The organism is Arthrobacter sp. ASL1, assembly GCF_056680475.1.
Genome location: NZ_CM155284.1, coordinates 1,190,791 through 1,304,937 on the forward strand (window position 1 = coordinate 1,190,791; position 114,147 = coordinate 1,304,937).

General features: G+C 68.2%; 101 protein-coding genes and 1 riboswitch (2 of these 102 cut by a window edge). Of the genes, 56 read left to right on the forward strand and 45 right to left on the reverse strand.

All coding sequences use genetic code 11. From position 1 onward, the window contains the following. Positions 1-1,446 carry the 5' portion of an excinuclease ABC subunit UvrA gene (locus tag AC1MEQ_RS05665; RefSeq protein WP_479794746.1) on the reverse strand. Its footprint begins 1,095 nt before the window's first position, so only the first 1,446 of its 2,541 coding nucleotides appear in the window; the start codon lies at positions 1,444-1,446; the stop codon falls past the left edge of the window. A gap of 263 nt (positions 1,447-1,709) precedes the next feature. Next, the gene (locus tag AC1MEQ_RS05670; RefSeq protein ID WP_479794748.1) at positions 1,710-1,889 is read right to left on the reverse strand and encodes a hypothetical protein; all 180 of its coding nucleotides are present in this window, start codon (positions 1,887-1,889) and stop codon (positions 1,710-1,712) included. Positions 1,890-2,182: 293 nt separating this feature from the next. Here AC1MEQ_RS05670 and AC1MEQ_RS05675 point away from each other — a divergent pair, with 293 nt between their 5' ends. Further along, on the forward strand, positions 2,183-4,504 hold the full coding sequence (locus AC1MEQ_RS05675) for an FdhF/YdeP family oxidoreductase (protein ID WP_479794750.1): 2,322 nt from the start codon (positions 2,183-2,185) through the stop codon (positions 4,502-4,504). Between the two features lie 35 nt (positions 4,505-4,539). On the opposite strand, the gene AC1MEQ_RS05680 is transcribed toward AC1MEQ_RS05675, so the two are convergent. Next, positions 4,540-5,535 (reverse strand): HNH endonuclease family protein, encoded by a 996-nt coding sequence (locus tag AC1MEQ_RS05680; RefSeq protein WP_479794751.1) that lies wholly within the window; start codon positions 5,533-5,535, stop codon positions 4,540-4,542. Positions 5,536-5,544: 9 nt separating this feature from the next. Beyond that, complete coding sequence (locus AC1MEQ_RS05685) at positions 5,545-6,156, reverse strand: sunset domain-containing protein (RefSeq protein WP_479794752.1); 612 nt, start codon at positions 6,154-6,156, stop codon at positions 5,545-5,547. A 192-nt stretch (positions 6,157-6,348) separates the two neighbouring features. On the opposite strand from AC1MEQ_RS05685, the gene AC1MEQ_RS05690 reads away from it, so the two are divergent. Genes AC1MEQ_RS05690 through AC1MEQ_RS05700 form a run of 3 tightly spaced genes read left to right on the forward strand, consistent with a single transcriptional unit; the run spans position 6,349 to position 7,498 of the window. Further along, on the forward strand, positions 6,349-6,711 hold the full coding sequence (locus AC1MEQ_RS05690) for a DUF4190 domain-containing protein (RefSeq protein WP_479794754.1): 363 nt from the start codon (positions 6,349-6,351) through the stop codon (positions 6,709-6,711). Next, the gene (locus tag AC1MEQ_RS05695) at positions 6,708-7,037 is read left to right on the forward strand and encodes a hypothetical protein (RefSeq protein WP_479794755.1); all 330 of its coding nucleotides are present in this window, start codon (positions 6,708-6,710) and stop codon (positions 7,035-7,037) included. The genes AC1MEQ_RS05690 and AC1MEQ_RS05695 overlap by 4 nt, the downstream gene beginning before the upstream one ends. Then, entirely contained in the window at positions 7,034-7,498 is a 465-nt protein-coding gene (locus AC1MEQ_RS05700; protein WP_479794757.1) for a GatB/YqeY domain-containing protein, read from the forward strand. The genes AC1MEQ_RS05695 and AC1MEQ_RS05700 overlap by 4 nt, the downstream gene beginning before the upstream one ends. On the opposite strand, the gene AC1MEQ_RS05705 is transcribed toward AC1MEQ_RS05700, so the two are convergent. Then, positions 7,495-8,010: a PGPGW domain-containing protein gene (locus tag AC1MEQ_RS05705; protein WP_479794759.1), complete on the reverse strand. Its 516-nt coding sequence runs from the start codon at positions 8,008-8,010 to the stop codon at positions 7,495-7,497. The two genes, AC1MEQ_RS05700 and AC1MEQ_RS05705, sit on opposite strands and share 4 nt — an antisense overlap. A gap of 124 nt (positions 8,011-8,134) precedes the next feature. Here AC1MEQ_RS05705 and AC1MEQ_RS05710 point away from each other — a divergent pair, with 124 nt between their 5' ends. The 4 genes from AC1MEQ_RS05710 (at position 8,135) to AC1MEQ_RS05725 (ending at position 10,010) form a co-directional block, all read left to right on the forward strand. After that, entirely contained in the window at positions 8,135-8,755 is a 621-nt protein-coding gene (locus AC1MEQ_RS05710) for a DNA-3-methyladenine glycosylase I (protein ID WP_479794761.1), read from the forward strand. Continuing rightward, positions 8,752-9,315 carry a fluoride efflux transporter FluC gene (locus AC1MEQ_RS05715; protein ID WP_479794763.1) on the forward strand — a complete coding sequence of 188 codons (564 nt, stop codon included), beginning with the start codon at positions 8,752-8,754 and terminating at the stop codon, positions 9,313-9,315. The genes AC1MEQ_RS05710 and AC1MEQ_RS05715 overlap by 4 nt, the downstream gene beginning before the upstream one ends. Further along, a complete protein-coding gene (gene crcB, locus AC1MEQ_RS05720) occupies positions 9,312-9,692 on the forward strand; it encodes a fluoride efflux transporter CrcB (protein ID WP_479794765.1) in 381 nt (126 codons plus the stop codon). Before AC1MEQ_RS05715 ends, crcB begins: the two co-directional genes overlap by 4 nt. 102 nt (positions 9,693-9,794) lie before the next feature. Then, the gene (locus AC1MEQ_RS05725; protein ID WP_479794767.1) at positions 9,795-10,010 is read left to right on the forward strand and encodes a hypervirulence associated TUDOR domain-containing protein; all 216 of its coding nucleotides are present in this window, start codon (positions 9,795-9,797) and stop codon (positions 10,008-10,010) included. A gap of 49 nt (positions 10,011-10,059) precedes the next feature. Here the strand turns inward: AC1MEQ_RS05725 and AC1MEQ_RS05730 are convergent, their stop codons facing one another. After that, a complete protein-coding gene (locus AC1MEQ_RS05730; RefSeq protein ID WP_479794769.1) occupies positions 10,060-11,160 on the reverse strand; it encodes a pyridoxal-phosphate-dependent aminotransferase family protein in 1,101 nt (366 codons plus the stop codon). Between the two features lie 158 nt (positions 11,161-11,318). Here AC1MEQ_RS05730 and AC1MEQ_RS05735 point away from each other — a divergent pair, with 158 nt between their 5' ends. The 4 genes from AC1MEQ_RS05735 to AC1MEQ_RS05750 all read left to right on the forward strand — a co-directional run bounded on the left by AC1MEQ_RS05735 (position 11,319) and on the right by AC1MEQ_RS05750 (position 14,685). Beyond that, positions 11,319-11,528 carry a DUF4287 domain-containing protein gene (locus AC1MEQ_RS05735; protein WP_479794771.1) on the forward strand — a complete coding sequence of 70 codons (210 nt, stop codon included), beginning with the start codon at positions 11,319-11,321 and terminating at the stop codon, positions 11,526-11,528. Positions 11,529-11,590: 62 nt separating this feature from the next. After that, a complete protein-coding gene (locus AC1MEQ_RS05740; protein ID WP_479794773.1) occupies positions 11,591-12,808 on the forward strand; it encodes a type III polyketide synthase in 1,218 nt (405 codons plus the stop codon). A gap of 9 nt (positions 12,809-12,817) precedes the next feature. Continuing rightward, entirely contained in the window at positions 12,818-13,513 is a 696-nt protein-coding gene (locus AC1MEQ_RS05745; RefSeq protein WP_479794775.1) for a methyltransferase domain-containing protein, read from the forward strand. Then, complete coding sequence (locus tag AC1MEQ_RS05750) at positions 13,510-14,685, forward strand: FAD-dependent oxidoreductase (RefSeq protein WP_479794777.1); 1,176 nt, start codon at positions 13,510-13,512, stop codon at positions 14,683-14,685. The genes AC1MEQ_RS05745 and AC1MEQ_RS05750 overlap by 4 nt, the downstream gene beginning before the upstream one ends. A 12-nt stretch (positions 14,686-14,697) precedes the next feature. On the opposite strand, the gene AC1MEQ_RS05755 is transcribed toward AC1MEQ_RS05750, so the two are convergent. Continuing rightward, on the reverse strand, positions 14,698-15,261 hold the full coding sequence (locus AC1MEQ_RS05755; RefSeq protein WP_479794779.1) for a DUF488 domain-containing protein: 564 nt from the start codon (positions 15,259-15,261) through the stop codon (positions 14,698-14,700). 257 nt (positions 15,262-15,518) lie between these two features. On the opposite strand from AC1MEQ_RS05755, the gene AC1MEQ_RS05760 reads away from it, so the two are divergent. Genes AC1MEQ_RS05760 through AC1MEQ_RS05770 form a run of 3 tightly spaced genes read left to right on the forward strand, consistent with a single transcriptional unit; the run spans position 15,519 to position 18,420 of the window. Further along, positions 15,519-16,310 (forward strand): tryptophan 2,3-dioxygenase, encoded by a 792-nt coding sequence (locus AC1MEQ_RS05760; protein ID WP_479796070.1) that lies wholly within the window; start codon positions 15,519-15,521, stop codon positions 16,308-16,310. A gap of 17 nt (positions 16,311-16,327) precedes the next feature. Beyond that, entirely contained in the window at positions 16,328-17,581 is a 1,254-nt protein-coding gene (locus AC1MEQ_RS05765; RefSeq protein WP_479794781.1) for a kynureninase, read from the forward strand. Beyond that, positions 17,578-18,420 carry a PaaX family transcriptional regulator gene (locus tag AC1MEQ_RS05770; RefSeq protein WP_479794783.1) on the forward strand — a complete coding sequence of 281 codons (843 nt, stop codon included), beginning with the start codon at positions 17,578-17,580 and terminating at the stop codon, positions 18,418-18,420. Before AC1MEQ_RS05765 ends, AC1MEQ_RS05770 begins: the two co-directional genes overlap by 4 nt. Positions 18,421-18,591: 171 nt before the next feature. Here the strand turns inward: AC1MEQ_RS05770 and AC1MEQ_RS05775 are convergent, their stop codons facing one another. The 3 genes from AC1MEQ_RS05775 to AC1MEQ_RS05785 form a co-directional block, all read right to left on the reverse strand. Beyond that, entirely contained in the window at positions 18,592-19,320 is a 729-nt protein-coding gene (locus tag AC1MEQ_RS05775; RefSeq protein WP_479794785.1) for a transglycosylase family protein, read from the reverse strand. A gap of 422 nt (positions 19,321-19,742) precedes the next feature. Further along, positions 19,743-21,230, reverse strand: coding sequence for a TIGR01777 family oxidoreductase (locus AC1MEQ_RS05780; protein ID WP_479794787.1), 1,488 nt, complete (start codon positions 21,228-21,230; stop codon positions 19,743-19,745). A gap of 77 nt (positions 21,231-21,307) precedes the next feature. After that, positions 21,308-22,045, reverse strand: coding sequence for a M50 family metallopeptidase (locus AC1MEQ_RS05785; RefSeq protein ID WP_479794789.1), 738 nt, complete (start codon positions 22,043-22,045; stop codon positions 21,308-21,310). A gap of 134 nt (positions 22,046-22,179) precedes the next feature. On the opposite strand from AC1MEQ_RS05785, the gene AC1MEQ_RS05790 reads away from it, so the two are divergent. Further along, positions 22,180-22,968, forward strand: coding sequence for an SGNH/GDSL hydrolase family protein (locus AC1MEQ_RS05790; RefSeq protein ID WP_479794791.1), 789 nt, complete (start codon positions 22,180-22,182; stop codon positions 22,966-22,968). Between the two features lie 3 nt (positions 22,969-22,971). Here the strand turns inward: AC1MEQ_RS05790 and AC1MEQ_RS05795 are convergent, their stop codons facing one another. Next, positions 22,972-24,378 (reverse strand): sugar porter family MFS transporter, encoded by a 1,407-nt coding sequence (locus tag AC1MEQ_RS05795; protein WP_479794793.1) that lies wholly within the window; start codon positions 24,376-24,378, stop codon positions 22,972-22,974. Between the two features lie 77 nt (positions 24,379-24,455). Here AC1MEQ_RS05795 and AC1MEQ_RS05800 point away from each other — a divergent pair, with 77 nt between their 5' ends. The 10 genes from AC1MEQ_RS05800 to AC1MEQ_RS05845 all read left to right on the forward strand — a co-directional run bounded on the left by AC1MEQ_RS05800 (position 24,456) and on the right by AC1MEQ_RS05845 (position 34,534). Next, positions 24,456-24,758: a hypothetical protein gene (locus tag AC1MEQ_RS05800; protein ID WP_479794795.1), complete on the forward strand. Its 303-nt coding sequence runs from the start codon at positions 24,456-24,458 to the stop codon at positions 24,756-24,758. Positions 24,759-24,942: 184 nt separating this feature from the next. Continuing rightward, a complete protein-coding gene (locus AC1MEQ_RS05805; protein WP_479794796.1) occupies positions 24,943-25,827 on the forward strand; it encodes a TetR family transcriptional regulator C-terminal domain-containing protein in 885 nt (294 codons plus the stop codon). Next, a complete protein-coding gene (locus AC1MEQ_RS05810) occupies positions 25,817-26,704 on the forward strand; it encodes a beta-keto acid cleavage family enzyme (protein WP_479794798.1) in 888 nt (295 codons plus the stop codon). The genes AC1MEQ_RS05805 and AC1MEQ_RS05810 overlap by 11 nt, the downstream gene beginning before the upstream one ends. Positions 26,705-26,707: 3 nt before the next feature. After that, positions 26,708-27,676 carry a 3-hydroxyacyl-CoA dehydrogenase NAD-binding domain-containing protein gene (locus tag AC1MEQ_RS05815; protein WP_479794800.1) on the forward strand — a complete coding sequence of 323 codons (969 nt, stop codon included), beginning with the start codon at positions 26,708-26,710 and terminating at the stop codon, positions 27,674-27,676. Further along, positions 27,677-28,117, forward strand: coding sequence for a thioesterase family protein (locus tag AC1MEQ_RS05820; RefSeq protein ID WP_479794802.1), 441 nt, complete (start codon positions 27,677-27,679; stop codon positions 28,115-28,117). It begins immediately after the preceding gene. Positions 28,118-28,142: 25 nt separating this feature from the next. Continuing rightward, on the forward strand, positions 28,143-29,774 hold the full coding sequence (locus tag AC1MEQ_RS05825) for an ABC transporter substrate-binding protein (protein WP_479794804.1): 1,632 nt from the start codon (positions 28,143-28,145) through the stop codon (positions 29,772-29,774). Then, entirely contained in the window at positions 29,771-30,730 is a 960-nt protein-coding gene (locus AC1MEQ_RS05830) for an ABC transporter permease (RefSeq protein ID WP_479794806.1), read from the forward strand. Before AC1MEQ_RS05825 ends, AC1MEQ_RS05830 begins: the two co-directional genes overlap by 4 nt. After that, positions 30,727-31,623 (forward strand): ABC transporter permease, encoded by an 897-nt coding sequence (locus tag AC1MEQ_RS05835; RefSeq protein WP_479794808.1) that lies wholly within the window; start codon positions 30,727-30,729, stop codon positions 31,621-31,623. Before AC1MEQ_RS05830 ends, AC1MEQ_RS05835 begins: the two co-directional genes overlap by 4 nt. Positions 31,624-31,625: 2 nt before the next feature. Beyond that, positions 31,626-33,344, forward strand: a complete 1,719-nt coding sequence (locus AC1MEQ_RS05840; protein ID WP_479794810.1) for an ABC transporter ATP-binding protein — start codon at positions 31,626-31,628, stop codon at positions 33,342-33,344. 11 nt (positions 33,345-33,355) lie between these two features. After that, positions 33,356-34,534 carry a serine hydrolase domain-containing protein gene (locus tag AC1MEQ_RS05845; protein ID WP_479794812.1) on the forward strand — a complete coding sequence of 393 codons (1,179 nt, stop codon included), beginning with the start codon at positions 33,356-33,358 and terminating at the stop codon, positions 34,532-34,534. A 16-nt stretch (positions 34,535-34,550) separates the two neighbouring features. On the opposite strand, the gene AC1MEQ_RS05850 is transcribed toward AC1MEQ_RS05845, so the two are convergent. From AC1MEQ_RS05850 to AC1MEQ_RS05860, 3 genes are read right to left on the reverse strand one after another with little or no spacing between them, the layout of a single operon-like run. After that, entirely contained in the window at positions 34,551-35,396 is an 846-nt protein-coding gene (locus AC1MEQ_RS05850; protein ID WP_479794814.1) for an ABC transporter ATP-binding protein, read from the reverse strand. Continuing rightward, positions 35,393-36,490: a FecCD family ABC transporter permease gene (locus AC1MEQ_RS05855; protein WP_479794817.1), complete on the reverse strand. Its 1,098-nt coding sequence runs from the start codon at positions 36,488-36,490 to the stop codon at positions 35,393-35,395. Before AC1MEQ_RS05855 ends, AC1MEQ_RS05850 begins: the two co-directional genes overlap by 4 nt. After that, complete coding sequence (locus AC1MEQ_RS05860; protein WP_479794819.1) at positions 36,487-37,581, reverse strand: iron chelate uptake ABC transporter family permease subunit; 1,095 nt, start codon at positions 37,579-37,581, stop codon at positions 36,487-36,489. Before AC1MEQ_RS05860 ends, AC1MEQ_RS05855 begins: the two co-directional genes overlap by 4 nt. Before the next feature lie 111 nt (positions 37,582-37,692). On the opposite strand from AC1MEQ_RS05860, the gene AC1MEQ_RS05865 reads away from it, so the two are divergent. The 7 genes from AC1MEQ_RS05865 (at position 37,693) to AC1MEQ_RS05895 (ending at position 46,062) form a co-directional block, all read left to right on the forward strand. Further along, positions 37,693-38,694, forward strand: coding sequence for an iron-siderophore ABC transporter substrate-binding protein (locus AC1MEQ_RS05865; RefSeq protein WP_479794821.1), 1,002 nt, complete (start codon positions 37,693-37,695; stop codon positions 38,692-38,694). 312 nt (positions 38,695-39,006) lie between these two features. Beyond that, positions 39,007-40,833: a glutaminase A gene (glsA, locus tag AC1MEQ_RS05870; RefSeq protein ID WP_479794823.1), complete on the forward strand. Its 1,827-nt coding sequence runs from the start codon at positions 39,007-39,009 to the stop codon at positions 40,831-40,833. Positions 40,834-40,993: 160 nt separating this feature from the next. Then, positions 40,994-41,467 carry a DoxX family protein gene (locus AC1MEQ_RS05875; protein ID WP_479794824.1) on the forward strand — a complete coding sequence of 158 codons (474 nt, stop codon included), beginning with the start codon at positions 40,994-40,996 and terminating at the stop codon, positions 41,465-41,467. Positions 41,468-41,635: 168 nt separating this feature from the next. Further along, entirely contained in the window at positions 41,636-42,103 is a 468-nt protein-coding gene (locus tag AC1MEQ_RS05880) for a MarR family winged helix-turn-helix transcriptional regulator (RefSeq protein WP_479794826.1), read from the forward strand. A 23-nt stretch (positions 42,104-42,126) separates the two neighbouring features. Beyond that, complete coding sequence (locus AC1MEQ_RS05885; RefSeq protein ID WP_479794828.1) at positions 42,127-43,926, forward strand: MFS transporter; 1,800 nt, start codon at positions 42,127-42,129, stop codon at positions 43,924-43,926. 65 nt (positions 43,927-43,991) lie between these two features. Next, the gene (gene glsA, locus AC1MEQ_RS05890; RefSeq protein WP_479794830.1) at positions 43,992-45,797 is read left to right on the forward strand and encodes a glutaminase A; all 1,806 of its coding nucleotides are present in this window, start codon (positions 43,992-43,994) and stop codon (positions 45,795-45,797) included. Positions 45,798-45,924: 127 nt separating this feature from the next. Beyond that, complete coding sequence (locus AC1MEQ_RS05895; RefSeq protein WP_479794832.1) at positions 45,925-46,062, forward strand: hypothetical protein; 138 nt, start codon at positions 45,925-45,927, stop codon at positions 46,060-46,062. 107 nt (positions 46,063-46,169) lie between these two features. Here AC1MEQ_RS05895 and AC1MEQ_RS05900 read toward each other — a convergent pair whose 3' ends face one another. Beyond that, positions 46,170-47,687 (reverse strand): asparagine synthase-related protein, encoded by a 1,518-nt coding sequence (locus AC1MEQ_RS05900; protein WP_479794834.1) that lies wholly within the window; start codon positions 47,685-47,687, stop codon positions 46,170-46,172. A 140-nt stretch (positions 47,688-47,827) separates the two neighbouring features. Here AC1MEQ_RS05900 and AC1MEQ_RS05905 point away from each other — a divergent pair, with 140 nt between their 5' ends. From AC1MEQ_RS05905 to AC1MEQ_RS05915, 3 genes are all read left to right on the forward strand, one after another. Continuing rightward, a complete protein-coding gene (locus AC1MEQ_RS05905) occupies positions 47,828-51,484 on the forward strand; it encodes a TM0106 family RecB-like putative nuclease (RefSeq protein ID WP_479794836.1) in 3,657 nt (1,218 codons plus the stop codon). A gap of 61 nt (positions 51,485-51,545) precedes the next feature. Next, positions 51,546-52,448, forward strand: a complete 903-nt coding sequence (locus AC1MEQ_RS05910; RefSeq protein ID WP_479794838.1) for a dihydrodipicolinate synthase family protein — start codon at positions 51,546-51,548, stop codon at positions 52,446-52,448. A 110-nt stretch (positions 52,449-52,558) separates the two neighbouring features. Further along, on the forward strand, positions 52,559-53,563 hold the full coding sequence (locus AC1MEQ_RS05915; protein WP_479794840.1) for an aldo/keto reductase: 1,005 nt from the start codon (positions 52,559-52,561) through the stop codon (positions 53,561-53,563). A 69-nt stretch (positions 53,564-53,632) separates the two neighbouring features. Here the strand turns inward: AC1MEQ_RS05915 and AC1MEQ_RS05920 are convergent, their stop codons facing one another. From AC1MEQ_RS05920 to AC1MEQ_RS05935, 4 genes are all read right to left on the reverse strand, one after another. Then, positions 53,633-54,973, reverse strand: coding sequence for a polysaccharide deacetylase family protein (locus tag AC1MEQ_RS05920; protein WP_479794842.1), 1,341 nt, complete (start codon positions 54,971-54,973; stop codon positions 53,633-53,635). Between the two features lie 118 nt (positions 54,974-55,091). Beyond that, entirely contained in the window at positions 55,092-55,841 is a 750-nt protein-coding gene (locus tag AC1MEQ_RS05925; protein WP_479794844.1) for an AfsR/SARP family transcriptional regulator, read from the reverse strand. A gap of 131 nt (positions 55,842-55,972) precedes the next feature. After that, on the reverse strand, positions 55,973-57,616 hold the full coding sequence (locus tag AC1MEQ_RS05930; RefSeq protein ID WP_479794846.1) for a gluzincin family metallopeptidase: 1,644 nt from the start codon (positions 57,614-57,616) through the stop codon (positions 55,973-55,975). Between the two features lie 38 nt (positions 57,617-57,654). Next, positions 57,655-59,718, reverse strand: a complete 2,064-nt coding sequence (locus tag AC1MEQ_RS05935) for a caspase family protein (protein ID WP_479794848.1) — start codon at positions 59,716-59,718, stop codon at positions 57,655-57,657. Between the two features lie 179 nt (positions 59,719-59,897). Between AC1MEQ_RS05935 and AC1MEQ_RS05940 the strand changes: the two genes are divergently transcribed. The 3 genes from AC1MEQ_RS05940 to AC1MEQ_RS05950 are packed head-to-tail and all read left to right on the forward strand — an operon-like array spanning position 59,898 to position 65,553. Continuing rightward, positions 59,898-61,397: a DUF3375 domain-containing protein gene (locus AC1MEQ_RS05940; protein ID WP_479794850.1), complete on the forward strand. Its 1,500-nt coding sequence runs from the start codon at positions 59,898-59,900 to the stop codon at positions 61,395-61,397. After that, the gene (locus AC1MEQ_RS05945; RefSeq protein WP_479794852.1) at positions 61,394-62,209 is read left to right on the forward strand and encodes a DUF4194 domain-containing protein; all 816 of its coding nucleotides are present in this window, start codon (positions 61,394-61,396) and stop codon (positions 62,207-62,209) included. Before AC1MEQ_RS05940 ends, AC1MEQ_RS05945 begins: the two co-directional genes overlap by 4 nt. After that, entirely contained in the window at positions 62,206-65,553 is a 3,348-nt protein-coding gene (locus tag AC1MEQ_RS05950) for an ATP-binding protein (RefSeq protein ID WP_479794854.1), read from the forward strand. The genes AC1MEQ_RS05945 and AC1MEQ_RS05950 overlap by 4 nt, the downstream gene beginning before the upstream one ends. 20 nt (positions 65,554-65,573) lie before the next feature. On the opposite strand, the gene AC1MEQ_RS05955 is transcribed toward AC1MEQ_RS05950, so the two are convergent. The 4 genes from AC1MEQ_RS05955 to AC1MEQ_RS05970 all read right to left on the reverse strand — a co-directional run bounded on the left by AC1MEQ_RS05955 (position 65,574) and on the right by AC1MEQ_RS05970 (position 68,602). Next, positions 65,574-66,497 (reverse strand): cation diffusion facilitator family transporter, encoded by a 924-nt coding sequence (locus AC1MEQ_RS05955; protein WP_479794855.1) that lies wholly within the window; start codon positions 66,495-66,497, stop codon positions 65,574-65,576. After that, positions 66,494-66,874: an ArsR/SmtB family transcription factor gene (locus tag AC1MEQ_RS05960; RefSeq protein WP_479794857.1), complete on the reverse strand. Its 381-nt coding sequence runs from the start codon at positions 66,872-66,874 to the stop codon at positions 66,494-66,496. The genes AC1MEQ_RS05955 and AC1MEQ_RS05960 overlap by 4 nt, the downstream gene beginning before the upstream one ends. Before the next feature lie 80 nt (positions 66,875-66,954). Continuing rightward, positions 66,955-67,308, reverse strand: a complete 354-nt coding sequence (locus AC1MEQ_RS05965; RefSeq protein ID WP_479794859.1) for an iron chaperone — start codon at positions 67,306-67,308, stop codon at positions 66,955-66,957. Positions 67,309-67,405: 97 nt separating this feature from the next. Then, on the reverse strand, positions 67,406-68,602 hold the full coding sequence (locus AC1MEQ_RS05970; RefSeq protein ID WP_479794861.1) for an FAD-dependent monooxygenase: 1,197 nt from the start codon (positions 68,600-68,602) through the stop codon (positions 67,406-67,408). Between the two features lie 128 nt (positions 68,603-68,730). Here AC1MEQ_RS05970 and AC1MEQ_RS05975 point away from each other — a divergent pair, with 128 nt between their 5' ends. Beyond that, on the forward strand, positions 68,731-69,912 hold the full coding sequence (locus AC1MEQ_RS05975; RefSeq protein WP_479794863.1) for a PucR family transcriptional regulator: 1,182 nt from the start codon (positions 68,731-68,733) through the stop codon (positions 69,910-69,912). A gap of 11 nt (positions 69,913-69,923) precedes the next feature. Continuing rightward, on the forward strand, positions 69,924-70,808 hold the full coding sequence (locus AC1MEQ_RS05980) for a DNA-3-methyladenine glycosylase family protein (RefSeq protein ID WP_479794865.1): 885 nt from the start codon (positions 69,924-69,926) through the stop codon (positions 70,806-70,808). Positions 70,809-70,821: 13 nt separating this feature from the next. Here AC1MEQ_RS05980 and AC1MEQ_RS05985 read toward each other — a convergent pair whose 3' ends face one another. Together AC1MEQ_RS05985 and AC1MEQ_RS05990 are read right to left on the reverse strand one after the other, a co-directional pair. Further along, positions 70,822-71,175: an SdpI family protein gene (locus AC1MEQ_RS05985; protein WP_479794867.1), complete on the reverse strand. Its 354-nt coding sequence runs from the start codon at positions 71,173-71,175 to the stop codon at positions 70,822-70,824. 65 nt (positions 71,176-71,240) lie between these two features. Next, the gene (locus AC1MEQ_RS05990) at positions 71,241-72,107 is read right to left on the reverse strand and encodes a siderophore-interacting protein (protein ID WP_479794869.1); all 867 of its coding nucleotides are present in this window, start codon (positions 72,105-72,107) and stop codon (positions 71,241-71,243) included. 143 nt (positions 72,108-72,250) lie between these two features. Beyond that, positions 72,251-72,367: riboswitch (SAM riboswitch) on the forward strand. An 11-nt stretch (positions 72,368-72,378) separates the two neighbouring features. Here AC1MEQ_RS05990 and AC1MEQ_RS05995 point away from each other — a divergent pair. Further along, entirely contained in the window at positions 72,379-72,846 is a 468-nt protein-coding gene (locus tag AC1MEQ_RS05995) for a hypothetical protein (RefSeq protein WP_479794871.1), read from the forward strand. 169 nt (positions 72,847-73,015) lie between these two features. Beyond that, the gene (locus AC1MEQ_RS06000; RefSeq protein WP_479794873.1) at positions 73,016-74,479 is read left to right on the forward strand and encodes an MGDG synthase family glycosyltransferase; all 1,464 of its coding nucleotides are present in this window, start codon (positions 73,016-73,018) and stop codon (positions 74,477-74,479) included. Between the two features lie 65 nt (positions 74,480-74,544). Here the strand turns inward: AC1MEQ_RS06000 and AC1MEQ_RS06005 are convergent, their stop codons facing one another. The 3 genes from AC1MEQ_RS06005 to AC1MEQ_RS06015 all read right to left on the reverse strand — a co-directional run bounded on the left by AC1MEQ_RS06005 (position 74,545) and on the right by AC1MEQ_RS06015 (position 78,503). After that, positions 74,545-76,701, reverse strand: coding sequence for a beta-glucosidase family protein (locus tag AC1MEQ_RS06005; protein ID WP_479794875.1), 2,157 nt, complete (start codon positions 76,699-76,701; stop codon positions 74,545-74,547). Between the two features lie 171 nt (positions 76,702-76,872). Then, positions 76,873-77,337 (reverse strand): acyl-CoA thioesterase, encoded by a 465-nt coding sequence (locus tag AC1MEQ_RS06010; RefSeq protein WP_479794877.1) that lies wholly within the window; start codon positions 77,335-77,337, stop codon positions 76,873-76,875. Next, entirely contained in the window at positions 77,334-78,503 is a 1,170-nt protein-coding gene (locus AC1MEQ_RS06015; RefSeq protein WP_479794879.1) for an App1 family protein, read from the reverse strand. Before AC1MEQ_RS06015 ends, AC1MEQ_RS06010 begins: the two co-directional genes overlap by 4 nt. 82 nt (positions 78,504-78,585) lie before the next feature. Here AC1MEQ_RS06015 and AC1MEQ_RS06020 point away from each other — a divergent pair, with 82 nt between their 5' ends. Both AC1MEQ_RS06020 and AC1MEQ_RS06025 read left to right on the forward strand, forming a co-directional pair. Then, a complete protein-coding gene (locus AC1MEQ_RS06020) occupies positions 78,586-79,026 on the forward strand; it encodes a pyridoxamine 5'-phosphate oxidase family protein (RefSeq protein WP_479794881.1) in 441 nt (146 codons plus the stop codon). Positions 79,027-79,045: 19 nt separating this feature from the next. Further along, positions 79,046-79,897, forward strand: a complete 852-nt coding sequence (locus AC1MEQ_RS06025) for an inositol monophosphatase family protein (protein WP_479794883.1) — start codon at positions 79,046-79,048, stop codon at positions 79,895-79,897. 21 nt (positions 79,898-79,918) lie between these two features. Here the strand turns inward: AC1MEQ_RS06025 and AC1MEQ_RS06030 are convergent, their stop codons facing one another. After that, the gene (locus tag AC1MEQ_RS06030) at positions 79,919-80,548 is read right to left on the reverse strand and encodes a DUF4190 domain-containing protein (protein ID WP_479794885.1); all 630 of its coding nucleotides are present in this window, start codon (positions 80,546-80,548) and stop codon (positions 79,919-79,921) included. Positions 80,549-80,664: 116 nt separating this feature from the next. On the opposite strand from AC1MEQ_RS06030, the gene AC1MEQ_RS06035 reads away from it, so the two are divergent. After that, positions 80,665-80,883: a hypothetical protein gene (locus AC1MEQ_RS06035; protein ID WP_479794887.1), complete on the forward strand. Its 219-nt coding sequence runs from the start codon at positions 80,665-80,667 to the stop codon at positions 80,881-80,883. A gap of 127 nt (positions 80,884-81,010) precedes the next feature. On the opposite strand, the gene AC1MEQ_RS06040 is transcribed toward AC1MEQ_RS06035, so the two are convergent. From AC1MEQ_RS06040 to AC1MEQ_RS06050, 3 genes are all read right to left on the reverse strand, one after another. Continuing rightward, on the reverse strand, positions 81,011-83,530 hold the full coding sequence (locus AC1MEQ_RS06040) for a GcvT family protein (protein WP_479794889.1): 2,520 nt from the start codon (positions 83,528-83,530) through the stop codon (positions 81,011-81,013). A gap of 70 nt (positions 83,531-83,600) precedes the next feature. Further along, positions 83,601-84,992, reverse strand: a complete 1,392-nt coding sequence (locus AC1MEQ_RS06045) for a flavin reductase family protein (RefSeq protein WP_479794891.1) — start codon at positions 84,990-84,992, stop codon at positions 83,601-83,603. After that, positions 84,989-86,293, reverse strand: coding sequence for an aromatic ring-hydroxylating oxygenase subunit alpha (locus tag AC1MEQ_RS06050; RefSeq protein ID WP_479794893.1), 1,305 nt, complete (start codon positions 86,291-86,293; stop codon positions 84,989-84,991). Before AC1MEQ_RS06050 ends, AC1MEQ_RS06045 begins: the two co-directional genes overlap by 4 nt. A gap of 150 nt (positions 86,294-86,443) precedes the next feature. On the opposite strand from AC1MEQ_RS06050, the gene AC1MEQ_RS06055 reads away from it, so the two are divergent. The 3 genes from AC1MEQ_RS06055 to AC1MEQ_RS06065 all read left to right on the forward strand — a co-directional run bounded on the left by AC1MEQ_RS06055 (position 86,444) and on the right by AC1MEQ_RS06065 (position 89,820). Continuing rightward, positions 86,444-87,382 (forward strand): LysR family transcriptional regulator, encoded by a 939-nt coding sequence (locus AC1MEQ_RS06055; protein ID WP_479794894.1) that lies wholly within the window; start codon positions 86,444-86,446, stop codon positions 87,380-87,382. A gap of 129 nt (positions 87,383-87,511) precedes the next feature. Then, entirely contained in the window at positions 87,512-87,634 is a 123-nt protein-coding gene (locus tag AC1MEQ_RS06060) for a hypothetical protein (RefSeq protein ID WP_479794896.1), read from the forward strand. 299 nt (positions 87,635-87,933) lie between these two features. Next, on the forward strand, positions 87,934-89,820 hold the full coding sequence (locus AC1MEQ_RS06065; RefSeq protein WP_479794898.1) for a BCCT family transporter: 1,887 nt from the start codon (positions 87,934-87,936) through the stop codon (positions 89,818-89,820). A gap of 76 nt (positions 89,821-89,896) precedes the next feature. On the opposite strand, the gene AC1MEQ_RS06070 is transcribed toward AC1MEQ_RS06065, so the two are convergent. The 10 genes from AC1MEQ_RS06070 to AC1MEQ_RS06115 form a co-directional block, all read right to left on the reverse strand. After that, positions 89,897-91,561 (reverse strand): FAD-binding dehydrogenase, encoded by a 1,665-nt coding sequence (locus AC1MEQ_RS06070; protein ID WP_479794900.1) that lies wholly within the window; start codon positions 91,559-91,561, stop codon positions 89,897-89,899. Positions 91,562-91,609: 48 nt separating this feature from the next. Beyond that, positions 91,610-92,614, reverse strand: coding sequence for a LacI family DNA-binding transcriptional regulator (locus AC1MEQ_RS06075; RefSeq protein ID WP_479794902.1), 1,005 nt, complete (start codon positions 92,612-92,614; stop codon positions 91,610-91,612). A gap of 87 nt (positions 92,615-92,701) precedes the next feature. After that, the gene (locus AC1MEQ_RS06080; protein WP_479794904.1) at positions 92,702-94,270 is read right to left on the reverse strand and encodes an SLC13 family permease; all 1,569 of its coding nucleotides are present in this window, start codon (positions 94,268-94,270) and stop codon (positions 92,702-92,704) included. Beyond that, entirely contained in the window at positions 94,267-95,676 is a 1,410-nt protein-coding gene (locus tag AC1MEQ_RS06085; RefSeq protein ID WP_479794905.1) for a lyase family protein, read from the reverse strand. Before AC1MEQ_RS06085 ends, AC1MEQ_RS06080 begins: the two co-directional genes overlap by 4 nt. A 156-nt stretch (positions 95,677-95,832) precedes the next feature. Further along, positions 95,833-96,246 (reverse strand): cupin domain-containing protein, encoded by a 414-nt coding sequence (locus tag AC1MEQ_RS06090; RefSeq protein WP_479794907.1) that lies wholly within the window; start codon positions 96,244-96,246, stop codon positions 95,833-95,835. A 42-nt stretch (positions 96,247-96,288) separates the two neighbouring features. Continuing rightward, complete coding sequence (locus AC1MEQ_RS06095; protein WP_479794909.1) at positions 96,289-97,686, reverse strand: MFS transporter; 1,398 nt, start codon at positions 97,684-97,686, stop codon at positions 96,289-96,291. Positions 97,687-97,766: 80 nt separating this feature from the next. Beyond that, positions 97,767-98,240, reverse strand: a complete 474-nt coding sequence (locus AC1MEQ_RS06100; RefSeq protein ID WP_479794912.1) for a nucleoside deaminase — start codon at positions 98,238-98,240, stop codon at positions 97,767-97,769. Further along, positions 98,237-99,016, reverse strand: coding sequence for a creatininase (locus tag AC1MEQ_RS06105; protein ID WP_479794914.1), 780 nt, complete (start codon positions 99,014-99,016; stop codon positions 98,237-98,239). The genes AC1MEQ_RS06100 and AC1MEQ_RS06105 overlap by 4 nt, the downstream gene beginning before the upstream one ends. Positions 99,017-99,150: 134 nt before the next feature. Next, positions 99,151-100,404, reverse strand: a complete 1,254-nt coding sequence (locus AC1MEQ_RS06110; RefSeq protein WP_479794916.1) for a M24 family metallopeptidase — start codon at positions 100,402-100,404, stop codon at positions 99,151-99,153. A 70-nt stretch (positions 100,405-100,474) separates the two neighbouring features. Further along, positions 100,475-102,163, reverse strand: coding sequence for a purine-cytosine permease family protein (locus tag AC1MEQ_RS06115; RefSeq protein ID WP_479794918.1), 1,689 nt, complete (start codon positions 102,161-102,163; stop codon positions 100,475-100,477). 180 nt (positions 102,164-102,343) lie between these two features. Here AC1MEQ_RS06115 and AC1MEQ_RS06120 point away from each other — a divergent pair, with 180 nt between their 5' ends. Then, positions 102,344-103,858, forward strand: coding sequence for a PucR family transcriptional regulator (locus tag AC1MEQ_RS06120; RefSeq protein WP_479794920.1), 1,515 nt, complete (start codon positions 102,344-102,346; stop codon positions 103,856-103,858). A gap of 9 nt (positions 103,859-103,867) precedes the next feature. Here the strand turns inward: AC1MEQ_RS06120 and AC1MEQ_RS06125 are convergent, their stop codons facing one another. The 3 genes from AC1MEQ_RS06125 to AC1MEQ_RS06135 all read right to left on the reverse strand — a co-directional run bounded on the left by AC1MEQ_RS06125 (position 103,868) and on the right by AC1MEQ_RS06135 (position 106,631). Beyond that, a complete protein-coding gene (locus tag AC1MEQ_RS06125) occupies positions 103,868-104,674 on the reverse strand; it encodes an aminoglycoside adenylyltransferase domain-containing protein (RefSeq protein WP_479794922.1) in 807 nt (268 codons plus the stop codon). Between the two features lie 150 nt (positions 104,675-104,824). Beyond that, on the reverse strand, positions 104,825-105,922 hold the full coding sequence (locus AC1MEQ_RS06130) for a DNA glycosylase AlkZ-like family protein (RefSeq protein ID WP_479794924.1): 1,098 nt from the start codon (positions 105,920-105,922) through the stop codon (positions 104,825-104,827). Between the two features lie 58 nt (positions 105,923-105,980). After that, positions 105,981-106,631, reverse strand: a complete 651-nt coding sequence (locus AC1MEQ_RS06135) for a GntR family transcriptional regulator (RefSeq protein ID WP_479796071.1) — start codon at positions 106,629-106,631, stop codon at positions 105,981-105,983. A 146-nt stretch (positions 106,632-106,777) separates the two neighbouring features. Here AC1MEQ_RS06135 and glyA point away from each other — a divergent pair, with 146 nt between their 5' ends. The 6 genes from glyA to purU form a co-directional block, all read left to right on the forward strand. Further along, positions 106,778-108,127: a serine hydroxymethyltransferase gene (gene glyA, locus AC1MEQ_RS06140; RefSeq protein WP_479794925.1), complete on the forward strand. Its 1,350-nt coding sequence runs from the start codon at positions 106,778-106,780 to the stop codon at positions 108,125-108,127. A 2-nt stretch (positions 108,128-108,129) separates the two neighbouring features. Beyond that, complete coding sequence (locus tag AC1MEQ_RS06145) at positions 108,130-109,347, forward strand: sarcosine oxidase subunit beta family protein (protein WP_479794927.1); 1,218 nt, start codon at positions 108,130-108,132, stop codon at positions 109,345-109,347. Between the two features lie 19 nt (positions 109,348-109,366). Continuing rightward, positions 109,367-109,696 carry a sarcosine oxidase subunit delta gene (locus tag AC1MEQ_RS06150; RefSeq protein WP_479794929.1) on the forward strand — a complete coding sequence of 110 codons (330 nt, stop codon included), beginning with the start codon at positions 109,367-109,369 and terminating at the stop codon, positions 109,694-109,696. Further along, positions 109,693-112,617 carry a sarcosine oxidase subunit alpha family protein gene (locus AC1MEQ_RS06155; RefSeq protein ID WP_479794930.1) on the forward strand — a complete coding sequence of 975 codons (2,925 nt, stop codon included), beginning with the start codon at positions 109,693-109,695 and terminating at the stop codon, positions 112,615-112,617. Before AC1MEQ_RS06150 ends, AC1MEQ_RS06155 begins: the two co-directional genes overlap by 4 nt. Beyond that, positions 112,610-113,254: a sarcosine oxidase subunit gamma gene (locus AC1MEQ_RS06160; protein ID WP_479794932.1), complete on the forward strand. Its 645-nt coding sequence runs from the start codon at positions 112,610-112,612 to the stop codon at positions 113,252-113,254. Before AC1MEQ_RS06155 ends, AC1MEQ_RS06160 begins: the two co-directional genes overlap by 8 nt. Before the next feature lie 135 nt (positions 113,255-113,389). Continuing rightward, positions 113,390-114,147: the 5' portion of a formyltetrahydrofolate deformylase gene (purU, locus tag AC1MEQ_RS06165; RefSeq protein ID WP_479794933.1), read on the forward strand. It continues 148 nt past the right edge of the window; 758 of the gene's 906 nt are visible here — the first part of the coding sequence; it begins with the start codon at positions 113,390-113,392; its stop codon lies off the right edge, out of view.

A 114,147-nucleotide genomic window follows, 5' to 3' on the forward strand; every position in this document is an offset into this window, starting at 1 on the left:
GGTCAGCGAGCCGGTGACCGCCGCGAGGCCATCGACGGCCCCGGAGTAGAGCACTTCTCCCCCGCCCTCGCCGGCGCGCGGGCCGACGTCGACGATCCAGTCGGCCCGCCGCACCACGTCCATGTTGTGCTCGACGACGAACACGGAGTTGCCGCCGGATTTCAGCTCCTCGAGCACGGCCAGCAGCGGTTCGGCATCGGCGGGGTGCAGACCGGCCGACGGCTCGTCCAGGACGTAGACAACCCCGAACAGGCCCGACCGCAGCTGGGTGGCGATGCGCAGCCGCTGCATCTCCCCGGGCGAGAGCGTGGTGGTCCCACGGTCCAGGCTCAGGTACCCCAGACCCAGCCCGATGAGCACCCCGATCCGCCCGACCAGGTCGGCGGAGATGGTCGCCGCAACCTCGCTGCGTTCGCCCCAGGACCCGGACGACGGCGCCGCGGCGGCCTCGTACTCGGCTTCCGTGAGGGCCGCGGTGGGTTCGAGCAGTGCGGCCAGCTCGCCCAGGGGCAGTCGGTTCACCCCGGAGATGGTGCGGCCGGCGAAGGTGACGGCGAGCGCTCCGGCGGTCAGGCCGGTACCGCCGCACTCCCGGCACGGGCCGGAGACCATGAAGCCCAGGACCCGTTCGCGCATGGTGGCAGACTTCGAGTCGGCCAGCGTGTGCATGACATGTCGCTTCGCGCTCCAGAAGCGCCCCTTGTAGGGTTTTTCCACGCGGTCGCGCAGCGGCCTGACCTGCACCACCGGCTGCTCGTCGGTGAACAGGAGCCAGTCGCGGTCCTGCTGCGGCAGTGTCCGCCAGGGCGCGTCGATGTCGTACCCCAGTTCCGCCGAGACATCGCGGAGGTTCTTGCCCTGCCACGCACCGGGCCAGGCGGCCACGGCGCCCTCGCGGATGCTCAGGTCGGGGTTGGGAACCAACGTCTGCTCGGTGACCGTGTGGGAGACGCCCAGCCCGTGGCAGACCGGGCAGGCGCCGACGGCGGTGTTCGGGGAGAACGAGTCCGAGTCCAGCCGCGTCGCGCCCTCCGGATAGCTGCCGGCCCGCGAGAAGAGCATACGCAGCGAGTTCGACAACGTCGTGAGCGTGCCGACGCTCGAGCGCGAGCTGGGCGAACCGCGGCGTTGTTGCAGGGCCACGGCCGGGGGCAAACCGGTGATGGACTCGACCTTCGGGGTGTTGCCCTGCTGGATCAGCCGGCGGGCGTAGGGGGCGACGGATTCGAGGAAGCGCCGCTGTGCCTCGGCGAAGATCGTACCGAAGGCCAGCGAGGACTTGCCCGATCCGGACACCCCGGTGAACGCGACGATGGCATCGCGGGGCACGTCCACGTCCACGTCGACCAGGTTGTTCTCCCGGGCGCCGCGCACCCGGACGAATCCATCCACCGTTTTCTGGCCGGGGGCAGTCTGCGGTCCGGCAACCGCCGTCGAATCACTCACTGGTCGACCGTAGCAACTCCGGCGACGTCCGTCCCCGTTCGGCGTCGCCCGCCTATTCCCCCGTCCACGCACCGTCAAGGTGTCGAGGCGTATCCATGGCATCGTGGAGTACCCGGCCGATGACCAGCAGGCCACCGTCCCGACGACACACCAGGACATGGCGTGGACGGTGGACCGGCCCTGCGGACGAACGGGTGCGTCTTCGGGACAGGTGCCACGAAAAGACATCGGGCCCCCAATCCGGGCGGGCCGCGGGGCCGTCGTTATCCGCACTCGACGCCGCATCCCGCAATGCTGCGGCAAGAAGTCTCTCGTAGCGTATGCGCACCTCCTCGCCATACTGTTCGTGAGACCAAGCCAGAATCTCGACGATGTCGGATGGCAACCTTTGCAGCGTCCTCGTTCACCCGTCTCTCCAACAGGCGGAGTCCTTCGCGCAACACGTCACTGGCGTTCTGATAGCGCCCGATTTCACCACTTCCTCAACGAGTTCATGCTGGTGCTGACTTAATACAACGTTTCTTGTGGCCACTTCAATCACCTCTATTGGCAATTTATGCCAACGGGGGTGCATCGGCGAGCGGAGGCGGCGAGGGACCACCTGCCCCCTGCGACCGTCAACCACCCAGCCGGTGGACGCCGCCTCTTGCGGAGCGGCGATCCCGCTGGTAGGCCTGAAGGTGATTGCCCACATGGCGGATGCCTGAGGGGTGCGTTGCGGAAAGGGTGGGTCACCATGGCCAAGCATGTCGAGAAAGTCAGCGAACCAGCCGAGTCCGACCTCGAGGTCTCGGATCGCCCCAAGGACTGGGCCGCCGGAATACCGGGCGTCCTTCACTCCATGGAGCCGGCGGTGTCGGCGATGGGAGTCGCCCGTACCGCCAAGACCGTGATGAAGATGAACCAGAAGGACGGCTTCGACTGTCCCAGCTGCGCGTGGCCCGACCCCCACCACCGCAAGGCGTTCGAGTTCTGCGAGAACGGCGCCAAGGCGGTCACGTGGGAGGCCACCCCGATCACCATCGATTCCTCGTTTTGGGTCGAGCACTCCGTCTCGGACCTGCGCGGGAAGAGCGAATATTGGCTGGGCCAGCAAGGCCGGCTGACCGAGCCGGTGTACAAGCCCGCCGGCGAGGACCACTACCGCCCGGTCTCCTGGAACGAGGCCTTCGACCTGCTCGCCCGGAAGCTGAACTCACTGGACTCCCCCGACCAGGCGGCGTTCTACACCAGCGGACGCACCTCCAACGAGGCGGCCTTCGCCTACCAGCTCTTCGCCCGCGGCTTCGGCACCAACAACCTGCCCGACTGCTCGAACATGTGCCACGAATCCTCAGGTTGGGCGATGGGCGAGACCATTGGCGTGGGCAAGGCCACCGTGAGCTTCGAGGACTACGAGCAGGCCGACCTGATCATCATCATGGGCCAGAACCCGGGCACCAACCACCCGCGAATGCTCACCGAACTGGAGAACTGCAAGAACAACGGCGGCCACATCGTGGCCATCAACCCGTTGCCCGAGGCGGGCCTGCGCCGGTACAAGAACCCGCAGAAGGTCCGCGGAATCATCGGCCGCGGCACCGACATCGCCGACCAGTACCTGCAGATCCGGCTCAGCGGCGACATGGCCCTGATGCAGGCCGTCTCCAAACGTGTCCTGGAGGCGGAGGACCGCAACCCCGGCGCCGTCCTGGACCAGGCCTTCCTGGACCGCCACTGCCAGGGACTGCCGGAACTGCGCGAACACCTCAGCCACCTGCGCGAGGAAACCGTCCTGGAGGCCACCGGGCTGACCAGTGCCGAAATCGACGAGTTGGCGGCCCGCTACATCGCCGCCGACCGGGTCATCATCACCTGGGCCATGGGGATCACGCAGCAGAAGAAGGGCGTCGACGCCATCAAGGAGATCATCAACCTCCTGCTGCTGCGCGGCAACATGGGCAAACGCGGCGCCGGTGCCTCCCCCATCCGCGGCCACTCCAACGTCCAGGGCGACCGCACCATGGGGATCTGGGAGCAGATGCCCGACTCGTTCCTGGACTCCCTGGAGCGGGAGTTCGGCTTCAACCCGCCGCGCGAGCACGGCGTCGACTCGGTGCAGATGTTCGAGGCCATGGGCCAGGGCAAAATCAAGGTCTTCGTGGCCATGGGGGGAAACCTCGTTTCGGCGGTCTCCGACACCGGGGTCGCGCATGCCGCAATGGAGGGCACCGACCTGACAGTGCAGATTTCCACCAAGCTCAACCGCTCCCACACCGTCACCGGCGCCGAGGCGCTGATCCTGCCGACCATGGGCCGGACCGAGATCGACATCCAGGAATCCGGCGAGCAGTTCGTCACCGTGGAGGACACCGTCTGCGCCGTGCACCCCTCGTGGGGCAACGTCGAGCCGGTCTCCCACCATCTGCTCTCCGAGACGGCCATCGTCTGCCGCCTGGCCCATGCCGTGTTGGGCGACAAGGTCAACGTGGACTGGCTCGGCTTCGAGAAGGACTATGACCTGATCCGCGAACACATCTCCCGGGTCGTGCCCGGCTGCGCGAACTACAACGAGCGGGTCCGCCGGGAGGGCGGTTTCATCCTCGCCCACGGCCCCCGTGACACCCGGACCTTCCCGACCGCGACGGGCAAGGCCATGATCACGGTCAACGACCTCGAGTACGTCGAGCGGCCGGCCGGGACGCTGATCCTGCAGTCGCTGCGTTCGCACGACCAGTTCAACACGACCATCTACTCCTTCAACGACCGCTACCGGGGCATCCACAAGGGCCGCGACGTCGTCTTCGTCAACGCCGCCGACCTGGCCGAACTGGGCTTGCGGGACGGCGACTATGCCGACGTCCACGGAGTGCACGACGACGGCGTGCCCCGGGTCATGCGCCGGTGCCGGCTGGTGGAGTACCCAACGCCCCCGGGCTGCGTGGCCGCCTACTACCCGGAGGCCAACGTCCTGGTCCCCCTGAGCCTGGTGGCCGACGGCAGCAACACCCCGGTGTCCAAGGCGGTGCTGGTGCGTTTGGAGAAGGTGGACGCACCGGTTCCCGCGGCAGCCCGGTAGTCCGTCCGGCGGTCGCGACGCTTCACGGCACCGGCTCAGCGGCGCCAGCGTGCCCGGGTATCCGTCCTGCTGGTCTTGCAGGTGTAGACCTTGCCATTGGACTTGCCGATGCCCCGCGCCCCACGCGGTGAACAGAAGGCCCCGGGCGAGACCTTCCTCGCTGCCTTCTTGACCGTTGTCTTCGACGACGGCTTGCTGGTGGTGGTCTTTTTCGCGACAGTTCCGGCCGGTTTGATCGGGGTCACCTTCGCGGCCCGCTGCTTCGGGCAGGACTTCAGGACCCGGGCCATGGCGGACTTCTCCGACGACGTCACCGCCAGGGCGTACTTGCGCTTGACGCTGATCTGGGTGGCGACGTACTGGCAGCGGAAGCCCTTGCTCCTGGGGAGCCACTCGGCGGCGTTGCGGTCGCCCTTGGACCGGTTGGCCGAAGCGGAGGCGGCGATCAGGTTCAGCGGGTCATTCGCCAACGCCTGACGCTGGGATTGCGAGAGCCGTTGCGCCCCGGAGATCCAGGCGTTCTTCAGCGCGACGACGTGGTCGATGTCGACCGACCCTGCGTTCACCTTCCAGTTGATGGCCCGGCCGATGTAGACATCGTCCAGGCGCCCGGAGGCCACCTGGCAGCGTTTGCGGTCCTTGTACCTCACCCGTGACATGTCGCGTTTGAGGGCGTCCTGGCGTTCATCGCACTTGTTCCGGTTGAAGTCCTTGAAGCCGTTGCCGAATTTGGCGTTCCGGTTGTACCCGGTGGCGGCCGCCTTGCCCTTCACCGGCAGGGCATTGAGCACGGCGCGGGCCCGCGATCCGGTCAGCTTCGCACCGGGCCGCACCTTCGAGCGGCCGGTCGAGGCCGGGAGCACGACGGCGGTGCGCTGTGATTCAAAGGCCACGGGAGTGGGCACCGCGGAGGCGACCGCCTCCACGGGAGCCGGCTCCGTCGTCCCATCAAACGCCGCCGGTGCCACCAGGGCCACGGTCAGGGTTCCCGCGAACAGGGCGGAAAGCAGCCCCAGAGTCCTCCGCTTCATCCGGATCGCCTAGATCTTCGAGGCGCGGTAGCCGGCCTTGCGGGCCGCCGATGTGGCCCTGAAGCATTCCTCGGGCACGGTGATGTTGTAGAACCGCTGGCCCCTGACGTGGTACTTCCATTCCTTCTTGCTGCCAGTGCGGTTGCCCTTCACCGGATAGGCCGCGGGGCAGCTCTTGCCCTTGATGCGCGTGCTCCTGGTGGATGCCTTGGTGGCCGCCTTCTTCACGACCAGGGTCTGCGCCTTGCTGGTCGAACGCTGCTTGGCCCGCCCGACCTGGTATTTCACCAAGGTGGTGATCCGGTAGGTCCCGGTCCCGAGCGAGGCCGATGTCGCGCTGCGCACCAGGACCTTCTTGCCGCGGGTGACCTTCAGCCGCTGGGAGAGTACCTTCGTGCCCCGCTTCGCGGAGACCAGGGGCTTGATCCTCGCCTTCGCCGACCCCTTGACGGTCTTGGTGGGGATCTTGCGGATCGTCACGGCCGGTGTGGCCTTCTTCGTGGCCACCATGGCGGCTGCGGTGGCCGGCGTCGCCTGGGCGACGACGATGGCCTGTGCGCCGGAAAGTGCGAGCGATGCGGCGGCTGCGAGCGCGGCGAATCCGCGCAGGAACTTCTTCAATTTTTCCCCCAGGACAAGCGATGGCCGAACGGCCAGGTGGCGTGTAGACCAGCCACTGGAGGAATTCTATACGAGGTTCAAGTAACCAGGGAAGCGCCGGGCTCGTCCGCTCGGTCGCCCTCTTGGTCGTGTGGGTGGCGCTCGCCTACGGTGGAGGCAGGACTGCCGACACGCCAGCTTGATGGAGGACCCATGACCGACCCGGGGCACTACCCGCAGCACCAGGAGCCGCACCAGAACCCCCAGGGATATCCGGGGAACTATGCCACCGGATACGGGCAGCCCTACGCCCCTCCGCCGCGGGGCATGAGCATCACCTCCCTGGTGCTCGGCCTGGTGTCGATCTTTTCCGGCTTCACCTTCATCGTGCCCATCGTGGGCCTGGTGTTCGGCTTCCTCGGGCTCAAGCGCGAACCGGCAGGCAGGGGCCTGTCCATCGCCGGGTTGATCCTCAATGGCGTGATGCTCGTTGGCTGGATCCTGGTCATCATCTTCGTGATCGTCATTGCCGGCAGCATGTTCACGTTCATGCAACAAGAAGGCATCAGCACGTGAGCCGCCGACCCCGCGCGTCTGCACCGCTGCTGGTCGGTGGCCTGCTGGCCGCCGTGGTCATCGGCCCCCTGGCGCTTCTGGCGGCGTTCGTCCTCGCAGCATCGACCATGGCCGCCAGCTACTACGGGTTGCTCGAGGGCCCGGGACTTGGCGTGATGGTGCTCCTGACGCTCGGCAGCGTGCTGGTCCTGGCCGGATGGATCGCCGTCATCATCGGCGTCCACCGACTGGCCGGCACCATCGATGCGCTCGGGAAGCACACGGGATACGGGATACTTGGGGGAGCATCCGTTTCGGCACCACCGCCACGAAAGGCCGCAGAATGAGCACGCTGAAGGAACAACTCCGCACCGACATGACCGCCCACATGAAGTCGGGCAACAAGCTCGCGCTGATGACGCTGCGCAACGTCCTCGGCGAGATCAATACCCGTGAAAAGAGCGGCAAGACACCGGTGGAACTGGACGACCAGCAGGTGACCGCGCTACTGCAGAAAGAAGCAGCCCGCCGCCGGGAGACCGCCCAGACCTACGCCGACGCCGGCCAGGCCGAGCGTGCCGAGCAGGAGACCGCCGAGGCAGAATTCATCGAGTCGTACCTGCCCGCACCGTTAACCGGGGACGACGTCATCGCCATTGTCGACCAGGCCATTGCCGAACACACCGTGGACGGGGTGAAACCGGGCATGCGCCAGATGGGGCAGGTCATGAAGTCCGTCACCGCCGAGGTCGCCGGACGGTATGACGGCAAGGCGACCAGCGCCCTGGTGAAGGAACGCCTGGCCTAGGAGTCCTCGCGTTCGCTCCCCCGGAGGCGAGCCCGTTGGTGCCTCAGCCGACGCTCGGCGATGCGGCGGGCCTTCATCGGCAGCCCGAACCGGCGGTGGCTGTAGATGATCAGACCGATGGCGAACCCCGCGGACCCCATGATCGAGATCGCGGTCCCCCAGCCACCGAGCAGCCACCAATCCTCCGGCCAGTGCCACCAGCCCGGCACCGGTGGACGTAGTCCCCACACCAAGCCGCAGGCCAACAGCACGGCGGCGCCGAGCGAGCTCATGACGATCCGTGATCGCGTCTTCACGCCCTCGGCCGCCAGGCGGTAGGCCCGCGCCTTGACCGGGTGCATGAGCTTTTCGGCCCACCGGTAGCGCGTCGAGAGGACGGCCAGGCCACCGACGATGCACAGCAAGCCCGGCCCAGGCAGGACCAGGGCCAACAGCCCGATGGCAAGCAGAAGCCAGCCCGCGGTGTTGACCGCCAGGGGCTTGAGCCAGACGTGCACGAAGGTGGAAAGCATTGGCCGCAGCATATCGGAATCTGGCGGCCCAGCGCGCCATGGTGCGTCGTCTGGCAGATTCGGGGCCGGTGCCAGCAGGACGGTAATCTGGGGAGAGGCAATGAGGACGAGGAAGGGCCACCACATGGCAGAAACGGACGCCGCCCCCGGCACGCCTCCCGCTGGCGTCGTCCGCGGCGACGACGGCCTGCTACGTCCCGTCTGGGCGGCCGACGGGCTGATGCGCGCGTACTACGACACCGAATGGGGCATGCCCGTGCGGGACGAGCAGGGCCTGTTCGAACGGCTCAGCCTCGAGGCCTTCCAATCCGGCCTGTCCTGGGCGACCATCCTGCGCAAACGCGAGAACTTCCGGGCTGCGTTCGCCGGGTTCCACCCCGAGACCGTCGCTGAATTCGGCGAGGACGACGTCGAACGCCTGCTGGCCGACGCCGGGATCATCCGCAACCGGGCCAAGATCCGCGCCACGATCAACAACGCCCAGGCCACCATCGACCTCCGCCCCGAAGGGGGCCTTCCCCAGTTCATCTGGTCCTTCCAACCGGAGACCACGCCGACGCCAGCGACCATGGCCGAGGTCCCCACCACCTCGCCGGAATCCACCGCACTGTCCAAGGCCCTGCGCAAGAAGGGGTTCTCCTTCGTCGGCCCCACCACCATGTTCGCGCTCATGGAGGCCGTCGGCATCGTTGACACCCACCTGGTGGACAGCCACCGACGAGGCACCTCGGGCATCTGGGCATGACCGGGCGCGATCCACACCCCGAGCTGCCCATCGACACCGACACCGATGCCCTGGAGATCCCGCCGCGCACCACCCGCCGGCGCCCACCGCGCCAAACGCTGCACCCCCGGCGATCGGACCGCCCGCTCCACCTGAGCCTGCCGCACGTGGGACTGGTCCTGCTCGGCGGGATCTTCGGCACCGCGGCCCGCGAGGGCCTCACCCTGGCCCTTCCCGGCATCGGCGGGTTCCCCACCACCATCCTGGCCATCAACATCGCCGGGGCGTTCCTGCTCGGCCTGCTCCTGGAGTCCCTGCTGCGGGCCGGGCACGACGGCGGTGCCCGGCGGACGCTGCGCCTGATGCTGGGCACGGGGTTCCTGGGCGGCTTCACCACCTACAGCACGTTCGCCGTCGACGCCGTCGAGCTCTGGGGCTCCCCCGGCATCGGCATGGCCAACCCCGGCACCGCGGTGATCCTGATGCTGGCGACCGTCCTGGTCGGCGCGGCCGCCTCCTGGGCGGGCATTGCCGTGGCGAGCAGCCTGCGCCCGCGCCCGCGCGTGGAGGCCGGGTCGTGACCCCGCTGCTGTTCGCGTGCCTCTCCCTCGCCGGTGGTTGCGGCGCAGCGCTGCGCTTTGTCGTCGACGGCTGGGTCAAGGCCCACACGCGCGTCGCCTTCCCCGTCGGGACCTGGCTGATCAACGTCTCGGGTTCCCTGGTGTTGGGCCTGCTGGCGGGACTCACGCTGGCCTTCGTGGCACCGGAATCGGTCTACCTCGTGGCGGGAAGCGGGTTCCTGGGCGGCTACACGACCTTCAGCACGGCCAGTTTCGAGTCGGTTCGCCTGCTGCAGGAACGCCGGTACCTGGCGTCGTTGGCCAACGGGCCGGGCATGGCCGTGCTCTCCGTGGCCGCGGCGGAGCTGGGGTACTGGCTCGGCCTCCTGGCCGGATGACCCGCGGTGCGGCGACGCCCCGATTGGCTGCGCCGTCGCCGCACCGCGGGTAGCATCGGGCCACACGGCACGAACCGCAACCATGACCCCGAGGAGGGCATCATGTCCACGACCTTCAGCACCGGCGACCACGTCTCGTGGGATTCCGAGGCCGGACGCGTCTCCGGGACCATCGAGAAGAAGCACACGCAGGACGTCGAATACAAAGGCCACATGCGCCGGTGCAGCCCGGATGAGCCGCAGTACGAGATCCGCAGCGACAAGACCGACCACATCGCCATGCACAAGGGATCGGCGCTGACCAAGATCAAGAAGTAACCCGGCACCGGGGGCAGATGCCCCGGCCTGGATGGCACCGCCGTCGTGCTCAGCTGTTGGCGGCGATGGCGTCCTTCAGCGCGGCAAGGATCAGCGCCACGGAATCCTGGTTCGCGTTCGGGCCCATGAGGCCGATCCGCCAGACCGTGGACGCATACTGGCCGACTCCGCCGCCGATCTCGATGGTGTAGCGCTCCAGCAGGTACTTGCGCACCGCCGCGGAGTCGACGCCCTCGGGGACCTTGACGGTGGTCAGCTGGGGCAGCCGGTGGCCGTCGGCCGCGAAGAGCTCCAGGCCCATTTCCTGCAGCCCCTCCTGCAGTGCGGTACCGGCCGCGCGATGGCGTTCGGTCACGGCGTCGAGCCCCTCGGCGAGGATCCGGCCGATGCCCGCCTCGAGGGAGGCGATCATGCCGACCGGCGCGGTGTGGTGGTAGGTGCGCTGTCCGCCGGCGGCACCGGTGGTGTATCCACCCAGCAACCCGAGGTCCAGATACCAGGACTGAGGCTTCTGCACCCGCTGCTCGAAGGCGCGGTCGGAGATGGTGAAGGGCGCCAGGCCGGGGGCGACGCCGATGCACTTCTGCGTTCCCGCGTAGCCGATGTCGATCCCCCACTCGTCGGCCAGGACGGGCATGCCGCCGATGGAGGTGACGGCATCGGCGATCAGCAGTGCGTCGCCCTTGATGGCTCCCAGTGCCGCCATGTCGGAGAGGACGCCGGTGCTGGTCTCCGCGTGGACGGCGGCGATGACCTTCGGATTCGGGTGTGCGGCGGCGACGCGTTCGGCGTCCACCGGGGTCCCGTATTCGTGGTCCACGCGCACGACCTCGGCGCCGACGCGGGAGGCGACCTCGCACATGCGTTCGCCAAAGAGGCCGTTGACGGCCACCACCGCGACGTCGCCGGGCGTGATCGTGTTCACGAACGCTGCTTCCATGCCGGCCGAACCGGTGGCGCTCAGCGGAAGCGTCCGGGCATTCTCCGTGCCCCACAGGGTCCGCAGGCCCTCGCAGGTGCGGTCCATCCGGGCAATGAACTCGGGGTCCAGGTGGCCCAGCAGCGGCAGGCCCAGGGCGGCGGTCGCCTCCGGATACGGGTTGCAGGGGCCGGGGCCGAAGAGATGGCGGGTGGGGACGATCTGCTGCATGGTTACTCCCTGGGGTTCGTTGGAGCGGCCGCGGCCGCAGGAGGATGGGGTTTCCGTCCCCACCATATGCACGAAATGTCGCAGGGCGGAATCCGTGTTTCACGATTGCGCCGCGGCCAGGCATTGCCAAGCCCGTGCGGCAGTGCTGGGATGGGGCGATGAGCGACGCCGTGAAGGGCCCCAGATCGTATTTCCCCGCCATCGAGGCGAAGTACGGCCATCCCATCGCCCACTGGATGTCGGCGCTGGATGCCGTGCAGGACAAGAAGCACCTCGAACAGGTGGATTGGCTCAAGACCGAACACGGCTTCGGCCACGGCCATGCCAACGCCCTGGTCCACGTGTACCGGAACGAAAAGCAGCCGTAACCATACGTCGTGGCCCACGAAGTTCCTTTACGGTCGTTGCGGCCCGGGGATACGCTCGCCACATGCCGGTAATGATCAGGACCATCCAGACAGCCGTTCCCCCCACCATCCTGCATCAGGACCAGGCACGTGATGTCTTCGCCGCCCAACCGGGACTTACCCGCCTGGGCCAGCGGCTGATCGCCACCTCCTTCAACTCGGCTGCCATCTCGACCCGGCGTACCGCCGTTCCCGAGATGACCCTGGACGAACGCGTGGAGAACCCCGTGTTCTTCGACGCCGACACCCGCCTACTGCTGAGCCCGAGCACCAAGGTGCGCAACGAGGTGTTCGCCCGCGAGGCGGCGCCGCTGTTCATCGAGTCCGCCCGCAAGGCCCTGGACGCCACCCCCGACCTGTCCGCAGCGGATGTCACCCACGTCATCACGGTCTCCTGCACCGGGTTCTACAACCCGGGGCCCGACTACCAGATCGTCCGCGCCCTGGGCCTGAACCCCTCCACCAAGCGCTCGCACTTCGGCTTCATGGGCTGCTACGCCGCCTTCCCGGCCCTTCGCGCGGCCAAGAGCTTCTGTGAGGCGGAACCCGACGCCGTCGTCCTGGTCGTGTGCGCCGAGCTGTGCTCCCTCCACGTACGCAGCTCCAACGACCCCGACACGATCATGGGTTCTGCCCTGTTCGCCGACGGAGCCGCCGCCGCCCTGGTCACGGCACGCCCGGCCGGGCCGGACGCCGGGCCCGGACTGCAGCTGGACTTCTTCGAGACCGTGCTGACCCCCGTGGGCGAGGACGCCATGGCCTGGAACATCGGCGACGAGGGGTTTGAGATGGTGCTGGGCAGCTATGTCCCGCATATCATCGACGACCACGTCATCGGTGCCCTCGAGCCCCTGCTGGCCAATGACCCGACGGTCCCGGGGACGTATGCCGACATCGAGCACTGGGGCATCCATCCCGGTGGCCGCGCCATCCTGGACCGGGTCGAGAAACGGCTGGGCCTGAGCGAGGAACAACTGGCGCCGGCACGCAGGGTGCTGCACGACTACGGCAACATGTCCAGCGCCACCGTGCTGTTCGTGCTCCAGGACATCCTCGGGGGGGCTGGCACGGCGGCAGCCGGCGAGCGCGTGTGCTCGATGGCCTTCGGCCCGGGCTTGACGGTGGAGACCGCACTCATGACGCTGGTCCCCGGGGCTTCCGGGGGCGGTCTGGAGTCGGCGGATGGGCGCACCGGTGAACGTCCAGCGTTGGATGCCGCGGCTGCCGGGTCCACCCGTTAGGCCGCGCCGGTGCTCCGTGCCGAAACCGTCCTCGAGGAGATGGATCGCCCCGACTGCGATCCGGTGCTGCTCCGCCGGACCTATGCCCAGTTCCCGCTGGTCAATGCCTTCGTCTCCGGATGGGGTGGGCTCTACCGTGAACTGATCCGTCCCGCGCTTCCCACCGACCGGCGGGCCAGCATCCTGGACATCGGCTGTGGCGGTGGGGACATCACCGCCGCCCTGGCCCGGCGGGCACGGCGCGACGGCTTCGACGTCCACGTGACCGGCATCGACCCGGACGAGCGGGCGCATCGATATGCGGCGACCGCCCACCGCCACAGTGGCCCCCACCTCGAGTTCCGCCGGGCCACCAGTGCGGACCTCGTCGCCGCCGGCGAGACCTTCGACGTCGTGGTCTCCAACCACGTACTGCACCACCTCGGGGAGGCAGAGCTGGACGGCCTACTGGCCGATTCCACGGCGCTGGCCCGGGGCGTCGCCCTGCACGGGGACATCCTGCGTTCCCGCACGGCACTGTTGCTGTTCGGTGCGGCGACGCTGCCCCTGGCGCGCACGTCATTCATCCGACGCGATGGGCTGACCTCCATTCGCCGCAGCTACCTTCCGGTCGAGCTCCAGGCAGTGGTGCGGCCTCCCTGGCGGGTTGTCCGACGTCGTCCCTACCGGAACCTGCTGGTCTACCGTCCCGAGCCCTGGCCGTGATCGACGTCGTCATCGCCGGCGGCGGCCCCAGCGGCCTGGCGCTGGCCGCATTGCTGATCCAATCCGGGCTCAGCGTCCGCGTGCTGGAGACCCGGCACTCCCCCGGCACCCATTCACGGGCCATTGGACTGCATCCACCGGCCCTGGACGTGCTCGACACCGCGGGCGTCGGCGAGGACGCCGTCGCGGCAGGGGTCTGCATCCGCCGCGGCCTGGGCCTGGCCGACGGGAACATGATCGCGTCCATGGACTTCGGGACGCTGCCCGGCCGGCACCGCTACGTCCTCTCCCTGCCCCAGGCCCACACGGTGCGGCTGCTGGAGGAACGGGTCCAGGCCCTGGCCGCCGGCGCCGTGCTGCGTGGCGCACGCTTGGAAACGTTCCGCCAGGATGACGACGGCGTCCGGGTCACCTTCACCAGCGGCCCGCCCTCCACCGGCGGTGCCACTGCCGCGACGCGGGACCGGCAGACTCTCAAGGCGCGGTACCTCGTCGGCGCCGACGGGGTGAATTCCACCGTGCGCACGCTGCTCGGGAAGGCCTTTGCCGGTCGAAAATACCGCGACGAGTACCTCATGGGCGACTACCCCGACACCACGGATTTCGGTTCCACTGCCGCCTTGATGCTGCATCGGGAAGGCATTGTCGAATCCTTCCCCTTGCCCGCAGGCCTGCGCCGTTGGGTCGCCTGGCGGCGGCCGGACGAACCGGTCGACCTGCCTGGACTCGTCCTGCGGCGCACCGGCCACGTCGCCGATCGCGGGGAGGCGAGCATGCTCAACTCCTTCAGCTGCTCCCGGCGAAGCGTACGGCGCATGGCCGTGGGCCGGGTGGTCCTCATCGGCGATGCCGCACACGAGGTCAGCCCCATCGGCGGTCAGGGCATGGCGTTGGGGCTGATGGACGCGGCGGCCCTGGCACCGCTGCTCCAGCACGCGCTCGGTGCAGGCGGCCGCGGCGCCCTCGTCGGCGGCTTCGCCGATTTCTCCGCCGAGCGCCTGGGCGCCGCGGCCCGGGCGGGGCGGCAGGCGCATCTGAACATGATGCTCGGGCGTCCGTTGCCGCGCGCGACGGATGTGGTGCGGCGGCGGACGATTGCCGGGCTGGCCGCGCATCCGGCCCTCCTGGATGCCGTGGCCCATCGATTCACGATGAGCCGCGGCTTTCGCTGACCCGGTAACCGGTCAACCCTCCTGCGTTGCGTCTTCTGCAGGATAGGTGATCGCGGTGCCCTCCACCTTCGCGAAGGACGTCAGCGTGTGCGGTTTGGCCTGTTTGGCGCTGAAGATGTCCAGCACGTCGAAGCCGCGCACCAGCAGGGCGTCGCCGACCATCGAACGGTGGCACCGCCACGGGACCGCCTCCGCGCACATGATCGCCACGACGTCCTCGCCGGCACACGTCGTGAGCTCGTCCATCCCCGCGGCGAAGGAGCCCGTCTGCATGTAGTCCGCATAGCCGCGGAACGAGGTGTTCCGCCAGGCCATGTTGGGCGAGTCCTTCGTGGTGTGCCGCAGGCCGCCCAGGGCCTCGATGCGCCGGTACCCGAGACCGCGCTCCGCCAGGCTCTCCGGCAGCTGGTCGATGCCGTATTGCGGATTGTGCCGGGACTTGGGCACTGTGCGGATGTCGATGATCCGCTGGACCCCGTGGGCGGTGAGCAGGTCCGCGAATTCATCGATGGGGTGCGTCGAGTGCCCCACGGTGTATACGGTCGCGGGTCGAGGAGTTGCCGAGCTGTCATCCATGCCTCCAGCATGCCAACCAACCGTCCGCGCCGAAAGCAAGCACGGCCTCCCTTCCGATTTCAAACTCTTGACGCTCGTCACAGATTAGATATTCTTGGTTCATGAGCTGCCCCTACTCCCAAGACCCTTCAGGCATGCCCGGCACCGGGCCCGGTACCGCGCATCACGCCGCCCGGCACGACGCGGAACCAGCCCCCCGCGACCCCTCGGGCGTCCGCGACATCGAGGAAACGGTGCATACCGATTTCCGCAACGAGATGTCCTACGGCGGTTACCTGGACCTGGAGAGCGTCCTGCACGCCCAGCATCCACACAGCAGCCCCGCGCACCACGACGAGATGCTGTTCATCATCCAGCACCAGACCAGCGAACTGTGGCTCAAGCTGGTGCTCCACGAGCTCACCGAGGCGCGGCGCCTGATGGACGCCGACGACCTGGGCAAGGCACTCAAATGCCTGGCCCGCGTCAAGCACATCCAGAAGATCCTCACCGACCAGTGGTCCGTCCTTGCCACGCTCACACCGCGTGAGTACGCCCAGTTCCGGGGCTCACTCGGTTCGGCCTCGGGCTTCCAGTCCTGGCAGTACCGCGGCGTCGAATTCATCCTGGGCAACAAGCACCGCGGCATGCTCAAGGTCTTCGAATCCCACCCCGAAGCCCATGCCATGCTCAGCCGCCTGCTCGACGAACCCACCGTCTACGACGCGTTCCTGGCCGCACTGGCACGAGCCGGCTACGACATCCCCGACGAGATCCTGCACCGGGACTTCACGAAGCCGTGGGTCCTGCAGGAAGCCCTCATCCCGGTGTTCAAGGAGATCTACGAGTCCGAGGACACCCGCTGGACCTTCTACCAGGCCTGCGAGGACCTGGTGGACCTCGAGGACAACTTCCAGTCCTGGCGGTTCCGGCACCTGCGCACCGTCCAGCGCACCATCGGCTTCAAGCGCGGCACCGGAGGATCCTCCGGCGTCGACTTCCTCAAACGCGCCCTGGACCTGACCTTCTTCCCCGAGCTCTATGCCGTGCGCACCGAAATCGGCAACTAGCCCGAAAGGCCCGCTACATGAACCCCTCCCCCGACACCCTGACGGCAGCCGACCTGGACGCCGCCGACCCGCTGGCGTCCTACCGCGACCGATTCCTCGTTCCCGAGCACGATCCGGCCCACCCCCTCACCGCCTACCTGGACGGCAACTCGCTGGGCCGCCCGCTGGCCGCGACGGCGGAGCGGCTGGCCACGTTCGTGCGCACCGAATGGGGCGCCGGGCTGATCCGCAGCTGGGACGAGAAGTGGATGGACGAGCCCACGGTCCTCGGTGACCGGCTCGGCGAAGTCGTCCTCGGCGCCGGCCCCGGGCAGGTGCTCGTCGGCGACTCGACGTCGGTCCTGCTCTACAAGGCCCTGCGCGCCGCCCTGGACCACCAACAGGCCGCCGACCCGGCCCGGTGCGAGATCGTCATCGATGCGGGCAACTTCCCCACCGACCGCTTCATCGTCGAGGGCATCGCCGCCGAGCGGGGTGCCACGCTGCGCTGGATCACCCCGGATCCGGATGCCGGGGTGACCACCGCGGATCTGGACCAGGTCCTGTCGGGGAGCACCGCCGTCGTGCTCTTGAGTCATGTCGCATACCGCTCGGGCTACCTGGCCGATGCGGCGGCCATCACCGCGCGGGTGAAGGCCGCCGGCGCCTTGATGGTCTGGGACCTGTGCCATTCGGTCGGTTCGGTGCCGCTGCACCTGGACGACTGGGGCGTCGACCTGGCCGTGGGCTGCACCTACAAGTACCTCAATGGCGGTCCCGGCTCGCCCGCCCTGGCCTACGTGCGGTCGGGGCTGCAGCCGAGCCTGCGCCAGCCGATCTGGGGGTGGATGGGGGCAGCCGACCCGTTCGGGATGACCGAGGCGTACGAGCCGGCGGGCAACATCCGCCGCTTCATCACCGGAACCCCGCCCATCCTGGCGATGCAGCCACTCAAGGACATGGTCGAGCTGATCGCCGAAGCCGGCATGGACGCCGTCCGGGCCAAATCGGTGGCACTGACCGAGCATGCCATCCGACTGGCCGACGAACGCCTGGCCCCCCTCGGCGCGCGGCTGGCCAGTCCGCGCGATCCGGCCTGGCGCGGTTCGCACATCACCGTGGACCACGACCGGTTCGCCGAGGTCACGGCACGCCTGTGGGAGCTCGGGGTCATTCCCGATTTCCGGCCCCCGAACGGGCTGCGCATCGGCCTGTCGCCGCTGAGCACCAGCTTCGCCGAACTCGAGGCGGGCATCGACGCGATCGCCACGGCGCTGGCCGAGATGGAATGAGTGCCGTCCTCGACGACATGGACTCCCGCCCCGGGAGCACCACGTCGTTGCTGCGCACCGTCATCGGGCTCTACCTGCGTGACGCTGGCGGCTGGATGTCCTCGGCCCAGCTGGTCACCCTGATGGGGGCCGTCGGGGTGTCGGCCACCCTGACACGCACCGCCCTGACCCGCCTGCGCAAGAAGGCAGTGCTCGACGCCGAGGCACGCGGCGGCATCCCCGGCTACGCCGTGGGGGCCCGGGCCCGGCACATGCTCGAACGCGGCGACCGGCGGATCCACCAGCCCCGCGCCATGGGCCCGGGCGATGCGTGGTGCCTGGTGTCCTTCACCATCCCCGAATCCGAACGCGGGCTGCGCCACCAGCTGCGCCGTCGGCTGCATTGGATCGGCTGCGGGACGGTCGGGCCGGGCCTGTGGATCTGCCCGGACTACCTCCGACCCGAGGCCGAGGAGATCCTCGGGGACCTGGGCCTGCGCGGCGCCGCGGTGCTCTTCGTGACCGGCTCCCCCCTGGTGGAGGGCACGCTGCGCGAAGCCGTCGCCGGCTGGTGGGACCTGGATGAGCTTGCCGGGCTGCACCGGGACTTCCTGGCCGGCCAAGAGGGCGTGTGCGCCGAGCCGCCGGAGGACGGGGCCACGGCCTTTTCCGCCTACGTCCGCTGCATCGACAGCTGGCGCATCATCCCCTATGTGGATCCCGGCCTTCCCGCGGAATCCTTGCCCGTGGGCTGGCCCGGGGCCGAAAGCAGCGCGCGCTTCCTGGCGTTGCGCAACGCCTACCGTCCCGCCGCCCTGGCCTTCGCCGAGTCCGCGACATCGGCCGTGGCGCACGTCTGAATGGTCCGGTGACGCGTAGTGCCCGCACTGCGGGGAGTGCGGGCACTAGGCGTTAACGACGAAGCAGCAGCGGTCCACCGTTGGGGGGAATGGTGAACCGCCGCTGCCGTCATACGGGAGCTGGGCCCCCGTAGCTTGTGGGTCCGGGGCTGGGTCCCGGGGCCGACCTGGTTACTTGGTCGGCACGTCGAGGGACTGGCCCACGAAGATCATGTTCGGGTTCTGCACCTCATCGTTGTTCAGCGAGTAGAGGCCCTTCCAGTTGTCCAGGCCCTTCTTCTGCGCGATCTTGGCCAGCGTGTCGCCGGACTTGACCGTGTAGTTCGCACCCGAGTCGGTGGCCTTGACGGTGGCCACGTGCTTGGCAGTCGACTGGACCGACTTCTGCGGGGCGGCCTTCTGGACGGGAGCCTCGGAGCGGTGCTTCGGGGCTGCCTTGTAGGTCTTCTGCGGGGCCTCGTAGGACTTCTTCTCGGCGGTCTGCTGCGGTGCCTGCTTCTCCACGGTGTTGGAGGTGGAGGCGACCGAGCCGCTCTTGCCGGACAGTCCCAGCTTCGCGGAGCAGGCCGGCCAGGCGCCCCAGCCCTGGGTGGCCAGGACCTTCTCGGCGACGGCGATCTGCTGCGACTTGCTGGCGTTCGCGGCGCTGCCGGAGCCGCCGAAGGCGTTCCAGGTCTGCTGGCTGAACTGCAGGCCACCGTAGTAGCCGTTGCCCGTGTTGATGGACCAGTCGCCGCTGGACTCGCAGTTGGCGACGGCGTCCCAGGTGGACGTGGAAGCGGCGGAGGCGGGAGCTGCCCCCAGGCCGGCGGCCGCGCCGGCAAGTGCCAGTGCGGCTACACCGCTGGACGCGCCGATGCGGGAAATCTTCGAAAACTTCTTGTTCTGCTGCTGGATCACAGTTCTCCAGGGGCCACCTGTTCGCTCTGACCGTCCCCGGCCTTCACTGCGCGATCGTCCGGCGTCGATGTCGACTCCAAGTTTTGTGGGCAGCCGGGTGGACGATCCAAGAGGTACCCCGCTGCAATGTCGTTTTGCACCACCCCGAACGGCGAGGTGTTATCTAAACGTGACTTGATAACGATAACCGCACGGCGGGGGCTTGCGTCAAACCACGGTGTCCGGAAATCCGGGGTTCCACAAAAAGTTTACATCCCAAAACTGCGGAATCTCGGGCACGGATCCGCTTCCCGTGGCTTTCCTGTGAGTTGTGCCGCGCGCCCCTCACAGCTTCCAAAAGGCCGTTCCATACACCGAATGGGGCGTCCAGCGGTCGTTACCGTCGAATTCCAGGCCCGCGTCGGTATCCGACTCGTGACCCTTCAGGGCCGGCCGAGGACGTGGCGCAGCGTCGACTGCAGGTCCGGATTCCGGAACCCGTAGCCGAGGTCCTCGACCCTGCGCGACGAGACACGCTGGTCGGCCTGGACCAGTTCCCGGGCGCCCTGCCGTCCCAGCAGCAGGGCTGGACCGGCGGCAGGCACGGTCACCAGCGCCGGCCGCCCGAGAACGGCGGCCAGGGTATCGGCATATTCCCGGCCGTCGACCGGATGGGGGGCCACGGCATTGACCGGCCCGGCCACGTCCTGGTCCAGGGCGGCATGGGCGAAGATCCCGACGATGTCATCGATCCCGATCCAGCTCTGCATGCCGGCGCCAGCCAGCCGTCCGCCCACGCCTGCCATGAACAACGGCAGCATCCGCTGCAGTGCTCCCCCGGCGGGACTCTGCACGATTCCCGTGCGGATGGTGGCCACCCGGACGCCGGCGCATGCCGCCGGTTCGCAGGAGGCCTCCCAGGCGGCGCAGGCATCGGCCAGGAAGTCGGTGCCCGGAGGGCAGTCCTCGGTCAGTTCCTCGGGGGTGCCGGGCCGTCGGGATTGCGATGAGGCGCCGTAGTAGCCGATGGCGGAACCGGAGACGAGGGCGCGTTGGCGTCCGTCCGCGGCCAGGTCGGCCAGGGTGCGCGCGAGCAGCGAGGTGCCCGAGGTGCGCGAGGACATGATCCGCTGCTTGGTGTCGGCGGTGAACCGGCCCCCGATCGGGTGGCCGGCAAGGTGGATGACAACGTCGCATCCCGCCAGCGCCTCGGCGTCGATCCGTCCGGCGTCCGGGTCCCAGGAGACCTCGTCCCCGACCTGTGCCGGACGGCGGACCAGGCGCACCACGTCGTGGCCGCCACCGAGCAGCAGGGCGCGCAGCTGGGTGCCGATCAGGCCGCCGGCGCCGCTGATGGCGATGCGCAATGGCTGGGGCATCCGGTGCCTGGCGTGGAAGAGCAGGTCGCCGATGAGCTGGCGTTCGCGGTATTCGAACATCCGCCCCAGCTCCGTCGCGAAACGCTCCTCGCTCCACCGCGACAGCCGGCCCAGCGGTCGGGACCCCGGCGCGGGCAGGGGCAGCGTGTAGGCGACCGAATCGCGCATGATGGTGCCCTCGCCGTCGTCCTCGAAGAGGTGGTCGTGGGTCCACGAGCTCAGCGGGCCGGAGTCCATGACGTCGGTGAATCCGCGTCCCGGCACGAGGCCGACGTGGCGGGCGTGCCAGGGGACCTCGGGGCGCACCCAGCCCGGCAGGTGCAGTGCACCGGCTGCGGATCCGACGGCGGATCCGAGCCCGAGCCCGAAGCCGCCGGGGGCACCGATGCCCAGCACCGCCGTCGAGCCGACCTCCAGTCCGTTGTCCGGTTCGCGGCGGACACTGCCGGAAAACGGCGGGCTCAGCCGCAGCAACGCCCCGGGGCGGGTGAACCACCGGAAAACGTCGTCGCGGGGAAAGGGCAGGCTGGTGGTGAACTCGAAATGGGCCATGTATACCTCCGTGACCGAGGCTACGCGAGGAGCCCGTCGCGCACCACGATCCCCGTGGCCCCCCAGGGCGGCGGGGGCTACAGGACCGAGCCGCCGAGCGAGTGCAGGGACCAGTAGGCGCAGCCGCCGATGACGACGGCGAAACCGGTCAGCCAGATGGCCGACGGGACGCCGGTGGCACGGGCCAGGATGTAGGCGTCCGAGCTGTCCAGCCGTCGGCGCCGGGTGTGCACCGCAGTGACCTTGAACCAGTCCTTCACCGCCCCGACGACCAGGGCGATGCCCAGGCACACGACCACGTAGGCGGCGACGTCGCGATCGGTGAACAGCACGAGCAGCTGGGCCAGCACGGCACACCCCACGGCAATGAGGACGCCGACGAGGTTGCGGATGAACAACAAGGCCACCAGCAGCAACAGCGCCCCCAGCGACAAGGCGGCCCCGGCCCATCCCGAGCAGGCGGCCCAGACCATCGCCGACCCGGCCACCGCCGGCGCCGGATACCCCCAGAACCCCGACCAGGCCACGCCCGCCCGGCCGCGGCCGATGCTGACGGTTTCGCCCGAGTGGTTCAGATTCAGCCGGATCCCGTGGACCATGCGGCCGGTCATCAGCGCGGCCAGCGCGTGGCCGAGTTCGTGCACGAAGGTCACATAGAGGCCGAACCAGCGCCAGGTCGCCCACGGGACGGACAGTGCGATGGCGGCGGCGACGATCAGCACCAGGGTCAATGCCTCGGCCTGCAGGGACGGGCCATGGCTGAAGCCGACCAGCAGGGCCTGCCACCAGGAGTCGACGGAAATCTGCTCAAACATGGCTTCGAGGGTAGGCCACCGGCCTGTGAATGCGCCGTCGGGCGAATTGTCACACGATTGTCATGTTGCTGGAGGCCCATGGGGCTCGGTGCTCCCTACGCTGGATATGTCGCATCTTCCACCAGGAGTACACCTTGCCCGTTTCCGGATCCGCCACCGATGGCGCCGCCGCCCGCCCCTCGCTCGTCAGCCGCATCTGCGCACGTCCCCGCCGGGTCGTGGCCGCCGGGTTCGTCCTGCTGGCCGTGGCCGCCGGTGGCGCCTATCTGGGCCAACCGCACCAGCCGGCTCCCCTGACCTCCGACGGGTTTCCGATGGCGCAGCCGATGGCCGCCGGGGCGCAGGCCCTGACGTTCGCGGTGGTCGGCGACTCCATCACAGCCGACCACGCCTACCCGGACCAGGTGGGGCGCGGCATCGTGGGGGAACGCTCCTGGGCGGCCTTCGCGCAGCAGCCGGGAACCGCGTTCGTCGGCGGCTGGGCACGCGGTGGGGCGACCACGGCAGAGATGCTCGAGGGCTTCACCCCCGTCCCGGCGGATGTGCTGGTCATGATCGCCGGCACCAACGACATCAAGGCCGGCGTCCCGTTCGAGCAGATCGGGGAGAACATGCGCTCCATCGTCGACGTCGCGGACGTTCCCCGGGTCATCGTCTCCTCCGTCCCCCCGCGCAATGAATTCCGCGAACGCACCCTCGCATACAACGCCTGGCTCCACGATTTCGTCGCCGAGCAGGGCTGGGGCTGGATCGACGGGTCCCGCGGACTGCGCGATGACAACCAGCCGGGCCGGTACGCCGACGGACTCACCTACGACGGCACCCATCCCACCCGCGAAGGGGCCCGGATCCTCGGTGCTGCGGTGCTCGCCGCGCTGGGCACGCAGCCGACGGCCCAGGACATTCCGGCCACCCTTCCGTAGCCCTTACTGCATGGATTCGAGTTCGCGGCCCTTGGTCTCCCGGACGAACCGGAAGACGAAGAAGAAGGACAGCAGGGCGAACAGTGCATACAGTCCGTAGGCCAGCACGAGGCTGATCTCCGACAGGGTCGGGAACGTCGTGGTGATGAGGAAGTTCGCCAGCCATTGTGCCGCTGCGGCAACGGAGAGGGCCACGGCGCGCATCTTGTTGGAGAACATCTCCCCGAGCAGGACCCAGACCACCGGGCCCCAGGTGGCCCCGAACGCGACGACGAAGAGGTTGGCCGCGATCAGCGCGATGACGCCCCACGGCTGGGGCAGGGACACGTCCTCGCCGGTGCCGGTGGACTGGCTGAAGGCGACAGCCATGAGCCCCAGGGCGATGGTCATGCCGGCGGAGCCCCACAGCAGCAGCGGCTTGCGGCCGATCTTGTCCACCAGGGCGATGGCCACAATGGTCACCACGATGTTGGTGACCGAGGTGATCACCGTGATGGTGAAGGAGTCGGCCTCGGTGAAGCCGACCGAGAGCCACAGGCTGGTGGAGTAGTAGAAGATCACGTTGATGCCGACGAACTGCTGGAAGACGGAGAGCAGGATCCCGACCCAGACAATGGGCAGCAACCAGCCCTTCCCCCCGACCAGGTTGCGCAGGCCCTGGTTCTTCTCGGTGCTGATGGTGGACTTGATCGAGGCGATCTTCTCGTCCACCTCCTCGCGGCTCTTGAGCCCGACGACCTCGTGGAGGACCTTGCCGGCCTTGGCCAGCTGGCCGCGGGCGACGAGGTAGCGCGGGGATTCGGGGATCTGCCAGGCCAATACCCCGTAGATCACGGCCGGGACGATTCCGGTGAGGAACATCCAGCGCCAGGCCGAGAGGCCGAACCAGGCTTCTTCGGTGGCACCGCCCGACGAGGTCGCGATGAACGCGTCGGAGAGCAGGGCGACGAAGATGCCCAACACGATGGCCATCTGCTGCAGCGAGGCGAGCCGGCCGCGGCTGTGCGCGGGGGCGACCTCGGCGATGTAGGCCGGGGCCAGCACGGATGCCATGCCGACGCCGAGGCCGCCGATGAAGCGCCAGATGATCAGGTCAACGGCACCGAAGGCGAAGCCGGATCCGGCGGCCGAAATGGTGAAGAGCACGGCAGCGACCAGCATGGCGCGGACGCGGCCCTGCTTGTCGGCGAAGGGGCCGGCGAACCAGGCGCCGACCATCGCCCCGAGCAGCGCACACGAGACGGTGAATCCGAGGATCACGCCGCTGAGGCCGAATTGTTCGGCGATGGCATCGACCGCGCCGTTGATCACGGCGGAGTCGAATCCGAAGAGGAATCCGCCCAGCGCGGCGACGATGGAAACCATCACCACTTTGGTCGGGGTCGTTTCATGTCCGATGGTGGCACTCATGTTCGTCATCGTACGCCCGGGCCCGCGGGAGAGGTAGGCGGAGAGTAGGCTGACACGCCCAGATACCAAGGAGAACCATGAGCTCGATCGCCACCGCCACGTTGACCACCGCGGGCCTGCTCGGCGGTTTCCAGACCGCCCGCACGACCGGAAACCGCCCGCTGGGCGGGGCCGTCCTGGCCGCGGCCGGGGCCGCCGCGTTCGCCTCCTGCCAGCGGGACGCCGGCGCCGGGCGTGCCGCCGTCGTCACGGCCACCTATCTGGTCGGCTTCGGCGCTTCCCATCCGCTGGCCAAGAAGATCGGCGCCTGGCCCGCGGTCTACGCGGTGACCGGTGCGACGGCACTGACCGCACTGGTGCTCGGCCGGCGCCGCCGATAGCCCGCGCTTCCAGGCACCGGATCGTCCGCAGGGGTGGTTCGGTGCCTTTTTGCGTCCGCGCGCCCTGACGGCTGCGGTGCAGTCGGGCCCCATGGCCTTCCGGACAACGCAATAAGTCGCAAGTTTTTCTGAGCATGCATCAGCAGTCTTGCCATAATCGCAAGTCCTCCCTACAGTGGACGGCATGCCCACTCCCGCCACGCCGTCCGGCCAGCTGCCCGAGAGGGCCCGCGACGCGATTCGCGGCTCCGGTCGGCCGCAGCGCCGGATCGCCGAACTGATCGGCCTCGACGAATCGAAGCTCTCGAAGTCGCTCAAGGGCACCCGCCGCTTCACTGCCGAGGAGATCACCCAGCTGGCGACCGTCACGGGCGTGACGGCCAATTGGCTCATCTCCGGCTCCGATGCCACGACCGGGGCAACCACGCCGGCGTCGGCCAGGATGCTGCCGACCGTCCACCGCGAGGATCGCGAGATGGCGCTCAAGCGGCGCACGATCATCGAGAAGTCCTGGTGGCTTTTCGCCGAACAGGGCTACGAGTCGGTCCGCATCGCCGACATCGCCCGTGAATGCGGGATGAGCCCGGCCGCGGTCCACTACTACTTCCCGGCGAAACGGGAGATCTTCGCCGAGACGCTGCGCTATTCGGTCAAACTGGCCTTCGACCGCCAGGTGGCCGAACTCCATGCCGTGACGAATCCCGTCCTGCGACTCAAGCGCCTGATCCAGCTCCAGCTTCCGGCCGGGGCCGCCGGCCGCGCCGAGTGGTCCATCTGGCTGCAGACCTGGGCCCAGGTCGCCGTCCACCCGGAAGGCCGCGACAACCACGGCCATGGCTACGCACGCTGGCGCCAAACCGTCTCCGCGATCATCACCGAAGGCCAGGACAGCGGCAACATCCGCCCAGGCGACCCGGAATCCCTGGCCCTGGACGTCACGACCATGATGGACGGACTCGGCATCAAGGTCCTCACCGGAATGCTGACTGTCGATCAGATGTATAGCCAAATCGAAAGTTTCATCGACCGCACCATCGTCACCCCCAAGGAGTCCACCCATGAACCGTAAGGTCATCGTCACCTGTGCCCTGACCGGCGCCGGAGACACCACCTCCAAGAGCGAGCACGTCCCCGTGACACCGGATGAGATTGCCGCCGACGCGATCGCCGCCGCCCGCGCCGGCGCCTCGGTCGTGCACATCCACGTCCGTGACCCGCAGACCAAACAGGGTTCCCGGGACACCGCGCTCTACCGCGAGGTCGTCCGGCAGATCGGCGCCTCCGACGTCGACCCGGTCATCAACCTGACCGCCGGCATGGGCGGGGACCTCGTCGTCGACCCGGGCGAACCCACCATCCAGCTACCCGGCACCGACCTGGTCTCCGGGCTTGACCGCCTGGCCCACGTCGAGGAACTGCGCCCCGAAATCTGCACCATCGACTGCGGCTCGCTGAACTTCGGCGAAGGCAGCCAGCTCTACGTCTCCACCCCCGACATGCTCCGCGAAGGCGCGGCCCGCATCAGGGAACTCGGGGTGAAACCCGAAATGGAGATCTTCGATACCGGCAACCTCTGGTTCGCCAACGTCATGGTCGAGGAGGGGCTGATCGCCCCGCCACCGCTCTACCAGCTGTGCATGGGCATCCCCTACGGCGCACCCGTGGACCCGGCCCTGCTCCAGGCCATGGTCAACCTGCTGCCCGAGGGTGCCCAATGGACGTCCTTCGCGATCGGCCGCAACCAGCTGCCATGGGTCGCCCAGTCGGTCCTGCTCGGCGGCCACGCCCGCGTGGGTCTGGAGGACAACCTCTACTTGTCCAAGGGAGTCAAGGCCACCAACGCGCAGCTCACCGAGCGCGCCATCGACATCGTCACCAACCTCGGATCCTCGGTCGCCACCCCCGACGAGGCCCGGGAAATCCTCCAGCTCGAAAAGAGGGCCTGATCCATGGGCAACTACCCCGAAATGCACGACGTCGACACCGTGGCCTGCGTGGGCATCGGCACCATCGGCGGCGGCTGGGCCGCCTACTTCCTGGCGCGTGGATACCGTGTCCAGGCCTGGGACCCCTCCCCCGACGCGGCGGCCAAGCTCGCTGCCCTCATCGACGCCGCCTGGCCCGCCCTGACCCAACTGGGACTGGCACCAAACGCCTCCAAGGACAACTGGAGCGTGCACGCCGAACTCGCCGACGCGGTGGCCGGTGTCGGATTCGTCCAGGAGAGCGCGCCGGAGGACCTAGACCTGAAGTCGGACTTGCTGGCGCAGATCGACGCGGCGACCGCACACGGCGTCGTCATCGGTTCGTCCACGTCTGGTTACGGCATGTCCGAAATGAACCGACGTGCGGCCAGCCCCGCCCGCCTGGTGGTCGGGCACCCGTTCAACCCGCCGTACCTGATCCCGCTCGTCGAGGTCGCCGGCGGCCAGGGCACCGACCCCGAAGCCGTGGCCTGGGCCTCCCGCTGGTACGACTTCATCGGCAAGTCGGTGATCACCATGGACCGCGAGGTCCCCGGCTTCATCGCCAACCGGCTGCAGGAGGCACTCTGGCGCGAAGCCCTGCACATGATCGACAACGGCGAGGCAACCGTCGAGCAGATCGATCTCGCCATCACCGACGGCCCCGGCCTGCGCTGGCCCATCCAGGGTCCGATGCTCACCTTCCACCTCGCCGGGGGACCCGGCGGAATGGCGCACATGCTGGACCACTTCGGCCCCTCGTTGAAGTCCCCGTGGACCCGCCTGGACGCCCCCGAACTGACCGAACGGCTCCGTGCCGACGTCATCGCCGGCTGCGACGAGGAGGCCGGCGAACGCGGCTTCGCCGATCTGGTCGCCGAACGGGACGCGGCGATCATCGCCATCCGCAACGTCATCGGTGACCTGAAGGCGGCACCGAAGGCGGCGGTCTAGGTGGCCTGGGAACCCTACAGGACCCCCGTCCTCCCCGAGTGGATCGACTACAACGGCCACCTGTCCGAGGCCTACTACGTGCTGGTCTTCGGCTTCGCCACCGATGCGGCCATGGACGCCCTGGGCATGGGCCCGCGATACCGCACGGCGACGTCCAACTCGCTCTACACGGTGGAGGCCCACGTCCGGTACCTTGCCGAAACCGGTCTCGGCGCCGAGCTCGTGGTCACCACCGTGGTAGCTGGGTCCGGGGCAAAGAAACTCCACCTCTGCCACGAGATGCACGTGGATGGCCAGCTGATCGCCACCGAGGAGATCCTGGGGTTGCACGTCAACCAGACGACGGGCCGAACGTGCGTCTTCGACGCGGACCTGCTGGCCGGCCTTGCCGCACGGCGCCAGGAACCCCCGGAGTGGAGCGGCCGATCCGTCACCAGCTAACCGTCCGCTGACTCCAGGAGCATCCGTGCATTCCACCCCACCCTTCCAACCCGAGCCGGTGCGATCCGGCTCCCCGGCAATCCAACCCTTGATGGACCGCGCCCGCAGCCGCTTCAGCCGGCGCACCCTCCTCGGCTCCGGCATGGCCGTCGGCCTCGGTGCCGTCCTGAGCGCATGCGGGCAGCAGCCCGACGTCGTCCCCGCACCCACCGGCCCACCGCAGGCGGGCGGGACGTTGCGTGTCGGGCTGTCCGGCGGCGGCGCCTCCGACACGCTCGACGCCCACGTCCCGGTGAACACCACCGACATCGCCCGCGTGGTCAACCTCTACGAGTCGCTGTTGTACCGCGACGAGAACTACGACCTGCAGCCCCTGCTCGCACTCAGCGCCACCCCGGACGACCGGGCCCGGGTCTGGACGGTCACCTTGCGCCAAGGCGTCACCTTCCATGACGGCCGCCCCCTGACCGCAGACGATGTCGTCGCAACGTTCAAAAGGATCATCAACCCCGATGACCCCAAATCGGGCGCGACGGCGCTGTCCGTCCTCGACGAGGTGGTCGCCACCGCGACGGATACGGTCGAATTCCGGTTGAACACCCCCACGGCCACCTTCGACGACTCGCTGGGCCAGTATTCCCTGGGCATCGTCCCGGCGGACTACGACCCCGCCCACCCGGTGGGGACCGGGCCGTTCAAGGCCAAGAGCTTCTCCCCCGGCCGCCAATCGGTGTTCGCCCGCAACGACAACTACTGGCGCGGCAACGAGCCGTACCTGGATGAACTCGTCATCCTCAATTTCGACGACGACGATGCGCTGATCAACGCGTTGCTCTCCACCCAGGTCGACGCCATCGGCCAGATCCCGCTGGCCCTGACCGAGGTCATCGGATCCGATCCGCGCATCGGCATCCTCAATTCGGAGACCGGCATGTGGCTACCGTTCACCATGCGCGTGGACCGCAAGCCGTTCGATGACGTGCGCGTCCGCCAGGCCTTCCGACTGGCCGTGGACCGCAAGCAGATGATCGAACAGGTCTACAGCGGACAGGGCAGGATCGGCAACGACGTCTTCGCGCCCTTTGACCCCGGAACCACAGGGCTCCCCCAACGGACCCAGGACATCGGCCGGGCCAGGAAGTTGCTGGCCGAGGCCGGCTACCCGGACGGACTCGACGTCGAACTGGTCACGGCACCCATCCAGTCCGGTGCCGTCGAAGCCGCGCAGGTCTTCGCCCAGCAAGCCGCCGAGGCGGGCATCCGGGTGTCGATCCGCCGCGTCGATGCCACCACCTTCTTCGGCGACAACTACCTCAAATGGGACTTCGCCCAGGACTTCTACTACACGCGCAACTTCCTGCCCCAGGTGGACAACTGCCTGCTGAAGGAGTCCCCCTACAACGAAACGCATTGGGACGATCCCCGGTTCGTGAAGTTGGTGGAACGGGCCAAGGGCACCCTGGATGAGGCGCACCGCAACAAACTCATCTCCGAGGCCCAACGCCTCCTCTGGGAAGAAGGCGGATACATCATCTGGGGCCACTCCAACCAGGCCGACGCCTACCAGCGGTATGTCGCCGGGCTCATCCCCAACAAGACCGGGCTGGCACTGTCCGGCTTCGAATTCCGCCGCGTATGGCTGGGAGGCACCAAATGATCATGAAACTCGTGTCCCGGCGCCTGCTGGTCAGCGTGCTGATCCTGCTGGTCGTCTCCATCCTGGTCTTCGTGGCCACCCTGCTGTTGCCCGGGGACCCCGCCCAGGCCATGCTCGGCCAACAGGCCACACCCGAACGCCTGGCGGTACTCCGCGAACAGATGGACCTCAACGACCCGGTGGCCATGCGCTACCTGTCGTGGCTAGGCGGCCTGTTCACCGGCGACTTCGGCTATTCCGCTGCCACCTCGGGGCCCGTCTCGGAGCTGCTCGGCGAACGGATCAGCGCCTCGCTCGTACTCATGGGCATCGCCGCGGTCATCAGCATCCCGGTGGGCATCGTCGTCGGGACCTACAGCGCCCTGCGCCGCGGCAAGGCAGCCGACCATGCCGCGACCGTCACCAGCCTGGTCCTGGCCGCCCTGCCGGAGTTCGTGGTCGGCATCCTGCTGATCACGCTCTTCTCCACCACGGTGTTCAAGATCCTGCCCTCGGTCACAATGGCCCCTCCGGGTGAGCACGTGTGGAACTACCCGTTGCAGCTGGTGCTGCCCGCCGTGACCCTGGTCCTGGTCGTCACCCCCTACATCGTGAGGATGATGCGCGCCACCATGATCGAGGTCCTCGACTCGGGATTCGTGGAGATGGCCCGGCTCAAGGGCGTCCCCGAACGCCAGGTCATCATCCGCCACGCCGTCCCCCACGCCCTGGCCCCGGTCGCGCAGGTCATCGCGATCCAGCTGGCCTGGATGGCCGGTGGCGTGGTCGTCATCGAATTCCTCTTCCGCTACCCCGGCATCGGCCAGGCGCTGGTCGACGCGGTGGCCAACCGCGATGTGCAGGTGGTCCAGGCGATCTCGATGCTGATCGCGGCCGCCTACATCGTGGTCAACCTGCTGGCCGACCTGGTCGGCATCGCCACCAACCCGAAGCTCAGGACGGAGTCCGCCCGATGAGTTCCTCCACCACACCCACCGACATGTCCGCCTCGTCCATCGAGAGCGAAACCCATGCCGCGCCGGGCCTGCTACGGCGCATGATGCGTCAACGCCAGGCCAGGATCGGGGCCGTGCTGACCGGCGTCGTACTGCTCGTCGCCCTGCTCGGCCCGCTCGTGCTGCCCTGGGCCACCGGCTACTCGTCCACCGCCTTCGCCGGCCGCCCGTTCCAATCCGACGGGGCATTCGGCACCGACAACCTGGGCCGCGACATCCTCAGCCGCTTCCTCGATGGGGGCCTGCGGCTGCTCGCCTATGCCGCCCTGGCCACCGCCCTGGGCATGGTCCTGGGCGCCGTGATCGGCATGACAGCCGCCTACTCGCGCCCGTCGCTGGACAACTTCATCATGCGCTCCAACGACGTCCTGCTGGCGTTGCCGCAACTAGTCTTCGCACTGCTGGCCATCACCGTCCTGGGCCCCGAGGGATGGGTGCTGGTGACGGTCATCGGCATCACCCATGCCCCCCGCGTAGCACGGGTGACACGTTCGGCCACCGCCTCGGTGATCACCGAGGACTACGTGCGTGCCTCCGAAATGTACGCGGTGCCCAAATGGAAGATCCTGCTCCAGGAGGTCCTGCCCAACATCACCGGCCCGCTCATGGTCGAGCTCGGCCTGCGCATGACGTACTCGATCGGCTTCATCGCCGCGCTGTCCTTCCTGGGCCTGGGCATGCAGCCCCCGACCGCCGACTGGGGCCTGATGATCAACGAAAACCGCATCGCCCTGATGGTCCAGCCCTGGGGCGTCATCCTTCCGGTGCTGGCCATCGCCGTGCTGACCGTGGGGACGAACCTGCTCACCGATGCGCTGGCCAAGGCCTCCGCCAACCTGAACGCGGGAAAGTAGACATGGACACCACCGTGAACGACACGACGACCAATGCCCCCCGGCTCGGCGCCCCGGCCCTGCGTGCGCAGGACATCCGCGTGGCCACCCTGGCCGGACAGGAGATCCTGCACGGCATCGGCTTCGACCTGCATCCGGGCAAGATCCTGGCGCTGGTCGGCGAGTCCGGCTCCGGCAAGACCACCGCGGGCCTGGCCTGCATGGGCCACTTCCGCCAGGGGCTCCGGCTCACCGGCGGCAGCGTGTTCCTCGGATCCGACGCTGCTTCCGATAACCTGCTCGACCTCGCACCCGCCCGGATGCGTGCGCTGCGCGGCGGATCCATTTCCTATGTCCCGCAGGATCCCGCACTGTCGCTGAACCCCGCCATGCGGATCGGCGACCAGATCGCGGAAACCCTCCAGGTCCACGGATTCGGCTCCTCGGCCGCCGAACGCACCGAACGCGTCGCGGAGGTCCTCGCGGAAGTCGGCTTGGCGAACGACTCCGCCTACCAGCGCCGCTACCCCCACCAGCTCTCCGGCGGCCAGCAGCAACGCGTGGGCATCGCCATGGCCTTTGCCTGCCGCCCCTCGGTCATGGTCCTGGACGAGCCCACCACCGGGCTCGATGTCACCACGCAGGCGCTGGTCCTGCAGACCATCGATGAGATGGCCGAACGCCACCAGGTCGCCGGCCTCTACATCACCCACGACCTGGCAGTCGTCGCCACGGTGGCCGATGAGGTCCTGGTGATGCTCTCCGGTGAGGTCGTCGAGCGCGGCACCACCGAGGAGGTCCTCTTCCACCCGCAGCATGGCTATACCCGCAAGTTGCTCAACGCCGTCCCTGACCTGGACGGCAATCGCCGGGTGGGCGAGGTGGAGGCCATCACCGGCGAGCAGCCGCTGGTCATCCCCGGCCCGCATGCCCCCGGCGACAACCGGATCAACGCGCTGGCCGGGCCCGGGAAGCCGGAGCCGGCGTCGTCCACCGCGCTGCTCGAGGTCTCGGACCTGGAGCTCGCATACGGGCCGGCGCAGATCCTCGACGGAATCGACTTCCGTCTGGGCGTCGGCGAATCGATGATGCTGCTCGGCGAATCGGGGTCGGGCAAGACCACACTCTCGCGGTGTGTCGCCGGCCTGAACGACGACTATCGCGGCACGGTCGCCCTGCGAGGCACCGACCTCGCACCCGGGACCCGCAGCCGGACGGCCGAACAGCGCCAGTGCATCCAGTACGTGTTCCAGAGCCCGTTCTCCTCGCTGAATCCGCGCCGCAGCATCCTCGAATCGGTGGAGGTCCCGCTGAAAATGGCCGGCGTGGCCGACAAGCGCAGGCGACGGTCCCTGGTCGTGGAGGCCCTGGACCAGGTCAAGCTGGGCGCCTCGTACCTGGATCGGCGCCCCGGGGAGCTCAGCGGCGGCGAACGCCAACGCGCGGCCATCGCCCGGGCGCTCGTCAACGCACCCTCGGTGCTGGTCTGTGACGAGGTCACCTCGGCCCTGGACGTCTCCGTGCAGGCCTCCATCCTTGACCTGCTGCGCACCCTGCAGCTGGAAACCGGGATGGCCATGCTCTTTGTGACGCACAACATCGCGCTGGCCCGGCATATCTCGCAGTCCCTGGCAGTGCTCCAGAAGGGAAAGATCGTCGACGTCGGGCCGACCGACGAGGTGCTCACCAATCCCCGGCACGCCTACACCCGGCAGCTGCTGGACCACGTCCCCACGTTCTAAGGAGTCCCTCCATGACCACGACCGCATCCGTTGACTCCCACAACGACTCCGGCCTACCCGGCGGGGATTTCGCCCGGATCCAGGAGGTGTTCGCCGGGCACCTGGCAGCCGCCGCAGGCGGCATGTCCTTCTGCGTCTACCGCGATGGCTCCCCCGTGCTGCGGTTGCACGGCGGAACGACGGTCCGACCCGGCAGCGATCCCGGTCCGGGGCTGGCCGGGCCCCAGCCGTGGACAGGCCGGACCCGCGCGGTGTTGTTCTCCGGGACCAAGGGGCTGGTGGCAACGCTCGCGGCCATCCTGGCGGGCCGGGGCGAACTGGATGTGCGCGCGCCGGTGGCGGCATACTGGCCCGAATTCGCTGCCGCCGGCAAGGAGCACGTCCCCGTTTCGGCGCTGCTGGACCACACAGTGGGGCTTGTCTACGTCGATCCGGAACCTGCGGGCGAGGACGCCTTCTACGACAATCGGCTCAACGCCTCGATCCTGGCCGCACAGCGTCCCCTCTGGGATCCGGGCAGCAAGGTGGCTTACCACGCACATACCTATGGCTACCTGATGGCCGAGCTGCTGCTGCGCGTGACCGGCAAGGACGTGGGGACGCTGCTGCGCGACGAGCTGGCCGAGCCGCTGGGCCTGGACATCCACCTCGGGCTGCCGGCGGAGCACGACGGGGAGGTCGCCACCATCTTCCGGGCCGGGGACTATGCCATCAGCACGTTCCTGACCGATCCCGGGCGCCGGCGCATCGTCGAGCGCATGTATGGGAACACCTTGACCGGCACGAAGGACACCTTCAATTCCGTCGGAATGCGCCGGGCGCAGATGGCCTCCGGCGGGGCCATCGCCACCGCGGAATCGATGGCCGCCCTCTACTCCCTCCTGGTGGCTCCCGGCCAGCAGGTCGTCTCCCCCGGCGCCCTGGCGGATGCGAGGGCCACCTGGTCCGAGGGCACCGACGCGGTCAACGACCGTCCGCTGCGCTTCGGGCTGGGCTACGAGCTGGCCGACCCGATCGGGACCTACGGCCCGGTCGCGCCGGCCTTCGGGCATTCCGGTGCCGGCGGCGGGTTGCACGGTGCCTGGCCGGACAAGAACGTCGGCTTCTCGTTTTTGACCAACGAGTTGCTCGCCGAGGACAAGGACCGGCGCGTCAAGGACCTGCTGAAGGTCCTGGCCCAGATCCTCTGAACCCCGGCCGGCGCCGCTAGCTGCCGGCCGCCCGGCGCCGGGCCCGCGGGACGATCATCGGGGTGCCGGTCGCCGGGTCGTCGATGATCAGGCACTCCAGCCCGAAGACCTCCCGGACCAGTTCGGCGGTCACGATCTGCGCCGGCGGCCCCTGGGCGACGATCCGGCCCTCTTTCATGGCGATCAGGTGCGTGGCGTAGCGGGCTGCGTGGTTGAGGTCGTGCAGCACGGCGATCAGCGTGTTGCCGACCTCGTGCAGGTCCGCAAAGAGGTCCAGCAGGTCGATCTGGTGGGCGATGTCCAGGAACGTGGTGGGCTCGTCGAGCAGCAGGATCGGGGTTTGCTGGGCCAACGCCATGGCCGCCCAGACCCGTTGGCGCTGGCCGCCGGAGAGTTCGTCGACGTGCCGCTCACGCAGGTCGGCGATGTTGGTAGAAGCCATGGCCGATTCCACGGCCGCCTCGTCCGCGGCGCTCCATTGCCGGATGAGGCCCTGGTGCGGGTACCTGCCCCGGGCGACCAGGTCCACCACGGTGATCCCGTCGGGCGCGATCGAGCTTTGCGGCAGCAGCCCCACGACCCGTGCCGCCTCCTTGGCCTTGTAGGAGGCGATGGCCTTCCCGTCGAGCAGCACCTGGCCCGCCGTGGGGCGCAGCAGCCGCGAGAGCGCACGCAGCAGCGTGGATTTGCCGCAGGCGTTCGGCCCGACGATGACGGTGAATGAACCATCGGGGATCTCCACGGTCAGCTCCTCGGAGATGACCCGGCGGTCGTAGGCCAGCGTGAGGGACTCGGCGTGCAGCCGGGGTGGCGTGCCGGCGACGTCGGTGGCGGGCGGGGTTCCGGGCGTGGTGCGGCTCATGGGTGCTTCCGTGCTTCGTGGACGAGGAGGGCGACGAGGTAGACCCCGCCGATGACGACCGTGACGACACCCACCGGCACCGACCCGGGGACCAGGTGCTGGGCGACAAGATCCGCGGCCAGCAGCAGCAGGGCTCCGGTCAGCGCCGCGGCGCCCAACGGGATGCCCGCGCCGCGGACCAGCCGGCGGGCGATCTGCGGCGCCGCCAGGGCGACGAACGCGATGGGGCCGGCGATCGCGGTGACCGTGGCGATGAGTCCGACACCCACCACCAGGATCGCCAACCGTGCCGGTTCGGCGGCCACGCCATGGGCAAGCGCCGCGTCGTCACCGAGCTCGAGTTGGCGCAGCGGGCGCACGACGGCGAACGTGGCCACCCCGAGCACCGCCAACGGGACCAGCGCGAAGGCGGCCTCGCCCCAGCCCACCAGCGACAGCGAACCGGCACCCCAGATCGACGCTGCCATGGCCACCTCGGTCTGGGCGCGCAACAGCAGGTACGTGTTCACGCCGTTGAGCAGGGCGGTCACCGCGATCCCGACGATGATCAGGCGGAAGCCCTGCACCCCGCCGCGCCAGGCCAGCACGTAGACCACCAGGGCGGTGGCCAGGCCCCCGAGGAGCGCCCCGGCGGTTTCGGCCACGAGGTTGGTGCCGACCACCGTGATGGAGATGATCGCCCCGGTGTAGGCGCCGGTGGAGAAGCCGATGATGTCCGGGGAGCCCAGTGGGTTGCGGGTCAACGTCTGGAACAGGGCACCGGAGACGCCCAGCGCGGCTCCGAACGCCACGGCGGCGACCACGCGGGGCAGGCGCCATTCGAGCACGATCTTGCTGGCGAAGCCCTGGTCGCTGGCCATCGCCGTGACGACCTGGCCGATGTTCAGCGGGTAGTCCCCCAGCCCCAGCGCGACCAGTGCCAGCAGCAGAACGGCCGCGGCGAGGGCGGCGCCGACCAGCAGGGGCCGGCGCGGGATGCGGAGGGACCCGCCGGGAACCGGCACGTGAAGGTGCCGGGTCCGGGATCCGTCATGGGAGGCCCGGGCGGTGGCGGCAACGGCGGTGGCGGCCGGCGGGTTCGGCGTGGTCCTCACAGCTGGCTCGCCCGGGCCCGGCGGACCAGCAGGATGAGCACGGGTGCCCCGATGACCGCGGTGACGATCCCGACCTGCAGTTCACCCGGGCGCATCACCACCCGGCCCAGGACGTCGGCGGCCAGCAGCAGGACCGGGGCCAGCAGCACGCTGTAGGCGATGATCCAGCGCTGGTCCGGACCCACGGCCCAGCGGGCCACGTGCGGGATCATCAGCCCGACGAACGCGATGGGACCGGCCATCGCGGTGGCGGCCCCGGCCAGCAGGGTGACCGCCAGCAGGGCCAGCACGCGGGTGCGCATCACCCGGGCACCCAGCGAGCGGGCCAGGTCATCGCCCAACGCCACGGCGTTCAGCGACCGGCCCAGCAGCAGCGCCAGGACCAGCCCGGCGGCGAGGAAGGGCCCCGCCGTCGTGATCGGGTCCCAGCCGCGGTCCGCCAGCGACCCGGCCTCCCAGGCGCGCATGGCGTTGTAGCCGCGCGGGTTGGCCAGCACCATCGCCGAGGTGAACCCGGCCAGCACCGCGCCGATGGCGACGCCGGCCAGCGTGATGCGCGCTGGGCTGACCGAACCGCGGACGCCCGAACCGATGAGGTAGACGATGACGGTGGTGGCCAGCGCCCCGGCGAAGGCGAACCAGATGTAGCCGGCCGGGCTGGCGATGCCCAGGACCCCGACGCCGAGGGCGACGGCGAACGCCGCTCCGGCGTTGACGCCCAGGATGCCGGGGTCCGCCAGCGGGTTGCGGGTGACGGCCTGGATGAGGGCACCGGCCACGCCCAGGCCGGCGCCGACGAGCAGGCCCATCACGGTGCGCGGGGCGCGCAGGGTCAGGACCACGGAGGCGTCGTCCCCGCTGCCGGAACCGGTGACCGCAGCCCAGACGGTGTCCAGCGGGATGTGTCGGGTGCCGATGGCCAGGGAAAGCACGACGGCGATTCCCAGGCAAACCAGCGCCAGCACGAAGCCGGCGATCCTGCGGGACGGGGCCACCCGGGGCGGCCCGGGGGGCGGGGCAGGGGCAGTCGCGTCCCGGCGCCGGGGACCGTCCGGGCCGCTGGCCGCGGGGATAGCAGATTCGACAGTCACCTAATGAGTTTAGGCTATCCTTGCCTCATGTCGTGCGGCCCCGTCCGCCCGCACCGTTCCCCACCCTGCACGTCCGTCCGGCATCACCCCGGGCGCAGAAAGGCCTGGCCCATGAAGTTCTTCCGCACGTCCATCGCACTCATCGCGGCCGCCATCCTGGCCCTGACGGGCTGTTCCATCGCCCCGCCCGCCTCCGGCGAATCCGCTGCCGGCTCCGGCGCATCGGCCACCGGCACGTTCCCGCAGACGGTCGCGACGGCCTTCGGCGACGTGACGATCGACAAGGCCCCGCAGCGTGTGGTCGCCCTGGGCTGGGGCGACGCCGAGACCGCATTGGCGCTCGGTGTGCAGCCGGTCGGCGCCTCCGACTGGCTCGGCTTCGGCGGCGAGGGCGTGGGCCCGTGGGCGAAGGGCCTCTACGACCAGGCGCCGAAGTTGATCGACACGCTGGAACCGTCCTATGAGGCGATTGCCGCCCTGAAGCCGGACCTGATCCTGGACGTGCGCGGCAGCGGCGACAAGGACCGCCACGACCGGCTGGCCGAGATCGCCCCGACCGTGGGCATCCCGAAGGGCGGGGAGAACTACCTGACCGGCATGGAGGACCAGGTGCACATGGTCTCGACCGCCCTGGGGGTCCCCGAGAAGGGCGACGCCCTGCTGAAGGAGGTCGACGACGCGTACGCGAAGGTGGCCGCGGCGCACCCGCAGTGGAAGGGCCAGACCGTCACCGCGGCGACCAAGACCAGCGAGGGCTGGGGCGCCTATGTCGCCGGTGGCGGCCGCGTGGAGACCCTGGAACGCTATGGGTTCAAGCAGAACCCGGCGATCGCGAAGCTGCCGGTGAACTCCGGCGGGTTCTCGGTGGACATCTCGAGCGAGAAGCTCGATGTGATGGACGCCGACCTGATCGTGGCCTTCCCCATCTTCCTGGACGCGACGGCGATCACGAAGGACCCGCAGTGGAGGAAGCTCGACACCGTGAAGGCCGGCCATTCGGTGGTGATCGACGGGGACCTGTCCAACGCCTACTCGATCAATTCCCCGCTCGGCGCGCTGTACACGGTCAAGCACCTGACGCCGCTGCTGGAGAAGGCGCTTCCCGCGAAGTAGCCCCGTCCGGTGGTACCCCGGGCGGCGGCTCCGTTCCCCAACGAACCGCCACCCGGACCACCCCCCGATGCCGCGACACTCCCGTCGTCGTGCACTCTCGAGGACCTGTGGTGGCCCCCCGGCGCGCGACGGCGTCCGATCCCGCCGTGCATCCCTCCCCGACGACGGGGAAGACCAGCGGGGTGCATCGCGATTACTCGACCGTATTGCATAACAGCGCCGAGCGCCATGGATAGTCCTGCCCCTTGTGCTGGCGGGCCCCAGCGGCGTGGGTCGGGGCGGACCGCCGGCCGCGGCCGTTACTGTGGCAGTATGCAATCCCCGATCGAGAGCTACCTGCGCCGGCTGCACGCCGAGCTTTCCGAGCTGCGCGCCGGCACCCCGTACCAGGGCATCCCCGCCATGGCGGGAGCGGACCCGGACGACTTCGCCATCTGCCTGGCCACCGTGGACGGGTACGTGTACGAGGTCGGGGAGGCCGACACCGAGTTCTCGATCCAATCGGTCTCCAAGCCGTTCACCTACGGGCTGGCACTGGAGGACCTCGGGCCGGAGGCGGTCGACGAGAAGATCGACGTCGAGCCCTCCGGGGACGCCTTCAACGAGATCTCGCTGGCCGCCGGGTCAGGCCGCCCGGCGAACGCGATGATCAATGCCGGGGCCATCGCCGCCACCTCGCTGATCAAGGGCTCGGGCGGGCGCAAGGCGTTCGACCGGATCCTGGCCACCTATTCCGATTTTGCCGGCCGCCCGCTCTCGGTGCGCGAATCGATCTACCGCTCCGAGCTGCGTTCGGGCCACCGCAACCGGGCGCTGGCCAACCTGCTGCGCAGCTTCAACATCATCGAGCAGGATCCCGAGGCGGGGTTGCGCAACTACTTCCGCCAATGCTCGGTCATGGTCAACGCCCGCGACCTGGCACTGATGGCCGCGACCCTGGCCAACGGCGGCACCCACCCGCAGACCGGCAAGGAGGTCATGGGCATCGACGCCATCCAGCGGGTCCTGTCGGTGATGATGACCTGCGGCATGTACGACGACGCCGGCTCGTGGACGAGCACCGTGGGCATGCCCGCCAAGTCCGGGGTCGGCGGCGGGCTGCTGGCCGTGCTGCCGGGCCAGCTGGGCCTGGCCATCTACTCGCCGCCGCTGAACGACCACGGTTCCTCCGTGCGCGGCGTGGCCGCCTCCGAGCGCATGGCCGCGGACATGGAACTGCACTTCGTGCGTGCGGCCCGCATGGGCCGCTCGGTCATCCGCGAAAGCTACGACCTCACCGAAGCGCCCTCCGGGGTCCGCCACAACGACGAGGCCGCCGCGGTGCTGGAGGAGAACGGGCATCGGGCGCAGATCCTCGAACTCAACGGCGACCTGCTCTTCGCCGGGGCCGAATCGATGGTCCGGGCGGTCAGCGAACTGCCCGACGAGGTCCAGCTGGTCATCCTCGACGTGAGGCGCGTCGACGAGGTCGGCGACGTGGCGATCAACATGTTGCGGGACCTGCGCGACGGCCTGGTGGCCGGCAAGCGCCGCCTGGTCCTGATCGAGAACGAGGGAAGGATCGCCGACGAGGTGACCGCCGGGCGCGACGACGTGCCCGTCTTCGGCACCCGAAACGACGCCGCGGAATGGGCCGAGGAGTGGATCATCGCCGTCCACGGTGGGCCCGGCATGGCCCCGGACATCGTGGACATCCCGCACTTCACGGCGGTGGCACCGCTGGAGACGGACCAGATCGCCACGCTGGAGGCCCTCATGGAGGAGCGCAGCTACGCAGACGGCCAGGTGATCCGCCGGGTCGGGCAGAAGTTCGGCGGTGTCTACTTCATCCTCTCCGGCAAGGTCGCCACCACCAGCACGCAGAACGGCCACCGCTTCCGGCACGCCACGCTCGGCGCGGGCATGACGTTCGGCGAGATCGCCCTGGGTGGGGACCGCGGGCAATCGCTGCGCGTCACGGCCGAGGGCCGGGTCCAGCTCAAGGTCCTGCCCGCCGAGGCCATCGCCGGGGTCGAGGAGGGGAACCCGGAACTGGCCGTCGCGTTCTGGAAGGCCGTGGCGCGCGACGCGTACACACGCGTCGAGCAGAGCTTCCGCGAGGCGGCCGTCCGCGAGCGGGACCAGACGCTGGAGGACTAGCGATGCGTCACCCGGGGTCACCGATGTGGGAAAACGCACATTAGTTGAATCTACAACCAATGATGCGACAGGATGGCTGCAGGCCGCCACCGCGCGGCACCGGCGACGGGCCCGACCCGCCGACCGGATGCACCGACCCGCCGACCGCAAGGACCCACACATGACGCAGACGATCGACCGCCCGGCCACCACCACCCCGGCTCCGCGCCTGGCCTCCCCCGCCACGACCGCGGGGCTGCTGCTCCGGCTGGTCTTCGGCGCACTGTTCACCGCGCACGGCGCCCAGAAGATCTTCGAATGGACCATCGCCGGAACGCAGCAGGCCTTCGGCCAGATGGGCATCCCGCTGGCCGACCTGGCGGCCCCGGTCGTCGCGGTCCTGGAATTCGGTGGCGGCATCGCCCTGGTCCTGGGCCTGCTGACCCGCCCGATCGCGCTGCTGCTGGCCGTGGACATGCTCGGAGCCCTGGCCCTGGTCCACCTCAGCGCCGGCCTCTTCGTCGCCGACGGCGGCTACGAACTGGTGCTGGCACTGGCCGGCGGGGCCGCCGCCCTGGCCCTGGTCGGCCCGGGCCGGTTGTCGCTGGACCAGCTGCTGTTCGCCAGGCGGCGGGCCGCCACCCCGGCAGCCTAGCGCCCAGTACCACCCGCACCAGGCGGCGTCGGACCACGGTCCGGCGCCGCCTTTTCGTGCGCCCGGAAGGGCGCCCGCCAGGTGCATGCCCGGCAGCCGCCGTCGTTCCCCGCGTCACACGACACGACAAAGTACATAGGACTTTGATATAAATATCCTATGCAAAACATGGACCAGGCGCCCGATCCAGCGGAGATCTCCGACGTCGCCCGCCTGCTGGAGGAGCTCTTCCGGCTCCATCGCCGGCTCAGCCCGCCGAGCGACTACTCGCTGACCGTGTACTCGGCGCTGGGCTCGCTCAGCCGCCACGGCGATGCCCGGCTGACGGCCCTGGCCGCCCATGAGGGCGTCAGCCAACCGTCGATGACCCAGGCCGTCGGCCGGCTCAAGCGCGACGGGCTGGTCGCCCAGGTCCCGGACCCCAGCGACGGGCGCGCGGTGCTGATCAGCATCACCGATGCCGGCCGCGCCGCCCTGGCCGAACGCCGGAGCAATCGTGGCGAACGCGTCGCCGAACTGCTCGCCTCCCTCGACGGGTCCGACCAGCGCTCGATCGTCGCGGCCACCGGCGCCCTGCGCAAACTGGTCGATGCCGCCCCCGACCGGCGCCCCGAAAACCCCGGAACCCACCCCTGAAACCCACTTCGATTGGAGCACCGATGAGCGGAGCACCAACGACCGGCGCCAAGCCGGCCAGCCCCTTCAAACAACCCAAGGCCGTCTATGCGCTGGCATTCGCCTGCGTCGTGTCCTTCATGGGGATCGGACTGGTGGACCCGATCCTGCCGGCCATCGCCTCCGACCTGGACGCCTCCCCCAGCCAGGTCACCATGCTGTTCACCAGCTACCTGCTGGTCACCGCCGTCGCCATGCTCTTCACCGGCTGGATCTCCAGCCACATCGGCGCCAAGCGCACGCTGATCTACGGCCTGTCGATCATCGTCGTCTTCTCCGCACTGGCCGGGATGTCCGATTCCATCGGCGGCATCGTCGGCTTCCGCGCCGGCTGGGGCGTGGGCAACGCGATGTTCATCGCCACCTCGCTGGCGGTCATCGTCGCCTCGGCCTCCGGCGGCTTCGTCGGCGCGATCGTGCTCTACGAGGCCGCGCTGGGCCTGGGAATGGCCGCCGGCCCGCTGCTGGGCGGGGTGTTGGGCAACATCAGCTGGCGCGGCCCCTTCCTGGGCGTCTCGGTCCTGATGCTCATCGCCCTCGTCGCCACCATCACCATGGTCGCCCCGACGCCGATACCCGTTAAGAAGACCAGCATCCTGGACCCGCTGAAGGCGTTGAGGCACCGCGGCCTGCTGACCATGTCGCTGATGGCACTGTGCTACAACTGGGCCTTCTTCACCGTGCTGGGCTACGCCCCGTTCCCCATGGGCCTGGACGCCTCCCACCTGGGCATGGTCTTCTTCGGCTGGGGCCTGCTCGTCGCCATCTTCTCCGTCTTCGGTGCCCCGTGGCTGCAGCGCAAGCTCGGCATCGCCGGAACCCTGTATCTGAACCTGTCGCTGTTCACCGTCACGATCCTGGTCATCGGCATCTGGGTCCACCGGCCCTCCGTGCTGATCCCCGCGGTCATCGCCACCGGCATCTTCATCGGCGTGAACAACACCGTCACCACCCAGGCCGTCATGACCGTCTCCCCGGTCGAACGCCCGGTCGCCTCCGCCGCCTACGGCTTCGTGCGCTTCATCGGCGGCGGGCTCGCCCCGCTGGCCGCCGGCAAGCTGGTCGAGCACTACAACATGCACGTGCCCTTCATCATCGGCGCCGTCGCCCTGGTCATCGGCCTGGCCATCCTGGCCTCCGGCCACAAGCTGCTGCGCCAGGCCGAGGAGGCCCAGGCCGCCGACACGGCAGCCGCCGCCGAATCGGCCGCCGGCACCACCGGCACCACCGGGCACGACGCCGGTGCCCCCGCTGGTGCACCCCTCACGACGGGCAGCCGGGTGATTCCCGTGGACCACGCCGCCTCGGCGGCCAACACCGCCGGTGTCGAGGGAACCGTGGTCGCGGCCATCGACGCCTCCGATGCCGCGGACCGCGTGGTCGACAAGGCACTGCGCGTCGCCGCGGCGACGCACCTGCAGGTCCATGTGGTCCATGCCCTGGAATCGGTCATCGCCGGCGATACCGCCCTCGACGGCGAAGACGTCCAGGCGGCCTCCGCTGCCGTCGCCCGCCAACTGGACCGCCTGGCGGCCGCCGGGATCCCCGCGTCCGGCCAGGTCCTGCTGACCGCCCCGGACCACCCAGCTGACCACGCCGGCGCCGGGCACGCGGTGGCCGACTACGCCAACCGCATCCAGGCACGGACGCTGGTCATCGGGGCCCCGACGCACGGCGGGTTGTCCGCCCTGATGGACGCCTCGGCCAGCCAGGAGATCTGGCGCACCGCCCGTACCGACGTCACCATCGTCAACCCGGTGGCTGCCCTGCCGGCGGCGCGCTGACCGCTTCGGCCACGGCGGGGGAACCGGGAACGGGTCCCCCGCCGAACGCGTCCTAGGCTGGTGCCATGGAATCGCCCATCATGACGTATTTGCGTGAGCTGCACGCCGAGATCTCCGCCGAGCGCGCGGGGACGCCATACACCGTGGCCCCGGCCGGGACCGCCGTCGACCCCGAGGACTTCGGCATTTGCCTGGCCACCGTCGACGGCTACGTCTACGAGGTCGGCACCACCCGTCAGGAATTCACCCTCCAGTCGATCTCCAAACCCTTCAGCTACGGGCTAGCGCTGGCCGACCTGGGCCACGAGGCCGTCGATGCCAAGGTCGACGTGGAGCCCTCCGGTGACCCATTCAACGAGATCTCCCTGGCGGAGGGCAGCGGCCGCCCGGCCAATGCGATGATCAATGCCGGCGCCCTGGCCGTGGCCGGGATGATCAAGGGTTCCGGCGGAAAATCAGCGATCACCCGGATCGTCGACCTCTACTCCGACTGCGCCGGGCGACCCCTGCGCTCGAGCCCGAGCGTGTTCGCCACAGAGATGCGCCACAGCGACCGCAACCATGCCCTCGCCTATCTGCTCAGCTCGTTCGGCATCATCGAGGAACGCCCCACCGCCGCCTTGAATACCTACCTGCGCCAGTGCGCCGTCCAGGTCACCTGCCGCGACCTGTCCATCATGGCTGCCACCCTGGCCAACGCGGGAACCAACCCGCTCACCGGCGCGGAGGCGTTGGGCATCGCCGAGGTGGAACGGATCCTTTCGGTCATGATGACCTCGGGCATGTACGACGACGCCGGCGCATGGGCCAGCAACGTGGGCATGCCCGCCAAGTCCGGCGTCGGCGGCGGCACGCTGGCGGTGCTGCCCGGACAGGCCGGGCTGGCGGTCTTCTCCCCGCCCCTGGACCCCCACGGCGGTAGCGTCCGCGGCATCCTCACCAGCCAGCGGCTGTCGCAGGAGATGGAAATGCATTTCGTCCGCTCAGCGCGCGCCGGCAGGTCGGCCATCCGCGCATCGCACGACATCACCGAACTCCCCTCGGGCATCCGGCGCAACGATGAGGCCGCCGTCGTGCTGGCCGAGCATGGGCACCGGGCCCGGCTGATCGAACTCAACGGAGACCTGCTCTTCGCCGGCACCGAATCCGTGCTCCGCGGCATCAGCGACCTCGACGAATCCGTGGAGATCGTGCTGCTGGACGTGCGCCGCCTGGACGAGGTTGGCGGGGTGGCGCGGCGCATGCTGGCCCGCATGCAGCAGGCCCTCGCCGCCGAGCAGCGCATGCTGCTGACCATCGACCCCGAGGACCTGCTCACGGGAACCTTCGATGCCGGCGTCCCGGTGTTCGACACCCGTTCGGCCGCCGTCGAATACACGGAGAACCAGCTCATCATCCGCTACGGCGGCGGGCTGGACTTGTCCGCCGCCGTCCCGGTGACGGCCTCCCCGGCGCTGGCGGGCCTCGCCCCGCAGGATGTGCTCGACCTCGCGGCCCGGATGGAGCGACGACACCATGTCGACGGCGACATCGTCCGCCGCGTCGGCCAGCGCTTCGGCGGCGTCCACTTCATCGTCTCGGGCAAGATCAACACGATCACCACCGACCCGGAGGGGCGGCGGGTCCGCCTGAGCACCCTCGGCGCGGGCATGACGTTCGGGGAACTGGCCCTGGGCAGCGAGGACCGGCAGGAGACCACCGAAAAGGCCGAGGGCCCCGTGGAGCTGATGGTCCTGGGCCCGGAGGCCATCGATCAGCTGGAGACCGAGGACCCGTTGCTGGCCGTCCAGCTCTGGCGGGCGCTGACCCGCGATGCGTACGTGCGCGTGGACCAGTACCTGCGCGAAACGGCGGTCCGCTTCAGCGAATGATGGGTGCGATCATCGCCATCGCCGCCGGAGCCCCCTCCGGACCCGTCGACCATAGCGACAACAGGGCAGGGACAGCGTTGCCGAAGGCTCCTCCCGACGGCGGCATGACCTGCTGATCAGGGTGGGCATGGACTTCTTGGAGTTCCCGGGCAAGCGCAGCGACGATGTGCTCGAATACGGGCTCGGCCACTTCGCGGTCGTCGGCATCTCCGTCCCGTTCGCCACGGTCATCGACGTGGCGCCAAGCCGGTCGTCGTCGCGCTGACGATGTACCGGTTGCTGCCCATCGTGCGCAACACCATCACCGGGCTGTTCGGCTAGCGACCGGCCCATCCGGTCGGCAGCGGCAACGGCGGGCGGTTCGGGGTGGCCTCAGGCCTCGGCGAACCGCCCGACCGTCCGCTGCGCGTCGATGCCCGGCAGCGCCTCGGTGAACATCCGGTAGTAGGACAGCTCCTCGGTGGTGCGCAGCGGCGGATCCAGGACACCGGCCTCGGCCGCCAGCTCGGTGGCGGTGGCCCGCGCACCGAAGTGCCCGCGGAGCACGTCGTTCATCCCGGTCCCCTCGCCGAACTGCTCCTTGCGCCGCCACAGCACCTCCTCGGGCAGCCATCCGTCGAAGGCGCGCCGCAGCAGCCACTTGGCGGGGCGGTCCGGTCCGGTCAGCTTCCACCCCGGTGGCAGGGCCAGCGCCAGTTCCACCATGTCGAGGTCCAGGAACGGCAGCCGCGGTTCGAGTCCGTGCGCGCCGGTGACCCGGTCCACACGCTGCAGGCCCCCGATGTGCAGTCCCGCGATGGTCTGCAAGAGGTCCTCATGCAGCGCTTCCCCCGTGTCGTGTTGGCCGTAGTGCGAATATCCGGCGAACAACTCGTCCGCCCCCTCGCCCACCAGCACGATCTTCACGTGCCGGGCGGCAAGCTCGGCCACCAGGTGGTTGGGCACCGCGCTGTGCACCAGCGTCGGGTCGAAGGACTCCAGTTCGGCGACGATCCGGGGCACCAGGGCGATGGCGTCCTCGGCGGTGTAGATGAGTTCGTGGTGGTCGGTGTCGGCATGGGTGGCCACCAGCCGGGCCGCCAGCAGGTCGGGGCTGCCCTCCATGCCGACCGCGAACGTCTGCAGCCGGCGGCCCTGCCGGGAGGCCGCGCGGGCGGCGATCGCGGTCACGATGCTCGAGTCCACGCCCCCAGAGAGCAGCACCCCGACCGGAACGGCGGCGTCCATCCCCCGTTCGACGGCGCGCACGAGCGTCTCGCGCAACGCATCAAAGACCCACTCGGGAGGCTCCTCCTGCGGGCTTCGGCTCTTGAGCAGCACCGGGGCACCGGCGGGGAAAACCGGGCCGGCCTCCAGCCCCGCTTCCGGGGTCCACCGGTGGCCCGGCGGAAACGGCTCGACATCGACACGCCATGCTTCGTCGAACGCCTTCATCTCCGAGGCAAACAGTACGGTGCCCCCACGCCGGGCCCAATACAGCGGCGCCAGCCCCAGCAGGTCGCGGGCCACCGCGAACCCGCCGCCCTCGGTGGCGATCGCCAGGGCAAACGTGCCCCACAATTTCCCGAACGCGGCGGTGCCCAGCTCGGCGTGCAATTCCAGCGCGGCCTCCAGATCCGATCCCGTGCTGAAGCGGTCGGCGCCCAGCGTGCCGCGGATCCGCTGGTGGTTGTAGATTTCGCCGTCACCGACCAGCCAGCTCCCGCCGCTTCCCCGCAGGGGCTGGAGCCCGTCACGCGCGTCGGTGATCGACAGGTTGGCAACCCCCAGCCAGGCATCGCCCACCCAGCGGACGCCCTCCCCGTCGGGGCCACGATGGGCCAACCGGGCCAGCATCCGCTGGCCCATCTCCGGGTCGAACGGCCCGTGGGCCGCCACTATGCCTGACATCTCAATCCTCTTTCGACGGGTCGTGGGCTCCCCCGTGCGGCCAGTCTAGCCAGCAGCGCGGCCAAAGCGTCGGGTCGCGCTGCTAGATTCGAGAAGGACGACGCCGGGAGGGACCCGGGTCGCGGGAAATGGGGGTGGCGATGTTCCTGCTGGACGCCGCGGAGACCGGAGAGCCGGCGCAGCTGGTCTTCTCCGCATCGGATCTGGTCATCGCCAGCGAATGCGAATACCAGTCGCTGTACCGGCTGGACGTCAAGCTCGGCCGCCGCCCCAAACCGGCATTCGCCGCCGACGAGATGCTCGACCGGGCCGCCACCTTGGGTGACGTCCACGAGCAGCGGGTCCTGGCGCGGCTGCTGGAGACCCACGGGCCGTGGGACCGCGAACGCGGCACCGGGGTCAAGCTCATCCCGAAGGCACCTTCCACCGACCGGGCCACCTTGGAGGCACTCGCCGCCGAGACCACCGAGGCACTCACCCTCGGCGCCGACGTCGTCTTCCAGGCCACCTTCTTCGACGGCGGATTCCTGGGCTTCGCCGACTTCATCGTCCGCGATGCCGACGGCCGCTACGCCGTCTGGGATTCCAAGCTCGCCCGCCATGCCAAGGTCACCGCGCTGCTGCAGCTGGCCGCCTACGGCGACCAGCTCGAACGCCTCGGCTTCACCCCCTCCCCCGTCGCCACCCTGGTGCTGGGCAACCTCCAGCACAGCGACCATCCGATGCCCGACCTGCTTCCGGCGTACCGTGAACGCCGCTCCCGGTTCCGCCACCTCGTCTCCACCCACCGCGCCTCCGGGGCACCGGTGGTCTGGGCCCAGAACGGCATCGGTGCCTGCGGCCGCTGCGACTACTGCGCAGAACAGGTCGCCGCGCACGATGACCTGCTGCTGGTCGGGGGCATGACCTCGGCCCGCCGCCGCAAGCTCATGGCCGCCGGCATCACCACCATGCACGAGCTCGCCGAACAACCGGCCCCGGCCGACGAGGCGGCCGGTTCCGCCCTGGGCCGCCTGCGCGAACAGGCACGCGCCCAGACCGGCCTGCTGGACTACGACGGCTCCGCGACCGCCGGGGACCACACCGTCTCCTACCGCGTCATCCCGTCGCACACCATCGATGCACTGCCCCCGGCCAGCACCGGGGACATCTTCTTCGACTTCGAGGGCGACCCGCTCTGGCAGGACCCCGACACCGGCAGCTGGGGCATCGAGTACCTCTTCGGCGTCATCGAGCACGACACCGGGACCCCGGTCTTCCGGCCGTTCTGGGCGCACTCCCGGGCCGGGGAGAAGCGCGCGTTCCTGGACTTCCTGGCCTATGTGGAGGACCGCCGCCGGATCTGGCCGGACCTGCACGTCTACCACTATGCCCCCTACGAGAAGTCGGCGCTGCGCAACCTCTCCACCACCCACACCGCCGGTGAGGACACCGTGGATGCCTGGCTGCGGGCGGGCCTGCTGGTGGACCTGTTCGACGCCGTGCGGCATTCGCTGCGCATCTCCGAGGCGTCGTATTCGATCAAGAAGCTCGAGCCGCTCTACATGGGTGGCCACCTGCGCGGCGGTGACGTCAAGGACGCCGGGGCCTCCGTGGTCGCCTACGCCCACTACTGCAGGGCCCGCGATGACGGCCGGACCGCCGAGGCCGGGCAGGTTCTGGCCTCGATCTCCGACTACAACGAATACGACTGCCTCTCCACCCTGCGCCTGCGCGACTGGCTGTTGGGCCTCGCTGCGGAGCACCCTGCCCTCCCGGGACCGGATACGGGCACCTCCGCGTCCACCGCCGTCGTCCCGGGGGCCGAGGCCCCGCCGCGGGAGGCGTACCAGCCCACCGAGGACGAGCTGGCGTTGCAGGCCTACCTCGCATTGGACACCGATTTCTCCGGGCTCGACGACGAAGCCCGGGACCAAGCCCGGGCCGAACACGCGGCAGTGGCCATGGTCGCCGCGGCCACCGGCTACCACCGGCGCGAGGACAAGCAGTTCTGGTGGGGCCACTTCGACCGGCTCGAATCCCCCGTCGAGGACTGGGCCGAAACCCGCAACATCTTCCTCGTCGAATCCGCCGAGGTTCTCGAGGACTGGACCAAACCACCGCGCGCCCGCACCGAACGCCGTGTGCTGGAACTGGCGGGCACCGCCTCGGACGGAACCGATCTGCGGGCCGGGAGCACCTGGTTCCGCATGTATGACGCCCCCGTCCCCGACGGCGCCGACGTCCCGCTCGACGCGGACGGGCTGCCCGTGCCGCACGCCCGCGGCGGGATCTTCGACGCCGAGGTCACCGCCGTGGACTCCAGCGGCGACACCACGGTGCTGACCGTCGTCGAGAGGTCCTCTGGCCGCATCGCCCCCTACCCGCAGACCCCGATGGCGCTCACCCCCGGCAAGCCCATCATGACCGTTTCCATCCGCGGGGCCCTGGCCGAGCTGGCCCGCGAAGTCGGCTCCGGACTGGACATCCCCGCGGGGCACGACGACGGTGCCCCGGCCGTGGTGCGGCGGGCACCGCGGCTGCCCCGCCACCCGGGCATCGACATCCTGGCCCGCCGGGCACCGCGCCTGTCCACCCTGCAGGCGCTGCCCGCCGTCGAGCCCGATGCCACCGGGCGCGGCGACTACACGGCCGCGATCACCGCAGCGGTGGCCGATCTGGACCACTCGTACCTGGCCGTCCAGGGCCCGCCCGGCACGGGGAAGACCCATGTCGGCTCCCATGTCATCGCCGCCTTGGTCGGCCGGGGCTGGAAGATCGGGGTGGTCGGCCAGTCGCACGCCGTCGTGGAGAACATCCTCACCGCGGCGATCACCAAGGCGGGGATAGATCCCGAACGGGTCGGCAAGAAGCCCAAGGACCCGTCCACCCCCGTCGCGTGGAAGGTCACGGACGACAAGAAGTTCGACACGCTGCTCGATTCCGACGGCGGGGCGCTCATCGGCGGGACGGCGTGGACGATGACCGGCAAACAGGTCCCGGCCGGGTCGCTGGACCTGCTGGTCATCGACGAGGCAGGGCAGTTCTCGCTGGCGAACACGCTGGCCGTCTCCCGGGCGGCCCGGCGCCTGCTGCTGCTCGGCGACCCGCGCCAGCTGCCGCAGGTCACCCAGGGTACGCACCCGGAGCCGGTCGATGAGTCGGCCCTGGGCTGGCTCTCCGAGGGCAATGCCACCCTGCCGGCCGAGCTGGGCTACTTTCTCGCCGATTCCTGGCGCATGCACCCGGCGCTGTGCGAGAAGGTCTCGGTGCTCAGCTACGCCGGACGGCTCGCCGCCGCCCCGGCCGCGGCCCTACGCCGGCTAGACGGCGCCGATCCGGGCGTCGAGACCATCATGGTCCCCCACCAGGACAACGTGACCTCCAGCATCGAGGAAGCCACCGAGGTCATCGGCCAGGTCCGGCGACACCTTGGCCTGCGCTGGGACGACGGCGGCCGCAGCCCCGTCCGGGCGCTCGGCCAGGAGGACATCCTGGTCGTCGCCGCCTACAACGCCCAGGTCAACCTGGTCCGCGAACGACTCGACGCCGCGGGCCTGACTGGGGTCCGGGTCGGCACGGTCGACAGGTTCCAGGGCCAGGAGGCACCGGTGGTGCTGGTGAGCATGGCGGTCTCGGCCGCGGCGGACGCCCCGCGCGGCATGGATTTTCTGCTCAACCGCAACCGCATCAACGTCGCGGTCTCCCGCGGGCAATGGCGCGCTGTGATCATCCGCTCCCCCGAGCTGACGAACTTCCTGCCGGGCCGGCCCGACGGCCTGGCCGAACTCGGTGCGTTCGCGGGGCTGTGCAGCTAGTCGATGCGAGCCGGGCATGGCACTCCCACCCCGTCCGTGCACCTGCTGCTAGCGTGTGCCCATGAGCGCATTCACCGGCCTGATCGCCTACCCCGTCACCCCGTTCGACGACTCCGGAGCGGTCAACCACGCCGAACTCCGCAGGCATCTGGCCGCCTTGGCGGTCTCGGGGGTCGATGGAATTGCCGTGCTGGGATCCTCGGGCAGTTTCGCCTACCTGGATGCGGCCGAGCGGGCAGCTGTCATCACCACCGCCGTCGACGCCGTGCGCGGGGCGAACCCGGCGCTTCCCATCCATGCAGGGGTCAGCGCGGTGTCCACCTCCGAACTGATGGGCCACGTCGAGGCAGCCGTGGCTGCGGGAGTCGACGGGCTCCTGCTCTCCACCGTGTCCTACGTCCCGCTGGACGACGAGGAAGTCGCCGCCCAGTGCCGGCTCGTCGCCGGGGCGTCGGAGACCCCGATCTGTCTGTATTCCAACCCCGGGACCACCAACTTCTCCTTTTCCCTGGACCTCATCGCCGAACTCTCCGTCGAACCGACGATCACCGCGGTCAAGGAATCCGCCCCCGACGTCCCGACGTTCATCGCCCGGCACGAGGCCCTCGCGCCGCGGGTACCCGAAGGCTTCAGTCACGGCATGAGCGGAGATGCGCTGATCGCCGAGGCGGGGTTCGCCGCGGATGCCTGGCACTCCGGCCCCGCCTCCGTATTGCCGGCCCACTTCGCGGCACTGCGGGCCGCGCTGGTCGACGGCGGGGCCACCGAAGCCGCTCGAGTGCGCGATGAGCTCGCCCCGTTGATGCACGAATTCACCGGGTTGCGCAAGCTCAGCAACCTCTATGCCCTGGCCCGGGCGGCAGGCATCGACTCCGGTGAGCCACGCCGGCCGTTGCTGCCCATCCCCGGCAGCAACCGCCGCGATCTTGCCCGCCTGCTGGGAGACGTCCCCGAACCGTTGTAGGCCGCCGCCTGCCCCGCAGCACCCGGACCCTGCTGTGGCCCGCATCTCACGAGGGCACCTGGCACACGCGAAGGTTCGAAGTCCGGGTCGACTCGTGCTAGACAGGGGGCATGGAAATGCGCAATTTGGCGGGCACCATGGTGCGTCCGCTCGGTTTGGGGTGCATGAACCTCAGCCACGGGTATTCGAACTTCCCGAGCTACGCAGACGGCGCGACCCTTCTGCGGCATGCCCTCGATGCAGGGGTCGATCATTTCGACACGGCCACCCTCTATGGGAGGGGGTGCAACGAGGAACTCCTTGGAGCCGCCCTGGGCAAACGCCGTGACGAGTTCTTCCTGGCCAGCAAGTGCGGCCTGGAAATCATGGCCCCCGGTGAGCGCGGGCGCATCGACGGCCGCCCGGAAACCATCAGGGCACAGGCCGAGGCCTCCCTGAACCGGCTCGGCACGAACTACATCGACCTCTACTACCTGCACCGGCTCGACCCGAACGTCCCGGTGGAGGAAAGCGTCGGCGCTTTGGCGGACCTCGTCGCGGAGGGCGCCATCGGGGCCATCGGACTCTCCGAGGTCTCCGCGGCCACCCTGCGGCGGGCTTCCGCCGAACACCCGATCGCCGCCGTGCAGAACGAATATTCGTTGGCCACCCGCAATTCCGAGCTGGGATTGCTGGAAGCCTGCCGCGAGCTGGGGACCGCGTTCGTCGCGTTCAGCCCGCTGTGCCGCGCCTTCCTCACCGGGACGCTGCTGGACCCGCAGTCCCTGCCCGACAAGGACATGCGCCGCTCCATGCCGCGTTTCTCGGCAGAAAACTATCCGGCCAACCTGGAGCTGCTGGCGCAGGTCCAGGCCATCGCCGAGCGACTCGAGGTCACGTGCGGACAGCTCTCGCTGGCTTGGGTGCTAGCCCAGGGCGAGCACGTCCACGCCATTCCCGGGACCACCAACAGCGGCCACCTGGACGAGAATCTGGGAGCCGGGGACATCGTGCTCGACGAGGCAACCGCCACCGAACTCGGGGAAATCATCAACTCCGGGACCATCCACGGCGCCCGCTACAACGCGGGCCAGCAGGGCACCATCGACACCGAGGAATTCGCGCCCACCCCCTGATGGCGTCATCCACCGCCTCTCGATGCCGGCTCCGCCGGTCCAGGACGCGCCGGCGTCGTCGTGTGCGGGCTACTTCAGGTACTTCTTACGGGCCGGGTCGATGACCTTCTTGACGTCGAAGAACTTCTCCAGCACGTGGTGTTTGCCCTCCAGTGCGGCCTTCATGCTCAGCCCGTCGACGTTGATGCGGGCCTGACGGAGGTAGTCGTCGGTCAGCTGCATCCACGCCGGCGTCGAGGTGTCGATGCCGAAGTAGAAATCGAAGCCGTCCTTCTTCAGCAGCCGGTACTTCGAGCCGGAGTAGCTCTCGATGCCTGCCAAGTCTGCGCCGAAGGGGAAGATCAACAAGTCGGTGTCGCCGATGAGCGGGCGGACTTCGTCGTCCCATTTCCGGGTGTCGCGCTTGATGCGGTCCAGGGAGGATGAGGTCATGTTCGCGTGGCCCCACGTGTGCGACGCGAACACCCACCCCTCGTCCTTCAGCGCGGCGGCGACCTTCTTGGCCTGTTTCTTCTGCGCGGGAAGGTCGATGTGCTGGTCATCACCGTATTCGATGTCGCTGGTGCGGTAGCCCAGCACCCCGTTGTAGCCGGTCAACGCGATGATGCCCTTGGAACCGCGGTACGAGAACCCGGGATGCTCCTCGACGAAATCATCGACGATGGTGGGCATGTCATAGGCCCCGCGCACCGTCTTGCCGTGGGGGTCCTTGTACGTGTTGGTGACCTTGCCGTCGCCATCCACGGTCAGGTTGGCGGCGAACCCGTCGCCCTTCATGTACTCGTAGTAGCTGACGTCGTCCTCCGAGAGGACCAGTGGCTTCTTGCCCTTCGGGAGCTTGATCGGCCGATACTCCATGTCCCCCTGGGCATTCTTCCGGGCGATGTCGTGCGGGTTCACCAGCACGTAGCCCTTCTTGTAGACCGAGGCGAGGATGGCCTTGAACTCCTTGACCGTCACCATGTAATCCGCATAGCCCTGCGCACTGGGGCCCGGGTCGAAGGCGCGCTTCGGGTCGACGATCAGCGAGTGGAAGAACAGATGGGAGATCTTCGAATTGTCCTTCCACTCGACCGCCCGCTTCTGCTGCGCGGTGACCTTCTGCGTGAGATCGTCCACGTCCTGGCCGTCGAGGGGCTTGAGTTCCTTCAACGCCGCCGTGTAGTCGTACTGGGAGGCCGCTTTCGTGGCGGCCTCAATGCGAGCTTGGTGGCGCTCCTCCGGGGAGGGGCCCTGCTCGGTGCCCTGGGTGGATTCGGGGCCCTGCCCGGCCCAGGTTCCGCCGCCGGGCGCGCTCTGTTGGCTCCCGGGTTCGACCGGCGCGGAGCAACCGCCCAGGGCGAGCGCGACGGCCAGTCCCACACCGGTGATGGCAGCCCGCATGGATCGGGTCGAGTCGTGTCCGGACATGATCCGCACCCCCTTGATGCATCGGCGGACGGCGGCTGCTGGGGCCCGCCACCGTTGCCTCCACGCTAGCGCCCGTGCTTCGGGGGTAGCGGCCGACACGCCCCGCGGACGCCAGGGTTCATCCGGTCGCGTCGGCGCGAATCCCCAACGCCGGGGTGGCCACGACGGGCGGGCGCTCCACCAAACGGTCCAGTTCGTCCAACAGCGGCGAGGCGTACTGCCCGAATTCCCGTTGGAGGTCACGTCGGAAGGCCGTCAGCGCCCGGCGCGCCCCGCAGGCGGCACCGCGGCCGAGATGGGCACGCACGAGCACCTCCAGCGACCATTCGTCCAGCGGGTCCAGCCCGAGGGAACGGCCGGCTGCTTCCACGGCCCCCCGCATATCCCCGGCGTCGAAGAGGCGCTTGGCCCGACTGGCATGGTGGTGGATGCGCTGGGTGCGCAGCAGGTCCTGTGCGACCATGACCCAATCGTCATACCAGCCCGGCAACAGTTCGGGTTCTGGCCCGAACAGTGTGGGTCCGGGGCCCGCATCGGCCAGGGTGACGCGTTCCTCCGCCAGATCGACGGCCACGGTCCCGGACAACGCGACCATCGACCCATCGACGGCGAGCAGACCCGGAAGGTCCCTGCCGACGTGGTGGATCGTCACGCGCAGGCTGTCCAGCGCGTGATGGTCGCTGCTCTCGGGCCAGAGTCTGCCACAGAGCACGAGGCGCGGCGCCGGGCCGGCGACCGCGAGCAACGCGACGAGGCGCCGGGACCGTAGCGGCACGGTGCAGGGCCGCCCGTCGCTGCTGAGGTTCCAGCCCCCGAGGACCTGCAGCCGGTAGCCACGCTGGCGTCCACCATCCGCATCCCACATCATGGTCTGCTCCCCCGTCCCCGTGTGGCAACCGGCAACCATCCATTCTGGCGCCCATTTTCCTCGCACCGAACGGGAACGTCAATGCCACGCCGGCCGGGGCCCGGAGGGGGGTGGTGCACGTGCCTCCAGTGTCAGCTCTTGGCCCACCGTCGAGCGTGCATGGCCAGCATCCTGTCGCGGAACCGCTTGGAATCCGGATCCTCGGCCGCCACCGAGCGTTCGCGGTGCAGCTCGTCGAGCTTGGCCTGCTGACGGGAGATGTCCAGCACCGGTTTGACGGCCGCGAACACCAGGCGTCCTCCGTCGTCGAAGCGGACCAGCGCCCCGCCGCGGAAGACCACCGCAGCCTCGCAACGAATCCCCAGGGCTCGGGCCTCGGAGACGCTGGCAACGAACTCCTGGACCAGCGAGGCCCCCGTCTCGGTGACGGCAAACCCGCTGGGACTGATCCGGGTGCTCGTGCGCACGGCATCCACCACCAGACCGCGGGACTGGTCGAGCGCCAGGGCCTTCATGAGAGCCGAGTTGTTCCACACGAAGCGCACGACCTCCTCGGGGCCGGCGTCGAGCATCCCGTTCCCGAACGCGTATTCGAGCCGATCCAGTCCGTCGACGCCGGTGCGGGACGCGGGATCCCCTGCGTTGATCCCGACGTCGGCGAAGCACTCCACCAGCGTCGCGCGGTAATTGCGCGGATCGTCCGGTACGAGAGTCTCGTCGGCGGCGAGGATGCCACGCAGCAGGTCCTCGGGGCCGGCGTCGACCGGGGGCATATACGCCAGTCCACGCACGAGCATGCGGCGCACGTGCATGCCCACGGCAGCGCCGGCGGTGGCCACCAGATAGACACTCGAACGGCCGCCGGGGGTGTCCAGGCGTCGGTTCCACAGTTGCAAGACCGTTTCCATGACCGCGTGGACGACGCCCGAGGCCCGCCAGTGCGGTTCGGGAGAGAGCCGCCACCCGGCGGGTGGGATCGCGGCCATGGGCGCGCGCAGGGCAGGACCGTGCCCGAACAGGTGGTCGGCCAGCCCGAAGAGCCCGGAGCGCAGGATCGCCGCATCCAACTGGTCTTGCCCGGCGGGCGCATCGGGGCCCTGCTGCAGCAGGGCGGCCTCGACGAGGCGCTCGACGACCTCCGCGGAGGTGAAGACCGAAAGCAAGGCCATGAGATCGGCGAGCGCCTCGTGCAGCGAGAACTGGTCGAGCATCGCCCACCGGTCAGACCATCGCGGGCGGTAGCCGGCCAGGACCGCGTGGGTGACCTCGTGGACGAGCAGGTCGCGGTACAGCGCCACGGGGGTGCCCGAGTACCGGCCGAGGTTGATGACACAGTCGGCATTCTGATAGCCGGTCTGGGCAGCGGGGATGTCCGCGTCGGCATCGATGCGCAGCCGGCGCCCGCCGGCCCAGCTGATCCGTCGGCCCAGGGTGCGTTCGAAGCTCGCGAGCGTTTCGCTCGCCACCGCGTACACATGTTGGGCGAGGAATACGGGATCGTCGGACACCGGAACACCACCGCCCCCGGGGGACAGATCCCGAATGCCCCAGCCGGCCCCGCCGGCAAGGTCGGGGGCCAGCGGCTCGCCCTGGGCATCCCTGACAGTGACCTCCAACCGGGCGCCGACGGGCCCCGGGGCAGTGCGTTCGGCGGGGATACGGACCTTCGTGACCAGGGGCAGGCCGTGGGCACCGAGAGTGACCGGGCCCTCGGCCACGATGGTGACGTCCTGCTGCTCGCTGGCCGTGTGTTCCGGCCGTCCGTTGCCTGCCATGCCCGGCGTTCCCCTCTCCCGGCGGTCCGGGCTCCGGCTCAGTACGCGGTGCCCCAGGCGGAGTTCAGTGCCGAGTCCTCCCCTTCGAGCTGGGCGACCTGGTCGAACCTGCCCGCGCGCAGGTCGGAGCGGACCGCCGTGAGCAATTCGTTCCGGCTTCGTTGGCCAGCTGTCGTGATCCCGTCGATGAGGTACCGGCTGAAGGCACCGTTGTAGCGGCCGTTGATATGCGCGTCCGCAGCCGTCTGGTCCGGTTGGCAGGCCGCGAAGAGCACGGCACGACGGTCCGCCGGGGATGAGCGGAACAAATCGCGCGTCGTGCGGGACCTGGCGGCCGTGGCGGCATCGAGCCCGCTCACCGTCGGCGGCGGTACGAACCGGGGCGTCCTGCCGAGCAGCAGGTCCATGGCCCGCAACCCGGTCCCGCTGTGGCAGGTGTCCAGGACGACGTCGACATGCGCCGACGCCGGCAGGTCGCCGAAGACCCGGTGCAGGTCGTCGTCCACGATCAGCGTCGTCGGGTCCCAGTGGTCACCGCGTTGGGCCATGTCGTAGGTCACGAAGGCCTCGTCCATCTGGTCGTCTTCGTCATCGTCGTCCGGGACCTGCGTGCCGTGGCTGGAGAAGGTGAACACCAGCTGGGCCAGGTCGCCGGAGCGGATGCGTGCCATGGCCTCGCCGAGTCGGCCCATCACCTCGGCCCGGGTGGCCTGTGCGTCGGTCAGCACGGTGATGTCCCCCTCGGCGAAGCCGAACCCTCCGGAGAGCAGCTCGTGGAAGTCCGCGGCATCATTGACGCAGCCGTTGAGCCAGTTGGATTGCGGCAGGTTCTCGAACCGGTTCAAGCCAACGCACAGGGCCAGGCGGCCTGGGGTGCGGGCCCCGTTTCCGGTCGGGCTGCCCACCGCCGGTTCCGGCTGTGCAGGCTCGCCCACCGCCGGCGACGGTCCGGGGGACGCCACGGGGGCCGAGCCCGCGGGGTCCGCTCTTACCGGGAGCGGCCGCTCGGGCTGGTATTCGACGATGGTCGTCTTGCCCAGAATCCGGCGCATGACCGACCCGAGGGTAGCCGGGTCGTTGTCGAAGGAGCTGTGGGATTTCGCCAGGCTCGAGGCATCCGGCGAAGCACCGCTGGTCGGTGACCAGATGGCCGTTCCCGCCGGGCCTGCCAAGAGTGCGCCCAACCGGGAGTCGGCGTGCACTGATTCCTGCAAGCCGAGCAGCGGCGTGTCCGGCTCGTCCTCGAAACCGGCCCGCACCAGGCACAGTAGTGAACGCCGGTAGACGCCCACCACGTTGTCGTCTTCCTCTGTCTGCCCGGTCATCCCGAAGAGAGACAACGACCGGATGCCCTGGTCCCCCCCGATGCGCGGGAGCAGACGCTCGGTGAAGTCCGCCGTGGTGACCGCGGGGGCCAGCAGGTGCAGTGATTCGATGTCCTGGCCGCCGGCGTCCAGGTAGGCCGGCAGGAACCTGGAGTGGAAGATCGACCCGGCCGAGTGCCCCGCGGCGTGCAGCGCCAGGGCACCGGGATGCTCCCGGGTATAGGTGGCGAGGCGCTTCGCAACGTACATGGCCCCGCCGTCGGAGGCGACCGCATGGGAGGCGCCGATCTTCATCTGGCCCCAGACTTTTTTGCCCAGCGGGCGGCTCGCCAGTTCGATAGCCCGATTGGCGCCGTCCTCGAACCATCCGCGGGGCGCCGACAGGTCGCGGGGGCCACCTCCGAGCAGGGAGCGCAGGGCATCCCAGAGTCCGGTTTCCCAGATGAAGAACAACGGGTAGACACCGTTTTCAAGCCACCAGGGGCACATGCGGGCTGCACCGGCAAGCCCGGCTGCCTCGGACACCAGCCCACCGTGGGCATAGAGGACGACCGGGACGCCGTGGCCGCCCTGGGCCTTCACGAACGCGGGCAGGTAGGCGTCGAAGATCCGATCCACGTCGTCGGGGCCGGTGGTGACCTGTCCACCGGAGGAGAACCGGCCATCCGAAAGATTGACCAGATGGGGCCGCAGCACCTGCAGGGCGTCGGCGTTCAGGGGCACGGCGCGGTCGGCGCCGGATGCGTCCTCCGGGGCGGCCACGGACAAAAGGGTCATCGACGTTCCTTCCCCGAAGTGCCGTTCGGCACAGCCAGCGGTCCGCCCATCCTGCCCGCGCCCGGATTACCCCGGCGTTACCGGGGCATTACCGCCGGCTCGGCTTCCCGATGCGCCGCCACCAAATCAGAGGGTGCTCTAGAATCGAAGGCCGGAGCCACTGCGTGTCATTTCCGTCCGTGGCCCCCCTCGCCCCGACCCGCAACAACCGAGAGCAGCCAGTGCACCCCTCCGAACCCGCAGCCGCGACGTGGGCCGACCAGCAGGAATTCAGGTCCTCCCCCGCCTGGAAACTCCTCTCGGCTGCACCGTGGACAGTGGCGTTCCTGCGTGCGGAGTTCACCCCGGCACGGCCGCGCATCACGTTGGAGTCCTTCCAGGCCTCGCTGCATTCCTTCCTGCGCCATCTGCGCTCGGCCGGGACCCCGCTGAACGACGCGTGGCGGGCCCAGCACTATGCCGATGCCTGGGTGCGGGCCGGTTACCTGGCCCGCCCGCTCGTCGATGGGGCGTTCGTCTACGAGCCGACCGCCCACACCTCCCGGGTGCTGACGTTCCTCGAGGGGTTTTCCGGCTCGGGCACCAACCTGAACTCGTCGCGGCTGAACACGCTGCTGACCAGCATCGAATCCCTCGCCCATGAAACCGATCCGGACCCCGAAGCGCGGATCCGGCAGCTCGAGGCGGAGATCGCCGAACGTCGTGAGCGCATCGAGGCCCTGCAATCCGGGACCAGCCCGGCGATCCTCCCCGCCGAGGGGGCCCTGGCCGCGGCCCGCAACGTGCTGGATCTGGCGGCCAACCTGCCCGCCGACTTCAAGCGCATGCGCGACGGCGTCCGCCAGATGCTCCACCAGGTCCGCCGGGAAATCATGGAGGCCTCGGTGGCCAAGGGCGTCGCCGTCGGCCGCGTGCTCGAAGGCGACCGGCAATTGCGCAGCACCGCCGAGGGCGAGACGTTCCGGGGTTTCACCGAGTTCCTCAACGACCCGGCCCGCCAACGCCGCTTCCGCCACGCCATCAACGAGGTCCTCGAACGCGATTTCGTGGACGGCTTGAACGCGCAGGAACGCCACACCCTGGCCAACCTGCTGCGCGAGCTACGCCGCCAGGCCGGCGAGGTCCACTCCAGCTACGGCAAGCTCTCCGAGTCCCTGCACGCGTACGTGCAATCGGACGAATTCCGCGACTCGGTCCTGTTGCGCAAGGCGGTGCGCACCGCCGAACTCGCAGTCGCCGGATCCACCGTCCTGGCGGCCCGTACACCGGTGGCCCCGGTCAGGCTCTACGCCCCGGCCTTCTCCACCCTGTCCGGGCTGGGGATCTTCGACCCGCAGGAACATCTCGCCCCGCCCCGGCTCGCCGCCCCGCCGGCGGTTTCCAGCGCCGACATCCGCCGTACCCCGGCCACCCCGAAGGCCGATGCCGGGCTGCTTGAGGACGCGATCGCCGCGGCCCGCCGCACCGCTGGCGGCAGCGCCACCCTGGGCGCCGTATTCGCCGAACTCGAGCCCGGCCACCTCCACGTGAACTCCATCCGCTACCTGGTCGAAACCGCCCGCACGTCCGGCCAGGACGTGGACACCACCCGCTACGAGTCGCTGGAATTCACCCAGGTCGACGGCTCGGCCCGCACCGCCTACCTGCCGGTGATCACTTTCGCGAAGGACCCCGCATGAGCCACACCCAACCAGACACCGAGCCCACGGACATGGACCTGGCCGACGACCACGGCACGGGGTACGACGACGGTGCCTCCGCGACGCCCGCAGGGCGCCGGGCCGAGGAGCAGCTTTTCGAGGGCGACACCGGACGGTTCCCGCTGGCCCTACGCCAGGCGTTGATCCGGTTGCTGCGCGGGCCGTACCTGGATGGCACGGCCGACGCCCGGCTCTGGCAGCTGGTGCTGGACCGCCGGATGGAGATCTCCGCCTTCGTCTCCGAACTGTTCCTGAAGCTGCAGCTGGACACCGAGCGCAAGATCGCCCTGCTCGTCCCGGTTCCCACGGAGACGGTGCACACCACCGCGATCGTGCCGCGTAAACCACTACGCCGCGAGGAGACCCTGCTGGCCCTGCGGCTGCGCCTGCTGCTGGACCGGCACGCCGGAACCGGGACAGACCCGGTCGTCTCCCGGGCCGGTGCCCGCGAGATCCTCGAGGAACACCGCCATCCCGGCGCGATCGACGACAAGCGGCTCGAGGAGCTCACCGATTCCTCGCTGGCCCGGCTGGCCAGCCTCAAGCTCATCCTGCCCACCGAGTTGGACGACGAATACCGGGTCTCCGGTGCCCTGGCCCTGGCCCTGCCGTTCGATTCAATCGACCAGATCCCCGCCTATCTGGAGTCCCTGGACCGCTCGGTCGAGGGCACGCCGGAGACGACGCTGGACCTGGATATTTCCGCGGGCGCCGACGAGGACGATGACGCCGAGACCGCGGATGCCGAAGCGGCCGCACCCACCATCGACGCCGAAGGAGCCGCCCGGTGAGCATCTCCCAGACCCTTCCCTTCGGGGACGAGATCAACCCCGGACAGCAGCGCCTGTGCTCGATCCAGGTCATCAACTGGGGCACCTTCCATGGCCGGCACGAACTCTACGTGGACCGCAACGGCACCCTGCTCACCGGGCACCCGGGCGTGGGCAAATCGACGCTCTTCGACGGGATCGGGCACATCTTCCATGCCGCTCCCCGCCTGAACGAGTCGGCCCACGAGGCGTCCACGCGCAAGGACCGGCGGACCACCTACTCCTACATGCGTGGACGCCGGTTCAAGACCGAAAGCGGCACCCTGTACCAGCGGCCCGGTGCAACCTGGAGCGCCATCGCCCTGACCTTCGAGGACGGTCTGGGCACGAAGACCTGCATCGGCGCCCTGTTCGACCTTCCCTCCCAGGGGCTCGAGGGCCAGGTCGGCAAGCATTATGTCATCGGCGAGGGAACGCTGGACACGGCGGCCCTGGAGGACCATGGGTCCCGGCGCTTCTCCCCCTCGTCGTTGGCGAAGGCGCTGCCCGGGTTCGAGGCATTCGACGTGCACCGCACCTTCGCCGAGCGATTCCGCCGCCGGCTGGGGATCGACAACGACAAGGCGTTCTCGCTGCTGCGCACCCTGCAGAACGGCAAGGGCCTGGACCGCGGCGTCAACCAGTTCTTCCGCTACGAGGTCCTCGAGGTCCCCTCGACCTTGAAGGCCGCCTCCGGCGCGATCGAGGACTTCTCCCACCTGCGCGGGATCCACCGCCAGCTCGAGGAGGCGCGGGCCCAACGCGATGCCCTCGAACTCGTGCCCGAACAGCACAAGCGCCACCAGGAACTCGGCGCACAGTTGCGACGGACCACCGATCTCGTCCGGGTGCAGCTGCCCCTGCTGCGCGAGCACCTCGCGGCCGACCTGCTCTCCAGCCAGTCCCAGCGCATCGCCGCCGAACTCTCCGGCAACCGCTCGGCCATCGATGCCGCCGCCGAAGCCAAGACCGCGCTGGAGGAACGCGTCCGCTCACTGACCGAACAGCACGATTCCCACGGTGGCCAGGCCGTCCAGGCGCTCGAACGCGAACTCGAGGCCGCCCGGGCACGCCTCGCCGAGCGCGAGTCCCTCGCCTCCACCCTGAAAACCCAGATGCACGACGCCGGGGTGCAGCTGGCGTTCTCCGCCTCCGGGCTGCAGGCGGCACGCCGCCAGGCAGCCGTGACCTCCGAGACCCTGCAGGGTGTGGCCAAGGACGCGCGCACTATGGAGTACGAGGCGATGGCCGCCTCCATGGAGGCACGCGAGAAGGCGCAGAAGCTGCGCCAGGACATCGACTCCTACGCCCGGCGCGGGTCCAACATCGACGGCCTCTCCGCCGCGGCCCGCCGCCGCATCTGCTCCGAGACCGGGCTGTCGGCCGAAGACCTGCCCTTCGCCGGCGAACTGGTGGACATGGCCCCCGGGGCCGGTGCGTGGCGTCCTGCCGCGGAAAAGGCGCTGCGCTCCCTGTCCACCACGCTGCTGGTGCGCGGGGCCGATCTGGAGAAGGTCACCGCGGCGGCGGACCGGCTGGAGGGCTATGGCCGGCTGCGCTGGATCGACCTGTCTGCCCACACCCCGGGCGGGGGCTCCGACCCCGTGGCCGCCGCTGGGCCCCGGGCCCTGGTCTCCAAGCTGGAATTCAAGCAGTCCGACGCCGGACAATGGTTGCAACGCAAGATCGCCGCGGATCACGACTTCACCTGTGTCGACACCGATGCCGCCCTGCACGCCGAGAAGCGGGCCATTTCACGGGCCGGAACGATCAAGTCAGGCCGCGGGGCCTTCGAACGCGACACCCGGGACATCGCCGCCTCCGACTACCTGCTGGGCTTCACCAACGAGGAGAAGATCGCCGAACTCGAGGCCCAGGTCGCTAGCCTGGAAGCAGACCGGACCGAAGCCGAGGAACTGGCCGCCGAACGCAGCCGCTCCAAGGACTCCCTGGCCCGCAAGCTGACCTTGCTGCGCGAACTTGCCGCCGACAACCGGCCCTTCTCCGCCCTGGACTCCGCCGTGCAATCGGCAGCCGTGGCCGAGCTCGAAACCCGCATGGCCGAGGCCATGGATTCCAGCACCGACCTGGCCGGGCTGCGTACCGCCCTCGGCGACGCCCGCACCGAGCTCGAGTCCGCCGTCGGGCAGCTGGCGGTGCTGCGCAGCGAGACCCACTCCCTGGAGCAGCGCGCCACACAGGCGAACAGCCAACTCGCTGCCGCCCAACGCTCCAGCGCCACCGGCGCCCCGGAGAACGCGGCGAAGGCCGAGCTGGTGCAGGAGCCCCTGTTGGCGGAGGCGATGCTCCGCTTGGAAGCCGGTGAAGTGGTCGACCTCGGCGAACTCGACGCCGCGGTATCGGCCACGTCGCTGACGCTGGGCGAACGGGTCACGGAGCTGCGCGAACTGGTGTTCTCCACCGAGGCCTCCCTGACGGAGACGTTCCGCCAGTTCACCCGCGATTTCGGGGTCTCCACCTCGGCCTCGTTCGGCACCGGCATCGCCAGCGCCCCGCACTATGTGGCCCTGCACCGGGCCATCGTCGACGAGGGCCTGCCACAACGCCAGGAGGAATTCCGCGATTACTTCTCCAACCGGTCCTACGAGCGGTTCTCCGACCTGCTGCAGTTGCTCGAGGAGGAACGCCGGGGCATCGGCGAACGCATCCTGCCGCTGAACCAGATCCTCGCCGACGTCCCCTTTGAACACGGCTCGCGCCTGCGCCTGGAGGTCAGGACCACCATCCCCGACGAGGCGCGGGGCTTCCGCAACGCCCTCAAGGAAGCGCTCGGCAACGCCTACGGTTCCCGCGGCGCCGACGAGCTGAGCGCGAACTACAAGGCGCTCGAGAAGCTGGTCGACGACCTGGACGATCCGGCCCGGTCCGCCTGGCGGGACACCGTGCTGGACGTGCGCCAACACGTGCAGATCAGCTGCAACGAGCACAAGCCCGGTGGCGAGGTCGAGAACGGGCTCGAACCCGGAACGCTCTCCGGCGGCGAAGGCCAGCGCTTCACCTCGTTCATCATGGGTGCCGCGCTGGCCTACCAGCTGGGCTTCGCCCTGCAGGGCTTCACCACCTACGGGACCGTGATGATCGACGAGGCGTTCATCCAGGCGAACTCGGACTACGCCGCCGCCGGCATCAACGCGCTGCAGGAATTCGGGTTCCAGCTGCTGCTCGCGGCGCCGGAGGACAAGATCGATCTCGCCCAACACCTCGGGTCCGTCACCGACATCATCAAGCACCCGGGGTCGAGCGTCTCGGGCTTCGTGGAGACCGGCCTCTCCCCCGCTGTCGCCACGGACTTCATCCTGCGCTGAGGATCCGGGTGCCCTGCGGGCTACGGGTGGAAGTGCTGCTCGTGGTCGGAGTGGCGCTCGGCCTCGATCTGGAACGTGGAGTGCTCGATGCTCACGTCGAAGTGACCGGCCACGCACGCCTGCAGTGAATCCAGCACATGGGAGGCCCGCCCGTCGTGGAAGGCCTCATCGCGGACCACGACGTGGGCCGTGAGCACCGGCAATCCCGTGGCGATCTGGGAGGCGTGCAGGTCGTGGACGGAGAGCACCAGCTCATGGGACAGCAGATGTCCGCGGACCTCGTCCAGGTCCAGTCCGTGCGGAGTCGATTCGAGCAGGATCGACGTGGTCTCACGGAGCAGTCGGAAGGCGCGCGGCAGGATTAGGGCGCTGATGAACATCGCCGCCAGCGCGTCGGCGCGCATCCACCCCGTGGTGGCGATGACGATCGCCCCGACGATCACCGCCACGGATCCCAGCGCATCGTTGACGACCTCGAGGAACGCGGCACGCATGTTCAGGTTGGCACCGCGGCCGGAACTGAGGACCGCGATGGCGACGACGTTGCCGAGCAGGCCGATGATCCCGAAGACCAGCAGCCCGGTGGCGGCCACGTCGGGCGGGGCGAAGAGGCGGCGGACGCCGTCGATCATCGCATAGAGGCCGACGGCGAGCAGCAGGGTGGATTGGGCTGTCGCCGAGAGGACCTCGGCCCGGCGGAATCCCCAGGTGCGCCGATCCGTGGCCGGTCGGCCCATGAGGGTGGCGGCGGTCAGGGCCATGAGCAGGCCGGCTGCGTCGGTGAGCATGTGGGCGGCGTCGACGAGCAATGCCAGGCTGCCGGTGACGACGGCGCCGATGACCTCGGCGATGAGGATCGCCGCGGTGATCGCGAACGCGATGGCCAGCCGGGGCCGATGGGCAATCGCCCCTCCGCTGTGGTCGTGGGAATGTCCGTGGCTCATGGCGTATCCGCTCCGTGGCCGTGGGATTCGTGCCAGTGGTGGGCCCCCAGGGCGACCTCGCGGCCGGTGGCCGCCAGCAACGATTCGGCGGCGACCAGCATGGTTTCCAGCCCGTCGACTTCCGCCAGCGAGAACATGCTGGCGCGTCCCACCGGCCGGGAGACCACGAGCCCGCAATCGCGCAGGCAGGACAGGTGGGCGCTGACCGTGCTCTGCGCCAAACCCAGATGCTCGGTGAGTTCCCTGACCATGTGCTCGCCGGATCGCAGATGGCGCAGGATCAGCAGGCGGGTCGGATCGGCCAGCCCGTGGAACAACGCTGCGGCGGGTGCCAAGGCGCTCGTCGTCGGTTCGGCCACCTTCGCTATCATCGTCATATTACGATGATAACCGGTGGGTTGGAACGTGGCCAACCCGCGCCATTGGCCGGCCAGGGGCCCCGACCCCGGCGGTGGGGCTACCGTCCCCTGGCGTCGATTTCCTCGCGGCGTGCCGCCACGATGCTGCGGAGGGTGTCGCCGGGCAGCGGGCGTTCGGCCGAGTAGTGCACGCTTCCGGTCGTCGTCTCGAAACCGTCCAGCAGCTCCTGGTGGCTGGCGATGATCGACCCGCTGAAGGGGTAGAGCGCCAGGAACTTCTTGGCCTTCACCGTGGCGATGAGCCCCTTGCCCCGGTAGATGAGTGCAGCCATGGCATAGCTCGTGCCCTCCTCGGCTTCGGGAACCACCTCCCGCGCGAGCGCGTAGACGCGTTCGAGCGCGAGCCGGTCGCCTCCCTCGATGGTCTCCAGATAGCTTCCGACGTCGCCCATGCGCAGATCCTACGCCGGAAGAGCGGCACGCGGACCGGCCCCGTGGTGGCGGTGGGCGAACGGTCACCGCGTTCCCCGCAGGTCGGGGGCTGGCCGCTCAACCTCCGAGAGCGGAGACCTCGGGTACCTGCTCGTCGGCCCTGAAGGAATGGATCCACGCCAGATGCCGGTCGAAGGCGTCGGGGGCGGCCAGCCGGGCGTTGCGCTCATCGGCGCGGGGGCCATCCGGCAGGTGCAGCACTTCCCCTGTGGTCACCGAAGCGTCCACCACCTTTCGGGTGCGGAAGCGCCGACGCCGTTCGTACTCGCTGCGTGCGGCGTCCCAATCCCGGGAACCACTCAGCAGATCCGCCAGCACGATCGCGTCCTCGATGGACTGGTTGGCCCCTTGGCCATGGTGGGGGACGGTGGCGTGCGCCGCGTCTCCGAGCAATGTGACGCGCCCCTTGGACCAGTGCGTGAGCGGAGGACGATAGAACAGCGCCCACTTTTCGTGGACGGGAACGGCCGAGATCATCTCCACCACTGGGGGCGCCCAGTGGGCGAACGGCTCAACATGAGCGCCGTCCTGCGCCGGTACCACCCAGCCCTTTTCGGCCCACGGCAGGGACTCGCGCTTGACCAGGAAGAAGTTCTGGTCGCCGTTGCCGATCGGGTAGTGCAGCAGGTGGCCGCCCGGCCCCATCCAGAATTGGATGGCCTCACGGTCGGGAAGGGACGGCAACAGCTCCGGCGCCACGATGCCCCGGGCCGCGGTGCACCCGGAATAGCGTGCGTCGTCGTACCCCAACAAAAGCTGCCGTGTCAGCGACCTGGCGCCGTCGGCGCCAATGACCAGATCCACCTCCGCCACATCCCCGTCCGCGAACGACAGGCGCGCCGAGGAACCGCTGTCGTCGATGTCCGTCACGCGCTTGCTCAGGTGCAGGCTTCCCGGTGCGAGGGCATCGAACAAGATGGCCTGCAGGTCAGCACGGTGGATGCCCGTGTAGGGCGCTCCGTATCGCCGGCGGTAGTCCTCTCGCGAGGACAACCGGGCAATCAGTTCACCGGAGGGGCCATCGCGGAAGACCAGACCGTCGACTTCCGCCCACTTCGCTCCCAGCTGGCTGCCCATGCCGAAGCGGTCGAGATAGAAGCGGGTGGCGTTGGCGGACAAGGCGACAGCCGCGCCGACTTCCTTCAGGACCGCCGTCCGCTCGAAGAGCTGGGCGTCGATCCCCCGACGTTGCAACTCGATGGCCAGGGTCAGTCCACCGATGCCGGCTCCGACGATCGCAATGCGCTGGGTCATGCTCCGCAACTCCTTCAGACTCGATAACCTGACCAGCCTACGGAGTGGGCGACGTCCATTCACTGGTCAATCGTGCAAAAACCAAGGGCGCTAATCCGACAGAGTGTCCATATGTGAGGAGGACGTCGATGTCCATGACAGCCGGCTTGGATGATGCCCTGCAGGATCTTGCCGCGACGACCGGGCGCCGTCTGGTGGTCGTGGACTGGACCATGTCAGTGGTCGGTTACTCCATGCACGAAACGTCGGCCGACCGCCGCCGCCTCGCGGTGCTGCTCGCCGATTCGGGTCAGTGGGAACCACCTGCTCCGTCGTCGCGCGGTCCCGTGGAACTGACCTTGCCCCAGGCCGGGGCATGCCTGTTCATCCCCCTGACGGACCATCGGCGCCGGGTCGGCTACCTCTTGGTCGCGCTGGACGCGATGCCGATGGACGACCGCAGTATGTCCCTTCTCCAGGAGGCGGCCGCGAACCTCGGCATCCAGTTGTCGCTGCGCTTGCTGTACGAGGAACATGCCCGAGGCCGGGCCAGGGAACTGCTGCGGCAAGTCACCGGCTCTGACCCACTCAACCGCCGGGCCGCCGCGGAAGCCCTGGTTGCCGAACGGCATGTCGGGGTCTCCCGGCGCTATGCCGCGGTGGCCATCAGCGGGGATCCCCGTCCCGGACGCACCTCCGGAGGCACCGCGCTGGCCGTGCAGGCGACGCTGGATTTCGTCGCCCAATCATCGACAGCATCGGTCGTGGGTGCCACCCTGGACGACGGCACCGGCATCGTCCTGTTTCCTCGCCCGGTCGTCTCCCACAGACTCGCCGGGATCCTCGCCGACCCGCGGCTCGGCGGCGTTCGTGCTGGAATCGGCCCGATGGTTGAGCAGCTCGAGGACGTGCACCGTTCCTTCGACTTGGCGCGCCGGGCCCTCCGCGCCGCGTGGCTCTCCCCCGCCGACCACGGCCTGGTCACGACCTGGGACGAGGCCGGACTGGACGGGGTCCTGGCCCTGCTGCCCGTCGAACAGCTGACCACCGACGACCTGCCGTTGTCCGCGCGTACCCTGTTGGCAGCCGAGCTGCCCGGCGAAGCCATGTCGACCCTCCAGGCGTATCTGGATCACGGCGGTGACGCCCAGCACACGGCCCGCACGCTGAACATCCACCGCTCGACGTTGTACTACCGGCTTGGACGGGTCAGGTCGGCCCTGGGCACCGACCTGCGTGACGGACGGCTGCGCGCGGAGCTGCAGGTGGGCCTTCGCCTGCATGGCATGTTGCCCAGCGGAGCCGCCAACCACCGCGGATCCAGGCACTAGACTCGCTGTCCATGGACGCGACGCAGCAGGACCCGGGACCGGTACTGCAAGTGGACGCCAACGGCCAGCTGGATCCACAGTTGTGCTTGTCCATCCTCGCCGCCCACGCCATCCCCGGTATCGACGAGCGCGTGGGGGCCGAACACCGCCGACCCGTCCGACTCGCCGGACGGGTGGTCACCCTCGGACTGCGGTTCACCACCGACGCGGTACTGATCCGCAGCATGGGGCAACCGCTCGCCGTCGCCGACGGGCCCGCAGTCGCGTCGCTCGTCCGCCGGTGGTTCGGCCTCGATGAGGACCTGGCCCCGGCCAACAAGCACCTGTCCCGCGATCCGCTGCTGGCCCCGCTGGTGGCCCGGCGCCCGGACCTGCGGCGGATCGGCTACCCGGATGCCTTCGAGGCCGCGGCAACCACCGTGCTGGGCCAGCAGGTCTCGGTGGCGGCGATGCGGACCTTCGCCGGGCGGCTGGTCGCCCGCTGGGGCGAGACGCCGGAGCACGGGCTGCACCTGTTCCCGGCGGCGGATGTCGTGGCCCGGGTCCCGGAGGACGCGCTGCAGGCGGCGATCGGCCTGACCGGTGCGCGGACCCGGACGCTGCGGGCCGTGGCAGGCGCATTCGTGGACGCCGGCTCCGGGGAACAGCCCGGCGCCGCCTTCCCGCTGACCCGCGAACAGCTGCTGGCGCTGCCGGGCATCGGCCCGTGGAGCGCGGACTATCTGGCGGTGCGCGCGCGCTTGGATCCGGATGCGTTCACGCCCGGAGACCTGGTGCTCCGGCGTGCGCTCGGGCGGATCAGTGCCCGCGAGGCCGAGGCCCGGGCCGAGGCGTGGCGGCCCTACCGGGCGCATGCACTGTTCCACCTGTGGAGCGAGGAAGCCTACTCGAAATAGCTCCGTATCCGGGTCAGCGGTGTTCTTGACCGGCCAGGACCGAACGTGCTGCCCGGGAACCGACAACAGAGCCGACGATGACGCCGACCATCAACAGGGCCACGGACAGGACCACCAGGAGCGTGTGCTCGGACTCCGAACCGCCGAAGAACACCGGTGCCAAGCAGATAACGGCGGCAACGCAACCGATGATCGTCGGGGTCCGCGCTGCCCGATGCCCCGCCAGCCAGGTCTGTTCGTTGGCCATCATGGTCGACGTGCGGATCCCTGCCACCGGGTTGACGCCGATGCGTCCATTGGCGCATCCCACCACCACCACGGCAAGCCCGACATAGACAACCAGCAGAACCACCGAAGAAACGATCATCCACCTACCCTAGCGAGTCCATTCCGTGCGTTGCGGGTTCGGAGCCGAGGCCGGCAAATCCCGGGTCAGCCGCGGACGGCGTTCTGGACACCGGATTCGTCGGGGAAGATCTGCCCGATCGGTTCGCGCTTCTCCGCCTGGAACGTCTCCTCGGCCCGGCCGAACGCCCAATACGCGGAGAGCGAGAGCGCCTTGCGGTCCACGCCCTTCTCGTCCGCGAGGTAACGGCGCAGCGCCTTGACCATCTCGCGCTCACCGTGGGCGAAGACCTGTACCTCGCCGTCGTGCCAAGGGCCGGCCATGACGGCTGCGGCCAGCCTGGTGCTCTCCGGGGTGAACGGGCCGCCGCGGTGCAGCCAGTGCACGTTCATGCCCTTGGGGGCCTTGAACTTGACCTCGTCCTTCTCCTCGGCGACCTCGACGTAGACCTCGCCGACGGCGGAGCGGTCCATTGCCTCCAGCGCCGCGGCGATGGCCGGCAGCGCGGATTCGTCGCCGGCCAGCAGGTGCCATCCGGCCTCCGACGCCGGGCGGTACATCCCGCCGGGGCCGGAGAAGCAGACCAGGTCGCCGGGCTTGGCATGGTTCGCCCACGGTCCCGCAATGCCTTCCTCGCCGTGCACGACGAAGTCGATCTGCAGGGTCTGCGCGGCCTCATTCACGCTGCGCACGGTGTAGGTGCGACGCACCGGCATGCGCTCGGGCGGCAGCACGCTGCGCAGCTCGTCCAGATCATAGGGCGGGGTGAGGCCCAGGGCTGGATCGGCGAAGAGCAGCTTGACGTACTTGTCGGTGGCGTCCTTGTTGCGGAACGCGGCGAAGCCCTCGCCGCCCAGGGTCAGGCGGACCATGTGCTTGCCGATCTTGCGCCGGGTCACCACCTCCAGCACCACCAGCGGGCGCGGCGGCCGGGTAGTTGCGGGGACGGTCATTCGCGGATCACTCCTTCGGGCGCCGGGCACAACCCGGCTAAAGTCTTTCCCCCAGCCAATCCCACGCGGACGGCCAACGCAAACCGTGTACGCCATGGGCGAAGAAGTTACCCCGGGGGCCGGATCCGCTAGGCTGGTGAAAGCTTCACGAGCTGCGGCCACGCACGGGCTCCGACCCGGCCGTACACCAACCCCATGCTTCACGGGTGGTTCGGATGACGAAGCGGCCCGGCGCGCACGGTGTCGGGCAAGAGCACGCGAAAGGCACGCCATGGGCCACCTGTCCCGCACCCGCATCGAATCCGTTTGCCATTCCGGTACGCCCGGTCACCTGCCGCCTGCACCGGCCACGCGCCCCGGGCTGCTCGCGGATGCCACCGGCTGGATTCCGGTCACCGTCTTTTTCGACCTGCCGGCCCAGTCGCTGACCATGGCCTGCCCGTCCGGGGCACGCTGGCACGGCCACCACCACGACGTCGGCGCACTCTGGGCGGCCGTGCGTCGCACCGTCCCGGCACCAGGGCACGACGCCGGTTCCCGGCTGCCGCTGGTGGGCTCGGCGGTCTGCCACTGGCATCCGGGCACCGGCGTCCTGGGACTGCCGGCCGATCCGCGTATCAGTGCCGGGCGGTCCTACGTGCAGCTGGTGCCCGGCCCGCTGGAACCGTGCCGGCTGGTGCACGATGCGCAGCTGGCGGCGGCGTTCGCGGCGGTTACAGGAATACCGGTTCGCCGATGAACTCCGCGAGCTCCGTGGCCCAGGTGCCCAGGTTGGGCTGACGTGGACGGTGGTGGGCCCATGGTGCAGACCCGGCCAAGTCGCCCAATTCCTGCCGGCCCTGTCGCGAATGGTATCCGCCAGTAGATGTGGATCGGTGGAAGATCATGCGGTCCGCTACTCTTTCCCCATGCGCAAGACGTCGGCACGGAGTTCCAACACCGCCGGGGGTGAGCGCGTGATGATCCTGTCCGCAGGGGTGGGATCGGGGCATAACAGCGCTGCGGCGGCAGTACAGCAGGCGTGCTCCGCACGCGCCGACATTTCCGAGGTGCAGGTGCTGGACGTGCTGCAGGTCAGTAGCGCGCTCTACCGAGACGTGTTGGGGAAGGGGTACTTCGTCCTGGTCGAGGGCCTGCCGTGGCTGGTCGAGTGGGGCTATGACGCGAGTGACCCGCCTTTCCGGCGCCGCGGCCCGATCGACCCCTGGACTCGGGTGAATGCCTTTCCGGTGGTCCGTGCGATCAAGCGGTTCCGACCGACGGCGATCGTGTGCACGCACTTCCTGCCGGCCCAGCTGCTGGCAACCCTGCTCCTTCGGGGCGTGATCGACGCCAAGACGGCTGTCGTCACGACGGACTACGACTTCCAAGGCCTGTGGCTGACGAGCGCGTTCCACCAGCTCTTCGTGGCCAGGGAAGAGGCGAGGATCGAGCTGACCGCGCTTGGTCTGCCGACCGACCGCATCACGGCCACGGGGATCCCCATCGCGGTGAAGCCGAACACAGCGCCCGCGCGCGACGCCAACGAGCCCCCGAAGCTGTTGATCTCCGCGGGGGCCAAAGGTGGTGACTACGCCGTCGCCGTGGTGCAGCAGACGCTGCACATGCGGTCCGCATTCACGGCCACGGTCGTGTGTGGACACGATGACGCGCTGCGTCGGCGCATCGAGCAGCTGGTGGAGCCTGCTGGCGACCGTTACCGCGTGATTGGCTTCACGGACAAGATGCCGGAACTGCTGCGTCGCGCCGATTTGTTCGTGGGCAAACCGGGCGGATTGACGGCGTCGGAGTGCATGGCGGCGGGGCTGCCCATGGTGTTGGTGAAACCTATCCCGGGTCAGGAGGTCCGAAACGGCGACTACCTGATGGAGCAGGGGGCCGCCGTTCGTTGCAACACCGCCGCAACGATCGGCTGGAAGATCGACGAGGTGCTCCGTGAGCCGGGCCGCCTGCGGCGGATGCAGGCGGCGGCGCGGAGAACCGGTCGTCCTGACGCAGCGGCGGACGTGCTGACTGGCCTGTTGGACGGGCCGTCCCGTCCTCTGGTCGTGACACGCGCGGCGCAGAGGACGATCCTCGCCGCGAGCGAGCAGCGCGTCGTCGCTTCCGACCTGAGGGGCCCCTCCTCGCTGGTCCGCCTGGTCGATCAGGTTGTGGGTAGTACGGTCGCCCTGCTGCGTGCAGAGGAGCTGGGTGATCTGCAGAAGCGGCATGCGACTCTCAACGGGGGTCTGGTTCTGCGGCGGGACCCAGCGTCTCTGTCGCTCCGGTGGGAGTCGCGGCGGTTGCTCCGCACCATGCTGCGCGGTGACGACCTACTGCCCGTCCGCATCGAAGGGCTGTCGACACCGTTGCCACCCCTCACCGAGTGACCGGGACGCGCGCGACCCATATCGACCTCACGCCGGCTGACCATCCGAGGTGCCTTCTTCGCTGGTCACCGCCCTACGCGTCGCAACGGGCCCGCACCCGCCCAACTCGCGGGACTGTGCTGGGTGGCGAGCAGGGCCCAGTCCCCCGCGCGGGGCGACCAGCGCCGTGTCGCCGGATCTCGCTGCAACGTGGGCCCCGCATCCAGTGAGACCTGGACGGTCGTCTCCGCCCCAGGCTCCAGCGTCACCTTCCGGAAGCCCAGCAGCTGGGCTACCGGCCTGCGATTCGAGACGTCAGCGGCATAGACCTGCACGACGGTCGAGCCCTCGCGGTCACCGGTGTTCACGACGAGCACGTCCGCGCTGCCACCCGTGTCGTCGAAGCTGTGGTCGAGGAGCCGGTGTTCGATCGTCGTGTAGCCCAGGCCGAACCCGAACGGGAATGCGGGCGCGTTTCCGTCGCCGTCGAGCCGGCGCTGACCCCACCTGTCGTCGTAGACGACGGTCTTCGCCGCGCTGTCAAACGGCGGTAGATGTCCGGCGTCCGTCGGCAGCACAAACGGCAGTCGTCCCCCGGGCTCCGCGGTGCCGGTGAGCACGTTCGCCAACGCCCGGCCACCCTCCATCCCCCCGTACCAGGCAAGGAGGAGCGCCGGCACACGGTCTCGCCACGCCTCAGTCAGGATCGCGCTGCCGCCGATCAGGACGACGACGGTCCGGGGGTTGGCTGCGGCAACCGCCCGGATGAGGCGCACATCGGAAGGGCGCAGGTCGAGCGAGGTGCGATCGCCGCCTCGGACGAAGCGCGACGCCAAATGTGCCAGAGCGACGAGCAGCCGACGGAGTGGACCCGAGCGGAAGGCCCGTCCGAGCACGCCCACGTCGACGCCACCGGTGACAACCGATTCGCCCTCATCGTGCTGGTCCAGGCCGATGATGACGATCGCCGTCTCCGCCGCAGCCGCCGCCGCGGCCGCGGTGCGTTCGTCCCGACCGGTCGTGGCCGTGATCCGAACATGGGGAAGCGCCTCCCGCAGGCCCTGCAACGGAGAGACCGTGGAGGGGGGCCGGACGCGTGAGGAACCGTGGTCGCCGAGGTTCGCACGTGCCGCGAGTCTCCCGATCACCGCGAGGTGCCTGGTGGTGGGGGCCAACGGCAGCAGCGGCGCCGCACCGGTGATTTCATTCTTCAACATCACGATCGACTCCGCGGCTGCCTGGCGGGCCAGTGCCCGGTGCGCCGGCGAGGCAATCAGCTCGGCGCTCAGCGGCCCCGTCTCCCGGGTCGCGGCATGCAGAACGCTGGTGCGCAGGATGCGGCGCGCGGACCGCATGACCGTCGCGCGGTCGACGTCGCCCTTCCGCAGGGCGCCTGGCAGATCGCGGGCGCGCAGCAGTCGCAGCGGCATCTCCACATCCATCCCCGCCTCGAGGCTGCCGATGGCGTCATGGGTACCGAAGACCCAGTCGCTCGTCACGAACCCCGGGAAGCCCCATTCCTGCCGCAACACATCGGTGAGTAGGGTGCGGTTGAGGTCCATGTATTCGCCCCGCACCCTGTTGTAGGCACTCATCACGGAATCGGCGCCGGCATCGATGACGGCCTTGAAGTGCGGCAAGTACACCTCATGCAGGGCGTGCTCGTCGACCGACACGTCGACCTCGAAGCGCTCGTTCTCCATCGAATTGAGGGCGAAGTGCTTCACGCATGCCATCACGTGCACATGAACGCCCCGGGTCAGTGCCGATGCCATCCGGCCGGTGAGCACCGGATCCTCGCCGTAGCACTCCTGCGCCCGGCCCCACGCGGGATGACGCAGTAGGTTGACGCAGACGGAAGCGGAGTAGTTTGCGCCCCGCACTCTGGTCTCCAGGCCGATGGCGAGGCCAATGCGCTCCTCCAGTGACGGATCCCAAGTCGCGGCCCGCGCGATCGTCGCAGGGAACGCCGTGGAAGCGCCGATCACGACGCCGCGGGTACCGTCACTGAACCGGATGCCCGGGATGCCAAGCCGCGGAACCGCCCCGGCGACGAACGGCCGCCGACCAAGCAACACCGGGATGACCGGCAGCAGCCGCCGAGGGGAATCACCGTCCAACAGTCCGAGGATCTCCCGGTCGGTCATCCTGTCGATCAGACGGTCTGCGGCCTCATCCGCATCGAGTTTGCCGGCTCGGACGGCCTGGACTGCCTCGTCATAGGCGCTGTCCCCCGCCATCATCGCTTTCCTTGACCCAGATCGCGTACCGGGGCTCCACCACTTCTGCGCTCGTGCAGCCCAACGCCCTGCAATCATGTCCATGCACTAGATTCTGTACCCTGGTGGCCTCAATTCGGTGCCTACCAACCGACGGCCGGCGAGAACTGGACCCCAACATCACCTTCGTGGCGGTTACCGGAACACCGGTTCGCCGATGAACTCCGCGAGCTTGGCGCGTTCGGCGGCCGGCAGGCGCAGCAGCCGTTGGTTTTGCACCGAGAAGAACGCCAGGGTCGTGGTCGCGCGCACGCACAGGCCGCCGTCGACCGGGTCGTGGAATTCGTAGCAGACGTCGAAGCTGGCCGCCTTGACGGCGGAGAGCCAGATGTCGACCTGCGCCGGCACATTGCGGTAGTCCAGCGGGGCGACGTAGCGCACCCGGTGCTCGACGACGAGGATCTGGGTGTTGTCCGGGACAGCCGAGAACAGGTCGACCATCGGCTCGTTGCCGGGTTTGCCGGTGCCGCCGGGAACGCCGAAGCCGGCGATGCGCGCCTCTTCCATCATGCGCACCAGGTTCACGTTGTTGATGTGGCCGTAGGCGTCCATGTCGCCCCACCGCATGGGGACCTCCACACGGAGCTTGCGCCCGCTCATGCCTCTTCCCCCGGCGCCTCGTCCCCCGGCTTGCCATCCGGCCACTGCTGGCGGAGGCGGCGGCGCTCCTGGTGGTCGACGTGCTGGTCCTCGTCGGAGACGATCCCCAGCCGTTCGAGTTCGGTGAGGATGCGGGCCCCGTCCGGGGCATAGATCCATTCGACGCCGGGCGTCGAGTTCACGGTCCGCTGGGACCGGCCACCTGCCAGCACCGCTTCGGAGGGGGTCAGCTGGCGGATAACGATCGCCTTGACGTTCTGCGGGTAGCGCTGGGCGAAACCGGCGTAGATCTCCGGGTCGTGCTGGCCGTCGTCGCCGACCAGCAGCCACTTCATCTGCGGGAACTCGGAGGCCAGCCGGCGCAGCTGGTCCACCTTGTGCTGGGAACCGGAGCGGAACCAGCGTCCGCTGGCGGAACCGGTCTCGATGGGGCCCCAGTCCGTGAGCAGCAGGGGGCCCTCGGGGTAGAGGTTGCGGGCCAGGAACCGGCTCAGGGTGGGGGCCACGTTCCAGGCGCCGGTGGAGAGGTAGAGCACGGGGGCCCCGGGGCGTCCGCGCAGGACCCGCTCCATCATCACCGCCATGCCGGGCGTGGCCACTCGGGCGTGCTCGTCCAGCACGAACGAGTTCCAGGCGGCCAGCAGGGGGCGCGGGAGCGCGGTGACCACGACGGTGTCGTCGACGTCGGAGATCAACCCGAATTCACATGATCCGTCGACGACGAAGATGCGGGCGGTGACCTCGGCGGACTCCTCGGTGGACAGCGTGACGGTATGCCAGCCGGGCCCCAGCGTGGTCTCGATGTTGGTGTCGAGCACGCCTCCGCGATCGGCGCGCACGGCGTGCCGGGACCCGGCAATGGTGACGGTGACCTCGGCAAAGGCGATGGGCGGGGAAACGAAGTTCCGCCAGCCCCGCACGCTGTCGGCCACGACCTTCGATCGCGGGACGCCGTTGCGGAACGTGCGCGGCGGCGCCACGACGATCCGGGCCAGGATGCGGACCCAACCGGCTCCCCCGGCAGCGGAACGGCCGTACCCGCGGAACGGCAGGACCGTCGGGACCATTCCGCGTCCACGGCCGTTGGCCTCGCGGAATGCATGCCAGGAGTCCTCGAGCCTGACCCCCAGGTGCTGCCGCAACGATGACGGTTTACGTGGTGACATGGCGCCAGTCTTTCACGGCCCCTTGGCAGGCCGCGACCGGCTACCCCTAGACGTTTTCTACACTAAGTAGAATACTGGGGCCATGATGTACTCACATGCAGACAACGAACCGGTTCTGGTGCTCGATGACGAGCAGTGCTGGGCCCTGCTAGGCCGCAGCCGGCATGGGCGGATCGCCACGGCCTTCGACGGCCAGCCGGAGATCACCCCCGTCAACCACGGGGCCGCGGACGGCCGCCTGTACCTGCGTTCCTCCGCGGGATCCAAGCTTGCCGGACTGACCGTGAACCCGCAGGTTGCCTTCGAAACCGATGGCATCCTCAGCGACGAGGCCTGGTCCGTCGTCGTGCGGGGCACCGCACGCGTGCTGGAGACGGAGACGGAGATCGAGGCCGCACGCGCCTCCGGAGTCGACCCCTGGGTCCAGACGCTGAAGGACTCCTGGGTGGAGATCACCCCGACGTCGGTCACCGGCCGCCACTTCGTCCTCGGACGCCAACCCGAGCAGCTTGACGAGCACTAGCGGCGGTTAGGCTGGCCGGGTGGATACCGCAGAGAACACCGCGCAGCTGGCCGAACAACTCCGCTCGATCGCCGAGGAGGCGGCCCGCGGCGTCGGGCCGATGCTCCGTAGCGCCTTCCGCTCCGGGGCCGAGGCAACGGAGAAGAAGAACGCGCACGACCTGGTCACCGAGTTCGACCGGGCCAGCGAAGCTGCCCTGACCGAGCACCTCTTCGCCGCGTGGCCGGACAGCAGGATCCTCGGCGAGGAGGGCGGGCACCGGGGCACCGGGCGCATCGAATGGATCGTGGACCCGATCGACGGCACCAGCAACTTCGCCCACGGCATCGCGTTCTTCTGCGTGTCCATCGCCGCCGCGCTCGACGGTGAGCTGCTGGCCGGCGTCGTCTACGACCCGATCGCCGAATTGATGTTCTCGGCCAACGCCGAGGGGGCCCGGCTCAATGGCGAGCCGCTGTCACCGGCCGGGCGCACGGACGAGACGCGTTCGTCGCTGATGACCGACTATCCCTCCGCCGAGGCCATCGCCCTCGACGGCCCGGCCGCCGTGGACGCGTTCGGCACGCTGGTCACCCGCTACGCCACCGTCCGCCGCACCGTCAGCGGGGCGCTGGCCCTGGCCCACGTGGCCGCCGGCTGGACCGATGTGACGTTCGGCTTCGACACGAACCCGTGGGATGTCGCCGCCGGGATCCTGCTGGTGCGCCGCTCCGGAGGCACCTATGTCCCCTACCGGTACGACGACGATGACCGCCCCGTACATGAAGCCCCGGTCTACCTCGCGGTCGGCCCGGGCGGTGCCGCGGAGACCAGCACCCGCATCGTCGAGGAGCGATTGGCGGCCCGGCGGGCCATCGGCCACCGCAAGTAGGCCGGTGCCCGGCACTGGCCGCTATTTGGCGACGCCCTCGACGACCGGGCAGGTGACCTGCGCCGCCGGGCCCGAGGAGGTCTTGGTCGAGACGACGGTGCCCTGGTCGTCGGTGACCTTGCAGGTCAGTTCGCCGGTATTTCCCTTGACGTTGGTGGCCCCCACCAGGCCGAACAGGGTGCTGGCGGTGACGTCCTTGGTGAAGGTGCCGCCCTTGACGTCCTTTGTCGTGACCTGGTCGATGTCCTCGGTGAGGTAGTTGACGGTGTAGCCGCCCTGCCCGGTCACCGTGTAGGTGTACGGGGCAGTTGACCCGGCACCCTCCTTCACCACGTTGAAGGCGGCAATGAGCACGAACACGTAGACCACGCAGACGATCAACGCGACGGCACCGGTGATGAGACCGGTCAGCGCGAAGCCCCGGCGGGGCCGCTTCTTCACCAGTGCGATGATGCCCAGCACCACGGCGACCGCGCCCAGGATGAAGGAAATGAACCCGACGACGGGGATGAAGGACAGCACGACGGCGACGATGCCGATGACCAGCGCGGCCTTGGTCATGGCGGTGGCCGCCGGAGGCTGCTGGTTCCACCCCGGCTGGCCGGGATAGGGGTAGCCCGGCTGGGGCTGGTTCGGGTGCTGTTCACTCATGGGGGGTCCCTCAATGTTTCCGGGTCGGTGGTCGGCGGGGCCTCGGGCTGCGGGCGCCTCGTCCCCCTTCCATTCTAGCTATGGAACTCGCCCGCGCCCGGGCGTACATTCGAAGCATGGGTACTGCAATGAATCAACGAGGTGTCGCCCACGCCCACCATCATCACCATGGTGTGGAGTACATCGTCGCGGGCATCGGCATCGTGCTGCTGTTCGGGGCGTTCGCCGTCCTGCAATCGATCATTTCCGGCCAAGCGTTCAACCCGCTGTACATCGGGGTCTTCTTCGGTCTGGTCGGGGTTGCGATGGGGACGACCTTCTGGGCGCGTCACTGACGCCGCCCGCCACCGGTCCGGCCGCCGACATGGCGACCGGCCCTTTCCCCCTATGTCCGGGAGCACCACCGAGATCCCCGCGCCCTGGCACCTGCAACCGACCACCGCAGGTGCCAGGGCCCGGCCCCTAGCTTGGAGTGGAGGCCAGCGAAACGCCCCGCAGCCGCTCCATCTGTGGGTCGTAGAGCGGATCGTCCACAATCGTTGCCGCAATGCGTTGCCCGAAGTACTCGACCTGCACCCCGTCACCCGTCTGCAGGCCCGTTGGCACCCAGGCATAGGCGATGGGCTTGCGCACGGTGTAACCGTAGGCGGCACTGGTGACATAGCCCACGGGTTCGTCGTCCACGTAGACGGGTTCCTTGCCCAGGACAACCGAAACCCCGTCGTCAACTGTCAGGCAACGTAGCCGTTTCGTGGCCACCGCGGCGCGCGAGAGCAGGGCATCCTTGCCCACGAAATCATCAGTTTTTGAGGCCTTGACCGCAAAACCCAACCCGGCCTGTTCCGGGTCGTGCTCGGAGTTCATGTCGGTGCCGAAGGACCGGAAGCCCTTTTCCAGGCGGAGTGAGTTGAACGCCTCGCGCCCTGCTGCAATCAGGCCGTGCTCCTGGCCAGCGTCCCACAGCACGTCCCACAGCCGCTGGCTCACATCGGCGGATGCATAGAGTTCCCACCCCAGTTCCCCGACGTAGGAAAGCCGCATGGCGGTGACGGGAATCCCGGCAATGGAAATCTGCTTGGTACGGAAGTACTTCAAGCCGTCATTGCTCATGTCGTCGGCTGTCACCTTGGTGATCACCTCGCGAGCCAGCGGACCCCAGAGACCGATGCACGAAGTACCGGCGGTGATGTCACGGACCGTGACCCATTGACCGGCATGCTGTTCACAGTGCTTCCGGGCTTCCCGGGCCAGGTAGGCGACATCGACATTCGAGTTGATTCCCGCCTGATAAACCTGTTCGGAGAGTCGTGCGACGGTGATGTCACTGGTGATGCCGCCCGCCTCGTCCAACAGCAAGGTGTAGCTCACCGCACCCGGGGCGCGGAGCATGCTCGAGGTGGTGAGGCGGTGCAGTAAGGGCCCAGCTCCGGGACCCGTCACTTCCACGCGCTTCAGCGGTGTCATGTCGAACATGGCCACTGCCGTGCGCGTTTTCCAGGACTCAACGGCAGCGATCGGCGAATGGAACATATTCGACCAGTCATCGCGGGCCGGGGCCGCCCAGCCCTCGGGAAGCATGTCAAGCAAGGCCGCATTTGCCTCGTACCAGTGCGGTCGCTCCCACCCGGCACCTTCAAGATAGTAGGCTCCCAGAGCCTGCTGCTGGTTGAAGAACGGACTCGTGCGGACGTTGCGCGGCATAAGCCGCGGTTCCAACGGGTGGCGGATGTCGTAGATTTCCACGAAGTTCTGTTGGGACGTTTCACTCACGTATTCCGGAGTGGTTTGGGCATCCTCGAAACGGTTCAGGTCGCAGTCGCTCAGATCCGTCTCCGACCGGCCCTTGATGATCAATTCCGCCACGGCCTTGGCGACCCCTGCACCGTGGGTAACCCAGACTGCCTCGGCAGCATAGAAGCCGTCCACCTCACGGGACTGTCCCACCAGGGACCCGCCGTCCGGGGTAAAGGAAAAGATGCCGTTGAATCCGCGCTGGATCTGCGTGTTGCGCAGGTCCGGCAGCAGTTCCTGGGTTGCCTCCCACTCGGAAGCAAAGTCCTCAGGAGTGAATTCCAGGCTAGACGGCATGCGTTCGGAGGTAATCTCCTCCGGTTTGAACCGTGCCAGGGTATCGAGGTCCACGGGCATCGGACGGTGCGCGTAGGAACCGATCCCGATGCGATCTCCCCATTCGCGGTAGTAGAGGTCACGGTCCTGATAGCGCAAGATGGGCCGGCTGGCTCCGCTGGGCTGTTCGTTGACTCCGGCCAGGCTGGGAGCCGGTGTAGTCCAGGCGAATTGGTGGCCCAGGGGCAACAGCGGGATGACGGTCCCCACCATCTTGCCGATGTTCGGTCCCCAGAACCCCGCGCATGAAACGACGACGTCCGCGGGGAAGCGTTCATCATCACAGACCACCGCGGTGACCTTGCCACCAGATTGCTCGATGTCCGTGACGACGGTCCGATCGCGGAATTCCACGCCGGCAGCTTTGGCGCGTTCGATCACCAGCTGCGTTCCCTGCGCGGCCAGGGCCAGGCCATCGGTGGGCGTGTAGAGGCCTCCGAGGACCAGTTCCGGATTGAGCATGGGGAACTTTTCGAGACAGTCAGCCGCATCCACCACGTGGGCCTCGACCCCATAGGAAAGGTTCCAACCGGCGCGGCGGTGCAAGTCCTGCAGACGCGCCTCGGTGGTGGCAATCTCCAGGCCACCCACCGGGAGGAAGGAACCACGGCCATCGGGACCTACCAGCGAGGTGAGCTTTTCGATGGTGTACTGCGCAAATTCGGTCATTGTTTTTGACGGGTTGGAGGAGAAGACCAGGCCCGGGGCGTGTGAGGTCGAACCGCCGGGGATACCCAACGGGCCCTGCTCCAAGACCAAAATATTGGTGTGGCCCAGTTGGACCAGTTCATCGGCGAGGTTGGCGCCAACAATTCCGGCTCCGATGATGACGATCCGCTGTGAGGCTTGCGACACGGTGAACTCCCTTAATCGTGTGGTCTGATGGTGGATCCGCTGGTTCCAGCCCAGCCGCGGTCCCGATACGTCATGCGTCTATCACCAAATCGGATTGTGCTGTGGAACAGCACGGCAAGAATTTTCCTGCCTCGATTTCGCGGGCACGTATCCCGCCCTGGTGGTTCATGTCGACGTCCCCGTCGAGTTTGACGACCTTGCACGAACCGCACATTCCTTCCTGGCAATTGGCGCCGATGCGCACACCGGCGCGCTGTGCCACTCCCAAAATCTGCTGGTTCGCATCGATCCGGACATTGAGCCCGCTGCGCAAGAACGTCATCGTCCAGGCGCCCTCGCCCACCGTCGAGAAGGACGCAGCGTTCGGGGGCCGTTGATCCGAGACGAGCGGGCCCGCCGGGGGCAACGGCAGGCGGGAGTCGACGACTTCCAGCTTTTGTCCCGTGGCTTCGAGGGTGCCTTCTGAGTTGTAGTCGGGCTCGTACATGCCCAGCTCCGGGGGTTGGCTCTCGTAGAAGTCCTCCACCGACTCGGCAACTTCTCCGGCGATGCCCTCGGCCAAGGCGATTTCCTCCTGGTACTCGAGGAGCGTATTGCAGTCGCCGGAGAAGTACTCCATGAAGACCGATGTGTCGTCCACGGCCACTTCCCGCAGTAGTTGCGTGGCCGAGTTCAAATAGCCTTCAGGGCCGCACGCGAACACCTTGCGGCCGTTCGCGTCCGGGGCCACCTGGTCGATCATGTGAGCGGTCAGTCGTCCGGTGAACCCGTCCCAGCTCTCGGGCTTTTCACGGTTGCCCAGCGAATAGAAGACCTTAATACGTGAATCAACCTGCGCGATGTATTCAAGTTCGGGCCAGAAAGCGAAGTCGCCCGGAATGGTCCCGTGGCACAGGACAACGACGTCTGCCTGTCCCGGCAGTGAATGAATGGTACGAATCATGGACATGATGGGGGTGATCCCGGCTCCAGCCGCCAAAAACAGAAATCGTGCCCTGCGGTCGGCATCGCCCAAGTGGAACGCACCAACGGGGCCGAGCATGTCCAGCACCATCCCGGGGCGCAAGTTCTCATGCGCCCACGAGGAGACAAGGCCCTTCGGATCACGTTTGATGCTGATGTTGAACGTCCAGGGGACCGTGGGGGCACTCGAAATGGAGTAGCTGCGGTCCACCGGGTCTGCATTTTCACCTTCGATGGGAAAGGAAATGTTGAGGTATTGCCCGGCACGGAAGGCCAATGGTGCCCCGTCGAGTCGTCGAAACACGAAGGTCATCAGCCCGCCGGCTTCGGCGATGGTCTGGACGCATTCGGCGGCGAATTCCTGGGGGTGCCATGGGCCGAGGGCGCGTGCCGCCCGGGCGGGCCCCTCCGGACCGCTCAGTACACGGTTCCACGGCATCTCCAACCCGCGGATGCGCTGGGCACCCGCCGCCCGCAGGAACGCAGTGGATTGTGTCATGCCAGGTGCTCCAACACGCGCTGCGTGTACCAGTTGATGAACGCCTCGACCTGGTACTCGCTCTTCATGTAGGGGCCCTGCTCATAGGCCGGGCTACTGGCGCCGGATTGGCACAGTTCCACGAAGGCCTTGTCCTGCAGGTTTGTCTGCTTCCACGTGTGTGTCAGCGCCTCCACGTCGTAGTCGTGATCCGCCACCGCATCATCGGCCACCAGCCAGGTCGTACGCACGAGAGTCTGGTGCTCGTTGATGGGGAAGGCTGCGAAGGTGACGACGTGGTCGCTTTGGAAATGGAACCAGCTGTTGGGCTGAAGGTGCATGGAACAACGCCCCATGCGGAAATCGCGAAGGTCGCCGAGCAACTTCTTGGACAAGCGGTGGCCATCTGGTGAAAAGGACTCGCCATCACCGTCCAAGGACTCACGGGATATCCGGATTCCAGCGACGCGGGTGTCCAGTTCCTCGACGACCTCATAGGGGATGCCGTAGCGCCGACACCGGTCTTCCAGCTGTTCTTGGGCCGTTTTGTTGCGCTCCCATACCTCCTCAAGGTGGGTCGGCACGATCTCGTCCGTCAGCCCCCAAGTGGGGAATAACGAGCAGGCGAGCTCCGGGTGGCCGTCACAGTGGTAGCACTCTCGGTTGTTCTCCATCACCAGCTTCCAATTGCCTTCTTCGATGATGTCCTGCTGGTAGGCGACCTTGGAACGCGAGAGATCATGGGGTGCCAGGTAGGGCTCGAAGATGTCCGCGACCTGATCGAAATCAGTCGGCGGCTCCAGGGCAAGGCACACGAAAATGAGCCCACCCCGGATCCTGCCGTGGGCACGTTTGAGTGCGAAGCAGTTCTTGTCGAAGTCGCCCTCGCCCGGCGCGGAGGCATGGATCAGATCCCCGTCCGGGGAATAGGTCCATGAGTGGTAGCCACACACCAAGTTCCCCGTGCTGCCCGATGCCTTCGTCAACACCCGCGCGCCACGATGTCGGCAAACATTGTGCAGGATGTTGGCCCCGCCGTCGTCGGTACGCAAGACGATGATTGATTGAGGACCGTAGTCGAGGGTCAGGTAGTCGCCCGGCTCCGGCACTTCGGCAACGCTCGCGGCAAACATCCAATGCGTTCCGAAGATCGCTTCCATCTCGATGCTGAACACGGCGGGATCCGTGTACAGCGGGGCTTCCAACGAGTACCCCTGCCGCCGGTTCCGGAAGAGCTCTGTGATTTCGACGAGTTGTTCCTCTGTCACCGACGAAGCAAGTTTGCCGCGGCTCCTCGGCGTAGCGCTTACCGAAGCGGTCATGTGTGACTCCTAGCTGGACGTCGTGGGCGTCCTCTGGCGTGGCCTACAAGGATGGGTGCGTGATGTGGATCACCGCGTGTTTCGAGACTAGAGAACGCAAGCCCGCAAGAAAAGCGCAGATTAATGCAAGAAATCATGCAGAATAAGTGCATGATCGATTCCCGGCTCATCACCCTGCGGGTCTTCTCCTCAACGGGGACCATTTCGCGAACGGCAGCACTCACCGGCTACTCTGCTTCCGCGGTCTCGACGCAACTGCGCGAGCTGCAGCGCTCCCTGGGCGTGAAGCTCCTGGCCAAAGATGGCCGCGGCGTCAGACTCACCATTGCAGGACGCCATTTCGTGGCCGGACTCGAAGACATCGCGGCCCAGTGGGAGCAGCTCAGGGCCTCCGCACTTGCCGCAGAGGGCCAGGTCCAGAACCACTTTGGCCTCGGGGGCTTTTCCACGGCGGCGGCGCAGCTTTTGGCACCCTTGGCCTCGACGCTGCGGTCCACGCGACCCCATGTCGAGGTGCAGCTCATGGAGGCCCTGCCGCAACGTTGCCTCGACCTGCTTCTGGCGGAGCGGATCGACCTGGCGGTGATCGTTGCGGCGCAAACCCCCGGCACCAGCGAAGACACCTCGCGATTTGAGCAAACACTCCTGCTGGACGACCAGTTGGACGTCGTGCTGCCCGCGCAGCATCGCCTGGCGCTGAACCGGACCGTGTCGCTGGAGGAGCTGGCAGACGATCCGTGGATCACGGAATCGGAGCCATCGGTCTATCGAGCCCTGTTCGTGGCCGCCTTTGCATCGCTTGGCGTCACGCCTCGGATTGCGCACGAAGCGGTGGAATGGGAAACGATGATCTCCTTCATCGCCGCGGGACTCGGTGTCGGCCTCCTGCCCCGGCTGGCGACTTTGGGGAACGTGGACAACGTGGTTCGGCGGCGGATTTCCGGAACCGCCAAGCCGTCACGGCGAATCATCGCGGTGACTCGCAGGGGCAGCCGGGGCGCGCCGTTGATCGAGGAATCACTGTCGGTTTTGCAAACGACCGCAGCAAGCATCATCTCGCACCGCCTGGCAGAGGAGCTCGACGGATAGGGCCCCTCCAGACTCCCAACGGGTCGGCTTCGATTTCCCGGACGCTATTGACACAGCTCACAGTCATGAGCAGAATTTGCCCAGATCGAATTAGTATCCAACTGATATTTCAAGCGTGAAAGGTCAACCATGGGCAACTTGGCAAACGCGGCGGCCATCCCGTCGACTGATGCGGCCAACGGCTACGCTGCCTTTGACGAGGTCGCGTCCCAGAAGTTCGTGAGCGACCCCCACGGCTTTGTCAAGGCATAACTCGGTGCCCGGAATCAAGGGCCGGTAACCCTCCGCCCTTGATGCCCGCGTACCGGCAGAGCGTCGGCGGACGAGCTACACCCAAGTTCACCACGCGTCTGCCGGTTCGTCAATCGTGCCCCGGAGGCGTGGAAGACGAAGCCTCCGAGCAGTTCTGCCGCGGTACTTCCACCAGCGCGTTCTCTCTGGAAGTGCCCTGCCTCGGGCACGCACGCAACCAGAACTCATGGCGGCTGCCGGTAGGCCCTCGGGCCCCGAACCGTCACCAGACGACGCGCCCATCCATCAAAGGACCAGCAGTGAAGAACACGAACCAACCCGAACAGGATCTCGTCAACGAACTGCATTCGGCGCGCCGACGAAGGCCCAGGAGGTACCACGCTTCGGGAACGGACTATTGGATTTTTGGGATTGCCGGGTTTCTGACCTTGGCCTTCATCGTCTGGGGTTTTGCCTCCCCCACGGGTTTGGGCAGCGTCGCTGACACTGCATTGGACTGGGTCATCACGAATACCGGGTGGGTCTTTGTCATCGCAGCCACCGTATTCACCATCTTCGTGCTGGTCGTGGCGGCCAAGAGCTTTGGGCGAATCCCGCTGGGCAAGGACGGGGAGAAGCCGCAGTTCGGCACCGTTTCATGGATCTCCATGATGTTCGCGACGGGCATGGGCATCGGGCTGGTTTTTTACGGGGTGGGCGAGCCATTGTTCTTCTACATGGCCCCGCCTCCGGGGACCGTTGATGGACAAAGCTCAGCGGCAGTGGGAACGGCCATGGGAACAACCCTGTTCCATTGGACGCTCTTCCCCTGGGCGATGTATGCGATTGTCGGCCTGGGAATGGCCTATGGCAGCTACCGTTTGGGGCGTCCGCAACTGTTCTCTTCGATGTTCACCCCGATCTTCGGCGAACGGGCAGTCCATGGCTGGGGCGGCAAGACCATCAACATCCTGGCCATTCTGGCGACGCTTTTCGGGTCCGCCTGCTCCCTGGGTCTCGGCGCCCTGCAGATCGGCGGCGGAATCCAGTCCGCCGGCATTCTGCCCCATGTCGGCTCGAGCGCGTTGGTGTTGATCATTGCGATCTTGACTGCCTTGTTCGTCGCGTCCGCGGTGTCCGGCATCGAGCGCGGAATTCAATGGCTCTCCAACATCAATATGGTTCTTGCAGTCATCCTGGCGCTGGTCGTGTTCATCGGCGGGCCCACCCTTTTCATCCTGAACGTGATTCCCAATGCCGTGGGGTCGTTCATTCGCGACCTACCGGAGATGGCCTCGCGCACCGCCTCTTCAGGGGACGAATCGATGGCCTCCTGGCTCTCCTCCTGGACCATCTTCTACTGGGCCTGGTGGGTGTCTTGGACTCCTTTTGTCGGGCTCTTCATTGCACGCATCTCCCGTGGCCGAAGTATCCGCCAATTCGTCACCGGGGTCCTACTGGTCCCCTCGGCCGTCACCCTGATTTGGTTTGCGATCTTCGGCGGCGGAGCCATCGGCCTGCAGGAACGGGCCGAACGCACCGGGAACATAGGAGACGCCATGGTCCAGATGGTCGACGGAGCCCCGAACATCAACTTCAACTCCGTGCTCTTCGAACTGCTGAACAACTTGTCGTTCCCCGGATGGTTTGCGACGGCACTGACCGTCCTGACGGTCGTGTTGATCGCGATTTTCTTTGTCACCGGTGCCGATTCGGCCTCCATCGTGATGGGAGCCCTGAGTGAACGAGGTGCCGAGGAACCGTCGAAGAAGTCCGTGATCTTCTGGGGGACGTCGGTCGGCGCGGTGGCCGCCGTCATGTTGCTCGCCGGTGGGGACCATCCGGCCGCCGCCCTGAACGGGTTGAAGAACATCACGATTGTTTCCGCCCTTCCCTTCGTGCTCGTGATGCTGCTCCTGTGCCTGGCCATCTGGCGGGACCTCAGCAGGGATCCGCTGGTGCTGCGGGGCAAAGTTGCGATCGAAGTCCTCGAAAAAGCCGTGGACGATGGAATTGACCGACATGCTGGAGAGCACTTCAGCCTGATGACAACAGAGCAATCGATCGTCGGGAACGATGTCCCGCCCGGGGACGGCGAGGAAGCAGAGGTCTCCATCGATAACCCGGACCGGTCCCCGGCCGCAGCCGGCGTGCAGGATCCACTGGATTCCGATGGGGACCTTGAGCCTGAAGTCGCTGGCAGGTGAATCCCGGCAAGCCCCATGCCTTGACCGGCCACGCGGATCAAGCCATGCAGCTGGCCTGGCCCGGCCAGCGGTCGCCTCATCCCGCGGTGGCCGCCGCGGTCCTGCCTGCGGCCCGCCCGCTGAAGAGGCAACCGCCCAGGAACGTGCCTTCCAACGCCCGGTATCCGTGCATGCCACCACCGCCGAACCCTGCGGCCTCCCCGGCCGCATACAAACCCGGCACCGGTGCTCCCCCGGGCGCGAGCACGCGCGAATCCAGGTCCGTTTCCAGTCCGCCGAGGGACTTGCGGGTGAGGATGTGCAGGCGGACGGCAATCAGCGGACCGGCCTTGGGGTCCAACAGCCGGTGCGGGGCGACCGTGCGGATCAGCTTGTCCCCCAGGTAGCTGCGCGCCGATTGGATGGCCATCTGCTGCGGGTCCTTGCTGAAGCCGTTGGCCGCCTCGGCATCGCGCGCGGCGACCTCGCGCTCGATCGCCGCGGCATCGAGCAGGTCCGTTCCCTCGAGACCATTCATCTTCGCCACCAGTCCGGCCACGGTGTCGGCCTGCACGAAGTCCTCGCCGCGGTCCAGGAACGCCTGCACCGGGTCCGGCACGGCGGTCACCGCGCGGCGCAGTACCGCGCGGATGTCCTTGCCAGTTAGATCCGGGTTCTGTTCGGAGCCCGAGAGCGCGAACTCCTTGCCGATGATCCGCCGGTTGAGGATGAACCATGAATGGTCGTGCCCCGTGCCGCGCAGGTGTTCCAGCGTGCCCAGCGTGTCGAAGCCCGGCCACAGCGGCGTGGGCAGCCGCCGGCCCAGCGCGTCCAGCCACAACGAGCTGGGCCCGGGCAGGATCCGGATCCCGTGGTTCTCCCACACCGGGCCATGGTTGATGATGCCCTCGGTGTAGTGCCACATCCGGTCCCCGTTCACCAGATGCCCGCCGGCGGCGGCCCCGATGTCCAGGCCGCGCCCGTCAACGTGGGCCGGCACCCCGGCGATCATCCGCGCCGGCGGGGTGCCCAGCCATGCCGGCCAGGCGGCACGCACCTTTTCCGGGTTGCCACCGATGCCCCCGGTACACAGCACGACGGCGGATGCCCGGTACTCGAAATCGCCCACCTCCTTCCGGTTGCTGGGTTCGCCACGGGCCGCCGAGGAATCGGCAAGCACTGTCCCGCGCACCCCGGTGACCGTTCCGTCGTCGAGCAGCAGTTCGTCGAGACGGTGCCGCCACCGAACCGTGAGCAGGCCGCTCGACACGGCAGCCAGGGCCCTGTTCGCGAAGGGTTCGACGAGGCCAGGGCCGGTGCCCCAGGTGATGTGGAAACGCGGGACGGAGTTGCCCGGCCCGCTGGCCCCGTACCCGCCGCGTTCGGCCCAACCGACCACCGGGAACAGCCGGATGCCCATCCCGTGCAGCCAGGAACGTTTTTCGCCGGCAGCCCAGTTCACGTAGGCCTCGGCCCAGCGGCGCGGCCAGTGGTCCTCGGGACGGTCGAACCCCGCCGTGTCGGACCAGTCGCGCAGGGCCAGGTCCACCGAGTCGTGGATGCCGAGCCGGCGTTGTTCGGGGCTGTTGACCAGGAACAGGCCGCCGAAGCTCCACCAGGCCTGTGCGCCGAGGTTGGCCTGCGGTTCCTGGTCGATCAGCAGGACCCGGCGTCCGGCGTCGGTTGCCTCGGTGGCCGCCACCAGTCCGGCCAGGCCGGCACCAACGACGATGAGGTCAAACTTCTGCGTTTGGTTTCCCATGGCAGGATCCTACGCGGAGTGGCCGTCCTGTGCTCCGGCCAAGAATCCTCAGTGGCTGGTCGGCGGGCCCGTCGAGCTGCGTTCCACCAGTTCGAGGGGCCCGGCAATGACTTCTTCGATCGGTTCATTCGCGGGTCGATCCAACAGCAAGGCAATCGCCCGGCTTCCCAGCTCGGCCAGCGGCATCCGGACTGTAGTCAACGGTGGATTGAGGGCGGCCGCCATATCCAAATCGTGGATAGCCACCACGGAGAGGTCCTGGGGGATCCGGATTCGGCGACGGGCCGCCTCGGCGAGGACGCCCGTTGCCGCGGCAACGTTGGACACGGCAAGCGCGGTCACGCCGGGCTCTTTTTCCATCGCTTCCCCCAGGGCCCGTTCTCCACCGGCAAAGGTATTCGCGGCATCAACGATGGGGCCTGGTTCGAGCCCGTGCGTTTCGAGGGCCTGGAGGTACCCGGATAGCCGCCGTTGAGCCGAATCGACGGCCAACGGCCCGGACAAGTGGGCAATCCGCTGATGGCCCAGCCCGATGAGGTGCTCGGTGCCGATGAAGGCCGCGCGGGCGTCGTCGAGCAACACGTGGCGGGTGCTCGACGCCGTACGACGGTTGACGAGCACCCACGGCAACCCGCTGCCGGAGGACGGAAGGTCCTCATCGGCAAGGGCCGCCGCGACCAGCACGCCATCAACCGCTCCGCTCCGCGTCAACTCCAGGAAACGCGACGACACCTTGGTCTCTCGGTCCACTGTCCCGGCCAGCAGTACATAACCGCGCCGTTCGGCTTCCGCTTCCGCCCCGGCGAGCATGGTGGCCCAAATCGGGTTCGTGAATGATGGAAGAATCACGCCTAAGATTCCGGTTTTGGACATCCTCAGGCTCCGGGCCAGGCTGTTGGGACGGTAGCCCAGTTCCGCCACCGCCCGTTTGACGCGTTCCCTGGTCTCGTCGCGCACGCGCAGGCTCGGATCGTCGTTGACGACCTTCGAAACGACCGTCCGGTCCACTTTGGCCAATGCCGCTACGTCGGCGATCGTCGGCCGCTTGACCATGGCCACTTCCTTCATGTCGTTGCCGTGTGTGGGCTCCCAGCCTAGCGACTTGCGCGCATCACCCACACACGGCCCCGACCTGCGCCCTCAGCTCAGGGGGTTCAGCGAGGAGGTGATCAACACGCCTGCGGAAACGATGACGATTGCCATGATGTCGAACACGAGCCCGGTCCGGAACATCTTGGTGATCGGCACCATGCCGGAACCGTAGACGATGGCATTGGGCGGAGTGGATACCGGGAGCATGAACCCACAGGACGCGCCGAACACCGCGGCCAACGCCGGGATCGTTGGATCGAGCCCGACCGCCATTGCGATGGGGATCACGATCGGGACCACGACTCCCACGCTGGCGGTATTGGAGGTGGTCTCCGAGATCAAGATTGCCAAGATGACGGACAACACGACGACCGCAATCTTGCTGTTCAGGCCCAGGCCCTCTGCGATTCCCGTACCGACGACTTCGGCCAGTCCGGTATTGAACATCAGCGCACCTAGGACCAAGCCGGCGCCCACCAGCAGGACCGTCCCCCAGTCGATGTTCGCAGCCTGTTTCCACGAGAGCGTGAATTCACGCTTGGCCCAGTTCACCGGAAGGAAGAACAACAGGCTCGCTGCCAGGACCGCGGCCGTGCCGATATCCAGGGCCAGGAATCCGGCCAGGAACGTCCCCGGCTCCGCTTCCATGGAGGACAGGATGCTCGGGCCGACCCACATGATGATGGCCAGGATGAAGCAGGCCAGAGTGTTCCACTCGCCGCGATTCAGCGGGCCCAATGCGCTGCGTTCCTTCAGGACATAGTCGCGGGCGTGGTGCAGGCGGCCGATTTCGGGCTTGTTCATGGTCAGCAACACCACGCACAGCACCAGGAACAGGACCACGGCAATGGGGGCTGTGAGCGTAGACCAGCGCAGGAAGGAGATTTCAGTACCGGTCTGTTCCTGCAGGAATCCCAGGCCGACCACGTTGGCGGTGCTTCCGATAGGTGTCAGCAGTCCACCGACGCTGGCACCGTAGGCGATCATGAGCATGACCGAGGTGGCGAACTTCGTCTTCGTGGCGTTCTTGATTCCGGCGCTGGAAGCAACCTCTGGCCCCACGGCCCGCACGATGCCGATACCCAACGGCAGGAGCATCGCAGCTGCCGCGGAGTTCGAGATGAACGCCGAGATCAGCGCCGCGATGAGCCCGAAGGCTATGGCGACCCGAAAGGTCGACTTGGCGACGCCGGGGATGGACAGCACAAAGAGCGCGAACCGTCGATCCAAGCCGTGCACCGTCATCGCCCGGGCCAGGATGAACCCGCCAATGACCAGGAAGAGTGTCGACGATGAGAAAGCCGAGTAGACGAAGTCCGCTGAACCGCCGGCGTCGGGTGCCAGATCGGGTATCTGGAGGACGACGCAGAGGCCGATGGCCAGGAGCGACGATGCCGGTATCGGAAGTGCCTCCGTGACCCACAAGACGAAGACCAGGGCCATGACGGCTGCGAGCGCCTGCTGATGGTGGCTGATCGGGAGAGGCAGCAGCAGCATGAGCGCGAAGAGTACCGGCCCGGCGACCAGCCCGATGGTCTTTCGCCACTTGTCGAAACGATTTCCCGCTTCGTCGTAGTCCTCGGTGTCCATTCGGTTTTCCGCCTGTTGCGTTGTCATACCAGTTCCTCCACGGTGGCGCGGAGCGATTCCACGCCGACGTCGCCCCGCCTACGTTCGTTCCAATCGTGCACTGCGGCGACCGCGATGTGTTCTGCTTCGCCGAGGTAATCGGATGCCTCAATCGACGTCACCGATGTACCGGAGTGCCCCGTGCGGGTCAGTTCGGCCGCGATCACCTGTCCGAGCATGCCCCCTTGATCGCGGACGACCCGCGCCGATGCGTAGACGATGTCATGCGCCTTTTCACGACCAATTGCGCTCGCCAACTGGATCATGTAGGCCTCGGCCATGATCAGTCCGCCGTCCTGGTTGAGGTTCTCCCTCATTTTTTCGGGGGCCACTCGTAGTCCCCGCAGCAGTTCGGCTGCCGCGGAAAGGCAGCTGGATGTCAGCTGCATCACCTGGGGCAGGACATGCCACTCGATCTGCCATTCACCGGCCGCGCGTTCCTGCGGGACCTCGGACGCCCTGGACAGCGCCGCGACCAGCGGCCCGACCATCGCTGACATCCCGATGATTCCCTCAGCTAGGATCGGGTTCGCCTTTTGCGGCATCGTCGATGAGGCTCCCCGATGCAAGCCGGCGGCCTCGTGGATTTCTGCGATCTCCGTACGCGACAGGTCGATGACGTTTCGGGCCAAGCGTGCGCATGCCCCGGCGATCAGGGAAGCCGTTTGCCCCAACGAGATCAGCCCATCTCGGGAGGTGTGCCAGGGGACCTCGACCGAGGCAAGCGACAGTTCGGCGGCCATGGCCTGGCGCACGCGCCGCGATTCCCCCCCCGCTGCCGCTGAAGTGCCTCCGGCACCGTGGAGCGAGAGCTTGGCGATATCGGCACGTGCAGCTTCCAGACGGGCCATGTTCCTCCCGAATTCCGCCAGCAGCGGTGCCAACTGTGCGCCAAATGTCGTGGGAACGGCCTGCTGTCCGTGGGTTCGCCCGGCCATCACCGTCGCCCGGTGGGTCAAGGCATGCCCGGCGAGAAGGTCGCCGACGGATTCGGCACGCGCGAGCAGCACATCAGTGGCGGCAAGCATTTGCAAGACCGTACCGGTGTCCATGATGTCCTGAGTCGTGGCTGCGTAGTGAACCCGCCCATTGGGGCCCTCGGGCAGAAGCGCCGACATTTGCCGGACCAGCCCCAGGATCGGGTAGCCGACGTTGCGGGCGGCGTCCCACAGGGACTCCATGTCCACCTGATCGATGCCCAGCCCCGAGATCGCCGCCGCGTCGCAGTCGCTGATCACGCCCACTGACGCCTGGGCACGGGCCAGCGCCTGCTCTGTGGCCAGCCAGTGGTGGACGAGACGGCCCGCCGAGAGCGTTTCATCCATCTTGGGGTCTCCGTACAGACAGGTCAACAAGCTGAATGGCTGACGGTCCCGGGAAGGTGCGTAATTCATGGATTCTCCTTGGTCAATCGATTGATCAAGTTGGACACACGGACTGTGAACCGTGATCAATCGATTGATCAAGTATCGGTTCCGATCCGCTGGGTGTCAAGCGTCACATTTGCTCCTGGTGCCGGCCAGTGCCGTTTCCGGCGGGGACCGGGAAATTCAGTCGTCCGCCGCCCGCCGCGCCGCCCGCGCCACCTCGATGCTTCCGAACCCCGTGGTGTCCATGGTCGCGGGCGGACCCCAGACGGTGATCAGGCGCAGCGGTTCGTCCCCGTCGTTGGCGAGGTCGTGGTCCGCCCCCGCGGGGGCCAGTGCCGAGTCGCCAGGCCCCAACCGGATCTCCCGGCCGTCCAGGTGCATCAGCGCGTGGCCGCTGAGCACCTGGTAGAACTCCTGCAGCGGCTGGTCACCGTCGTGGCGGTGCATGCCCTCGGTGCCCCCGACAGGAAGCTCCCAGGTCTGGATGTTCACCGCCATGCCCAGCTGGTCCACGAAGTGGTGCTGGATGCGGATGGGGGCAGCGCCGTCGTGCATGGTGTAGTCGAAGGTGGATTGGCCTGCGGGTTCCTTCACGGTCGGTTCCTTTCGCCGTCGGGTGGTGTGCGCGGTGCCGGGTCAGGCCAGCGGCTCTTTGCTCGTCTCCCGGGCGAACAACACGGCGACGAGGGCGATGACGGCCGCACCCATCAGGTACCAGCCCGGGGCCAGGGGGGAACCCGAGGTGGCGATGAGGAACGTCGCGACGAAGGGCGCGGTGCCGCCGAACAGCGCGTTGGAGACGTTGAAGCTGACCGCGAATCCGGTGTACCGCACGCGCGTCGGGAACATCTCCGCCAGGAAGCTGGGCAGCGTCCCGTCGTTGAGCGTGAGCATGGCACCGAGCAGGATCTGCACCAGGACGATGACCAGGAAGTTCCCGGTGTCCAGCAGCATGAAGGCCGGAACGGTGAGCACGACGAAGAGGATGGAGGCCGTCAGCAGGATCGTCTTGCGTCCCAGCCGGTCCGAGAGCATGCCTGTGACGAAGATGAACCCGATGTAGGTCAGCAGGGCCACGGTGGTCGCCAGGTAGGCCGCCGATTCGTCGAGCTGCAGTTCCGTGGAGAGGTAGGTGGGCATGTAGCTGAGCAGTATGTAGAAGCCGACGGCGTTGAGCAGGACCGCGCCGATGGCCTGGATGAGCTGGCGCCAGTGGTCGCGGAAGAGGTCCTTGACCGGGGTTGCCTCCGTCGTGTCCTCGGCCTCCAGGGCGCGGAAGGCCGGTGAGTCCTCGAGCCGGGTGCGGATGTACCGGCCGATCAGGCCCATGGGTGCGGCCAGCAGGAACGGCAGACGCCAGCCCCAGTCGTGCATCTGGTTCGTGTCGAGCAGACCGGTCAGCATGGCGGCAAGCAGCGACCCGAGCAGCAGGCCGCTGGCCGTGCTGGCTGGTACCACCGCGGCGTAGAGGCCGCGGCGCTTGGGTGGAGCGTACTCAACCAGGAAGGCTGCGGCTCCGGCGTATTCGCCGGAGGCGGAGAAGCCCTGGATGACGCGGATGATCAGCAGCAGGATCGGGGCACCGATCCCGATGGTGGCGTAGCTGGGGATCAGGGCGATGCAGAACGTGGCGGCGGACATGATGAGGATGGACCAGGACAGTGCGGTGCGCCGGCCGATCTTGTCCCCCAGGTGCCCCCAGACGAAACCGCCGAGCGGGCGGACGAAGAAGGAGACGGCGAAAAGGCCGAAGGTCAGCAGCAACCCTGTCTGCTGGTCCGACTCGGGGAAGAAGACCGCGGTGATGGTCACGGCCAGGTAGCCGTACACCGCGTAGTCGAACCACTCGACGAAGTTGCCGATGAAACTGGCGGCGACGACCTTGTTGCGGGTCTTGCGGATGGAGGCCGGGGTCTCCTCCCCCGGTCTGCCGCTGAAGCTGGTTTTTGGCTGCGCGTCGGTGCCGGCCCGGGGCGTGGGCGCCGGTGATGCGGGGGCGGATCCCCGGGGCGTGGGGGCATTGTTCTGATGCATGATGGACCACCAAGTCGGAGTCGGAGTCGGAGTCGGAGTCGATGTCGGGTTGCGGCACGGGCGGTACCCGGCGGGGCCGCCTAGGATGCCTGGTCGTCGGGGACGCCGATGTCCTCGTTCCAGAGCTCGGGATGGCTGGTGGTGAAGTCGGCCATGAGTGCCGTGGCGTCCGGGTCATCCAGGATGGTGACCTCGACCCCGCGGTCGCGGAGCAGTTGCAGCCCGCCGGTGAAGTTGACGGCTTCGCCGACGACCACGCGCGGGATCCCGAAGAGCAGGACCGCACCGGTGCACAGGTCGCACGGCGCCAACGTCGTGTAGAGCGTGGCGTGCCGGTAGTCGGTGATCCGGCCGGCGTTGCGCAGGCAGACGATCTCGGCATGCGCCGTCGGATCGCCGTCCTGGACCCTGCGGTTGGATCCGGTGGCGACGAGCTCGCCGTCGATGACCAGCGAGGAGCCGATCGGGACCCCGCCCTCGCGCAGGGAGGATTCGGCCACGGCGAGTGCCGCGGCGTAGTGCGGGTCCCGGGCACCGCCGTCGTGCGTGGTCATCGGGTAACCGCCGGGATCCGCAGGCCGAGTTCTGCGACCAGTGCCGGGGCCATGGCCTCGCGGACGGCGTCGAGCAGGATCCTGCCCTTTTCCGCGGTGGCGGCACCGGCCGGGGACAGGCAACCCGACGGCGGGGTGCGGTCGGCCTTGACCGGGAGCACGTCGTAGGGCGGCAGGACGGCCGCCGGGTCGTTGGAAGCGGAGTCCATGTCCACCAGGTGCGGGTGCAGGTGGAGCATCAGCGAGGTCTCCAGCACTCCCCCGTGCTCGACGTCCCAGCCCGGGAAGCCGTCGGGGTACAGCGCCTCGATGGTCGGCTCGTCCACGAAGTCCCAGTAGGACAGCAGCATGACGGTGGGGACGGCGGCACCGGCGCGTTCGAGGTCGCGCAACGCCAGGTCGACGCCCTCGTAGAGGAACTGGTAGTTCTCGAAGTGCCCGTTGAGGAAGACCAGCCGGCTGACCCCGTGCCGGGCGAACTCGTGGACCAGGGTACGGGCGATCTCGATCAGCGTGCCGCCGTCGAGGCTGGTGGTGCCGGCCAGGTGGTTGCCACCGCCGGAGCGCTGCTGGGATTTGTACCCGTAGGTGATCGGCGGGGCGACGATGCCGCGGACCTGCCCGGCCACCTCGCCGGAGACGGCCCGGGAGAGCAGGACGTCGACGTTCAGCGGCAGGTGCGGGCCGTGCTGTTCGATGGAGCCGACCGGGATGATCACCGGACGATGCCCACTGGCGATGGCTTCGCGGTAGCTGAAGGCGTCCAGCTCTTCCATGTAAACGCTCGTACGCAAGGGGTCCTCCGGTGAATGCGGGAATGGTGGGTGGCCCCGCCCGGCCGTTTGTTCCGGCCGGGGGCGGTTCCGGGAAGGGGCGGCACCCTGGTGGTGCCGCCCCCGGGGATCGACGGCTACGCGTCGATGATGTTGTTCTCCGGGCCGAACCCGAACTTGGTGATGTTCTCCACGCCATCTTCGCCCACGACGAGGATGTCGTGTTCGCGGTAGCCGCCGGCCCCGGGCTCACCGTCCATGACGGTGATCATCGGTTCCATCGAGACGACCATGCCCGGCTCCAGCACCGTGTCGATGTCCTCGCGCAGTTCCAGGCCGGCTTCGCGGCCGTAGTAGTGCGACAGAACACCGAAGGAGTGCCCGTAGCCGAACGTGCGGTTGGCCAGCAGGCCACGGTCGACGAAGATCTCATTGAGCTCGGCGGCGATGTCCTTGCAGACGGCCCCGGGCTTGATGAGTTCCAGGCCGCGGCGGTGGACCTCGACGTTGACGTTCCACAGCTCGAGGCTGCGCTCGTCCGGCTGGCCCAGGAACAGGGTGCGCTCCAGGGCGGTGTAGTAGCCGGAGGTCATCGGGAAGCAGTTCAGCGACAGGATGTCCCCGCGCTGCAGCTTGCGGGTGGTGGCCCAGTTGTGGGCACCATCGGTGTTGATGCCGGACTGGAACCAGACCCAGGTGTCGCGCACCTCCTGGTCCGGGAAGGTCTTGGCGATCTCGTGGACCATGGCCTCGGTGCCGATCAGGGCGACCTCGTATTCGGAGATGCCCTCGCGGATGGCGGCCTTGATGGCCTCGCCGCCGAGGTCGCCGATACGGGCACCGTGCTTGATGACCTCGATCTCCTCGGCGGACTTGATCATGCGCTGGCGCATGGCGTCCTGGGAGACGTCGAGCAGCTCGGCGCCCTCGAAGGCCGCCTGGATGCGCTGGCGTGTCATCAGCGGGAGGAAGTCGTCCTCGACACCGATGCGGCGTGCACTCACTCCGGACCGCTTCACGGCCTCTTGCAGGCCGTAGTAGAAGTTGTCGCGCTTCCAATCCGTGTAGACGATGTTGTCGCCGTAGCTGGTGCGCCACGGCATCCCGGCATCAATGTTCGCCGTAACGGTGATCGATTCGTTCTGGGTCACGACGAGGGCGTAGTTGCGGCCGAACGTCGTGAAGAGGAAGTCCGAGTAGTACTTGATCCCGTGGTAGCTGTTCAGGATCACGGCATCCAGGTTCTTGGCCGCCATGATCCGGCGCAGGCCTGACAAGCGGCGCTCGAACTCGCTGTCCGAGAACGTCAATGGCTGCTTCTGGCCGTTGTGGAGGGTCTTCAAACGCTCCAGTTCGGATACGTTGCCCGGGGCGGCTGCGGAAACACTCATGATGGAACTCCTTGGTTGTAACTGTTGTCTTTGTTGGGACAGGCCGTGGGCCTGTGGTCTAGGTGCCGGCTCAGCCGCCGGCGAGGGTCGCCTTGTCGCCCTCGATGGGAGGCGCCGGTGGGACGGGGTGGTTCGATGGCGGAGGCGTGGTGCGGGCCGGTGCCGCTGAGCGCTCCGGCGTGGCGGCGGGAGCGTCCCGGTCGCAGATCGGGGTGCCGTTCGCCGCCGACTTCAAATCGTGGTCCTCCAGGGCGATCTCGGCGCTGCCGAAGTCCTCGACGAAGCCCGTATCCGATTCCGTCTTGGACAGGCCCAGCGGGACGCCGGCGGCGATGCGGCTCTTGAACCGCGGGTAGCCGAGGGCGAGGTACAGGCCAGCGGCGGTGAGGCTGCCGGCCAGCCAGGAGAAGTCGATCCCGCCCGCGAGGCGGGCAAGCGGCCCCTGAAGCAATGGTGTGGATCCGTACATGCACATCCACGTCATCAGGATGCCACCGCCGAAGGCGATGAACGCCGCGGGGTTGAAGGCCTTCAAGCGGCTGCGCTCGGGAGACGGGAAGAGGTAGGAGAAATCCCGGTGCTTGCGTTCGAAGACGAAGTAGTGGATCGCCATGATGCCGCCCCACGTCCCGACCCAGGCGGCGATGGCGATGATCCAGTTATGCAGGACCTCGGCGAAGTCGGTGGCGAAGAGGAAGGCGATGACCGCCACCATCGACAGGATGCCGACGAGGATCGAGAGTTTCTTGCGCGAGACGTTGATGTCCAGCGCCTGGGTCGCCACGCCAAAGGTGTACATGTTGATGATGTTGGTGGCGATCGGGCCGTGGATGACCAGGGCGATCACCGGGATGGCGAAGACGCCGAAGCTCTCGACGATGAGCTGGCCGGGGTCGGCGGTGCCATTCTTGGTCGCGAGGCTGGCACCGAGGACGCCGAGCCAGACGACGGGGAGGAACTGGCCCAGGACGCTGACGGCGTAGAGCTTGGCCGGCTTGATCTGCTTGCTGACGAACCGGGAGTAGTCGGGGGCGTAGGTGAACCAGCCGATGCCCCAGCCGATGCCGATGGCGGTCATGATCGAGGACATCGCGGCGATGCGTGGCATCCCGGTGAGGACCTCGCCGACCGGCCCCTGGTAGCCCCAGTCGATGTCGAGCTGGGTCCAGGCAACGATGGACATGGCCACCAGGACGATGATCGTCGGGGGCATCGTGATGCGTTCGAACTTGGCGATGGCCTTGTAGCCGCGGTAGCAGATGGCCACCTGGATGCTCATGATGACCGCCGCCGTGGCGATGCGCCATGCCAGGTTGGCTGCAGTTGGATCAACCCAGCCGATCATCCCGAACAGTGCCATGATCAGGTCCAGGATGACCCAGGTGTTTACGGCCGACCAGCCGATGGCAATGACGGCTTGGATGGCTGCCGGCAGGTAGGCGCCGCGGCGGCCGAAGGCGCCCCGGGCCAGGGTCATGCCGGTGGCACCGGTGCGCTGGCCCAGCAGGACGAAGAAGCCGAAGCCGAGCATGCCGATGACGTTGCCGCCGATGAGGACGATCAGGGTGTCGCGCAGGCCGAGGCCCAGGTGGATGCCGAGTGCGCCGAGGATCCAGTTGATGGGGGCGACGTTGGCGCCGGCCCAGATCCAGAACTGGCCCGAGACCTTGGTGGTGCGTGCCGATTCGGGGACGGGCTGGAGAATGTCCTCGACTTCGTGAGTTACATTTTCCGAGCTTGAGGCCGTTTGCTGGCTCATGGAATTACTCTTTCGGAAGGGGGGCCGGGAGGGGATTCCCGCTGATGTCGGCAGAGCCAACGGCGGCACTGCAGGAGACTTGGGTACAACCCTACGAGTGATCCGCGCCACATCCTATACACTTTTGGGGTACTGCTAATTCTTTTCGGGTGACGTTTTGTCACCCGGTTACGGAGCTCGATGATTACCCTCGCCGTTGCCCTCGCCTCACCTCCGCTGGCTGCCGGGGATCCGCGCCTGGTCACCGACGTCGACGGCGCCATGGAGCGCACGGTCCGGTGGGTGCATTCCAGCGAGGTCCTGGAAATCGCCTCGCTACTTCACGGCGGCGAGCTGCTCTTGACCGGCGGGTCGGAGCTGTTGCGCCAACCCGCATCGGCCCAGGTCGAGTTCATGCAGCGGCTCGGCGAACGGGGCGTGTGTGCCGTGTGCATCGAGACCCTGCCCAACGGCCGTCGTCTGGCGGTGACCGCCCGGGCCGCCGCGGAAGCGGCCGGCGTTCCGGTTTTCGAGTTGGGCCGGGTCGTTAGGTTCGTCGATGTCGCCGAGGAGGCCAACCGGCTCATCGTCGACTCCCAGGCCAGGCTCCACCAGGACATCGACCGCCTGTCCCAGCTCATCGCGCAGGACATCACCGAATCGGGTCCGGACATGACGCGCATTGTCCACCTGATCGCCCGGGAACTGGACGCCGACGTACGGCTCATTTCCGCTGACGGCACCGTCCTGGCGGACAGCACGGGGGCCCTCGTCGGGTCCGGAGAGCCCGATCCTGACCTTGACGGGCCCGCCGCGCCAGCCGTGGACTATTCACGCGTCAGTGCCGACGTCGTGCTCGACGGTCAGCCGGCGGCGGAGCTCGTCCTCTCCTCCGATACCGTCCAACGCGAGCACCTCGTCGTGGCCGCCGAGCGGCTGCGTGGCATCCTGGCCCTGGCCCTCGCGCAACATCACCGACCCAGTCTGGAGCAACTGGCGCAGAACCACCTGGTCGCCTCCGTCGTCGAGGGCCGGGAAGGCCGGGCCGCGGATCGGCTGTGGCGGCAGAACGGACTGGCGCCGGATGGGCCCGCACTCGCCATCGTGATCTCCGGGGCCGACCGCGGCTCCGACACGCTGCGCCTGGTGCGCACCTTGAGGGCGCAGGAACCGCGCGTCATGGCACAGCAGCGCGAGGGGTCCCTCATTGTGGTGGTCCCGCTGCACGGGGATCCGGTGGTCAGCCGCAACCACATCCTGCAAGCGGCGTCGCGCGCGGCGGCCGGCTCGGACTTGTTCGGGGTCGCCGGCCCCCTGGTCTGGAAGGCTACGGATGCGCACATCTCCTTTGCCGAGGCGGAGGCCATCCTGCGGCTGCACCCGCCACGGCCTGGGGCCATCCGAGATGCCGTGGACCTCTTCGATGCCCGGGCGCTGACCGCCATGGAGGACCTCACGATCCTCGACACCTACAGCCGCGCGCTCATGGGCAGTGTCGTCCATTGGGATCGGGACCACGGCTCGGATTTGGCCGCCACGCTTTTGGCCTGGTTCGAAACCGGATGCAGCACGACGGAATCTGCACGGAAACTGCACATCGAGCGGCAGACCATGCACAAGCGGTTGGTCAAGATCTTCGAGCTGTTGGGTGGTGATCCGCGCCCGGCCGGTCGGGTCTTCGCCCTGCATCTCGCAGCGCGATATCTGACCACATAGTTCCCCTTCCTACAGCGGATCGGGGCATTGTCGGTCGGGCCGGCCAAGGACCTGGTCGCTGGGCCGGAGCGAGTATATGCGTTCGGTCAGCGCCGATGCCGTGGCCGATGCTTCAGCGCGGAGCGTGGTCCAGTCGTCGCGGACCTCTCCGCGGTAGGCCCGCGCCGCGAGATCCAGGATCTCACCGTGGACCGATCCGAGCGTTTCGCGGATCGCGGCGGCGGCCACATCCTTGGGTGCAATGAGGCCGGTGCGAAGCGTATGGAGCACGCGCGCGAGCGTGAGCAGGACATTGCGTTCGTCTCCGGCGAGCGAGTCAAGCAGGCCGGGAACGACGTCGAACATCGACTGCCTCAGGTGTTCCAGCGGGACGGGGTCGGTCAATTCGGCCAGCGGCGGACCCATGAGCACCGATGAATGCTTTCGGGCGGAGGTGAGGAGGACCGGGAGGTTGGGATCGGCCGCGCGGCGGGGCACGAAGCCCGCTTCGTACTCGGTTCGCTCCCATTCTCCGTAGAGGAAGTCCCGCGTGGCGGGATACCGCCACGGCTTGATGTCATCCCGCGCGAGGGAGGTGAGCTCGATCGGTCGTCCCGGCTGCCGGGTGGCGCGTCTGCCCGAGTAGCCCAGCAGGTGGTCGATGAGCAGGCGCCGCTCGGCCGCCTGCAGCGGTGCCCGGGTGATGAGCAGGATGTCGAGGTCGCTCTCGGGCCGCAGCCCGCCGTCGCAAGACGAGCCTGTCAAATACATCGCCACGGGCGAGCCCGGCGCATCCCTGGAGATGAGCCCCAAGATGATCTCGCTGGTAGTTGCCACCGGGAGGAGCCTTTCGGAAATGGGTCTGGACGAGCACCCCAGTATGCGCCTTCCTGCCTCGCGGCGACCTTGCGCGGGGAAAAGGCCACGACGTCGGCCCTCACGCCGGGGGGATGCAACGAGGGCGGTGGACGCTCCCCCGGGCCGGCTTCAGGGTTCCCCCACGGCCAGCTCTCGCCCCAAGAGCGCGGACAAGCGATGTATCTCGGCGGCCAGTCCAGCCGCCGGCGCTTCGGACTCACCCGGGAACCAGGTCACCCGGAGCTCGTCCCGAGTTGCTTTCCACATACCACTGGCCCGGCCGTTGACGACCACCATCGGAGCCCCCCGACCGGCATCGCGGCGACCGGCAGCTCCGACGATGGCCGCATCTGCCGTTCCTGGACCCATCACCCACTGGTCGCGCCCGGGAAGTAAATGCACCGCATCCGCGGGGGCGACGGCTTCGAGATCCGCCAGATGCTCGGCCAGGTGCCAGCGCTGTTGACCATCGACATCCACCTCCACCAGCTGGTCGGATTGGTCCTCGAGCCACCCGGCGATCCGTCGCCGCCCCGCGCTGAGGCCTTCACCCAACCAATACTGCACGTTCGCGCTGCTGGCGGGACCGTAGGCACCGACGTAGTCCATGATGGCCGCGCGACCGGCTTCGTCCAGGGACGGACGTTCAGCAAACGGTGCCGGTGCGGATTGCAGGGTCAGGTTCCCCTCTCCGCCAGGACCAATCACGAAATCTCCTTGCCAGGCGAACGGTTTGAGAAAGGTGGTGTCTTTCGCATCGAAGTAGCCCCCGAGATGTTGGAACCGTGGCAGCTTCGCAACCTCGGTGCCGATCTCACGGGGAGTCAGCGGCCCATCTACCAGGACTTCACGCACTGCCCGACGCAGGTCGGGCCATTCCGCGGCATCGAGCCGGTAATGGGAAACCCAGTTCGGCAATTCCCACTGCCTTCCGGCGCAACGCAGGGCCAGGTAGTTCGTGGCGGTGGACGGCTCCATCAGGTGGACGGCGCCGCGGAAGGACCATGTCCTGATCAGCCGTCCCTCCGCCAGCGCCCGCGCCAGCATGTCGGGCTCCGCCGCCCGGAGCCGGCGCCCGATGGCGATTTCCGGGTCCGCTGACCAGGTGGCAGTGGCCCCGAGCCGCCGAACGACATCCTCGGCCGAGGTGGCTCCCTCCACCAGATACTGCCGACCCAAGCGCCACGCGAGCGCCCGGCCGAGATCGACTTTGACGCGGACTTCCATGGGCCCCATGCAACCGCATGGGCGCCGGGAATTCCAGAGGTGTCGCCTCTTCCACCCCCTAGAGGATGGCCCGCACGGACGCCTCGAAATGCGCGACGTGGTCGGCGGCTAGCCGTTCGGCCCGTCCCGCATCGCCGTCCACGATGGCGTGCAGGAGCTCGGCGTGCTCGTGGATATGCTCCACGACGCCGGGCAGGCGGTCCAGGACCAGACACCAGATCCGCGTCGCCAGGTTGTCCAGCCGCACGAGGGTCTCCTGCAGGTGGTGGTTCTCCGTCGCGCGGTAGATCGAGCGGTGCACCTCGAGGTCGTACTCCATCAGCGTCTTGCGCTCACGGCCCGCATCCAGTGCCTCGATCTCGGCCGCCGTCCGCGCCAGGTGGCGTCGCAAGGTCTCCGGGGCATGCAGTGCGGCCTTGCGGGCGGCGAGGGGTTCGAGCAACTGCCGCATCTCGGAGATCGCCGCCAGCTCCGTGATGTCCACGATGGTGGCGAACGTGCCGCGCCGCGGATAGGAAACCACCAGATGGTCGGTCTCCAACCGCTTGAGGGCCTCGCGGATGGGCGTCCTGCCGATGTCCAGCTCGGTGGCCAGCAGGCCCTCGTTGATGGGATCACCCGGGGCGATCTCCAGCATGATCAACCGATCCCTCAATTGCAGGTAGGCACGTTCGGCCAGGGACTCCTGCCCGGCGGCCACGCTGGTCATCGTCACGCTCGATCCTCACTGTTATGACTTCTATCTTGGTTGCCGCCGATGAATTTCGTGCCATCCATTGACGGGGTGTGATTCCCATCATACGATAACCAACACGTTGATATATCAGTTTGCGACAACAGAAATTGAGGATTCCCATGGTGAACCCCACCCTGGAGGCCGCGCCCGTGGCCGCCCCGTCCCTGACGGCGTCGTTGGCCGAGCTGGATCCCGAGGTCGCTGCGCGGATCGATGCGGAGTTGGCCCGCCAGCAGGAGGGCCTGGAGATGATCGCCTCGGAGAACCACACGGCGCAGGCCGTGATGGCCGCGCAGGGTTCGGTGTTGACGAACAAGTATGCCGAGGGCTACCCGGGCCGGCGTTACTACGGTGGCTGCGAGCATGTGGACGTGATCGAGTCGTTGGCGATCGAGCGGGTCAAGGCCCTGTTCGGTGCCGCGTTCGCGAACGTGCAGCCGCACTCCGGCGCCCAGGCCAACGCGTCGGTGATGCACGCGTTGATCCGTCCCGGTGACACGGTGATGGGTTTGAACCTGGCCCATGGCGGGCACCTGACGCACGGGATGAAGATCAACTTCTCCGGCCGGCTCTACAACATCGTCCCGTACGGGGTCGACGAGGCCTCCTACGAGGTCGACATGGACCAGGTCGCCGCGCTGGCGCGTGAGCACCGGCCGAAGATGATCGTCGCCGGCTGGTCGGCGTATCCGCGTCAGCTGGACTTCGCCCGGTTCCGGGCGATTGCCGATGAGGTCGGTGCGTACCTGTTCGTGGACATGGCCCATTTCGCGGGCCTGGTGGCCGCGGGGTTGCACCCGTCGCCGGTTCCGCATGCGCATGTGGTGACGTCCACGACGCACAAGACGTTGGCGGGTCCGCGCGGCGGGATCATCCTGACCAACGATGCGGAGGTGGCCAAGAAGGTCAATTCGGCGGTGTTCCCGGGACAGCAGGGCGGGCCGTTGGAGCATGTGATCGCGGGCAAGGCGGTCGCGTTCAAGATCGCCGGAACCGCTGAGTTCGCCGAGCGCCAGGAACGCACCCTGGCCGGTGCCCGGATCCTGGCCGGGCGCCTGACGGCCCCGGATGTGTCCGCGCGGGGGATCAGCGTGTTGACCGGGGGCACCGATGTGCACCTGGTGTTGGTGGATCTGCGTGATTCGGTGCTTGATGGCCAGCAGGGCGAGGACCTGTTGGCGCGGGTGGGGATCACGGTGAACCGCAACGCGGTTCCGTTTGATCCGCGTCCGCCGATGGTCACGTCCGGGTTGCGGATCGGGACCCCGGCGTTGGCCACGCGTGGCTTCTCCGTAGAAGCGTTCACGGAGGTCGCGGAGATCATCGCCGAGGCGTTGATCGTCGGGACCACCGATGGTGGTGCCGACGAGACAGTGTTGGCTTCGCTCGCCGAGCGGGTTTCCGCCCTGGCAGCAGCCCACCCCCTCTACCCCGACCTCTCCCCCGTTTCTTCCACGATTGGAGCCTGATCATGGCTGATATCCTGCCCGAGCACCCGGACTTCCTCTGGCGCAATGCCGAGCCGAAGCCCTCCTACGACGCCGTCATCGTCGGCGGTGGCGGCCACGGCCTGGCCACCGCCTACTACCTGGCGAAGAACCACGGCATGACCAACATCGCGATCCTTGAACGTGGTTGGCTCGCCGGCGGCAACATGGCGCGCAACACGACCATCATCCGCTCGAACTACCTCTGGGACGAGTCGGCCGCAATGTACGAGCACTCCCTCAAGCTCTGGGAGGGCCTGCCCGAGGAGCTCGAATACGACTTCCTGTTCTCCCAGCGCGGCGTCATGAACCTGGCCCACACCTTGCAGGACGTCCGCGAGTCCAAACGCCGGGTCAACGCCAACGTCCTCAACGGCGTCGACGCCGAATGGCTCGACCCCAGCCAGGTCAAGGAGCTGTGCCCGATCATCAACACCGGGGACGACATCCGCTACCCGGTCATGGGTGCGACCTACCAGCCGCGTGCCGGCATTGCCAAGCATGACCACGTGGCCTGGGCATTCGCCCGCAAGTGCGACGAAATGGGTGTCGACATCATCCAGAACTGCGAGGTCACCGGGTTCATCAAGGACGGCAACCGCGTCGTCGGCGTCGAAACCAGCCAGGGCCGCATCCTGACCGACAAGGTCGGACTCTGCGGCGCCGGGCACTCATCGGTCCTGGCGGAGATGGCCGGTTTCGACCTGCCGATCCAGTCCCACCCGCTGCAGGCGCTGGTCTCCGAGCTCTTCGAGCCGGTGCACCCCACGGTGGTCATGTCCAACCACGTCCACGTGTATGTCTCGCAGGCCCACAAGGGCGAGCTGGTCATGGGTGCCGGCGTGGATGCCTACAACGGCTACGGCCAGCGCGGCGCCTTCCACGTCATCGAGGAGCAGATGTCCGCCGCCGTCGAGCTCTTCCCGATCTTCTCCCGGGCGCACCTGCTGCGCACCTGGGGCGGGATCGTGGACGTGACCATGGATGCCTCCCCGATCGTCTCCCCCACCCCCATCGACGGGTTGTTCGTAAACTGCGGCTGGGGCACCGGCGGCTTCAAGGGAACGCCGGGAGCCGGCTACACCTTCGCCCACACCATCGCCACCGGCCAGGCCCACGCCCTGAACGCCCCGTTCGCGCTGGACCGCTTCGAGACCGGCCAGCTGATCGACGAACACGGCGCCGCCGCCGTCGCCCACTAGGACCCCGGAAGGACATCCCATGCTGCTTATCGACTGCCCGAACTGCGGGCCCCGCGACGAAACCGAATACCACTACGGCGGACAGGCCCACGTCGCCTATCCGGAGGACCCCTCGGCACTGACCGACAGCGAATGGTCGCGGTTCCTCTTCTACCGCCAGAACCCCAAGGGCATCTTCGCCGAACGGTGGAACCATGCGGCAGGCTGCCGCAAGTGGTTCAACGCCCTACGCGACACCGCCACCTACGAGATCCAGGCCATCTACCAATTGGACGAGCCACGACCGGACGCCGAATCGCCCGAGCTCGCCCATGCACGAAACCACGCCCCCGAAGGAGGAGCACAATGAGCCACGAGCAGTCCGCACCGCTGCCAGGTCGTCTCGACGCGAACCGGGCCCCGGGCCATGGCATCGACCGGTCCTCGACCATCAGCTTCACGCTCGACGGGGAGCGTCTGAACGCGCATCCCGGCGACACCATCGCCTCGGCGGCACTGGCCGCCGGACGCATCTCGTGCGGCAACTCGCTGTACCTGGGCCGCCCCCGTGGCATCCTGTCCGCCGGCGTCGAGGAAGCCAACGCGTTGGTCAAGGTCGGTTCGCGGTTTGATGGACACGTCGACGAGTCGATGCTCCCCGCTACCGTCACGCAGGTCACCGATGGCATGGACGCCTCCTACCTCAGCGGTCTGGGCGTCCTCGATCCCCGTCGTGACGAGGCCTACTACGACCGCAAGTACGTCCACGCGGACGTGCTGGTGGTCGGTGCCGGGCCGGCCGGCCTGGCCGCGGCCCGCCAGGCTGCAGACTCCGGGGCCCGGACCATCCTCATCGACGAACAGCCTGCACCCGGCGGTTCCCTGCTTTCCTCGGGCACCGAACAGGTCAACGGCGTCCCGGCGATCCAGTGGGCCGACGAATCCGCCCGCGAACTGGAAATGGCCCCCGAGTTCACCTACCTGGCGCGTACCACCGCCTTCGGTGCCTACGACGCGAACTACATCATCGCGGTCCAGCGTCGGACCGACCACCTGTCCGAGGCCCCCGGGCGGGGCGTCTCCCGTGAACGCATCTGGCACATCCGTGCCCGTCAGGTCGTCCTGGCCACCGGGGCGCACGAGCGTCCGCTGGTCTTCGCCAACAACGACCGCCCCGGTGTCATGCTGGCCTCGGCAGTGCGCAGCTACCTGAACCGCTACGGTGTCGCCGCCGGATCCCGCGTCGTGGTGGCCACCACCAACGACTCGGCCTACGACACGGTCGCGGACCTGGCAGCTGCCGGCGTCTCCGTCGCCGCCGTCGTCGATGCCCGGCCCCAGGCCTCCCCAGTCGCGGCACGCGTCCTGGAGGCATCCGGGGTGCGGGGAATCTTCGGCTCCGCCGTCGCCGACACCGCCGCCGACTCCACGGGCCGGATCGGCTCCGTGGAGGTCACCGCCCTCGCGGCCGACGGCTCCGCCATCGGCGAGCGCGAATCCATCGCCGCGGACCTGCTGGCCGTCTCCAACGGCTGGAGCCCGGTGGTGCACCTCTTCAGCCAGCGCCAGGGCAAGGTCGCCTGGAACAAGGAACTGGCGGCTTTCGTGCCCGGCAATCCGGTGCGCGACCTGTACACCGCGGGCGCCGTGAACGGTTCGTTCGACCTGGCTGCCTGCCTGTCCGAAGGCGCCTCCGCAGGACGGGCCGCCGTCGCCGCCATCGGGGCGCAGGCCTCCTCCCCGGCACCGCAGGCCGACGCCGTGCCCGGATCCGCCCCGCGCCCACTCTGGCTCATCGGCGACACCGGCGACGTCGCGTCGATGACCAGCCACTTCGTTGACCTGCAGCGCGACCAGACAGTGGCCGACGTCGCGCGCTCCACGGGTGCCGGCATGCGCTCGGTCGAGCACATCAAGCGGTACACCTCGATCAGCACCGCCAACGACCAGGGCAAGACCAGCGGGGTCGCCGCCATCGGCGTCATCGCCGCCCTGCTCGGCGTCGACGAGCTCGGGGACATCGGGACCACCACGTTCCGCGCCCCCTACACCCCCGTCACCTTCGCCGCCCTCGCCGGCCGCCAGCGCGGGCAGATGCTCGACCCGGCCCGCCTGACCTCGATCCAGCCGTGGCACGTCGAGCACGGTGCCGTATTCGAGGACGTCGGGCAGTGGAAGCGCCCGTGGTACTTCCCGCAGGCCGGCGAGGACATGGACACCGCCGTCCAGCGCGAATGCGCCGCGGTCCGCGACTCCGTGGGCTTCATGGACGCGACCACGCTGGGCAAGATCGAGATCCGCGGCCGCGATGCCGGTGAGTTCCTCAACCGCATCTACACCAACGGGTTCAAGAAACTGCGCCCGGGCCTGGGCCGCTACGGGGTCATGTGCACCCCGGACGGCATGATCTTCGACGACGGCGTGACCCTGCGCCTGGACGACGAGCGCTACTTCATGACCACCACCACCGGCGGTGCCGCCAAGGTGCTGGATTGGCTGGAGGAATGGCTGCAGACCGAGTGGCCGGAGCTGGACGTGGTCTGCACCTCGGTGACCGAGCAGTTCAGCACCGTCGCCGTCGTCGGGCCGAAGTCGCGCGAGGTCATCGCCCGGATCGCCCCGGACCTGGATCTGTCCAACGAGGCGTTCAAGTTCATGGAGTTCCGTGAGACGACCCTGGCCAGCGGCATCCCGGCACGCATCTGCAGGATCTCGTTCTCCGGCGAACTCGCCTTCGAGGTGAACGTCGCCGCCTGGTACGGACTGAAGGTATGGGAGGACATCGCCGCAGCGGGCGCCGAGCTCGACATCACCCCCTACGGTACCGAGACCATGCACGTGCTGCGCGCCGAGAAGGGCTTCATCATCGTCGGCCAGGACACCGATGGGACGGTTACCCCGCAGGACGCCAACATGGAATGGGTGGTCTCCAAGCTGAAGGACTTCATTGGCAAGCGCTCCTACACCCGCCTGGACACGGCACGCGAGGACCGCAAGCACCTGGTCGGCGTGCTGCCGGTGGACCGGACCACGCTGCTCGACGAGGGCGCCCAGCTGGTCACCGCCGGTACACCGATCACCCCCGAGGCCGGCCCCGTCCCGATGGAAGGCCACGTCACCTCCAGCTACCGCAGCCCGGCCCTGGGCCGGACCTTCGGACTCGCCCTGGTCGCCAATGGCCGCAACCGCATCGGCGAGATCGTCCAGTCCCCCGTGGATGGCCGGCTCGTCGACGTCGAAATCACATCCCCCGTCCTCTACGACCCTGAAGGGAGCCGTCGTGATGGCTGAGAACACCTTGCAAGCACCCGCCGTAAACCAGGAGGCTGCAGCATTGCGCACCAGCCCGGTGGCACATCTGGCCGATGCCATGGCCACCGGGTCCGTGTCCGGGGAACGGGGGGTCACCCTTCGGGAGGTCGCCTTCCTGACCCAGGTCGGACTGCGGGCCCGACCCGGGACGCCATCGGCCGCTGCCCTGGAATCGGCTTTGGACACCACGCTGCCGCGTCGATCCGGGGAGGTCGCCGGTCCCGCCGGGCGCCAGGTCCTGTGGATCAGCCCGGACGAGTTCCTGCTCGTCGCCGATCCCGACAGCGTCGACATCGCCGCCGTGGCCGCCGCCCTGGGCACCGGTGAGGAGGCGCTGCCCGGTTCCGTCATGGACCTCTCGGCAAACCGCACCACCCTGGAGCTTTCCGGTCCCTCGGCCCGCGCGGTCCTTGAAAAGGGGTGCCACTACGACTTGCACCCCTCGGTCTTCGCGGCGGGAACCGCCGTCTCCACGCAGCTCGGCCCCGTGCCGATCCTGCTGTGGAAATCGGACGAGACGACCTTCCGCCTCCTGCCCAGGGCCTCGTTCGCGGACTACACCGTGCACTGGCTGCTCGATGCCATGAGCGAGTTCGCCGCCCCCGAGGTCCCCTGAGGCCAACCCCTCCCCACCGGCCCACCGCCGTCGTGTTGGTTCTTGTTACTCCCACGTCGGCGGTGGGCACCGGTATGATCACCCTGTCCCGGCTCCGGCCGCACCGCACCACACCACCGTCAGAAAGCAGGAACCATGGCACCGGCCGCCGGATCCCCCGCCCACGAATTCGTCCTCAGCCTGGACTGCCCCGAACGCCCCGGCATTGTCCACGCAGTCTCCGGGTACTTGCTCGAGCACGGCGGGGACATCCATGAACTGCGCCAGTTTGACGACTTCGGCTCCAGCCGGTTCTTCATGCGCATCCATTTCGTCAGTCGTCCAGGCGAGGATTTCCCCCAGGTCGCCGCCGATGCAGCCGTGGAGCTGCGGCGCCTTCGCGACGCGTTCGCCCCGCTGGCCGAGACCCACGATATGCAGTGGAGCCTGCGGCCGCTGACCGAGAAGCGCCGTGTGCTGGTCATGGTCTCCAAGTTCGGCCACTGCCTCAACGACCTGCTCTACCGCTCCCGCATGGGCGAGCTGCCGATCGACATCGTCGCCGTCGTCTCCAACCACACCGACCACCAGTCGCTGGTGGAATGGCACGGCATCGACTTCCACCACGTTCCGGTCACCCCGGATACCAAGCCGGCCGCCGAGGCCCGACTGGTGGAGCTCATGGACGACTACGACGTCGAACTGGTGGTCCTGGCGCGCTACATGCAGATCCTCTCCGACGAACTGAGCCGCAAGCTCACCGGCAAGACGATCAACATCCACCACTCGTTCCTGCCGTCCTTCAAAGGCGCCAAGCCGTACCACCAGGCGTACGCCCGCGGCGTCAAGACGGTGGGCGCCACGGCGCATTACGTCAACAGCGAGCTCGACGAGGGGCCGATCATCTCCCAGCA

Coding starts and splice junctions, on each gene's coding strand:
- AC1MEQ_RS06015 (WP_479794879.1), bottom strand. CDS start 78,503: ATGTCACCACGTAAACCGTCATCGTTGCGGCAGCACCTGGGGGTCAGG.
- AC1MEQ_RS05690 (WP_479794754.1), top strand. CDS start 6,349: ATGACCGACCCGGGGCACTACCCGCAGCACCAGGAGCCGCACCAGAAC.
- glsA (WP_479794823.1), top strand. CDS start 39,007: ATGCAATCCCCGATCGAGAGCTACCTGCGCCGGCTGCACGCCGAGCTT.
- AC1MEQ_RS06105 (WP_479794914.1), bottom strand. CDS start 99,016: ATGGAAGAGCTGGACGCCTTCAGCTACCGCGAAGCCATCGCCAGTGGG.
- AC1MEQ_RS05995 (WP_479794871.1), top strand. CDS start 72,379: ATGGGCCACCTGTCCCGCACCCGCATCGAATCCGTTTGCCATTCCGGT.
- AC1MEQ_RS06005 (WP_479794875.1), bottom strand. CDS start 76,701: ATGATGGCGGGGGACAGCGCCTATGACGAGGCAGTCCAGGCCGTCCGA.
- AC1MEQ_RS06085 (WP_479794905.1), bottom strand. CDS start 95,676: ATGAATTACGCACCTTCCCGGGACCGTCAGCCATTCAGCTTGTTGACC.
- AC1MEQ_RS05840 (WP_479794810.1), top strand. CDS start 31,626: ATGGACACCACCGTGAACGACACGACGACCAATGCCCCCCGGCTCGGC.
- AC1MEQ_RS05910 (WP_479794838.1), top strand. CDS start 51,546: ATGAGCGCATTCACCGGCCTGATCGCCTACCCCGTCACCCCGTTCGAC.
- AC1MEQ_RS05865 (WP_479794821.1), top strand. CDS start 37,693: ATGAAGTTCTTCCGCACGTCCATCGCACTCATCGCGGCCGCCATCCTG.
- AC1MEQ_RS05850 (WP_479794814.1), bottom strand. CDS start 35,396: ATGAGCCGCACCACGCCCGGAACCCCGCCCGCCACCGACGTCGCCGGC.
- AC1MEQ_RS05925 (WP_479794844.1), bottom strand. CDS start 55,841: ATGATGTGGGATGCGGATGGTGGACGCCAGCGTGGCTACCGGCTGCAG.
- AC1MEQ_RS06100 (WP_479794912.1), bottom strand. CDS start 98,240: ATGACCACGCACGACGGCGGTGCCCGGGACCCGCACTACGCCGCGGCA.
- AC1MEQ_RS06150 (WP_479794929.1), top strand. CDS start 109,367: ATGCTGCTTATCGACTGCCCGAACTGCGGGCCCCGCGACGAAACCGAA.
- AC1MEQ_RS05920 (WP_479794842.1), bottom strand. CDS start 54,973: ATGTCCGGACACGACTCGACCCGATCCATGCGGGCTGCCATCACCGGT.
- AC1MEQ_RS06135 (WP_479796071.1), bottom strand. CDS start 106,631: ATGACCAGCGTGGCCGCCGGGCAGGAGTCCCTGGCCGAACGTGCCTAC.
- AC1MEQ_RS05875 (WP_479794824.1), top strand. CDS start 40,994: ATGACGCAGACGATCGACCGCCCGGCCACCACCACCCCGGCTCCGCGC.
- AC1MEQ_RS05735 (WP_479794771.1), top strand. CDS start 11,319: ATGAGCGACGCCGTGAAGGGCCCCAGATCGTATTTCCCCGCCATCGAG.
- AC1MEQ_RS05715 (WP_479794763.1), top strand. CDS start 8,752: ATGACCGGGCGCGATCCACACCCCGAGCTGCCCATCGACACCGACACC.
- AC1MEQ_RS06110 (WP_479794916.1), bottom strand. CDS start 100,404: ATGAGTGTTTCCGCAGCCGCCCCGGGCAACGTATCCGAACTGGAGCGT.
- AC1MEQ_RS06000 (WP_479794873.1), top strand. CDS start 73,016: ATGCGCAAGACGTCGGCACGGAGTTCCAACACCGCCGGGGGTGAGCGC.
- AC1MEQ_RS05680 (WP_479794751.1), bottom strand. CDS start 5,535: ATGAAGCGGAGGACTCTGGGGCTGCTTTCCGCCCTGTTCGCGGGAACC.
- glsA (WP_479794830.1), top strand. CDS start 43,992: ATGGAATCGCCCATCATGACGTATTTGCGTGAGCTGCACGCCGAGATC.
- AC1MEQ_RS05880 (WP_479794826.1), top strand. CDS start 41,636: ATGGACCAGGCGCCCGATCCAGCGGAGATCTCCGACGTCGCCCGCCTG.
- AC1MEQ_RS05700 (WP_479794757.1), top strand. CDS start 7,034: ATGAGCACGCTGAAGGAACAACTCCGCACCGACATGACCGCCCACATG.
- AC1MEQ_RS06075 (WP_479794902.1), bottom strand. CDS start 92,614: ATGGTCAAGCGGCCGACGATCGCCGACGTAGCGGCATTGGCCAAAGTG.
- AC1MEQ_RS05800 (WP_479794795.1), top strand. CDS start 24,456: ATGAGCTCGATCGCCACCGCCACGTTGACCACCGCGGGCCTGCTCGGC.
- AC1MEQ_RS05730 (WP_479794769.1), bottom strand. CDS start 11,160: ATGCAGCAGATCGTCCCCACCCGCCATCTCTTCGGCCCCGGCCCCTGC.
- AC1MEQ_RS05675 (WP_479794750.1), top strand. CDS start 2,183: ATGGCCAAGCATGTCGAGAAAGTCAGCGAACCAGCCGAGTCCGACCTC.
- AC1MEQ_RS05935 (WP_479794848.1), bottom strand. CDS start 59,718: ATGACCCTTTTGTCCGTGGCCGCCCCGGAGGACGCATCCGGCGCCGAC.
- AC1MEQ_RS05770 (WP_479794783.1), top strand. CDS start 17,578: ATGAGTGCCGTCCTCGACGACATGGACTCCCGCCCCGGGAGCACCACG.
- AC1MEQ_RS05985 (WP_479794867.1), bottom strand. CDS start 71,175: ATGATCGTTTCTTCGGTGGTTCTGCTGGTTGTCTATGTCGGGCTTGCC.
- AC1MEQ_RS05915 (WP_479794840.1), top strand. CDS start 52,559: ATGGAAATGCGCAATTTGGCGGGCACCATGGTGCGTCCGCTCGGTTTG.
- AC1MEQ_RS05835 (WP_479794808.1), top strand. CDS start 30,727: ATGAGTTCCTCCACCACACCCACCGACATGTCCGCCTCGTCCATCGAG.
- AC1MEQ_RS05930 (WP_479794846.1), bottom strand. CDS start 57,616: ATGGCAGGCAACGGACGGCCGGAACACACGGCCAGCGAGCAGCAGGAC.
- AC1MEQ_RS05725 (WP_479794767.1), top strand. CDS start 9,795: ATGTCCACGACCTTCAGCACCGGCGACCACGTCTCGTGGGATTCCGAG.
- AC1MEQ_RS06055 (WP_479794894.1), top strand. CDS start 86,444: ATGATCGATTCCCGGCTCATCACCCTGCGGGTCTTCTCCTCAACGGGG.
- AC1MEQ_RS06050 (WP_479794893.1), bottom strand. CDS start 86,293: ATGACCGCTTCGGTAAGCGCTACGCCGAGGAGCCGCGGCAAACTTGCT.
- AC1MEQ_RS06145 (WP_479794927.1), top strand. CDS start 108,130: ATGGCTGATATCCTGCCCGAGCACCCGGACTTCCTCTGGCGCAATGCC.
- AC1MEQ_RS06020 (WP_479794881.1), top strand. CDS start 78,586: ATGATGTACTCACATGCAGACAACGAACCGGTTCTGGTGCTCGATGAC.
- AC1MEQ_RS05885 (WP_479794828.1), top strand. CDS start 42,127: ATGAGCGGAGCACCAACGACCGGCGCCAAGCCGGCCAGCCCCTTCAAA.
- AC1MEQ_RS05795 (WP_479794793.1), bottom strand. CDS start 24,378: ATGAGTGCCACCATCGGACATGAAACGACCCCGACCAAAGTGGTGATG.
- AC1MEQ_RS05975 (WP_479794863.1), top strand. CDS start 68,731: ATGTCCATGACAGCCGGCTTGGATGATGCCCTGCAGGATCTTGCCGCG.
- AC1MEQ_RS05960 (WP_479794857.1), bottom strand. CDS start 66,874: ATGACGATGATAGCGAAGGTGGCCGAACCGACGACGAGCGCCTTGGCA.
- AC1MEQ_RS05780 (WP_479794787.1), bottom strand. CDS start 21,230: ATGGCCCATTTCGAGTTCACCACCAGCCTGCCCTTTCCCCGCGACGAC.
- AC1MEQ_RS05845 (WP_479794812.1), top strand. CDS start 33,356: ATGACCACGACCGCATCCGTTGACTCCCACAACGACTCCGGCCTACCC.
- AC1MEQ_RS05765 (WP_479794781.1), top strand. CDS start 16,328: ATGAACCCCTCCCCCGACACCCTGACGGCAGCCGACCTGGACGCCGCC.
- AC1MEQ_RS05815 (WP_479794800.1), top strand. CDS start 26,708: ATGGGCAACTACCCCGAAATGCACGACGTCGACACCGTGGCCTGCGTG.
- AC1MEQ_RS06010 (WP_479794877.1), bottom strand. CDS start 77,337: ATGAGCGGGCGCAAGCTCCGTGTGGAGGTCCCCATGCGGTGGGGCGAC.
- AC1MEQ_RS05965 (WP_479794859.1), bottom strand. CDS start 67,308: ATGGGCGACGTCGGAAGCTATCTGGAGACCATCGAGGGAGGCGACCGG.
- AC1MEQ_RS05970 (WP_479794861.1), bottom strand. CDS start 68,602: ATGACCCAGCGCATTGCGATCGTCGGAGCCGGCATCGGTGGACTGACC.
- AC1MEQ_RS06115 (WP_479794918.1), bottom strand. CDS start 102,163: ATGAGCCAGCAAACGGCCTCAAGCTCGGAAAATGTAACTCACGAAGTC.
- AC1MEQ_RS05945 (WP_479794852.1), top strand. CDS start 61,394: ATGAGCCACACCCAACCAGACACCGAGCCCACGGACATGGACCTGGCC.
- AC1MEQ_RS06035 (WP_479794887.1), top strand. CDS start 80,665: ATGGGTACTGCAATGAATCAACGAGGTGTCGCCCACGCCCACCATCAT.
- AC1MEQ_RS05980 (WP_479794865.1), top strand. CDS start 69,924: ATGGACGCGACGCAGCAGGACCCGGGACCGGTACTGCAAGTGGACGCC.
- AC1MEQ_RS05755 (WP_479794779.1), bottom strand. CDS start 15,261: ATGGATGACAGCTCGGCAACTCCTCGACCCGCGACCGTATACACCGTG.
- AC1MEQ_RS05955 (WP_479794855.1), bottom strand. CDS start 66,497: ATGAGCCACGGACATTCCCACGACCACAGCGGAGGGGCGATTGCCCAT.
- AC1MEQ_RS05990 (WP_479794869.1), bottom strand. CDS start 72,107: ATGACCGTCCCCGCAACTACCCGGCCGCCGCGCCCGCTGGTGGTGCTG.
- AC1MEQ_RS06130 (WP_479794924.1), bottom strand. CDS start 105,922: ATGGAAGTCCGCGTCAAAGTCGATCTCGGCCGGGCGCTCGCGTGGCGC.
- AC1MEQ_RS05905 (WP_479794836.1), top strand. CDS start 47,828: ATGTTCCTGCTGGACGCCGCGGAGACCGGAGAGCCGGCGCAGCTGGTC.
- AC1MEQ_RS05740 (WP_479794773.1), top strand. CDS start 11,591: ATGCCGGTAATGATCAGGACCATCCAGACAGCCGTTCCCCCCACCATC.
- AC1MEQ_RS05760 (WP_479796070.1), top strand. CDS start 15,519: ATGTCCTACGGCGGTTACCTGGACCTGGAGAGCGTCCTGCACGCCCAG.
- AC1MEQ_RS05830 (WP_479794806.1), top strand. CDS start 29,771: ATGATCATGAAACTCGTGTCCCGGCGCCTGCTGGTCAGCGTGCTGATC.
- AC1MEQ_RS06045 (WP_479794891.1), bottom strand. CDS start 84,992: ATGACACAATCCACTGCGTTCCTGCGGGCGGCGGGTGCCCAGCGCATC.
- AC1MEQ_RS05710 (WP_479794761.1), top strand. CDS start 8,135: ATGGCAGAAACGGACGCCGCCCCCGGCACGCCTCCCGCTGGCGTCGTC.
- AC1MEQ_RS06070 (WP_479794900.1), bottom strand. CDS start 91,561: ATGGGAAACCAAACGCAGAAGTTTGACCTCATCGTCGTTGGTGCCGGC.
- AC1MEQ_RS06160 (WP_479794932.1), top strand. CDS start 112,610: ATGGCTGAGAACACCTTGCAAGCACCCGCCGTAAACCAGGAGGCTGCA.
- AC1MEQ_RS06080 (WP_479794904.1), bottom strand. CDS start 94,270: ATGACAACGCAACAGGCGGAAAACCGAATGGACACCGAGGACTACGAC.
- AC1MEQ_RS05705 (WP_479794759.1), bottom strand. CDS start 8,010: ATGCTTTCCACCTTCGTGCACGTCTGGCTCAAGCCCCTGGCGGTCAAC.
- glyA (WP_479794925.1), top strand. CDS start 106,778: ATGGTGAACCCCACCCTGGAGGCCGCGCCCGTGGCCGCCCCGTCCCTG.
- AC1MEQ_RS06095 (WP_479794909.1), bottom strand. CDS start 97,686: ATGCATCAGAACAATGCCCCCACGCCCCGGGGATCCGCCCCCGCATCA.
- AC1MEQ_RS06155 (WP_479794930.1), top strand. CDS start 109,693: ATGAGCCACGAGCAGTCCGCACCGCTGCCAGGTCGTCTCGACGCGAAC.
- AC1MEQ_RS05805 (WP_479794796.1), top strand. CDS start 24,943: ATGCCCACTCCCGCCACGCCGTCCGGCCAGCTGCCCGAGAGGGCCCGC.
- AC1MEQ_RS05785 (WP_479794789.1), bottom strand. CDS start 22,045: ATGTTTGAGCAGATTTCCGTCGACTCCTGGTGGCAGGCCCTGCTGGTC.
- AC1MEQ_RS06120 (WP_479794920.1), top strand. CDS start 102,344: ATGATTACCCTCGCCGTTGCCCTCGCCTCACCTCCGCTGGCTGCCGGG.
- AC1MEQ_RS05895 (WP_479794832.1), top strand. CDS start 45,925: ATGGACTTCTTGGAGTTCCCGGGCAAGCGCAGCGACGATGTGCTCGAA.
- AC1MEQ_RS06030 (WP_479794885.1), bottom strand. CDS start 80,548: ATGAGTGAACAGCACCCGAACCAGCCCCAGCCGGGCTACCCCTATCCC.
- AC1MEQ_RS05810 (WP_479794798.1), top strand. CDS start 25,817: ATGAACCGTAAGGTCATCGTCACCTGTGCCCTGACCGGCGCCGGAGAC.
- AC1MEQ_RS05900 (WP_479794834.1), bottom strand. CDS start 47,687: ATGTCAGGCATAGTGGCGGCCCACGGGCCGTTCGACCCGGAGATGGGC.
- AC1MEQ_RS06060 (WP_479794896.1), top strand. CDS start 87,512: ATGGGCAACTTGGCAAACGCGGCGGCCATCCCGTCGACTGATGCGGCC.